General features: G+C 70.3%; 97 protein-coding genes and 2 tRNA genes (1 of these 99 running past the window's edge). 38 read left to right on the top strand and 61 right to left on the bottom strand.

Annotated elements, in window-relative coordinates; genetic code table 11:
- The 4 genes from I596_RS18040 to ndk all read right to left on the bottom strand — a co-directional run.
- Positions 1–192: the beginning of a helix-turn-helix domain-containing protein gene (locus I596_RS18040; protein WP_190279003.1), read on the bottom strand. 747 nt of this gene lie to the left of the window's left edge; 192 of the gene's 939 nt are visible here — the first part of the coding sequence; it begins with the start codon at positions 190–192; its stop codon lies beyond the left edge, outside the window.
- 148 nt (positions 193–340) lie between these two features.
- Positions 341–1117: a type IV pilus biogenesis/stability protein PilW gene (pilW, locus tag I596_RS06350; protein WP_067645587.1), complete on the bottom strand. Its 777-nt coding sequence runs from the start codon at positions 1115–1117 to the stop codon at positions 341–343.
- Positions 1107–2228, bottom strand: a complete 1122-nt coding sequence (rlmN, locus tag I596_RS06345) for a dual-specificity RNA methyltransferase RlmN (RefSeq protein ID WP_067645585.1) — start codon at positions 2226–2228, stop codon at positions 1107–1109. The genes pilW and rlmN overlap by 11 nt, the downstream gene beginning before the upstream one ends.
- 2 nt (positions 2229–2230) lie before the next feature.
- Complete coding sequence (ndk, locus tag I596_RS06340) at positions 2231–2656, bottom strand: nucleoside-diphosphate kinase (protein ID WP_067645583.1); 426 nt, start codon at positions 2654–2656, stop codon at positions 2231–2233.
- Positions 2657–2941: 285 nt separating this feature from the next.
- Between ndk and I596_RS06335 the strand changes: the two genes are divergently transcribed.
- The 3 genes from I596_RS06335 to I596_RS06325 are packed head-to-tail and all read left to right on the top strand — an operon-like array spanning position 2942 to position 7204.
- A complete protein-coding gene (locus tag I596_RS06335) occupies positions 2942–3562 on the top strand; it encodes a TetR/AcrR family transcriptional regulator (protein WP_190279002.1) in 621 nt (206 codons plus the stop codon).
- 37 nt (positions 3563–3599) lie between these two features.
- On the top strand, positions 3600–5972 hold the full coding sequence (locus tag I596_RS06330) for a 3-hydroxyacyl-CoA dehydrogenase/enoyl-CoA hydratase family protein (protein ID WP_067645581.1): 2373 nt from the start codon (positions 3600–3602) through the stop codon (positions 5970–5972).
- Positions 5973–6007: 35 nt separating this feature from the next.
- Complete coding sequence (locus I596_RS06325) at positions 6008–7204, top strand: acetyl-CoA C-acyltransferase (protein ID WP_067645579.1); 1197 nt, start codon at positions 6008–6010, stop codon at positions 7202–7204.
- 36 nt (positions 7205–7240) lie between these two features.
- Here I596_RS06325 and yddG read toward each other — a convergent pair whose 3' ends face one another.
- Complete coding sequence (gene yddG / locus I596_RS06320) at positions 7241–8113, bottom strand: aromatic amino acid exporter YddG (RefSeq protein ID WP_067651533.1); 873 nt, start codon at positions 8111–8113, stop codon at positions 7241–7243.
- 137 nt (positions 8114–8250) lie between these two features.
- On the opposite strand from yddG, the gene I596_RS06315 reads away from it, so the two are divergent.
- Both I596_RS06315 and I596_RS06310 read left to right on the top strand, forming a co-directional pair.
- Entirely contained in the window at positions 8251–8739 is a 489-nt protein-coding gene (locus tag I596_RS06315; protein WP_067645577.1) for an NUDIX hydrolase, read from the top strand.
- A gap of 305 nt (positions 8740–9044) precedes the next feature.
- The gene (locus I596_RS06310) at positions 9045–10973 is read left to right on the top strand and encodes a DEAD/DEAH box helicase (protein ID WP_067645575.1); all 1929 of its coding nucleotides are present in this window, start codon (positions 9045–9047) and stop codon (positions 10971–10973) included.
- A 13-nt stretch (positions 10974–10986) separates the two neighbouring features.
- Here I596_RS06310 and I596_RS06305 read toward each other — a convergent pair whose 3' ends face one another.
- Positions 10987–12036, bottom strand: coding sequence for a hypothetical protein (locus I596_RS06305; protein ID WP_067645574.1), 1050 nt, complete (start codon positions 12034–12036; stop codon positions 10987–10989).
- Positions 12037–12158: 122 nt separating this feature from the next.
- Here I596_RS06305 and hutU point away from each other — a divergent pair, with 122 nt between their 5' ends.
- Positions 12159–13832, top strand: a complete 1674-nt coding sequence (gene hutU, locus I596_RS06300) for a urocanate hydratase (RefSeq protein ID WP_067645572.1) — start codon at positions 12159–12161, stop codon at positions 13830–13832.
- A 106-nt stretch (positions 13833–13938) separates the two neighbouring features.
- Here hutU and I596_RS06295 read toward each other — a convergent pair whose 3' ends face one another.
- Positions 13939–14391 carry a YaiI/YqxD family protein gene (locus tag I596_RS06295; RefSeq protein WP_067645570.1) on the bottom strand — a complete coding sequence of 151 codons (453 nt, stop codon included), beginning with the start codon at positions 14389–14391 and terminating at the stop codon, positions 13939–13941.
- Between the two features lie 182 nt (positions 14392–14573).
- Between I596_RS06295 and I596_RS06290 the strand changes: the two genes are divergently transcribed.
- Positions 14574–16148: a POT-type proton-dependent oligopeptide transporter gene (locus tag I596_RS06290; protein WP_067645564.1), complete on the top strand. Its 1575-nt coding sequence runs from the start codon at positions 14574–14576 to the stop codon at positions 16146–16148.
- A gap of 61 nt (positions 16149–16209) precedes the next feature.
- On the opposite strand, the gene I596_RS06285 is transcribed toward I596_RS06290, so the two are convergent.
- The 12 genes from I596_RS06285 to I596_RS06230 all read right to left on the bottom strand — a co-directional run bounded on the left by I596_RS06285 (position 16210) and on the right by I596_RS06230 (position 31809).
- Positions 16210–16626, bottom strand: a complete 417-nt coding sequence (locus tag I596_RS06285) for a VOC family protein (RefSeq protein WP_067645562.1) — start codon at positions 16624–16626, stop codon at positions 16210–16212.
- A 35-nt stretch (positions 16627–16661) separates the two neighbouring features.
- The gene (locus I596_RS06280; RefSeq protein ID WP_067645560.1) at positions 16662–17555 is read right to left on the bottom strand and encodes a DMT family transporter; all 894 of its coding nucleotides are present in this window, start codon (positions 17553–17555) and stop codon (positions 16662–16664) included.
- A 31-nt stretch (positions 17556–17586) separates the two neighbouring features.
- Positions 17587–18981: a nucleotide 5'-monophosphate nucleosidase PpnN gene (gene ppnN, locus I596_RS06275; RefSeq protein WP_067645558.1), complete on the bottom strand. Its 1395-nt coding sequence runs from the start codon at positions 18979–18981 to the stop codon at positions 17587–17589.
- Between the two features lie 132 nt (positions 18982–19113).
- Complete coding sequence (locus I596_RS06270) at positions 19114–22281, bottom strand: TonB-dependent receptor (protein ID WP_484481957.1); 3168 nt, start codon at positions 22279–22281, stop codon at positions 19114–19116.
- A 490-nt stretch (positions 22282–22771) separates the two neighbouring features.
- Positions 22772–24874 (bottom strand): polyribonucleotide nucleotidyltransferase, encoded by a 2103-nt coding sequence (gene pnp, locus I596_RS06265; RefSeq protein ID WP_067651528.1) that lies wholly within the window; start codon positions 24872–24874, stop codon positions 22772–22774.
- Positions 24875–24901: 27 nt separating this feature from the next.
- The gene (rpsO, locus tag I596_RS06260) at positions 24902–25171 is read right to left on the bottom strand and encodes a 30S ribosomal protein S15 (protein WP_067645556.1); all 270 of its coding nucleotides are present in this window, start codon (positions 25169–25171) and stop codon (positions 24902–24904) included.
- A gap of 126 nt (positions 25172–25297) precedes the next feature.
- Positions 25298–26227 carry a tRNA pseudouridine(55) synthase TruB gene (gene truB / locus I596_RS06255; RefSeq protein WP_067645554.1) on the bottom strand — a complete coding sequence of 310 codons (930 nt, stop codon included), beginning with the start codon at positions 26225–26227 and terminating at the stop codon, positions 25298–25300.
- Positions 26228–26275: 48 nt separating this feature from the next.
- Positions 26276–26653, bottom strand: a complete 378-nt coding sequence (gene rbfA / locus I596_RS06250; protein WP_067651526.1) for a 30S ribosome-binding factor RbfA — start codon at positions 26651–26653, stop codon at positions 26276–26278.
- Positions 26654–26662: 9 nt separating this feature from the next.
- Positions 26663–29278, bottom strand: coding sequence for a translation initiation factor IF-2 (infB, locus tag I596_RS06245; RefSeq protein WP_067645552.1), 2616 nt, complete (start codon positions 29276–29278; stop codon positions 26663–26665).
- Positions 29279–29470: 192 nt separating this feature from the next.
- On the bottom strand, positions 29471–30964 hold the full coding sequence (gene nusA / locus I596_RS06240; RefSeq protein WP_067651523.1) for a transcription termination factor NusA: 1494 nt from the start codon (positions 30962–30964) through the stop codon (positions 29471–29473).
- A gap of 49 nt (positions 30965–31013) precedes the next feature.
- The gene (rimP, locus tag I596_RS06235; RefSeq protein ID WP_067645550.1) at positions 31014–31538 is read right to left on the bottom strand and encodes a ribosome maturation factor RimP; all 525 of its coding nucleotides are present in this window, start codon (positions 31536–31538) and stop codon (positions 31014–31016) included.
- A 194-nt stretch (positions 31539–31732) separates the two neighbouring features.
- A tRNA-Met gene (locus I596_RS06230) sits at positions 31733–31809 on the bottom strand.
- A 170-nt stretch (positions 31810–31979) separates the two neighbouring features.
- Between I596_RS06230 and I596_RS06225 the strand changes: the two genes are divergently transcribed.
- Positions 31980–33398: a delta-60 repeat domain-containing protein gene (locus I596_RS06225; RefSeq protein WP_067645548.1), complete on the top strand. Its 1419-nt coding sequence runs from the start codon at positions 31980–31982 to the stop codon at positions 33396–33398.
- A gap of 54 nt (positions 33399–33452) precedes the next feature.
- Here I596_RS06225 and nuoN read toward each other — a convergent pair whose 3' ends face one another.
- From nuoN to dksA, 21 genes are all read right to left on the bottom strand, one after another.
- Positions 33453–34910: an NADH-quinone oxidoreductase subunit NuoN gene (gene nuoN, locus I596_RS06220; RefSeq protein WP_425478791.1), complete on the bottom strand. Its 1458-nt coding sequence runs from the start codon at positions 34908–34910 to the stop codon at positions 33453–33455.
- Positions 34907–36427, bottom strand: coding sequence for an NADH-quinone oxidoreductase subunit M (locus I596_RS06215; protein WP_067645543.1), 1521 nt, complete (start codon positions 36425–36427; stop codon positions 34907–34909). Before I596_RS06215 ends, nuoN begins: the two co-directional genes overlap by 4 nt.
- 21 nt (positions 36428–36448) lie before the next feature.
- Positions 36449–38491 carry an NADH-quinone oxidoreductase subunit L gene (gene nuoL, locus I596_RS06210; protein WP_067645541.1) on the bottom strand — a complete coding sequence of 681 codons (2043 nt, stop codon included), beginning with the start codon at positions 38489–38491 and terminating at the stop codon, positions 36449–36451.
- Between the two features lie 4 nt (positions 38492–38495).
- Positions 38496–38801 (bottom strand): NADH-quinone oxidoreductase subunit NuoK, encoded by a 306-nt coding sequence (nuoK, locus tag I596_RS06205; RefSeq protein ID WP_067645540.1) that lies wholly within the window; start codon positions 38799–38801, stop codon positions 38496–38498.
- A complete protein-coding gene (locus I596_RS06200; protein ID WP_067645539.1) occupies positions 38798–39412 on the bottom strand; it encodes an NADH-quinone oxidoreductase subunit J in 615 nt (204 codons plus the stop codon). The genes nuoK and I596_RS06200 overlap by 4 nt, the downstream gene beginning before the upstream one ends.
- Positions 39413–39431: 19 nt before the next feature.
- Positions 39432–39920 (bottom strand): NADH-quinone oxidoreductase subunit NuoI, encoded by a 489-nt coding sequence (gene nuoI, locus I596_RS06195; protein ID WP_067651521.1) that lies wholly within the window; start codon positions 39918–39920, stop codon positions 39432–39434.
- A gap of 23 nt (positions 39921–39943) precedes the next feature.
- A complete protein-coding gene (gene nuoH, locus I596_RS06190; RefSeq protein WP_223303955.1) occupies positions 39944–40984 on the bottom strand; it encodes an NADH-quinone oxidoreductase subunit NuoH in 1041 nt (346 codons plus the stop codon).
- Positions 40985–40996: 12 nt separating this feature from the next.
- Positions 40997–43345 carry an NADH-quinone oxidoreductase subunit NuoG gene (nuoG, locus tag I596_RS06185; RefSeq protein ID WP_067645537.1) on the bottom strand — a complete coding sequence of 783 codons (2349 nt, stop codon included), beginning with the start codon at positions 43343–43345 and terminating at the stop codon, positions 40997–40999.
- The gene (gene nuoF / locus I596_RS06180) at positions 43342–44655 is read right to left on the bottom strand and encodes an NADH-quinone oxidoreductase subunit NuoF (RefSeq protein ID WP_067645535.1); all 1314 of its coding nucleotides are present in this window, start codon (positions 44653–44655) and stop codon (positions 43342–43344) included. The genes nuoG and nuoF overlap by 4 nt, the downstream gene beginning before the upstream one ends.
- Positions 44656–44664: 9 nt before the next feature.
- The gene (locus I596_RS06175) at positions 44665–45141 is read right to left on the bottom strand and encodes a hypothetical protein (protein ID WP_067645533.1); all 477 of its coding nucleotides are present in this window, start codon (positions 45139–45141) and stop codon (positions 44665–44667) included.
- 4 nt (positions 45142–45145) lie between these two features.
- A complete protein-coding gene (nuoE, locus tag I596_RS06170) occupies positions 45146–45673 on the bottom strand; it encodes an NADH-quinone oxidoreductase subunit NuoE (RefSeq protein WP_067645531.1) in 528 nt (175 codons plus the stop codon).
- Positions 45670–46923: an NADH-quinone oxidoreductase subunit D gene (locus I596_RS06165; RefSeq protein ID WP_067645529.1), complete on the bottom strand. Its 1254-nt coding sequence runs from the start codon at positions 46921–46923 to the stop codon at positions 45670–45672. Before I596_RS06165 ends, nuoE begins: the two co-directional genes overlap by 4 nt.
- 3 nt (positions 46924–46926) lie before the next feature.
- On the bottom strand, positions 46927–47643 hold the full coding sequence (locus I596_RS06160) for an NADH-quinone oxidoreductase subunit C (protein ID WP_067645528.1): 717 nt from the start codon (positions 47641–47643) through the stop codon (positions 46927–46929).
- 7 nt (positions 47644–47650) lie between these two features.
- Positions 47651–48205 carry a NuoB/complex I 20 kDa subunit family protein gene (locus I596_RS06155; RefSeq protein WP_067645526.1) on the bottom strand — a complete coding sequence of 185 codons (555 nt, stop codon included), beginning with the start codon at positions 48203–48205 and terminating at the stop codon, positions 47651–47653.
- Positions 48196–48552: an NADH-quinone oxidoreductase subunit A gene (locus tag I596_RS06150; RefSeq protein ID WP_067645524.1), complete on the bottom strand. Its 357-nt coding sequence runs from the start codon at positions 48550–48552 to the stop codon at positions 48196–48198. The genes I596_RS06155 and I596_RS06150 overlap by 10 nt, the downstream gene beginning before the upstream one ends.
- Positions 48553–48622: 70 nt before the next feature.
- Positions 48623–48707 (bottom strand) — tRNA-Leu (locus I596_RS06145).
- 5 nt (positions 48708–48712) lie between these two features.
- The gene (secG, locus tag I596_RS06140; protein ID WP_067645522.1) at positions 48713–49171 is read right to left on the bottom strand and encodes a preprotein translocase subunit SecG; all 459 of its coding nucleotides are present in this window, start codon (positions 49169–49171) and stop codon (positions 48713–48715) included.
- Between the two features lie 46 nt (positions 49172–49217).
- Positions 49218–49970, bottom strand: coding sequence for a triose-phosphate isomerase (gene tpiA, locus I596_RS06135; protein WP_067651519.1), 753 nt, complete (start codon positions 49968–49970; stop codon positions 49218–49220).
- A gap of 257 nt (positions 49971–50227) precedes the next feature.
- The gene (locus tag I596_RS06130; protein ID WP_067645520.1) at positions 50228–51166 is read right to left on the bottom strand and encodes an isopenicillin N synthase family dioxygenase; all 939 of its coding nucleotides are present in this window, start codon (positions 51164–51166) and stop codon (positions 50228–50230) included.
- Positions 51163–52515: a phosphoglucosamine mutase gene (glmM, locus tag I596_RS06125; protein WP_067645518.1), complete on the bottom strand. Its 1353-nt coding sequence runs from the start codon at positions 52513–52515 to the stop codon at positions 51163–51165. Before glmM ends, I596_RS06130 begins: the two co-directional genes overlap by 4 nt.
- Positions 52516–52603: 88 nt before the next feature.
- Positions 52604–53548, bottom strand: a complete 945-nt coding sequence (gene dksA, locus I596_RS18035; protein WP_083965410.1) for an RNA polymerase-binding protein DksA — start codon at positions 53546–53548, stop codon at positions 52604–52606.
- Positions 53549–53645: 97 nt separating this feature from the next.
- Here dksA and yidD point away from each other — a divergent pair, with 97 nt between their 5' ends.
- The 5 genes from yidD (at position 53646) to I596_RS06090 (ending at position 59950) form a co-directional block, all read left to right on the top strand.
- The gene (yidD, locus tag I596_RS06110; protein ID WP_083965409.1) at positions 53646–53918 is read left to right on the top strand and encodes a membrane protein insertion efficiency factor YidD; all 273 of its coding nucleotides are present in this window, start codon (positions 53646–53648) and stop codon (positions 53916–53918) included.
- A complete protein-coding gene (locus I596_RS06105) occupies positions 53911–55245 on the top strand; it encodes a dihydroorotase (RefSeq protein ID WP_067645512.1) in 1335 nt (444 codons plus the stop codon). Before yidD ends, I596_RS06105 begins: the two co-directional genes overlap by 8 nt.
- A gap of 5 nt (positions 55246–55250) precedes the next feature.
- Positions 55251–56063, top strand: a complete 813-nt coding sequence (locus tag I596_RS06100; RefSeq protein ID WP_067651515.1) for a M23 family metallopeptidase — start codon at positions 55251–55253, stop codon at positions 56061–56063.
- A gap of 175 nt (positions 56064–56238) precedes the next feature.
- On the top strand, positions 56239–58296 hold the full coding sequence (locus I596_RS06095; protein WP_067645510.1) for a bifunctional 2',3'-cyclic-nucleotide 2'-phosphodiesterase/3'-nucleotidase: 2058 nt from the start codon (positions 56239–56241) through the stop codon (positions 58294–58296).
- Between the two features lie 88 nt (positions 58297–58384).
- Positions 58385–59950, top strand: a complete 1566-nt coding sequence (locus I596_RS06090) for a right-handed parallel beta-helix repeat-containing protein (protein ID WP_067645509.1) — start codon at positions 58385–58387, stop codon at positions 59948–59950.
- Here the strand turns inward: I596_RS06090 and I596_RS06085 are convergent.
- A complete protein-coding gene (locus I596_RS06085; protein WP_425478790.1) occupies positions 59931–60410 on the bottom strand; it encodes a DUF4399 domain-containing protein in 480 nt (159 codons plus the stop codon). The genes I596_RS06090 and I596_RS06085 overlap by 20 nt on opposite strands.
- 158 nt (positions 60411–60568) lie before the next feature.
- On the opposite strand from I596_RS06085, the gene I596_RS06080 reads away from it, so the two are divergent.
- Positions 60569–62353, top strand: coding sequence for an ABCB family ABC transporter ATP-binding protein/permease (locus I596_RS06080; RefSeq protein WP_067645507.1), 1785 nt, complete (start codon positions 60569–60571; stop codon positions 62351–62353).
- 512 nt (positions 62354–62865) lie between these two features.
- On the opposite strand, the gene I596_RS06075 is transcribed toward I596_RS06080, so the two are convergent.
- Positions 62866–63231 (bottom strand): cupin domain-containing protein, encoded by a 366-nt coding sequence (locus tag I596_RS06075; RefSeq protein ID WP_067645504.1) that lies wholly within the window; start codon positions 63229–63231, stop codon positions 62866–62868.
- A 246-nt stretch (positions 63232–63477) separates the two neighbouring features.
- Here I596_RS06075 and I596_RS06065 point away from each other — a divergent pair, with 246 nt between their 5' ends.
- The 3 genes from I596_RS06065 to I596_RS06055 all read left to right on the top strand — a co-directional run bounded on the left by I596_RS06065 (position 63478) and on the right by I596_RS06055 (position 66811).
- The gene (locus I596_RS06065) at positions 63478–64107 is read left to right on the top strand and encodes a hypothetical protein (RefSeq protein WP_067645500.1); all 630 of its coding nucleotides are present in this window, start codon (positions 63478–63480) and stop codon (positions 64105–64107) included.
- Between the two features lie 134 nt (positions 64108–64241).
- On the top strand, positions 64242–65555 hold the full coding sequence (locus I596_RS06060; protein ID WP_067645498.1) for a hypothetical protein: 1314 nt from the start codon (positions 64242–64244) through the stop codon (positions 65553–65555).
- Between the two features lie 257 nt (positions 65556–65812).
- Entirely contained in the window at positions 65813–66811 is a 999-nt protein-coding gene (locus I596_RS06055) for an SDR family oxidoreductase (protein ID WP_067645496.1), read from the top strand.
- Positions 66812–66820: 9 nt separating this feature from the next.
- On the opposite strand, the gene I596_RS06050 is transcribed toward I596_RS06055, so the two are convergent.
- The 5 genes from I596_RS06050 to I596_RS06030 all read right to left on the bottom strand — a co-directional run bounded on the left by I596_RS06050 (position 66821) and on the right by I596_RS06030 (position 73594).
- The gene (locus I596_RS06050; RefSeq protein WP_067645494.1) at positions 66821–67840 is read right to left on the bottom strand and encodes an NADP-dependent oxidoreductase; all 1020 of its coding nucleotides are present in this window, start codon (positions 67838–67840) and stop codon (positions 66821–66823) included.
- 116 nt (positions 67841–67956) lie between these two features.
- Positions 67957–68229, bottom strand: a complete 273-nt coding sequence (locus tag I596_RS06045) for a DUF4242 domain-containing protein (RefSeq protein WP_067645492.1) — start codon at positions 68227–68229, stop codon at positions 67957–67959.
- Between the two features lie 106 nt (positions 68230–68335).
- On the bottom strand, positions 68336–69835 hold the full coding sequence (locus I596_RS06040; protein ID WP_067645490.1) for a choice-of-anchor Q domain-containing protein: 1500 nt from the start codon (positions 69833–69835) through the stop codon (positions 68336–68338).
- Positions 69836–70019: 184 nt separating this feature from the next.
- A complete protein-coding gene (locus tag I596_RS19195; RefSeq protein ID WP_067645489.1) occupies positions 70020–72419 on the bottom strand; it encodes a winged helix-turn-helix domain-containing protein in 2400 nt (799 codons plus the stop codon).
- Positions 72420–72466: 47 nt separating this feature from the next.
- Positions 72467–73594 carry a sensor domain-containing diguanylate cyclase gene (locus I596_RS06030; protein WP_083965406.1) on the bottom strand — a complete coding sequence of 376 codons (1128 nt, stop codon included), beginning with the start codon at positions 73592–73594 and terminating at the stop codon, positions 72467–72469.
- A gap of 218 nt (positions 73595–73812) precedes the next feature.
- Here I596_RS06030 and I596_RS18715 point away from each other — a divergent pair, with 218 nt between their 5' ends.
- The 3 genes from I596_RS18715 to I596_RS06015 all read left to right on the top strand — a co-directional run bounded on the left by I596_RS18715 (position 73813) and on the right by I596_RS06015 (position 76854).
- Positions 73813–74937, top strand: coding sequence for a hypothetical protein (locus I596_RS18715; RefSeq protein WP_067645485.1), 1125 nt, complete (start codon positions 73813–73815; stop codon positions 74935–74937).
- A gap of 206 nt (positions 74938–75143) precedes the next feature.
- Positions 75144–75659 carry a hypothetical protein gene (locus tag I596_RS06020; protein WP_067645483.1) on the top strand — a complete coding sequence of 172 codons (516 nt, stop codon included), beginning with the start codon at positions 75144–75146 and terminating at the stop codon, positions 75657–75659.
- A 76-nt stretch (positions 75660–75735) separates the two neighbouring features.
- Positions 75736–76854, top strand: coding sequence for a serine hydrolase domain-containing protein (locus tag I596_RS06015; RefSeq protein WP_067645481.1), 1119 nt, complete (start codon positions 75736–75738; stop codon positions 76852–76854).
- A gap of 52 nt (positions 76855–76906) precedes the next feature.
- Here I596_RS06015 and I596_RS06010 read toward each other — a convergent pair whose 3' ends face one another.
- Positions 76907–77200: a hypothetical protein gene (locus I596_RS06010; RefSeq protein ID WP_067645479.1), complete on the bottom strand. Its 294-nt coding sequence runs from the start codon at positions 77198–77200 to the stop codon at positions 76907–76909.
- Between the two features lie 175 nt (positions 77201–77375).
- Here I596_RS06010 and I596_RS06005 point away from each other — a divergent pair, with 175 nt between their 5' ends.
- From I596_RS06005 to I596_RS05980, 6 genes are all read left to right on the top strand, one after another.
- Complete coding sequence (locus I596_RS06005; RefSeq protein ID WP_067645477.1) at positions 77376–77864, top strand: hypothetical protein; 489 nt, start codon at positions 77376–77378, stop codon at positions 77862–77864.
- A gap of 187 nt (positions 77865–78051) precedes the next feature.
- The gene (locus I596_RS06000; RefSeq protein ID WP_223303927.1) at positions 78052–78882 is read left to right on the top strand and encodes an AraC family transcriptional regulator; all 831 of its coding nucleotides are present in this window, start codon (positions 78052–78054) and stop codon (positions 78880–78882) included.
- Positions 78883–78994: 112 nt separating this feature from the next.
- Positions 78995–79438, top strand: a complete 444-nt coding sequence (locus tag I596_RS05995) for a VOC family protein (RefSeq protein ID WP_067645473.1) — start codon at positions 78995–78997, stop codon at positions 79436–79438.
- A gap of 201 nt (positions 79439–79639) precedes the next feature.
- Positions 79640–82030, top strand: coding sequence for an ABC transporter permease (locus tag I596_RS05990; protein ID WP_190279000.1), 2391 nt, complete (start codon positions 79640–79642; stop codon positions 82028–82030).
- Between the two features lie 68 nt (positions 82031–82098).
- Positions 82099–82662: a mechanosensitive ion channel family protein gene (locus I596_RS05985; protein ID WP_067645469.1), complete on the top strand. Its 564-nt coding sequence runs from the start codon at positions 82099–82101 to the stop codon at positions 82660–82662.
- Between the two features lie 65 nt (positions 82663–82727).
- On the top strand, positions 82728–84407 hold the full coding sequence (locus I596_RS05980) for a dipeptidyl-peptidase 3 family protein (RefSeq protein WP_067645467.1): 1680 nt from the start codon (positions 82728–82730) through the stop codon (positions 84405–84407).
- A gap of 18 nt (positions 84408–84425) precedes the next feature.
- Here I596_RS05980 and I596_RS05975 read toward each other — a convergent pair whose 3' ends face one another.
- Together I596_RS05975 and I596_RS05970 are read right to left on the bottom strand one after the other, a co-directional pair.
- Positions 84426–84995, bottom strand: coding sequence for a 2'-5' RNA ligase family protein (locus I596_RS05975; protein ID WP_067645465.1), 570 nt, complete (start codon positions 84993–84995; stop codon positions 84426–84428).
- A 71-nt stretch (positions 84996–85066) separates the two neighbouring features.
- Complete coding sequence (locus I596_RS05970; protein ID WP_067645463.1) at positions 85067–85921, bottom strand: alpha/beta hydrolase; 855 nt, start codon at positions 85919–85921, stop codon at positions 85067–85069.
- 468 nt (positions 85922–86389) lie between these two features.
- Between I596_RS05970 and fabA the strand changes: the two genes are divergently transcribed.
- From fabA to I596_RS05950, 4 genes are all read left to right on the top strand, one after another.
- On the top strand, positions 86390–86905 hold the full coding sequence (gene fabA, locus I596_RS05965) for a 3-hydroxyacyl-[acyl-carrier-protein] dehydratase FabA (protein ID WP_067645461.1): 516 nt from the start codon (positions 86390–86392) through the stop codon (positions 86903–86905).
- Positions 86906–86908: 3 nt separating this feature from the next.
- A complete protein-coding gene (gene fabB, locus I596_RS05960) occupies positions 86909–88117 on the top strand; it encodes a beta-ketoacyl-ACP synthase I (protein ID WP_067645459.1) in 1209 nt (402 codons plus the stop codon).
- A 100-nt stretch (positions 88118–88217) separates the two neighbouring features.
- The gene (locus I596_RS05955; RefSeq protein ID WP_067645457.1) at positions 88218–89495 is read left to right on the top strand and encodes a S41 family peptidase; all 1278 of its coding nucleotides are present in this window, start codon (positions 88218–88220) and stop codon (positions 89493–89495) included.
- 98 nt (positions 89496–89593) lie between these two features.
- On the top strand, positions 89594–89953 hold the full coding sequence (locus tag I596_RS05950; protein ID WP_067651510.1) for a YkgJ family cysteine cluster protein: 360 nt from the start codon (positions 89594–89596) through the stop codon (positions 89951–89953).
- Between the two features lie 78 nt (positions 89954–90031).
- Here the strand turns inward: I596_RS05950 and I596_RS05945 are convergent, their stop codons facing one another.
- Complete coding sequence (locus tag I596_RS05945; protein ID WP_067645455.1) at positions 90032–91453, bottom strand: serine hydrolase; 1422 nt, start codon at positions 91451–91453, stop codon at positions 90032–90034.
- A 146-nt stretch (positions 91454–91599) separates the two neighbouring features.
- Positions 91600–91866: a DksA/TraR family C4-type zinc finger protein gene (locus I596_RS05940; RefSeq protein ID WP_067645453.1), complete on the bottom strand. Its 267-nt coding sequence runs from the start codon at positions 91864–91866 to the stop codon at positions 91600–91602.
- Between the two features lie 316 nt (positions 91867–92182).
- Here I596_RS05940 and I596_RS05935 point away from each other — a divergent pair, with 316 nt between their 5' ends.
- Together I596_RS05935 and I596_RS05930 are read left to right on the top strand one after the other, a co-directional pair.
- The gene (locus I596_RS05935; RefSeq protein WP_067645451.1) at positions 92183–92551 is read left to right on the top strand and encodes a BlaI/MecI/CopY family transcriptional regulator; all 369 of its coding nucleotides are present in this window, start codon (positions 92183–92185) and stop codon (positions 92549–92551) included.
- Positions 92541–93818, top strand: a complete 1278-nt coding sequence (locus tag I596_RS05930) for a M56 family metallopeptidase (RefSeq protein WP_067645449.1) — start codon at positions 92541–92543, stop codon at positions 93816–93818. Before I596_RS05935 ends, I596_RS05930 begins: the two co-directional genes overlap by 11 nt.
- 174 nt (positions 93819–93992) lie before the next feature.
- Here I596_RS05930 and I596_RS05925 read toward each other — a convergent pair whose 3' ends face one another.
- The 3 genes from I596_RS05925 to I596_RS05915 are packed head-to-tail and all read right to left on the bottom strand — an operon-like array spanning position 93993 to position 95853.
- Positions 93993–94625 carry a hypothetical protein gene (locus I596_RS05925; protein ID WP_067645447.1) on the bottom strand — a complete coding sequence of 211 codons (633 nt, stop codon included), beginning with the start codon at positions 94623–94625 and terminating at the stop codon, positions 93993–93995.
- The gene (locus tag I596_RS05920) at positions 94612–95112 is read right to left on the bottom strand and encodes an RNA polymerase sigma factor (RefSeq protein ID WP_067645445.1); all 501 of its coding nucleotides are present in this window, start codon (positions 95110–95112) and stop codon (positions 94612–94614) included. The genes I596_RS05925 and I596_RS05920 overlap by 14 nt, the downstream gene beginning before the upstream one ends.
- A 6-nt stretch (positions 95113–95118) precedes the next feature.
- Positions 95119–95853 (bottom strand): hypothetical protein, encoded by a 735-nt coding sequence (locus tag I596_RS05915; protein WP_150132045.1) that lies wholly within the window; start codon positions 95851–95853, stop codon positions 95119–95121.
- A gap of 323 nt (positions 95854–96176) precedes the next feature.
- On the opposite strand from I596_RS05915, the gene I596_RS05910 reads away from it, so the two are divergent.
- On the top strand, positions 96177–96515 hold the full coding sequence (locus I596_RS05910) for a GIY-YIG nuclease family protein (RefSeq protein ID WP_067645441.1): 339 nt from the start codon (positions 96177–96179) through the stop codon (positions 96513–96515).
- On the opposite strand, the gene I596_RS05905 is transcribed toward I596_RS05910, so the two are convergent.
- From I596_RS05905 to I596_RS05895, 3 genes are all read right to left on the bottom strand, one after another.
- Complete coding sequence (locus tag I596_RS05905; RefSeq protein WP_067645439.1) at positions 96473–97816, bottom strand: ComEC/Rec2 family competence protein; 1344 nt, start codon at positions 97814–97816, stop codon at positions 96473–96475. The genes I596_RS05910 and I596_RS05905 overlap by 43 nt on opposite strands.
- A 1-nt stretch (position 97817) precedes the next feature.
- Complete coding sequence (locus I596_RS05900; protein ID WP_150132044.1) at positions 97818–99554, bottom strand: gluzincin family metallopeptidase; 1737 nt, start codon at positions 99552–99554, stop codon at positions 97818–97820.
- Positions 99555–99653: 99 nt separating this feature from the next.
- Positions 99654–99980, bottom strand: coding sequence for a hypothetical protein (locus I596_RS05895; RefSeq protein ID WP_067645437.1), 327 nt, complete (start codon positions 99978–99980; stop codon positions 99654–99656).
- A gap of 560 nt (positions 99981–100540) precedes the next feature.
- Here I596_RS05895 and I596_RS05890 point away from each other — a divergent pair.
- Both I596_RS05890 and I596_RS05885 read left to right on the top strand, forming a co-directional pair.
- The gene (locus I596_RS05890) at positions 100541–101653 is read left to right on the top strand and encodes an NAD(P)-dependent alcohol dehydrogenase (RefSeq protein WP_223303926.1); all 1113 of its coding nucleotides are present in this window, start codon (positions 100541–100543) and stop codon (positions 101651–101653) included.
- Positions 101654–101787: 134 nt separating this feature from the next.
- On the top strand, positions 101788–102204 hold the full coding sequence (locus I596_RS05885; protein ID WP_067645435.1) for a hypothetical protein: 417 nt from the start codon (positions 101788–101790) through the stop codon (positions 102202–102204).
- A 447-nt stretch (positions 102205–102651) separates the two neighbouring features.
- Here I596_RS05885 and I596_RS18440 read toward each other — a convergent pair whose 3' ends face one another.
- On the bottom strand, positions 102652–103125 hold the full coding sequence (locus I596_RS18440; RefSeq protein ID WP_150132043.1) for a hypothetical protein: 474 nt from the start codon (positions 103123–103125) through the stop codon (positions 102652–102654).
- A gap of 614 nt (positions 103126–103739) precedes the next feature.
- Between I596_RS18440 and I596_RS05880 the strand changes: the two genes are divergently transcribed.
- Both I596_RS05880 and I596_RS05875 read left to right on the top strand, forming a co-directional pair.
- Entirely contained in the window at positions 103740–104825 is a 1086-nt protein-coding gene (locus I596_RS05880; RefSeq protein ID WP_067645433.1) for a sensor histidine kinase, read from the top strand.
- Positions 104822–105610 (top strand): LytR/AlgR family response regulator transcription factor, encoded by a 789-nt coding sequence (locus tag I596_RS05875; RefSeq protein WP_067645431.1) that lies wholly within the window; start codon positions 104822–104824, stop codon positions 105608–105610. Before I596_RS05880 ends, I596_RS05875 begins: the two co-directional genes overlap by 4 nt.
- 55 nt (positions 105611–105665) lie before the next feature.
- Here I596_RS05875 and I596_RS05870 read toward each other — a convergent pair whose 3' ends face one another.
- Together I596_RS05870 and I596_RS18710 are read right to left on the bottom strand one after the other, a co-directional pair.
- Positions 105666–113993: a DUF11 domain-containing protein gene (locus I596_RS05870; protein ID WP_067645429.1), complete on the bottom strand. Its 8328-nt coding sequence runs from the start codon at positions 113991–113993 to the stop codon at positions 105666–105668.
- Positions 113994–114195: 202 nt separating this feature from the next.
- The gene (locus I596_RS18710) at positions 114196–114363 is read right to left on the bottom strand and encodes a hypothetical protein (RefSeq protein WP_190278999.1); all 168 of its coding nucleotides are present in this window, start codon (positions 114361–114363) and stop codon (positions 114196–114198) included.
- On the opposite strand from I596_RS18710, the gene I596_RS05865 reads away from it, so the two are divergent.
- Complete coding sequence (locus tag I596_RS05865) at positions 114362–114967, top strand: nucleotidyltransferase family protein (RefSeq protein WP_067645426.1); 606 nt, start codon at positions 114362–114364, stop codon at positions 114965–114967. The genes I596_RS18710 and I596_RS05865 overlap by 2 nt on opposite strands.
- Positions 114968–115343 lie beyond the last annotated feature (376 nt).

The raw sequence follows: 115343 nt of genomic DNA, 5'->3' as shown, positions 1-115343 counted from the left end.
CTCGATCCGCGCGATCAGCCTGATCGGCAGCCGCAAGCGCGCGGCCACGTCGTCGCGGCTCCAGCCGCGTGCCTCGCGGGCCGCACGCAGGTGCTGTCCCAGCGAGCCTTCCCCGGTGTCGAGCGCGTCCCCCTGTGGATGCGCGTCCTGTGCTGCCGTTCCGCCTGCAAGACTTACGGATTCGATAGCCATTGGTCTGCCTATGCTCTCGATATGGGCCTGGCCAGTCTCCAGCTGCAGCGGGAGCTGGCCGTTGTCGTTGTCGTTGCTGCTTCGCTCCCGCGCTTGTTCTCCCCCTGCGACACCCTCGCGCGAGCCTGAGGTTGTCCGGCTTTTCACGTCACGACGTTCCCGGTGCATCGAGCAGGCGGGCCTGCTGCGAATTGGGGAAATCCTGCAGCAGGCGCCGCGTGTAGTCGCGGGCGGCGTCCGCATTACCCAACTGGAGTTCGATGTTGCGGCCGAGCATCAGCGTTTCCGGTCGCGCGCGCGCCATACCCTCGTAGCGCTGCATGAACGCGCGGGCGCGGAAGTAGTCGCGCTTGGCATAGAGCACCGAAGCCATCTGGTACAGCGCCTCGGTGTTGTTCTGGTCGGTTTCCAGCGCGACGCGCAGCTTCTGCTCGGCCTCGTCGTACTTGCCGGCCCGGGCCAGGCAGATGCCGGCATTGCCGAGCGCCAGCGCCGGTGTCCGGTAGAACGGGTCGGCGATCGCGCGATCGAAGTACGGAACGGCCTCGTCGGGCTTGCCGCTGTTGCACAGGAACCAGCCGTAGTTGTTGGCCTCGGCGCCGCTGTTGGGCTTGAGCTGCGCGGCCCGGCGGTAGTGCTCGCCGGCCTTGGCCGCATTGCCGATGCGCTCGTAGAGCACGGCGATGACGGTATGCGCGTCGGCGTACGACGAATCGACCTCCAGCGCGCGATTGAGCTTCTCCATCGCCAGCTCCAGCTTGCCCTGCTGCATGTAGCGCTGGCCGAGCTCGGTGTTGGCGCGCGCCGCTTCCTGCTTCTGGGTCGGTGCGTTGGAGTTGGGAGCGATACCGCTGCCGGTGGTGACGCAACCGGCCACTCCGGAAAGGAGCAGCACGATCAAGGCCAGGGCCGGGCTACGCGGCATCGGCCACCCCCCGCTCCAGCGTGCGGCGGAACTCGGCCTGGCGGCGGGTCCGGTCCACGACCTGGCCCTTGAGCTGGCCGCAGGCGGCGTCGATGTCGTCGCCGCGCGTGCGGCGCACCATCGTCAGCACGCCGGCGTCGAGCAGGATCTTCTGGAACGCGCGGATCACGGGCTCGTCGGACCGCTCGAAGCGGGTGCCGGCGAACGGGTTGAACGGGATCAGGTTGACCTTGCTCGGCACCTTGCGCATCAGCTTGACCAGCTGGCGCGCGTGTTCGGGCTGGTCGTTGATGCCCTTGAGCATCGTGTATTCGAAGGTGATCGTCGTGCGCGGCCGCTTGGCGGCATAGCGCTGGCAGGCCGCCAGCAGCTCGGCGATCGGGTACTTCTTGTTGAGCGGGACGATCGAGGTGCGCAGCGCGTCGTCGGGCGCGTGCAGCGACACCGCCAGCGAGACGTCGCTGGTCTCCGACAACCGGTCGATCATCGGCACCAGGCCGGCGGTCGAGAGCGTGACCCGCTTGTTGGCCAGCCCGAAGCCGAGGTCGTCGCGCATGATGCTCATCGCGCGGACGACGTTGTCGAAGTTCAGCAGCGGCTCGCCCATGCCCATCATGACGACATTGGTGAGCTTGCGCTGGTGGTGCGGGACGTTGCCGAGGTGGCGCGCCGCGACCCAGACCTGGCCGATGATCTCGGCGGTGGACAGGTTGCGGTTGAAGCCCTGCGTGGCGGTCGAGCAGAACTGGCAGTTCAGCCCGCAGCCGACCTGCGAGGACACGCACAGCGTGCCGCGCGAGGTCTCCGGGATGAACACCGTCTCGATCGCGTTGGCCCCGTCCATGCCGAGCAGCCACTTGTGCGTGCCGTCGGCCGACTGCTTCTCGAACAGCACGCTCGGCGGCACGATCTCGGCCACGGCCTGGAGCTTCTCGCGCAATGCCTTGCCGACGTCGCTCATCTGCGCGAAATCGGTGACGTGCCGGTGATAGACCCACTTCATGACCTGGTCCGCCCGATACGGCTTCTCGCCGAGCTGCGCGAAGAATCCGCGCAGCTCCTCGCGATCGAAGCCGAACAGGTTGGTCCTGGGAGTCGTCACGGCGTCCATCGTCAGCGCGAGACGACCTCGGTCGCCGCGAAGAAGTAGGCGATCTCGACCGCCGCGGTCTCGGCGGCGTCCGAACCGTGCACGGCATTGGCGTCGATCGAGTCGGCGAAATCGGCGCGGATCGTGCCGGCGTCGGCCTTCTTCGGATCGGTCGCGCCCATCAGCTGGCGGTTCTTGGCGATCGCGTCCTCGCCTTCCAGCGCCTGGATCATGACCGGGCCGGAAATCATGAAATCGACCAGCGCCTTGAAGAACGGACGCTCGCGATGGACCGCGTAGAAGCCTTCGGCCTCGGCGCGCGAGAGCTGCTTGTAGCGGGCGGCCACGATCTTGAGGCCGGCCTTCTCGAAACGCGTGTAGATCTCGCCGATGACGTTCTTGGCGACGGCATCGGGCTTGATGATGGACAGGGTGCGCTCCAGCGCCATGAGATGGTTTCTCCGGAAAATAAATGCGCCGCCGCCCTTCCCGGACGCCGGCAAACATGAAGAATCCGCGAACTTCCGCGGGGTTAGCAGATGTATGAACGGAAGATTCTAGCCAATTCCTCCGGGCAGCGCCACGCTGGAATGTCGATGGCGCCGCGTTTTCGACATGAAGTCCATGCCGGGCGGCCGGCCGGCGGCGCCGTTTGCTGCGACGCGGTTTGACGACGGGCCTGCCCTGGCTTAGATTCAAACGACCGTTTGATTCACCCCCGCAGGGGTCCGCCCGTGGACATCACCCCGTTTTCCACCCGGCAGCGCATTCTCGGCGCTGCCGAGGAACTGTTCGCCCGGCATGGCTTCGCCGGCGCTTCGCTGCGCCAGGTGACAGCCAGCGCCAAGGTCAACCTCGCCGCGGTCAACTACCACTTCGGCTCGAAGGAAAACCTCATCGAGGAAGTGTTCCGGCGCCGGCTGGACGAACTCAACGCACGCCGCCTGGAGCTGCTGGCGCAGTGCCGCGACCGGCCGCAGCTGAGCCTGGAGGAGGTGCTGGACGCCTTCGTGCGGCCGGCGCTGGAGCTGTCGCTGAGCGACAACGGCGGCGCCGCCTTCGTCCGCGTGCTGGCACGCGCCTATGCCGAGCACGACGAACGCCTGCGGCGCTTCCTCTCGGACAACTACGGCCACGTCCTCAAGGAGTTCGCCGCCGTCTTCGCGCGCCTGCTGCCGCGCCTGGACAAGGAGGAGCTCTACTGGCGGCTGGACATCGTCTCCGGCGCCCTCACCTACGCGATGGCCGATTTCGGCGTGCTCAAGCGCCGGGGCGACGTCAGCGAGCAGGTACACCGGGAACGCACCGCCTCCCATCTGATCCGCTTCGCCGCCGCCGGCCTGCGCGCCGCGTGAGCGACTTCCTCCACCCCTTCCCGCATCGGAGAGTTCGATGTCAGCCAACACCCTGCTGATCCGCAAAGCCGCCGTGCTCGGCGCCGGCGTCATGGGCGCGCAGATCGCCGCGCATCTCGTCAACGCCGGCATCGAGACGATCCTCTTCGATCTTCCGGCCAAGGAAGGCGACAAGAACGGCATCGTCACCCAGGCGATCGCGAACCTGGCCAAGCTCTCGCCCGCGCCGCTGGCCGAGAAGTCGCTGGCGGCCGCGATCGTGCCGGCCAACTACGACGAGGACCTCGGGCGCCTCGGCGAGTGCGACCTGGTGATCGAGGCGATCGCCGAACGGATGGACTGGAAGCTGGACCTGTACCGCCGCATCGCGCCGCACCTGTCCGACAGCGCCTTCGTCGCCAGCAATACCTCGGGCCTGTCGATCAACACGCTGGCCGATGCGCTTCCCGCCGCGCTGCGGCGCCGCTTCTCGGGCATCCACTTCTTCAATCCGCCGCGCTACATGCACCTGGTCGAGGTGATTCCCGCGCGCGAGACCGATCCCGCCCTGCTGGCCGGCCTGGAGGCGTTCCTGACCACCCAGCTCGGCAAGGGCGTGGTCTACGCCCGCGATACGCCGAACTTCATCGGCAACCGCATCGGCGTGTTCTCGATCCTCGCCACGATGCACCATACCGAGCAGTTCGGCCTCGGCTTCGACGAGGTCGATGCGATCACCGGGCCGGCGATCGGCCGCCCCAAGAGCGCGACCTACCGCACCTCCGACGTGGTCGGCCTGGACACCATGGCGCACGTCATCAAGACGATGGCCGACACGCTCCCGGAGGATCCCTGGCACGCCTACTTCAAGGCGCCGGCCTGGCTGCAGGCACTGATCGACCAGGGCGCGCTGGGCCAGAAGACCGGGGCTGGTTTCTTCCGCAAGGTCGGCAAGGACATCCACGTGCTCGATCTCGCACAGCGCGACTACCGGCCGGCCGGCCGCGCCGCGTCCGAGGAGGTCGCCGCGATCCTCGCGATCCGCGATCCGGCCGAGAAGTTCGCCAAGCTGCGCGCCTCGACCGACCGCCAGGCCCAGTTCCTGTGGGCGATGTTCCGCGACCTGTTCCACTACAGCGCCTATCACCTGGCCGACCTCGCCGAGACCGCGCGCGAGGTGGACCTGGCGATCCGCTGGGGCTACGGCTGGAAGCTCGGGCCGTTCGAGACCTGGCAGGCCGCCGGCTGGCGCCAGGTCGCGCAGTGGATCAACGAGGACATCGCCGCCGGCAAGGCGATGAGCAGCGCGCCGCTGCCGGCCTGGGTCACCGACGGGCGCGAGGGCGTGCACGTCGCCGAAGGCGCCTATTCCGCCAGCGCCGGCCGCCCGCTGCCGCGCTCGGCGCATCCGGTCTACCGCCGCCAGCGCTTCCCCGATCCGCTGCTCGGCGAGCGCTTCGACACCGGCACCACCGCCTGGGAAAACGAGGGCGTCCGTCTCTGGCACCTCGGTGACGAGGTCGGCATCGTCTCGTTCAAGACCAAGATGAACACCGTCAACGATGCCGTCCTCGACGGCATCCAGCGCGCGATCGACGAGGCCGAGAAGACCTTCAAGGGCGTCGTGCTCTGGCAGACCGGCGAGCCGTTCTCGGCCGGCGCCGACCTCAAGGGCGCACTGGGCCTGCTGCAGGCCGGCAAGGTCGACGCGTTCGATGCGATGGTCGCCAACTTCCAGGCGACCAGCCAGCGCATCAAGTACGCGCTGGTCCCGGTGGTCGCCGCGGTGCGCGGCATGGCCTTCGGCGGCGGCTGCGAGTTCCAGATGCATTCGGCACGCACCGTCGCCGCGCTGGAAAGCTACATCGGCCTGGTCGAGGCCGGCGTCGGCCTGCTGCCGGCCGGCGGCGGGCTCAAGGAAATCGCCTTGCGCGCCGCGACGCAGGCGGGCGGCGGCGACCCGTTCGACGGCGTCAAGCGCATGTTCGAGACGATCGCCATGGCCAAGGTCTCGGGCTCCGCGCTGGAGGCCAAGCAGCTGGGCCTGCTGCGGCCGGACGACGTCGTCGTGTTCAACGCCTACGAGCTGCTCCACGTCGCGTCCACGGTGGCCGGCGCGCTCGCCGAGCAGGGCTACCGGCCGCCGCTGCCGGCGCGTGCGATTCCGGTGGCGGGCGACGTCGGCACGGCGACGCTCAAGATGCTGCTGGTCAACATGCTGGAGGGCCGCTTCATCTCGCCGCACGACTTCGACGTCGCCAGCCGCATCGCCGATACGTTGTGCGGCGGCTCGATCGAGCGCGGCTCGCAGGTCGACGAACGCTGGCTGCTGGACCTGGAGCGCCGGCATTTCGTCGAGCTCGCGCAGACCGCCAAGACCCAGGAACGCATCGCCCACACGCTGGCCACCGGCAAGCCGCTGCGGAACTGACGCGCGCCGAATCCCGATTTCCCGGAGAACTCCAGATGAGCAAGCAAATCCAGGATGCCTACATCGTTTCCGCCGTGCGTACGCCGGTCGGCAAGGCCCCCCGCGGCGTGTTCCGCAACACGCGGCCGGACGACCTGCTCGCCCACGTGCTGCGCGGCGCGCTGGCCGCGGCACCGGGCGTCGATCCGTCCGAGATCGGCGATGCGATCATCGGCTGTGCGATGCCGGAAGCCGAGCAGGGCATGAACGTGGCCCGCATCGGCGTGCTGCTGGCCGGCCTGCCCGATACGCTGCCGGCGCAGACGATCAACCGCTTCTGTTCGTCCGGCGTGCAGGCGATCGCGCTGGCGGCCGACCGGATCCGCACCGGCGACGCCGACCTGATGCTGGCCGGCGGCACCGAGTCGATGAGCATGGTGCCGATGATGGGCCACAAGATCGCGATGAACCCGGCCGCCTTCACCGACGAGAACATCGCGATCGCCTACGGCATGGGCATCACCGCCGAGAAGGTCGCCGAGCAGTGGAAGATCAGCCGCGAGGACCAGGATGCGTTCGCCGCGGCCAGCCACGACAAGGCGCTGGCCGCAACGGCAGCGGGCCAGTTCAGGGACGAGATCCTGCCGGTCGTGCTCGACGACCACTATCCGGACCTGCGCGCGCGCCGCATCGTCACCGACGGCCGCACGATCGCGGACGACGAAGGGCCGCGCCCGGGCACCACGGCCCAGACCCTGGCCAAGCTCCGGCCGGTGTTCCGCGCCGGCGGCAGCGTCACCGCCGGCAACGCCTCGCAGATGTCCGACGGCGCCGGCGCCCTGCTGCTGGCCAGCGAGGCGGGCCTCAAGCGCTACGGCCTCACGCCGCTGGCGCGCTTCGTCGCGTTCGACGTCGCCGGCGTGAAGCCGGAGATCATGGGCATCGGCCCGATCGCCGCCATCCCCAAGGCCCTGAAGCTCGCCGGCATCGGCAAGGCCCAGCTCGACTGGATCGAGCTCAACGAAGCGTTCGCCGCCCAGGCGCTGGCGGTCATCCGCGACGTCGGGCTCGACCCGGCCAAGGTCAATCCGCTCGGCGGCGCGATCGCGCTGGGGCATCCGCTCGGCGCCACCGGCGCGATCCGCGCGGCGACCCTGATCCACGGCCTGCGTCGCCGCAAGCAGAAGTACGGCATGGTGACGATGTGCATCGGCACCGGCATGGGCGCGGCCGGCATCTTCGAGGCGCTCTGAAGTCCACGACGGCGGCGCCCGGCCGGGCGCCGCCGCTCAACGCGGCTCGCCGGCGGGCCGCGCGTAGCGCACGCCGAGCCAGGCGCCGCAGAGCAGCAGGGCCACGGCGACGGCCTGCGTCCAGTGCGGTCGCGCTGCCCCGGACACGAGCAGCAGCAGCGTCGAAAGCAGGGGCGCGGCATACGAGAGCGTGCCCAGCAGCGCGATGTCGCCGTGCTTGGTGCCATGGTCCCAGAGCACGAAGGCGGCCCCCACCGGCCCCAGGCCCATGACCAGCAGCACCAGCCATTGCACCGGCGACGGCGCGACGAACGACTCCAACGCACCGTGGGCCGCGCCGCCCAGGATCGCCACCAGCAGGCAGCTTCCCGCGAGCGCCGCGCTCGGCACCGCCGCGAAACGACGGTTGACGACCGAATACACGGCCCAGGTGACCGCGGCCCCCAGCGCCGCGAGATAGCCCGGCGCATGCGCCGGGTCCAGACCCAGCCGTTCGCCGCGCGTCACCAGCGCCACCGCACCGAACAGCCCGAGCGCGGCGCCGAGCAGCTGCTGCCAGGCCACGCGCGTGCCGGGCAGCAGACCGGCCAGCAGGACGATCAGCAGCGGCCACAGGTAGTTGATTAGGTTCGCCTCGACTGCCGGCGCGCGCTTGAGGGCGATGAAGTACAGCGCGTGATAGCCGAACAGCGCCACGGTCGACAGCGCGAGCGCCGCGACCGGCTGGCGCAGGCGCGCGATGCCGGCGCGGCCCTGCCCGATCGACCAGGCCAGTCCCGCGCAGCCGGCGATCGCGAACGTCGTCGCCAGCACCTGGAACGGCGGCAGCCCGTCGGTGGCAGTGGTCAGTACCGCCAGCAGCGACCACAGGGCGATCGCCGCCAGACCGCTCAGCGTCCCGCCGTGCACCGACCGCTGCCCAGGCGCCACCCGTGCCGCTACACTTCCCCGCCGCTTCATCGATTCGCCCTTGCGTCACCGGCGCGCATCTTCCATCGCCGTGCCGGTACCGGCAAGCGCGCCACACGCACACCGCTTTCACGCCCATGCCCTATACGCCCATCGTCGCCACGCTCGGATACGTCCTTTCGCCCGACCGCTCCAAGGTCCTGCTGGTCCATCGCAACGCGCGGCCGGACGACCAGCACCTGGGCAAGTACAACGGCCTCGGCGGCAAGATGGAGCCGGCCGAGGACGTCGTGACCTGCATGCGCCGCGAGATCCGCGAGGAGGCCGGCATCGAATGCACCGAGCTGCGGCTGCGCGGGACGATCAGCTGGCCCGGCTTCGGCAAGCGCGGCGAGGACTGGCTGGGCTTCGTCTTCCTGATCGATCGCTACGAAGGCACGCCGCTGACCGCCAACCCGGAAGGCACGCTGGAATGGATCGCGGTCGACCGCATCCTGGACCTGCCGCTGTGGGACGGCGACCGGCACTTCCTGCCGCTGGTGTTCGACGCCGACCCGCGCGCCTTCCACGGCGTCATGCCGTACCGGGACGGGCGCATGGTGTCCTGGTCGCACGCACGGATCTAGCCGGTCGTCGAGAACCGGCCGCCCTGCCCGTTCTCGCCCTGCCCGTTCTCGCCCCGCGCGGTCGCGGCAACGCCGCGCCGCCGGCTGGAAACCGGCCGATCCGGCAGCGGTTCCGGCGCCGCTCATCGGCGCAGGCGCAGGCTGCGACGATGACCGCGACGCGTCGGTTCTCGCCCGCTCCCGCCCAGCCACCACCGCACCGGGCGGACGGCCCGCGAGCAATCACCGGGGCGGACCGCTACACTATGCGCTTCCTTCCCCCTCTCACCGCGCTGCCGTTCCGGCGGCCTTCCGGGTGATACACCATGTCCGATTCCCCCGCCGGCGACGCTTCGGCAGCCGTCTCGTTCCGTGATCTGGCGCTCGGCGACGCCCTGCAGAAGGTCCTGTCCGATGTCGGCTACGAAGCCCCGTCGCCGATCCAGGCCGCGACCATCCCGCATCTGCTGGCCGGTCGCGACGTGCTCGGCCAGGCGCAGACCGGCACCGGCAAGACCGCCGCGTTCGCCCTGCCGATCCTGGCCCGGCTGAACCTGGAGCGCAGCAAGCCGCAGGCCCTGGTACTGGCGCCGACGCGCGAGCTGGCGATCCAGGTGGCCGAGGCGTTCCAGCGCTACGCCACGCACATGCCCGGTTTCCACGTCCTGCCGATCTACGGCGGCCAGAGCTACGGCCCGCAGCTGGCCGGCCTCAAGCGCGGTGCGCACGTCGTGGTCGGCACGCCGGGACGCGTCATCGACCACCTCGAACGCGGCTCGCTGGATCTTTCGCAGCTGACCACGCTGGTGCTCGACGAGGCCGACGAGATGCTGCGCATGGGCTTCATCGACGACGTCGAGGCGGTGCTGAAGAAGACGCCGCCGGAGCGTCAGGTCGCGCTGTTCTCGGCGACGATGCCGGCGCCGATCCGGCGCATCGCCCAGACCCATCTGCGTGATCCGGCCGAGATCACGATCAAGACCAAGACGACCACCGCCGCCAACATCCGCCAGCGCTACTGGTGGGTCAGCGGCCTGCACAAGCTCGATGCGTTGACGCGCATCCTGGAAGCCGAGACCTACGACGCGATGATCGTGTTCTCGCGGACCAAGCAGGCGACCGAGGAACTGGCCGAACGCCTGCAGGCGCGCGGCCTGGCGGCGGCGGCGATCAACGGCGACATGCAGCAGCAGCAGCGCGAGCGCACGATCCAGCAGCTCAAGGACGGCAAGCTCGACATCCTGGTCGCCACCGACGTGGCGGCGCGCGGACTGGACGTCGAGCGCATCAGCCACGTGCTCAACTACGACATCCCGCACGATACCGAGTCCTACGTGCATCGCATCGGCCGCACCGGCCGCGCCGGCCGCAGCGGCGAGGCGATCGTGTTCGTGACGCCGCGCGAGAAGCGGCTGCTGCAGGCGATCGAGCGCGCCACCCGCCAGCCGATCGAGGAAATGCAGCTGCCGACGGTCGAGACCGTCAACGACAAGCGTATCGACCGCTTCACGCAGAAGATCACCGACACGCTCGCAGCGGGTGACCTCGGCCTGTTCCAGTCGCTGATCGAGAAGTACCAGCAGGAGAAGAACGTACCGGCGATCGAGATCGCCGCGGCGCTGGCGCGCATGGTCCAGGGCGACAAGCCGCTGCTGCTCGAGCCCCCGCCGAAGCCCGAACGCAAGGCCTTCCCGGCGCCGAACGCCGCTGATCGCGAGCGCCGCGGGCGGCCGGAACCGCGCGAGCCGGCCGGCCGGCCGGACCGGCGCCCGCCGTCGCGCGAGCGCCCGATGCAGACCGCCGCGCCGTTCGGCCAGGCGCCCGCGCCGCCGCCGTTTCCCGCCGCGGAACCGGCGGACGGCACGCGCCCCGAGCGCCCGCGCAAACCTGCGGCACCCCGCGCCGCCGAGACCGGCATGGAAACGTTCCGGGTCGAGGTCGGCCACGTCCACGGCGTCAAGCCCGGGAACCTGGTCGGCGCGATCGCCAACGAGGCCGGCCTGGAGAGCCGCTACATCGGCCGCATCGAGATCGAGCACGACCACAGCCTGATCGACCTGCCCGAGGGCATGCCGTCGGAGCTGCTCTCGCACCTCAAGAAGGTCTGGGTGTCCGGCCAGCGCCTGCGCATCAGCCGCGTCAAGGGCGGCGGTGGCGGCGGTGGCAGTGGAGACGAGGAAGGCAGCCGGCCGCCGCGCCGTTCCGGTCCGCCGGGGCGCGGCGCCCCGCCGCGTCGCCCCCGCTCGGGCGGCTGAGCGCGGCGCGGCGTCAGCCGTCGAAACCGTCGCGCAGCAGGCTGTCGTCCGGCACGGCGAACGGCGTGCCGATCGTGCCGGGACCGAGCGTCGGCCCCGCCAGGACCTGGATCGGTGCCGCGTCGCCGGCGGCGGCGGCCGCGAAGACGACGACGCGGTTGTTGGCCGGATCGGGATTGCCGCCGACGCCGACCATCATGCGATCGAGATCCGCGTCGAATCCCAGCCCGGTCAGATAGTCGGAACCGGGAATCGCCAGCTGCGTCGCCGCGCCCGCGATCGTGCGCAACGGCGCATCGGTGCCGGCGGCGTTCGCGTCGAAGACGCGGATCGCGCCGCGCCGGCCGTCCACGGTGGTCTCCTCGACCAGCAGCATCAGCGTGCCGGCGGCCGGATCGTGCGCCAGGCCCCGGGCGGCGGCGGTATGGGCGCTCTTGAGCACGCGGGTCGGCGCGACGTAGTTCTCGGCGGTGCGGGCATGGAACACGACCTGGAACGCCCCATCGGAAGCGAGGTCGATCACCGCGACCTCGTCCGTGGCAGGCAGGTAGGTCAGCGCCGTCGGATTGCCGAGCTGGGTCAGGCTGCCGGGCAGGCCACCCCAGCCGATCCGGCGCAGGGGCTGCGCCTCGGTGCCGCTCGCGTCCAGCGCATAGGTGTAGATGCAGCAGTTGGTGGCGATGACCATCAGTTCGCCGTGGGCGGGGATCGGCGCACTGGCCCGGGTCTGTCCGAGCGACGCGGGGTTCAACACCCGTAGCGGCGCGCTGTCGCCGCCGGCATGGGCGCGATAGACGCGTACGGCTTCGCCGTAGAAATCCGACACGTAGATGACGCCTTCGCCGGGTTCGTAGATGCCGAACGCGGGCGACACCAGCTGCGTCGCCGGCCCCTCCAGGCGCCGCAGCGGCGCCTCGCCGCCCTGCGCATCGCTGGCGAACGCGCTCAACGGATGACTGGGGCTGTCCCACGGCGAGAAGCCGCCGACCAGGACTTCGGCGCGGGCGCTGGGCAGGGAGCCGGCCAGCAGCGACAGGCACAACAGCGGCCAGGACACACGCATCGCACGATCTCCAGGGAGCAGGACCACTTCCTTCCCTCTACGGAAATCCGTGCCGGAAACCCCAATGCGACAAACCGCGCCGCCGGGCGATAATCGCGTTTTGGCCCGTTTCGGAGAACCCGATGTCCGTCCCCGGCAACCGCCTCGATCCCGCCCGCACGATCCGCGCGCCGCGCGGCAGCAACCTGAGCTGCCGCAGCTGGCTGACCGAGGCGCCGTTCCGCATGCTGCAGAACAACCTCGATCCGGACGTCGCCGAGAATCCGGCGGCCCTCGTCGTCTACGGCGGCATCGGCCGCGCGGCGCGTGACTGGGCCTGCTACGACGCGATCCTGGACACGCTGCGCACGCTCGGCGACGACGAGACGCTGCTGGTCCAGTCCGGCAAGCCGGTCGGCGTGTTCCCGAGCCACGCCGATGCGCCACGGGTGCTGATCGCCAACTCGAACCTGGTGCCGCACTGGGCCACCTGGGAGCACTTCAACGCGCTCGACCGCAAGGGCCTGATGATGTACGGCCAGATGACGGCCGGTTCGTGGATCTACATCGGCTCGCAGGGGATCGTCCAGGGCACCTACGAGACCTTCGTCGAGCTCGGGCGCCAGCACTATGGCGGGAGCCTGGCCGGACGCTGGATCCTGACCGCCGGCCTCGGCGGCATGGGCGGCGCCCAGCCGCTGGCCGCCTCGCTGGCCGGTGCCTGCAGCCTGACGATCGAATGCCAGCAGAGCCGCATCGACTTCCGGCTGAAGACGCGCTACGTCGACGAGCAGGCCGCCGACCTCGACGACGCCCTGGCGCGCATCGGCGCCTACACGCGCGCCGGCGAGGCCAAGTCGATCGCCCTGCTCGGCAATGCCGCCGAGATCCTGCCCGAGCTGGTCCGCCGCGGCGTCCGGCCGGACGCCGTGACCGACCAGACCAGCGCCCACGATCCGGTGCACGGCTACCTGCCGGTCGGCTGGAGCGTCGAGCGCTGGCTGGCCGAGCAGACCACCGACCCCGACGCCGTCCGCGACGCGGCGAAGAAATCGATGCGCGTCCACGTCGAGGCGATGCTGGCCTTCCATCAACAGGGCATCCCGACCGTCGACTACGGCAACAACATCCGCCAGATGGCCAAGGACGAGGGCTGCACGAACGCGTTCGACTTCCCCGGCTTCGTGCCCGCCTACGTGCGCCCGCTGTTCTGCCGCGGCGTCGGCCCGTTTCGCTGGGTCGCGCTGTCGGGCGATCCGGAGGACATCTACCGGACCGATGCCAAGGTCAAGGAACTGATTCCCGACGACCCGCACCTGCACCGCTGGCTCGACATGGCGCGCGAACGGATCAGCTTCCAGGGCCTGCCGGCGCGGATCTGCTGGGTGGGGCTGGGCCTGCGCCACAAGCTGGGCCTGGCGTTCAACGCGATGGTGCGCAGCGGCGAGCTGAAGGCGCCGGTGGTGATCGGCCGCGACCACCTCGATTCGGGCTCGGTGGCCAGCCCCAACCGCGAGACCGAGGCGATGCGCGACGGCTCCGATGCGGTGTCCGACTGGCCCCTGCTCAACGCGATGCTCAATGTCGCCGGCGGCGCCACCTGGGTCTCGCTGCACCACGGCGGCGGCGTCGGCATGGGCTATTCCCAGCACAGCGGCGTGGTCATCGTCTGCGACGGCAGCGAGGCCGCGGACCGGCGCCTCGCACGCGTGCTCTGGAACGATCCGGGCACCGGCGTGATGCGCCATGCCGATGCCGGCTACCCGATCGCGATCGAGTGCGCGCGGGCGCAGGGCCTGCGGCTGCCGATGCTGTGACCGCGCTGCGCAACGCCGCTCGGATGCCGGTGCTGTGGGCGATCGCGCTGGCTGCGGGCGATACAGGGCGTGGCCGCACCCGCTGAAGCGGCTGCCTCCGGCCGTTCTATGCCGTACCACGCTGCGCCAGCCAGCGATCGAGCTGGTTGGCGAACGCCTGCCGGTCGCGCGCACCGAGCGCCGGCGGGCCACCGGTATCGACGCCCGAACCGCGCAGCTCGTCCATGAAGTTGCGCATCGCCAGGCGCTGGCCGATCGTGTCGGCGGTATGCAGCTCACCGCGCGGGTCGAGTGCCAGCACGCCCTTCTCGAGCACGCGCGCGGCCAGCGGGATGTCGGCCGTCACCACCAGGTCGCCCGGTGCCGCCCGCTGCACGATCTCGCTGTCGGCCACGTCGAGGCCGGCCGGCACCTGGATCGCGCGAATGAAGCGTGACGGCGGCGTACGCAGCCACTGATTGGCGACCAGCACGACCGGAATTTGCGCCCGCTCGGCGGCCCGGAACAGGATTTCCTTGATCGCGTTCGGACAGGCGTCCGCGTCCACCCAGATCGACATCGCATCACTCCCGGCGCACCGGCGCCACCACGGCCGCGATGGTAACCGCGTCCGGACACCGGCAGGCCAAGGCACGACCGGGGCCGGCCGGGCGACTTTCGCCGGCGCCGACTTTTGCGCACACTCCCGCCACCGGTCTGCCGTGCACGGCGGCCGTCCCGTCCCGCAGCCCAGGATTCCGGATGACCCAAGCCCTCCCCGCGACCGCTCCGGCCGCGCGCCTGCCGCGCCAGATCCCTTTCATCATCGGCAACGAAGGCTGCGAGCGCTTCAGCTTCTACGGCATGCGCAACATCCTGACGCCGTTCCTGATCACCTCCCTGCTGCTGCAACTGCCCGAAGCCGACCGGCCCGGCGCAGCCAAGGACGTGTTCCACACCTTCATGATCGGCGTGTACTTCTTCCCGTTGCTGGGCGGACTGATCGCCGACCGCCTGCTCGGCAAGTACCGGACCATTCTCTGGTTCAGCCTGATCTACTGCATGGGCCACGCCTGCCTGGCGATCTTCGAGGACAACCGCACCGGCTTCTTCATGGGCCTGGGCCTGATCGCCCTCGGCGCCGGCGGCATCAAGCCGCTGGTCGCCTCGTTCGTCGGCGACCAGTTCACGCAGTCGAACAAGCACCTGGCCAAGGTGGTCTTCGACGCGTTCTACTGGATCATCAATTTCGGCTCGCTGTTCGCGTCGATGCTGATGCCGATCTTCCTGCGCAGCTACGGACCGGCCGTGGCCTTCGGCATCCCGGGCCTGCTGATGCTGGTCGCCACGATCGTGTTCTGGTCCGGCCGCCGGCAGTACGTGCTGGTGCCGCCGGCACCGGCCAATCCCGATTCGTTCTCGCGCGTGGTGCGCTCGGCGCTGCTGGCCCGGCGCCCCGGCGCCGGCCGGCCCGGCCTGTGGACCGCCGTCGCCAGCATCGTGCTGGCGCTGGCCTCGTTCGCGCTGATCCCGGCACTCGGCTTCGTCATCGCCGCCTGCATCGCGCTGGTCGTGTTCCTCGCCGGCATCGGCGGCGGTGCCTGGATGCAGCTCGACCGCGCACGCGACCACCATCCCGACAGCGCCGTCGACGGCGTGCGGGCGGTCCTGCGGGTGCTGGTGATCTTCGCCCTGGTGACGCCGTTCTGGTCGCTGTTCGACCAGAAGGCATCCACCTGGATCCTGCAGGGCAACCAGATGGCGATCCCCGGCTGGCTGCCCGAATGGCTCAACCAGCCGGCCCAGATGCAGCTGCTGAATCCGCTGCTGGTGATGATCCTGATCCCGTTCAACAACCTGGTGCTGTATCCGGCCTTGCGGCGCCTGGGCTACGAGCCGACCGCGCTGCGGCGGATGACCGTCGGCATCGTGTTCAGCGGCCTGGCCTGGATCGCCGCCGGCGGCTTCCAGTTGGCGATCGACGGCGGCGACCCGCTGTCGATCCTGTGGCAGGTGCTGCCGTATGCGCTGCTGACCTTCGGCGAGGTGCTGGTCTCGGCGACCGGCCTGGAATTCGCCTACAGCCAGGCGCCGGCCGCGATGAAGGGCGTCATCATGAGCTTCTGGAACCTGACCACGACGATCGGCAACCTCTGGGTGCTGCTGGCCAACGCCGCGGTGCGCAACGATACCGTCATCGGTTCGATCGAACGTACAGGCCTCAGCGAGGCGGCCTTCCTGATGTTCTTCTTCGCCGGTTTCGCCCTGCTCGCGGCATTGGCCTTCGGCCTCTACGCGCGCCGCTACCGCGAGGTGGACAACTACCGCACCGCCTGAACCGGCGGGGCGGCCCGCTCGTGCCGGCCGCCTCGCGAGCCGCCCCGGTGACGCGATCCGCTCAGGTGCGCCAGGGATCGTAGCTGCCGAACCACCACAGGTGCCCTTCCGGGTCGCGGCAGGCATAGCCGCGCCCTCCGTAGCCCTGGTCGGCGATGTCGATGACGATCGCCGCACCGGCCGCCTTCGCGCGGGCGTAGTGCGCATCGGCATCGGGGACGACGACGCAGCAGCTCTGCGTCTCGCGCCCGCCGACCTCGTCGGGCTGGGCCATGTGCGTGCCCCATTCGCCCCGGTTCTCGACCGAGCCGAGCATGATCATGCCGGCGCCGTGGACGAGCTGGGCGTGGTGGACGACCTCGCCGTCGGCATAGACGGCGTGCTTCTGGAAACCGAAGGCGCGACACAGCCACTGGATCGCTTCGAGCGCGTTGCGGTAGCGCAGGCAGGGAATGATCGTTGAACCGTGTTCGGGCATGGCGCGCTCCTCGAAACCGGATGAAGGCGCCGATCTTACGCCCGCTCCCGCGCCACCGTCTGACGGGCCACCAGCAGCGGATGGATGAACACCGCACCGACGATGATCGCGACGCCGAGGTAGAACGCGCGGCCCAGCTCGTGCTGCTCGCCGAGCAGCACGATCGCCAGCACCACCGCGTACACCGGCTCCAGATTGACCGCCAGCTGCGCGGAGAACGCGCTCAGGTGACGCAGCGCGACCAGCGAGAGCGCGAACGGCAGCAGCGTGCAGGCCAGCGCGAGCACCAGCAGCAGCACCGCATCGCTGCCGCCGGGCACCGCGAAGCTGGACCCGGCCCCGGGCCAGAGCAGCGCCAGCCCGGTCAGGAACAGGGTGCCTGCGCCGAGCTCGACGCAGGTGACCGGCAGCGGGTCGGCCTGTTCGACCAGGCGCTTGTTCAACGACCCGAACAGCGCCACCAGCAGGGCCGAAACGATGCCCACTACCACGCCCTGCCGCATCGCCGCCGGAATGCCGCCGACCACCAGGGCGACGCCCGGCACCACGGCGACCCCGATCAGCAGTTCGCGCCAATCGAAGCGCCGGCGCGCGACCAGCGGCTCGACCAGCGCCAGGAAGACCGGCGCCAATGCGATGCAGGTGGCCGCCACCGAGGCGTTGGCGAGTTTGATCGCGCCGTAGAACGTCAGCCAGTGCAGCGCCACCAGCACACCGATACCGGCATAGGCCAGCACCAGGCGAGGCGGCATGCGGGCCAGGCCCCGCCACACCCAGGGCAGCGCCAGCAGGACCGCGACCACGATCAGCATGCGCCACCAGACCAGGGCCAGCGCCGGCAGCGTGATCAGCTTGCCGAGGATGGCCGTGAAGCCCCACAGCAGGACGCAGAAATGGATCTGCCAGTGGGCGCGCGTGCGGGCGAGCATCGGGGACCGGAACGAAGCGATCGGCGGGGCGTCAATCCACCCGTATGCGATAGCACGGCTCGTAGCGGGTACCCGGCAGCTTCATGCGCTGCTGCACCACGAAACTGGCCAGCATCGCGTCGAGCGCCTGCATCACCTCGCGGTCGCCGTCGATCTCGAACGGGCCGAAGCGCTCGATCGCGCGCATGCCCTCTTCCTTGACGTTGCCCGCGACGATGCCGGAGAACGCCCGGCGCAGGTCGGCGGCCAGGCGGTGCGCCGGCTGGTCGCGGTGCAGGTTGAGCGCGGCCATCGCCTCGTGGCTCGGCCGGAACGGCACCTGGAAATCCTGCTCGATCTGCAGCGCCCAGTTGAAGAAGAACGCATCCTTGTTGTCGAGCCGGAAGCTGCGCACGCGCTCGACGCCCTTGGCGACTTCGCGACCGACGGCGGCCGGGTCGTCGACGATGATGCGGTAGCGCTCGCCGACCTGGTCGCCCAGCGCCAGCCGCAGGAAGCGGTCGATCTGCTCGAAATAGGCCGCCGATTCGCGCGGGCCGGTGAAGATCAGCGGAAACGGCATCGCCGCATTGGCGGGGTGCAGCAGGATGCCCAGCAGGTAGAGGATCTCCTCGGCGGTGCCGACGCCGCCCGGGAACACGACGATCGCATGCGAGATGCGGACGAAGGCCTCCAGCCGCTTCTCGATGTCCGGCATGATGACTAGGTGGTTGACGATCGGGTTCGGCGACTCGGCGGCGATGATGCCCGGCTCGGTGATGCCGATGTAGCGGTTGGTGCGGCGGCGCTGCTTGGCATGGGCGATCGTCGCGCCCTTCATCGGCCCCTTCATCGCCCCCGGTCCGCAGCCGGTGCAGATGTCCAGCCCGCGCAGCCCGACCTGGTAGCCGACCTGCTTGGTGTAGTCGTACTCGCCGCGCGGGATCGAGTGACCGCCCCAGCACACCACCAGATTGGGGTCCACGTTCGCGCGCAGCACGCGTGCGTTGCGCAGGATCTCGAACACCGCATGGGTGATGCCGACCGAGCTGTCGAGGTCGAACGCCTCGGCCTCCATCTGCGCCGAGATGTAGACGATGTCGCGGATCACTGCGTGCAGCAGCTCGTTGACGCCGCGGATGATGCGGCCGTCGACGAAGGCCTGGGCCGGCGCGTTGATCAGCTCGACCTTGAGTCCGCGGTCCTGCTGCAGGATCTGGATGTCGAAATCCGGGTAGCGCTCCAGCAGCGCCCGGGCGTCGTCGCTGTCGCTGCCCTGGGTCAGCACGGCCAGCGCGCACCGGCGCAGCAGCGGATGCAGGCCGCCGGCGCTGGCGTCACGCAGGCGTGCCACTTCGTGGCGCGAGAGGATGTCGAGCCCCGGCGCCGGCGCCAGGCGTGCACTGACCGTGGAAATGGCCGGATGTCCGGCGGATGCGTGAGTCATCGTGTCTCGAAAGCGCGGCTGGGACCGGTCATCGTACAACGGCTGCCCGCCGGGCGCGCGAACGCGGCGGCGCACAAAGAAAAGGCCGGCGTCCTCGCGGACGCCGGCCGTTCGGAGCGGAAACCCGTCGGGTCAGAAGCGGTAGCGGAAACCGACCTGCACCGACCAGCGCGACACGCCGGTGTTGACGCCGTCGCCGTTGACTTCCTGCGTGGTCAGGCGCTGCGCACCGGTGAAGCGGTAGACGTAGCGGCCGGTCTCCGGGTCGATACCGGCGAAGTTGGCGACCGCCAGGTTCGAGTTGAAGCCGGCGTCGTCGATCTGGCCCCACTTCTTATTGAGCAGGTTGCCGACGTTCATGATGTCGAACCAGAACTCGGCCTTGTGCCCGTCGAAGAAGCCGGGCAGCTCCTGGCTGAAGCGCAGGTCGAACATGTTCAGCCAGCCGGCGCGCATCGCGTTGGCCGGCATCACGCGGCCGCCGTAGCGCGCCACTTCCGGATGATCGGCCAGCCACTCGAAGAACGCCGCTTCCTCGGCCGGGTTGCGGAAGATCACGTCGCCCGGGCCGGACGGCACGTAGAACAGGTCGTTGAACGAGCGGCCGTCGCCGTTGACGTCGTTCCAGAACACGTAGCTGTACGGACGGCCGGTGCGGCCTTCGTAGACCAGCGAGGCGGTGGTCTTGTTGTCGCCGAAGAAGTTGAACTCCTTCGTCAGCACGCCGGTGACGCGGTGCTTGAACGCGTAGCGCGAGTCGTAGGCGACGTCCTCGTTCGCCTGGTAGATCAGCGTGTTGTTCCAGTTCGAGGTGTTCTGCGAGCTGGTCAGCGGGCTGACTTCCTTGGCCTGGGTGTGGGTGTAGGCCGCCATCCACGACCAGCCGCCGTCGTTCATCGGCTGCGCCAGGCTCAGCGTGATCTGGTTGCCGCCGCCCTTCTTGGTGTTCTTGGCCAGCATGACGTCGCCGATGTCCGACGGCCGGTTGGCGCGCGCGAAGCCCGCGGACGGATTGCCCAGGCAGCTCGAGCAGGTCCAGCTACCCGGATCGAGCGCGGCCGCGCTCCAGTAGAGCGTACGGCCGTCGGGGCCGGTGGCCGTCGGCGCGCCGAGGTCCAGGCGCTCGAAGTACAGGCCGTTCTTGTTCCAGTACGCCAGGAACTCGACCGAGGCGACGATGCCGTTCCAGGGCAGCTCGTGGTCGAGGGCGACGTTGGCCTTCCACACCGACGGCATCTTGAAGTTCGAATCGACGATGTCGACGTTCTGGCGCGCGCCGACGTTGCCGCTGATCGGCTGGTTGCGCGGATCGGGGCTGAAGATCGGGCCGAGGCCGCCGCTGTCGTTCTGCGTGTACTCCAGGTAGTTCAGGCCGGTGTTCTGGTAGACGCCGGCCAGCCAGACGTTCGGCGGGGCGCCCATGAACAGGCCCATGCCGCCGCGCACCTGGGTCGGGCGCTCGCTGTCGAAGCTGTAGTTGAAGCCGAAGCGCGGCTGGATCACTTCCTGCTCGGGCAGCTTGGTGTTGTTGTAGCCGTAGAGCTGCTCGATGCGCGCGTTGTACAGCGGCGTGCCCTTGAAGTCCGGCTTGTCGATGCGGACGCCGAAGGTCAGGTTGAGGTTGTAGTTGACGGCCCAGCTGTCCTGCAGGAACAGGCCGGTGTTGGACAGCTCGTAGGCGGCCGGGATATCGGCCAGGCTGCCGCCCGGACGCGGCGCACGGTAGGAGTACTCGCGCGGGATGCCCTGCTCGAACAGCTCCAGGCTGCCGAAACGGTAGACGCCGTTGAGGTTGCGGCCGTAGAAATTGAAGATGTCGTTGTTGGTCCAGTCGAAGCCGAACTTGACCGTATGGTCGCCGAGGAACAGGTTGCCGGCGAAGAACGCGCCCTTTTCCTTGGTCTGGATGATGTTGACGTGGGTGTTCTGCTCGGTTCCGAACAGGAGCTGGTTGTTGCCGAAGTCGACGCGGATGTGCGGCAGGTTCGAGTTCGGCTGGCGGATCGAATCGTAGTCGCGGTAGGAGACCTTGATCTCGGTCGAGAAGACGTCGCTCCAGTCGCTGAAGAGCTCGCCCACGTAGCTCTCGAACGTCTTGGCCTGGTTGTACCAGTACGAGTTGAGCGAGATCTGGTTGTTGGAGAAGCCCGGCAGCTTGGCGACGTTCTGCTCCATCTTGCTGTAGCGGAACGAGGCGCGATGGTTCTCGTTGATGTTCCAGTCGATCTTGCCGGCGTATTCCTCGATGTCGGTGCCGAGGCTGTTCACGCCGTCGAGCGAGCCGGCGTCGAAGCCCCAGACGTCACGGGCGATGCGCTGGACTTCGGAGATCTGCTCGGCGCTGATCGCGCCGGTGCCGAACGGCGAGTTGAGCAGGTCCGGGCCCGGCGCGCGGCGCTTGAACTTCTCGTAGTTGACGAAGAAGAACAGCGTGTCCTTGACGATCGGGCCGCCGAGCGTGAAGCCGTAGGTCTTCTCGTCCTTGAAGCCGTCGAAATCCCGGCCATTGCGGTCCTCGCCCACCATGCTCTTGTCGCGATAGGCGCCGTAGATGCTGCCGTGGAAGTCGTTGGTACCGGACTTGGTCACCGCGTTGACGACCGCGCCGGTGCCGCCGGTGGTGGTCACGTCGTAGTTGGCCAGGCCGATGTTGATTTCCTCGATCGCATCCATCGAGACGGGCTGGCGCTCGGTCGGCAGGTTGTTCGACTCCAGGCCGAACGGATCGTTGGTCGACACGCCGTCGATGCGGATCGCGTTGAAGCGCGTGTTCTGGCCCATCGCCGAGATCGCGCCGTCAGCCTTGCTGACCTGCGAGATGCGCGGGTCCAGGCGCATGTAGTCCTGGATGTTGCGGCCGATCGACGGCAGGGCCTCGATCTGCGCCAGCGAGATGTTGGTGCCGGTTCCCATGTTCTCGGCACTGAAGATCGAGCTGTTGGCGGTGCCGGTGACGACGATCTCCTCGAGCTTCTCCGTCGGGGAGAGCTGGGCGCTGATCGTGTTGGACTCGCCGAGCTGCAGGAAGACGTTCTCGCGAACTTCGGTTTCGTTGCCGCGGGTGATCGTGATCGTGTAGGGACCGCCGACACGCAGGCCGCGCGCCGCGTAGCGGCCGGCCGCGTCGGTGGCCGCACGGCTGACCGTGCCGGACGCGCTGTGCGTGATCAGCACTTCGGCGCCGGAAATCGGCTGGCCGCTCGCGTCCGTCACCACGCCGCCCAGTGACGCCGACGTCGTCTGCGCATAGGCGCCGGACACGGCAAAGATCGAAGACAGCACCAGCGGCAGCAGCCGCACGCCAACCCGCTTGCTCAATCGCTCGCTCATTTGATCGCCCCGATGATTCATCGTCAAAAAAACGGGCAGGCCGGGCTTGTCGAAGTCCGGTGCTGCCGATGAAAGATGTCTCCCTAGATGGCCCGGCCGGCTTATGCACGAATCCGAGCATCGTTAACTACAGTTTAACAGCGTTTTATGACGAATTTGTAACCACACGCCCCGCGATTGCTGCAATGCGGCATCGCCATTGCCGCCGCCGCCCCGGCCAGGGCGGCGGCGGCGTGCCCGGCCGCACCGGGCCGTGTCGCACAGGATTCCTTCCCGATCAGGCGGATATCGACCGGCAGCGCGGCCCATGGCGCACGGCGGCACGGCCGGGCCGATCCGCGCGCCTCGCCGCCATTGTCGCTGCGCCGCATGACAGGCAGGTGCGGGACGGATCGCCGGACAACAAAAAAGGCGGACCGAAGTCCGCCTTTTTCGTGTACCGCATGAACGTGTGGAACGATCAGGCGACGCCTTCTTCCTCGGCCACCGCCTTCATCGACAGGCGAATACGGCCCTGCTTGTCGACCTCGAGCACCTTGACCTTGACGATGTCGCCTTCCTTGAGCTTGTCCGAGACCTTCTCGACGCGCTCGTTGGAGATCTGCGAGACGTGGACGAGACCGTCCTTGCCCGGCAGGATCGTCACGAACGCACCGAAGTCCATCAGCTTGGCGACCTTGCCCTCGTAGATGCGGCCCGGCTCGACGTCGGAGACGATCTGCTCGATGCGCTTCTTGGCGGCATCGGCGGCCTCGCGGTTGACCGAGGCGATGACGACGGTGCCGTCGTCGGTGATGTCGATCGTCGTGCCGGTCTCCTCGGTGATCGAGCGGATCGTCGCGCCGCCCTTGCCGATCACTTCGCGGATCTTGTCCGGGTGGATCTTGATCGTCAGCAGGCGCGGGGCGAACTCGCTCATCTCCGTGCGGGCACTGGTGATGACCTTGTTCATCTCGCCGAGGATGTGCAGGCGGCCACGCTGGGCCTGGGCCAGCGCCGTACGCATGATCTCCTCGGTGATGCCGTCGATCTTGATGTCCATCTGCAGCGCGCTGATGCCTTCGGCGGTGCCGGCGACCTTGAAGTCCATGTCGCCCAGATGGTCCTCGTCACCGAGGATGTCCGACAGCACCACGAAATCGCTGCCTTCCTTGACCAGACCCATCGCGATGCCGGCGACCGGCGCCTTCAGCGGCACGCCCGCATCCATCATCGCCAGCGACGATCCGCAGACCGAGGCCATCGACGAGGAACCGTTGGACTCGGTGATCTCCGAAACCACGCGCAGCACGTAGGGGAACTGCTCGATGCTCGGCTTGACCGCCTGCACGCCGCGCTTGGCCAGACGGCCGTGACCGATCTCGCGGCGCTTCGGACCGGCCATGCGGCCGGTCTCGCCGACCGAGAACGGCGGGAAGTTGTAGTGGAACAGGAACGGGTCCTTCGACTCGCCTTCCGGCGCGTCGATGATCTGCGCGTCACGCGTGGTGCCGAGCGTGACGGTGACCAGGGCCTGCGTCTCGCCGCGCGTGAACAGCGCCGAGCCGTGGGTCCGCGGCAGCACGCCGACGCGCACGGTGATCGGCCGCACGTCGTCGAGATTGCGGCCGTCGATGCGGACCTTCGTCTGCAGCACGCTGTCGCGCATCGTGCGGTACTCGAGCTCGGCGAACTCCTTGGCGAGGTCGGCCGACTGCCAGCCGCTGGCTTCCGCCGTGTCCTTGAGCGATTCGAGCATGTCCTTCTTGAGCGCGGCGATCGCGTCGCGGCGCTGCAGCTTGTCACGGACCTGGAACGCCTGGGCCAGGCTGTCGCCCAGCGTGTTCTTGATCGCGGCGACCATCGCGTCGTTGCGCGACGGCGGCTGCCAGTCCCACGACGGCTTGCCCGCTTCCTGGGCCAGCTCGGCGATCGCGCGGATCGCGGTCTGCATCTGCTGGTGGCCGAACACCACCGCGCCGAGCATGACGTCCTCGGACAGCAGCTTGGCCTCGGACTCGACCATCAGCACGGCATTGGAGGTGCCGGCGACGACCAGGTCGAGGTCGGAGGTCTTGAGCTCGCTGACGGTCGGGTTGAGCAGGTACTGCCCGTTGGCATAGCCGACGCGCGCCGCACCGATCGGTCCCTTGAACGGGATGCCGGCCAGCGACAGGGCGGCCGAAGCGCCGATCAGCGCCGGGATGTCGCCGTCCACTTCGGGATTGAGCGACAGCACGTTGGCGATGACCTGGACTTCGTTCTTGAATTCCTCGGGAAACAGCGGGCGGACCGGACGATCGATCAGTCGCGACGTCAGCGTTTCCTTTTCGGTCGGACGGCCTTCACGCTTGAAGAATCCGCCGGGAATGCGGCCGGCCGAATAGAACTTCTCTTGGTAGTCGACCGTGAGCGGGAAGAAATCCTGCCCTTCGCGCGCCTTGGTAGCGGCGACCACGGCGACCAGCACGACCGTGCCGGACATGCTGACGACGACGGCACCGGTCGCCTGGCGGGCGATTTCGCCCGTCTCCAGCGTGACCTGATGATTGCCGTACTGGAATGTTTTGCTGACTTTCGCCACTGCCATCTCCTGGGGTTGGGGTGCGGCTTAGCGGCGCAGGCCGAGGCGTTCGATAAGCGACTTGTAACGGTCGCCGTCCTTGTTCTTCAGATAGCTGAGCAGGCGACGGCGCTGGTTCACCATCTTCAGCAGACCCCGACGCGAATGGTGGTCCTTGTCATGGCTGGAGAAGTGCTTGCTGAGGTGATCGATGCGCGCCGACAGCAGCGCGACCTGGACTTCCGGCGAACCGGTGTCGTTGCCCGCACGCCGGTAGTCGGCAATGATCTGGTTGGTCTGTTCCGTGGTGAGTGACATGGTCTTGAACCCTTGAAAACGAAAGACGGGATGCGCGCAGGCATCCCGGAAAAGTAAGGTCGGCCGGTAAAGCTGGGTATTGTAGCCCCGCAATTGCCGGTGGAACAAGGTTTTGCGCCTGCCGTATCACACGGCGGGCCCGGCGCCCGGCCCGCCGACGTTGAGGCCGCGCGTGGCACGCAGCCAGCCATCCGCCGAAACCTCGACCAGGGCCACTGCCCGGCCCTGGCCGTCCAGCGCCACCGCGGCACCCGCCGCCGCCGGCATCGCCGGCCGCGCCGGCTGGCCCTGGCGCAGGCGAGCCGCTTCGGACGCCTCCACGCGGACCTGCGGGTAGGCGGCCAGGCCCTGCTCCAACGGCAGCAGCAAGGCGTCCAGCGCCGGCGCGCCCTGCCCGGCCGCGATGGCTTCCAGCGTCTGGAAGTCGTACATCCGCGGCTCCCTGAACGGATCGACCCACAGGCGCCGCAGCACCGTCACGTGCGCGCCGCAGCCGAGGCGCTCGCCGAGGTCGCGGACCAGGCTGCGCACATAGGTACCCGAACCGCACTCCACCCGCAGGCGAAGCGATTCGCCCCGCTGCTCGACCAGCTCGAATCGCCGCACCTCCACCTCGCGCGGCGGGGCCTGGACCGCGACGCCGCGGCGGGCCAGCTTGTAGAGCGGCTCCCCGTCGCGCTTGATCGCCGAGTACACCGGGGGCACCTGGACGATGCGGCCGGTCAGTTCCGCCAGGGCGCGCACGATGGCGTCCGGCACCAGCGGCGGCACCGGCCGCTCGACGGTCACCGCGCCCTGGGCGTCGTCGGTGTCGGTCACGACACCGAGCCGGCACTCGGTCTCGTACGCCTTGGCCGAACCCAGCAGCAGGCCGGCGATCTTGGTCGCTTCGCCGAAGCAGACCGGCAGCAGGCCGGTCGCCAGCGGATCGAGACTGCCGGTATGGCCGGCCTTGGCCGCGCCGAAAAGGCGTCGCACCCGCTGCAGGGCCTGGTTCGAGGTCGATCCCTGCGGCTTGTCGAGCAGGATGATGCCGGTGATGTCGCGTTGACCCATGCAGGAAAGGCACTCGCCGCCGGCCCTGTCGCGCCGCGGCCCGTGCGTTCAGTCCTCGTCCGCCGGCGCGTCGGGCGCGGCCGGCCGGTTGTCACGCAGCAGGGCCTCGATGCGCTCGCCGCGGTCGACCGAGTCGTCGTAGCGGAAGCGCAGCTCCGGAACGCGGCGCATGCGCAGGCTTCGCGACAGCGTGCGCCGGAACTCCACCGCCATCTCCTTCAGCGCGGCGACCGCGGCAGGTCCCTGCGCGGAAACCAGCGTCGTCACGTAGACGTTCGCCACGTCCAGCTCGCGGCTGACCTCCACGTCGGAGACGCTGACCGACGGCAGGGCGTGGTCGCGGACCGCGGCGTGGACGAGCACCGACAGCTCCTTGCGGAGCTGCACGGCGACGCGATCGGAACGGGTGAAGTCGGCCATCGGCAGCAACCCGGGTCAGAAGGTACGGGCGACTTCGATGCGCTCGAAGCACTCGATCTGGTCGCCCGGCTTGACGTCGTTGTACTGCTTGACGCCGATGCCGCACTCGGTGCCGTTGCGCACCTCGTCGACGTTCTCCTTGAAGCGCCGCAGCGACTCGAGCTCGCCCTGGAAGATGACCGTGTTGTCGCGCAGCACGCGGATCGGCTTGTTGCGCTTGACGGTGCCCTCCACGACCATGCAGCCCGCGATGGCGCCGAACTTCGACGAGCGGAACACCTCGCGCACCTGGGCGATGCCGATGATCTCCTCGCGCACCTCGGTGCCGAGCATGCCGCTGGCGACCTGCTTCACCTGGTCGATCACGTCGTAGATGATCGAGAAATAGCGCAGGTCCAGCCCGTTGGACTCGATGATGCGCCGCGCCGACGCGTCGGCACGCACGTTGAAACCGATGATCGTCGCCTTCGACGCGACCGCCGAGTTCGCATCCGACTCGGTGATGCCGCCGACGCCGGAGATGATCACGTTGATGCGGATCAGCTCGTTGCTGAGTCCGACCAGCGCCTCGCGCAGCGCCTCGGCCGAACCCTGCACGTCGGCCTTGACCACCAGGTTGAGCGAGAGCTGCTCGGTACCCTGGCCCATCTGCGCCATGATGTCTTCCATGCGGCTGCCGGCCTGCTTGACCAGGCGCGACTCGCGGCGCTTCTGCTCGCGCTGCTGCGCCACGTCCTTGGCCAGGCGCTCGTCGGCGACCACGACGAAGTCGTCGCCCGCCGCCGGAACACCGGACAGGCCGAGGATCTGCACCGGGATCGAGGGGCCGGCCTCGTCGACCTGGCGGCCGGCCTCGTCGAACAGCACGCGGACGCGGCCGTAGTCGACACCGCAGACGAGGAAGTCGCCCTTCTTCAGCGTGCCCTGCTGGACCAGCACGGTCGCCACCGGGCCGCGGCCCTTGTCGAGGCTGGACTCGATCACCACGCCGCTGGCGCGGCCGTCGTGCACCGCGCGCAGCTCCATGACCTCGGCCTGCACCGAAATCGCGTCGAGCAGCGCATCCACGCCTTCGCCGGTCTTGGCCGACAGCGGCACGAACTGGACGTCGCCGCCCCAGTCCTCCGGCACCACTTCGTACTGGACCAGGCCCTGCTTGACGTTGTCCGGGTTGGCCTCGGGCTTGTCCATCTTGTTCATCGCCACGATCAGCGGCACGTTGGCCGAGCGCGCGTGCTGGATCGCCTCGATCGTCTGCGGCATGACGCCGTCGTCCGCCGCGACGACCAGCACGACGATGTCCGTCAGCTGCGCGCCGCGGGCGCGCATCGACGAGAACGCGGCATGGCCGGGCGTGTCGAGGAAGGTGATGACGCCCTTGTCGGTCTCGACGTGGTAGGCGCCGATGTGCTGGGTGATGCCGCCGGCTTCGCCGGCCGCCACCTTGGTACGGCGGATGTAGTCCAGCAGAGAGGTCTTGCCGTGGTCGACGTGGCCCATGATCGTGACCACCGGCGGGCGCGTCTCGCGCTCGCCCTGCTGATCGTCGTGATGCGCCAGCAGCGTGACTTCGGCGTCGTTCTCGGCCGCGCGCGTGACCTTGTGGCCCAGCTCCTCGGCGACGAGCACGGCGGTATCGTGATCGATGGTCTGGTTGATCGTCGTCATCACACCCATCTTGAACAGCGTCTTGACCACTTCCGCTCCCTTGACCGCCAACTTGGCCGCCAGGTCGGCAACCGTGATCGACTCGCCGACGGCGACGTCACGCACGACCGGTGCGATCGGCTTGGAGAAACCGTGCCCGGCACCCGACCGCGACCCGCTGTCGGCCTGCCGCGCCTTGGGCTTCTTGCGCCCGCCGGTGCGCCGCGCCGCGCCTTCGCGCGACAGGTGCAGCTCGGCACCGAAGTAGCGCGGCGCCTCTTCCTCGGATCCGGCTTCCTGCATGCGGTGCGAACCGTGTGTCTTGCCCTTGTGGCGATGCGCGTCGCCCGGCGCGCGCTCGTCGGCGCGGCGCGGCGGGACCGCCGCCGCCGCCGCGGGCCGTTCGGCCTCGGCGGCCGGGCGCCGGACGTCCGCGTCGGCGCGCGGGGCGGATTCCTGCTCGGCCTGCTTGCGCTGGGCTTCTTCTTCGGCGGCCTTGCGGCGTGCCTCTTCGGCCGCGCGCAGCTTCGCGTCCTCTTCCTGCCGGCGCCGGTCGGCCTCGGCCCGCGCCAGATCTTCCGACTCGCGCTTGAGCTGCGACTCCTGGAGCTTGCGCAATGCGTCCTCGCGCTCGGCATCGGCCGGCGTCTGGTCGTCGACCAGGCTGCGCTTGACGTAGGTCCGCTTCTGGCGGACCTCGATGTTGACGGTCTTGGCAGCGCTGCCGCGCGCGCCGGTGGCGACGGTCAGCTCGCTGACGGTGCGCCGCCGCAGCGTCACCTGGCGTGGCGCAGCCACCTCGGCAGGCGTTTCCTGCTTGCCGTGGGTGCGCCGCAGGAAGCCGAGCAGCTTGACCTTCTCGGTGCTGCTGATGACCTGGTCGGCATCGGTGAACGGCATGCCGGCCTCTGCGAGCTGGGCCAGCAGCTTGTCGACCGGCGTACCTACCACCTTGGCCAACTGTTTGATCGTGACGTCCGACATGATTGCGCTTACTCCCAGACCTGCCTGCACTTGCCCTGCGATGCGCCGCGCCTACACGGCGCCGGTTCCACATCATTCCGACGCCGGCGGCCGGTCGCGCACTTGCGGCGACCGGACGCTTCCCGTCATTGCGGCAACGATGAACCGATTGCCGGCCGGCGCATCCTGCACCGGCGTTCTTCCAGTACCGTCTTATGAAACCTCGAACTCACGCGCCGCCATGATGATCGCGGAGGCGCGCGCCTCGTCGAGGCCCTCGATGCCCAGCTCGATCAGCTCGTCGGTGGCCAGGTCCGCGAGATTCTCGCGGGTGACGATGCCGTGACGCGCCAGCTCGTAGCCCAGGTCGTCGCCGACCCCCTCGACCGAGAGCAGGTCGTCGGCCGGCTTGTGCTCCTCGATCTCCTCCTCCGCCGACAGCGCGTCGGTCAGCAGGGCGTCGCGGGCACGGGCACGCAGTTCCTCGACGATGTCCTCGTCGAAGCCCTCGATCGCCAGCAGCTCGGCGGTCGGCACGTAGGCGATCTCCTCGACCGTCGAGAAGCCCTCCTGCACCAGGATCTGGGCGATCTCGTTGTCCACTTCGAGCTTGGCCATGAACAGTTCCAGCGCGGCCGCCTGCTCGGACTCGGACTTGGCGCGCACCTGGTCGGCCGTCATGACGTTGAGCTGCCAGCCGGACAGCTTGCTGGCCAGGCGAACGTTCTGGCCGCCGCGGCCGATCGCCTGCGAGAGCTTGTCCTCGGCGACGGCGATGTCCATCGAGTGGCGCTCTTCGTCGACGATGATCGACTGGACCTCGGCCGGCGCCATCGCGTTGATGACGAACTGGGCCGGGTTGTCGTTCCACAACACGATGTCGATGCGCTCGCCGTTGAGCTCGTTCGACACCGCCTGGACGCGCGAGCCGCGCATGCCGATGCAGGCGCCGATCGGGTCGGTACGGCTGTCGTGCGCCAGCACGGCGATCTTGGCGCGGTCGCCCGCGTCACGGGCACAGGCCTTGATCTCGACCAGCCCCTGGCCGACCTCGGGCACCTCGAGCTTGAACAGCTCGATCATGAACTCCGGCGCGGTGCGCGAGACGAACAGCTGCGGGCCGCGCACTTCCGAACGCACGTCGAACAGGTAGCCGCGCACGCGGTCGCCGGCACGCACGGCCTCGCGCGGGATCGACTTGTCGCGCGGGATGAAGGCCTCGGTGTTGCCACCCAGGTCGAGATAGATGTTACCGCGCTCCACGCGCTTGACGACGCCGGTGATCAGCTCGCCGATACGGTCGCGGTAGGCGTCGACGATCTGCGCGCGCTCGGCCTCGCGGACGCGCTGCACGATCACCTGCTTGGCCGCCTGCGCCGCGATGCGGCCGAAGTCGGGGTTCTCGATCTGCTCCTCGACGAAGTCGCCCACGACCGAGCCGGGCTTCTCGTCCTCGGCGTCCATCAGGCGGATCTGCCGGTCGGGCGACTCCATGACGACGTCGTCGGCGACCACCTCCCAGCGGCGGAAGGTCTCGTAGTCACCGGTTTCCTTGTCGATCGAAACGCGGACTGCGACATCCTGATCCGGATAGCGCTTCTTGGCGGCGGAGGCCAGTGCGGCTTCCATCGCCTCGAAAATGACTTCCATCGGCACGCCCTTTTCGTTGGCGACCGCATCCACCACCAGCAACAATTCTTTGCTCATCGCTTCGTACTCCACCGGACGCCGGAAAACGCCGGACCGGAAATAAACATCAAGCCTTCTTCGCCTTCGTCGGCGCCTTGCCGCTGCCCTTGGGCTTGTCCGCGGGCGCGAGACCCAGCGCGACGTAGTCGGGCATCAACCGGGCACCTTGAATATTCGAATAGGCAATCGTCGCCTCGCCGCCGTCGACGGCCAGGACGATCGCCTCGTCACCTGCCGCCGCCAGCACTCCCTGGAACCGGCGCCGGCCGCCCACCGGCAGATTGACCGCGACCTTGACCCGCTCGCCGACGAAGCGCTGGAACTGCGCGGGCGTGAACAGCGGACGGTCGAGGCCGGGCGAGGACACTTCCAGCGTGTAGTGGCCCTTGATCGGATCGTCCACGTCCAGCGCCGCTGAAATCTCCCGGCTGGCCGCTTCGCAGTCGTCGACGGTGACCGGCCGGTCCGGCACGTCGATGTAGACGCGCAGAAGGCTGTTGCCGGCGCTGGGACGGTATTCGACCCCCCAGCATTCCAGTCCGAGATCGGCCACGATCGGCGCCAGCAGTTCGACCAGTTCCTCGTCTTTCACTTCGCGAGCATTACCACACGTTGAAGGATGCGCCGGACCGGAGCTGCGGCTCGGCGAGCCTGGGTACCGAAAACAAAAACGGGGCCGAGGCCCCGTTCCTTAAGTCCGCCGTTGTCTTGCATCCGATACATCGGCAACGTGCGCATCCTGCGCTCAGCAAAAAGGCCACCGTGGTGGCCCTTCGCTGAAGACCCTGGTAGCGGGGGCAGGATTTGAACCTGCGACCTTCGGGTTATGAGCCCGACGAGCTGCCAGACTGCTCCACCCCGCATCAGAGCCCGCTATTGTAGTCATCGCTCGCGGACAACACAAGCCTGTCTTTTACACGAGATTGAATCGCCGGTGACCGCCCCAAGAAAGCGGTTCCGACGTCAAAAATTCCAAAATGTCTCTGCCTGGCATAGACTTAGCCCCGCTTGAACAGCGATGGAGTGCGCTGCCATGAAATCTCTCGCCCTGGCCGTGCTGGCGGCGACTGCCGCTGCCGGAGCCGCGGCGGCCACATCGGTCCCCCTGCTCGACCGCAGCTTCGGACAGGACGGCGTGCTGCTGGTCACTCCGGTCAACCCGCCGCCGACGGCCGCCGCAGGTCTGCGCGCGGCCCGCGTCGGCACCGATGGATCGATCTTCCTCGCCGGCTCCGAGCACGGCCCGGACGGTCAGACCCGTCCGTATGTCGCCAAGCTGCTGCCGAACGGCCAGCCCGACCCGGGTTTCGGCAGCGGCGGAAGATTCGTCTTCGCGCTCGACCCGGCCCTCTACCCGTACGGGGCGAGCCTCGGCGATATCGCATTGCTGGGCGACGGGCGGATCGTCTTCGCCAGTGGCGTGCTGCTCGATATCTCGGGCGTTTCCGCCACTACATTGCTCGGCGTCCTGACGCCGTTCGGTCAACTCGACCCGTCTTTCGCGGGCGTCGGCTATCGGCGATTCGATTACGCAGCTTCGGGCGCTCAGCCCGCTGCCCTTACCTACAACGGACAACTCGCCGTCGACGCGGCCGACCGCATCCTGCTGAGCGCGCCCACCGGCGCGCCGGCGGCGGCGGTTGCGCGATTCCTGCCCGATGGCGCGCTCGATCCGGCCTATGGCGCCGCCGGCATCGCCTGGCTGCCGGCATCGACGAGCCTCGGACGCCTGCTGCTGGACGACACGGACGCCCTGCTGGTGGCCGGCGTCGAAAAGCCCGTGAACGCTCCCGGCCGCCTCGCCGTCGCGCGTCTGCTATCCAACGGCGCGCTGGACCTGGGTTTCGGTGGCGGACTGGCGACGATGGAGGTCGCCGCCAGCGCCTCGGACTTCCCGCAAGTCGGATCGCTGGCGCGCGACCGCACGGGCCGGATACTGGTCGGCCACGCCGTCATCTCGCTGACCAGCACGTCGTTCTCGCTGGATGCCGCCCGTTTCACGACCGCCGGGCAGCTCGACCCGCGCTTCAACGCGCAGCAGCAGCAGCCCGGCCACCCCGGCCTGGTCCGCATCGCGAACGACGCGGTCTGGATGGCCGGCACGTTCGCGTTCCCGACCGCCGATCGCAGGATCGTGGTGCTCGGGTCTTCGTATCGGGTAGCGGGGGCAGCGGGCCTCGCGTTCGCTCGCCTGCGCGAGGACGCGTCCAGCGATCCTTCCCTGCCCGCCGGCCCGGACGGGCCCGCCCATCTGATGCCGGTTCTCGGCCGGAGCGGCAACGACGACGGCGTGATCGATGCAGACCCGGACCCGCAAGGCCGACTGGTCGTCGCCGGCCAGACCCATGGCCCGCTCGGCGATTGCTATTTCGTCATGCGCCTGATCGGCGACCGGCTGTTTGCCGACGGGCACGAACCCGCGGCCCGGCCGATGCAGTGCCCGTCTCCCTGAGCCGCGACACGTAGTCGACCGGGACGGTCGCGGCGCAGTCGCACGTCGCGGACGTCAGGCGCCGAACGAGCGCCGGCACCAGTCGAACAGCGGACCCCAGGTCAGGCCCAGCGCCAGCAGCGCCAGCCCGTTGACCGACAACGCCCAGCGCATCGGCAGGTCGCGCGGCAGCAGCAGCGGCGCCGGATCGGCCGGCTCGTCGAAGTACATGACCTTGACGACGCGCAGGTAGTAGTAGAGACCGATGATCGCGAAGACGATCGCGACGATCGCCAGCCACAGCTGGCCGGCGTCGATCGCCGCCTTGAGCACCATCAGCTTGGCGAAGAAGCCGAACAGCGGTGGCACGCCCGCCAGCGAGAACATCACGATCGCCATGATCCCGGCGTACCACGGGTTGCGGCGATTGAGCCCCTTGAAATCCTCGATGTCGCCGGCCTCGAAGCCGGCGCGCGCCAGCAGCAGGATCATGCCGAACGCCACGGCCGCGGTGATCGCATAGCTGACCGCGTAGAACAGCGCCGCCGCGTAGCCGTCGGACGTGGCACCGACGAAGCCCAGCAGCAGGAAGCCGATGTGCGAGATCGTCGAATACGCCAGCAGGCGCTTGAGGTTGGTCTGCGCGATCGCGAAGATGTTGCCGACCGCCAGCGACAGCACGATCAGGAACGCCAGCATCTGCGTCCAGTGCGGCGCGAGCCCGCCCAGCCCCCCGTCCAGCAGGCGCCAGGCCATGCCGAAGGCGGCCAGCTTGGGTGCCGAGCCGATGAACAGCGTGACCGCCGTCGGGGCGCCCTGGTAGACGTCGGGCAGCCACATGTGGAACGGCGCAGCGCCGAGCTTGAACGCGACGCCGACCACCAGGAACACCAGGCCGACCGCGAGCAGGTTCGGGTGCTGCACCGTGTCGACCGCCGCGTGGATGCGCGACAGGTCCAGCGTGCCGGTCGCGCCGTAGATCATCGACATGCCGTAGAGCAGCAGGCCCGAGGCGAGCGCGCCCAGCACGAAGTACTTGATCGCCGCCTCGGAGGATTCCTTCGAGTCGCGATGCAGGGCGACCAGCGCATACGAGGACAGCGTCAGCAGCTCGAGGCCGAGGTAGACCATGACCAGGTTGCCGGCCGACACCAGCAGCAGCATGCCGAGCGTGGCGAACATGACCAGCAGGTAGAACTCGCCGACCAGCAGGTTGCGCTCGCGCAGATACTCCCGCCCGTAGACGAACGTCAGGCCGCTCAGCAGCAGGATGAACAGCTTGAGCACGGTGGCGACGGCATCGCGCTGGAACATGCCGCCGAAGGCCGTCCAGCCCTGCCCGGCTGCCGGCGCGTCGCGCCAGACCAGGGCCGCGGTCACCGCCAGGATCAGCAGCGCCAGCCAATGGGTGACGCCGCGCTGCCCGGGCTTCAGGAACAGGTCCACCAGCAGCAGCACGAACGTGGCGGCCAGCAGGAAGATCTCCGGCAGGATCACGAGAAAGTCGTTGGGATCGAACGCGGTCATGTTCATGCCTTGGACATCAGCAGCGTGCTGACGAGCTGTTGCACCGAGGTCTCCATCAGATCGGTCAGCGGCTTGGGCCAGATGCCGATCAGCAGCACGGCGGCGGCGAAGGCGCCGAGCACGATCCATTCGCGGCCATTGAGATCCTTGAGCTTGGCGACCTTGTCGCTGGTCACCTCGCCGAAGATCACCCGCTTGACCAGCCAGAGCGTATACGCGGCACCGATGATCAGCGTGAACGCGGCGACCAGGGCGATCCAGGCGTTGTCCTGGAACGCCGCCAGGATCACCATGAACTCGCCGACGAAGCCGCTGGTACCCGGCAGGCCGCAGTTGGCCATCGCGAACAGCACGAAGAACGTCGCATACCACGGCATCACGTTAACCACGCCGCCGTAGTCGCGGATCATGCGCGAGTGCAGCCGGTCGTAGAGCACGCCGATGCACGAGAACATCGCGCCGGACACGAAGCCGTGCGAGATCATCTGCACCATCGCGCCCTGCATGCCGAGCCGGGCCGCATCGGGATTGCCGTGCACGCGCACGAGCGCGAGCGCGATGAAGATGCCCAGCGTGACGAACGCCATGTGGGCGATCGACGAGTAGGCGATCAGCTTCTTCATGTCGTCCTGCACCAGGGCGACGTAGCCGATGTAGACCACCGCGATCAAGCTCATCGCGATGACCACCCAGGCGTAGTCCTGCGAGGCGTCGGGCACGATCGGCAGCGAGAAGCGGATGAAGCCGTAGCCGCCGACCTTCAGCATGATCGCCGCCAGCACCACCGAGCCGCCGGTCGGTGCCTCGACGTGGGCGTCGGGCAGCCAGGTGTGCACCGGCCACATCGGCACCTTGATCGCGAAGGCGATCAGGAACGCGAAGAATATCCAGAACTGCTCGCGCGTCCCCAGCCCGGCGTTGGCGAACGCCGCCATCGAGAACTCGCCGGTCTTCATGTGCAGGTAGATCAGCGCCACCAGCATGAAGATCGAGCCGAGGAACGTGTAGATGAAGAACTTCAGCGTCGCATAGACGCGCCGCGGGCCGCCCCAGACACCGATGATGATGAACATCGGGATCAGCATGCCCTCGAAGAACACGTAGAACAGCAGGGCGTCGGTGGCGGCGAACACGCCGATCAGCAGGCCCTCCAGCGCCAGCATCGCGGCCATGTACTGCGAGACGCGCTGCTCGATCGATCCCCACGAGCCGATCACGACGAGCACCGAGGTGAACGTGGTCAGCGCGATCAGCGCAACCGCGATGCCGTCCACGCCGAGTGCATAGTGGACCTTGAGGGCGTCGATCCACAGGTGCGACTCGACGAACTGCATCGTCGCCGGGCCGATCGCCGTCGCGTCGTAGCCGGTGTAGAGCGGAATGCTGAAGGCGAACGTCGCCAGCGCGACGAGCAGCGACAGCCAGCGCGCGGCGCCCGGACGGCTTCCGAGCGTGAGCACGGCGAGCGCGCCGACGATCGGCAGCCAGATCAGGATGCTGAGCAGGGGCCAGTGTGGAGCCATGATGGTCGTCGTCCCGTCCGTTCAGCCGGTCGTCCGCGCGAGGAACCACCCGAGCCAGCCCAGCAGCAGGACCAGTCCGAGGATCATCGCGAACGCGTAGTGGTAGAGATAGCCCGATTGCAGCCAGCGCACGGTGGCCGCGATGCGCGCGACGAGCCCGGCCGAGCCGTTCACGACGACGCCGTCGATCACCGCCGCATCGCCGGCCTTCCACAGACCCCGGCCGAGCGCCAGTCCGCCGCGTGCGAACACCGCCTGGTACAGCTCGTCGATCCAGTACTTGTTCGAGAGCAGGTTGTAGACCGGGCGCAGCGCCTTGGCCGCGCGGTCGGCGATGCCCGGATTGAACAGCCAGACGTAGGTCGCCACCACGAAGCCGGCCAGCGCGATCCAGAACGGCGGCGCCATCAGGCCGTGCAGCACGAACGCGACGACGCCGTGGTAGCCGTGCTTGAGCTCGCCGATCACGTCGTTGGCCGGCGCGACGTGGATCGCGCGGCCGAAGAAGTCGCCGAACAGCATCGATCCGATCGCCAGGCCGCCGATGACGATCGACGGGATCGCCAGCAGGACCAGCGGCAGCGTGACCACCCACGGGGTCTCGTGCGGCGCGTGCTCCAGGTGGCCCGGCGCGTGGTGGTGCGGATCATGATGGCCGTGGCCGTGCGACGCCTCCACGACGAAGCGTTCCTTGCCGTGGAACGTCAGGTAGAGCAGCCGGAAGCTGTAGAGCGCGGTCACGAACACGCCGGCCATCACGCAGAAGTACGCGTAGCCCGCGCCGAACCGGTGCGATTCGTGGACCGCCTCGATGATCGCGTCCTTCGAGAAGAACCCCGAGAAGAACGGCGCGCCGGCCAGGGCCAGCGACCCGATCCACATCGTGATCCAGGTGACCGGCATGTACTTGCGCAGGCCGCCCATGTGGCGCATGTCCTGCTCGTGGTGCATCGCGATGATGACCGAGCCCGCGCCCAGGAACAGCAGCGCCTTGAAGAAGGCGTGGGTCATCAGGTGGAACACCGCGGCCGAATAGGCCGAGACGCCCAGCGCGACCGTCATGTAGCCCAGCTGCGACAGCGTCGAATAGGCGACCACGCGCTTGATGTCGTTCTGGACGATGCCGATCAGGCCGGTGAACAGCGCGGTCGTCGCACCGATCACCAGGACCACCGACAGCGCCACCTCCGACAGCTCGTACAGCGGCGACATGCGCGCGACCATGAAGATGCCGGCGGTGACCATCGTCGCGGCGTGGATCAGCGCCGAGATCGGCGTCGGGCCTTCCATCGAGTCGGGCAGCCACACGTGCAGCGGCACCTGGGCGGACTTGCCCATCGCGCCGACGAACAGGCAGATGCACACGATCGTGGCGACGTGCCAGGGATGGCCGGCGACCAGCTCGACCGTGCGCAGGCCGATGTCGTTGGTCGGATTGGTCGCGATCATGAAGACCGTCGAGTAGTCCAGCGAACCGAACCAGAACAGCACGCCGGCGATGCCGAGCAGGAAACCGAAGTCGCCGACGCGGTTGACCAGGAACGCTTTCATGTTGGCGAAGATCGCCGTCGGCCGCTTGAACCAGAAGCCGATCAGCAGGTACGACACCAGGCCGACCGCCTCCCAGCCGAAGAACAGCTGCAGGAAGTTGTTGCTCATGACCAGCATGAGCATCGAGAACGTGAACAGCGAGATGTACGAGAAGAAGCGCTGGTAGCCCGGATCCTCGTGCATGTAGCCGATCGTGTAGATATGCACCAGCAGCGACACGAACGTGACGACGACCATCATCATCGCGGTCAGCCGGTCCACCAGGAACCCGACGTGCGCCCCGATCTCGCCGACCTGGAACCAGGTGTAGAGGTTCTGGTTGAACGTCGCCGCCCCGCCCCAGAGCAGCTGGTACAGGACGTAGATCGACAGCGCGCAGCTCAGCGCCACGCCGGCGATCGTCACCGTATGCGCGCCGGCCCGGCCGATCTGGCGGCCGAACAGGCCGGCCAGGACCGCGCCCAGGAGCGGCGCCAGCACGATGGCGAGAAGGATGCCTTTCGAAAGTACCATCGGGTCAGCCCTTCATGCTGTCGATTTCGGTGACGTTGATCGTCGCGCGGTTGCGGAACAGCACGACGAGGATCGCCAGCCCGATCGCCGCCTCGGCGGCCGCCACGGTGAGGATGAAGAACACGAACACCTGGCCGGCCGCGTCGCCGAGGTAGCGCGAGAACGCGATGAAGTTGGTGTTGACCGCCAGCAGCATCAGCTCGATGCACATCAGCAGCACGATGACGTTCTTGCGGTTGACGAAGATGCCCGCCACCGCGACGCAGAAGAGGACCGCGCCGACGATCAGGTAGTGGTCCAGCGTGATCATGGCGAGCGCTCCCCCTGGGTATCGGCGGCCATCTTGACCAGCCGGATGCGGTCCTCGCGCCGTACGCGCACCTGCCGTGAAGGATTCTGGGTCTTGAGCCCGGCACGGCGGCGCAGCGTCAGCGGGATCGCCGCGATCAGGCCGACGGTGAGGATCAGCGCGGCGACCTCGAACGGCAGCAGGTATTCGCTGAACAGCACGCGGGCGACCCATTCCACGTTCGACACGCCGGCCTCGGCGGCCGGATCGGGACCGGCCACGATCTTGAGCGCACGCACGCCGGCCAGCGCGACGATCTCGACCAGCATGATGACCGCGACGCCGATGCCGACCGGGAGCAGGCGCATGGTGCCTTCACGCAACGGGGCGATGTCCACGTCGAGCATCATCACCACGAACAGGAACAACACCATCACGGCGCCGACGTAGACCAGCACCAGCGCGATCGCCAGGAACTCCGCGTCGGCCAGCAGCCAGAGGCAGGCGGTCGAGAAGAACGTCAGCACGAGGCACAACGCGGCGTGCACCGGCTGGCGCACGCTGATGACGGCGAGCGCCGCCAGCACCGTCACCGCGGCGAAACCGTAGAAGCAGAGCGTTTGGAACGTCACTGGATGGTCTCCTCGCCGCTCACCGGAACGCCGCGTCCTGAGCCCGTGCAGCGGCGATCTCGGCCTCGAAGCGGTCGCCGATCGCCAGCAGCTGCGGCTTGGTCACGATGTTCTCGCCACGTTTCTCGAAGTGGTACTCATGGACGTGCGTCTCGACGATCGAGTCGACCGGGCAGCTTTCCTCGCAGAAGCCGCAGAAGATGCACTTGAAGAGATCGATGTCGTAGCGCGTCGTCCGGCGCGTGCCGTCCTCGCGCGCCGCCGAGTCGATCGTGATCGCCAGCGCCGGACACACCGCCTCGCACAGCTTGCAGGCGATGCAGCGCTCCTCGCCGTTCGGATAGCGGCGCAGCGCGTGCAGGCCGCGGAAGCGGTTGGACTTGGGGATGTGCTCTTCCGGATAGCGCATCGTGTACTTGGGCTTGTACATGTAGCGCAGCGTCAGCCACAGGCCGCCGAGCAGCTCCAGCAGCAGCAGACTCTTGAAGTAACCGATGATTCTGTTCATGGCTTGCGTGTCCTGGGGCTCGCTCATGCGCCGACCGTCACCCAACCGAAGTACTTGAGGCACGCCGCGACCATCACCCATACCAGCGTGATCGGCACGAAGACCTTCCAGCCCAGGCGCATGATCTGGTCGTAGCGGTAGCGCGGGAACGTGGCGCGGAACCACAGGTAGCAGTTGGCGAAGAAGAACGCCTTGGCGAACAGCCAGATCCAGCTCGGCGCGCCCAGGAAGCCCCACGACTGCGGGAACGGCGACAGCCAGCCGCCGAGGAACAGCACCGGCGCCAGGAACGCGATCAGGATCATGTTCGCGTATTCGGCGAGGAAGAAGATCGCGAACGCCGAACCGGAATATTCCACGTGGAAGCCCGCCACGATCTCCGACTCGCCCTCGGCGACGTCGAACGGCGCGCGATTGGTCTCGGCCACGCCGGAAATGAAGTAGATCACGAACATCGGCAGCAGCGGCCACATGAACCAGTCGGCGATGCCGTGCGGGCCGGACTGCGCCTGTACGATCGCCGAGAGGTTGAGGCTGCCGGCCAGGACCAGCACGCTGACCAGCGAGAAGCCCATCGCGATCTCGTAGGAGATCGTCTGCGCCGCCGCGCGCATCGCGCCGAGCATCGCGTAGCGGGAATTGGAGGCCCAGCCGGCGATGATGATGCCGTACACGCCCATCGAGGTCATCGCCAGCAGGAACAGCAAGCCGGCGTTGACGTTGGCGAGCACGAGTCCGTCGTCGAACGGGATCACCGCCCAGGCCGCGAACGCCGGCACCAGGGCGATCAGCGGCGCGAGGTAGAACAGCGCCTTGTTCGCCTTCGACGGGCGCACCACTTCCTTGAACAGCAGCTTGAAGACGTCGGCGAACGCCTGCAGCAGGCCGAAGGGACCGATCTGGTTCGGCCCCATGCGGACATGCATCCAGCCGATCACCTTGCGTTCCCAATAGACGAACATCGCGACGGCGACGATCAGCGGCACGGCGACCGCCAGGATCTTGAGCACCGTCCACACGACCAGGCCCAGGTCGCCGAAGGCGAGGAAGAATTCACGCAGCAGGTCGGTCACGCGTCAGACCCTCGCAATCGACAGGACGGCACCGTGGGCCGGCAGGCCCGCGGTTTCGGCATAGCCCGCTTCCACCCACACCGCGCCGCGCGGCACCTGCGTCGTCAGCTCCACCGGCAGGATGGTGCCCTCGACGCGTGCCGAACCGCCCTGCCCGATGCCGAGCGCGAGCGCATCCTCCGGATGCAGGGCAAAGACCGGCCCGCGGCTGAGCGGATGGGCATTGAGTGCAGGCGCCCGGCGCAGCACGGCGTCGCCGCGGTAGATGGCGGTGGTCGCGATGCGGACCAGCCCGCCGGGTACCGTGGCGGACGCCGGCGCATCGGCCAGGCGGCCGTTGGTGACGCGCGGGGCCGCCGGCACCAGCCGGGCCCGCACGTCGGCGATGTCGACGAAATCGAAGCCGGCGACACCCAGCGTGGCGCCGAGCGCGCGCAGCACGCGCCAGCCCGGACGCGCCTCGCCGGGCAGCTTCGCCCCCGGCGAAACAACTTGGTCGACGCCGTCGAGATTGGTCAGCGTCGCATCGATTTCCGGCAGCAGCCCGATCGGCAGGATCACGTCGGCTACCTGCTTGAGCGTCTCGCTGGCATAGGCCGAGAACGCCACGACGGTCTCGGCGGCGGCCAGCGTGCGCCAGGCGGCCGCATCGGCCAGGTCGAGCGGCGACTCGATGCCGTACACGAGGTAGGCCTTGCGCGAGGAGGCCAGCATCGCGCGGGCATCCAGGCCGTCGGCGTCCGGAAGCACGCCGTGGGCGGCGAGCCCGACCGCATTGGCACCGAGCGGAATCTCGTTGCAGGCGGCGCCGGTGGCGGCGGCGATGAACCGTGCCGCAGCGCGCAGACGCGATGCCTGCGGATGGATGGTCGCCGTCTCGCCGACGACGACCACGGCCGAATGAGCCTCGGCCAGGCTGCGCGCCAGCGCGACCGCGGCCTCGTCGGCGGTGCGACCCGCGAGCGCCTGCGCCAACGCGCCCTCCCCGGGCGGGTGACCGGCGTCATTGACGGCCTTGGCGAGGTCGAACAGCGCGTCCGTCAGCGCCGCGGGCGAGACGATGCGCTTGCTCGCCAGCGGATAGGTCGCCTCGAAATCGAGCGAGCCGATCAGGTGGACCTTGGCGCCGCGCCGGGCCGCCTTGCGCAGGCGCGCGTTCAGCAGCGGCAGTTCGCTGCGCGGGTTGCAACCGACCAGGACGACGACGTCGGCCTGCTCGATCTGCGCGAACGGGCGGCCGAACGGCACCGCGGCCGCGCCATCGGCCAGGTCGAGCTGGCGCAGCCGGTGATCGATCGAACGGCTGCCAAGCCCGCGTACCAGCCCGGCCAGCAGGTGGCCCTCCTCGTTGGAGGTGGCCGGATGGACCAGCGCGCCGAGCGCATCGCCCGCGTGACGCTTGAGCGCAGCCGCGGCGACGGCGAGCGCGTCGTCCCATTCGACCTCGGTCCAGGCGCCGTTGCGCTTGACCTGCGGCTTCTTCGCACGATCGGCCGCGTAGAGCCCCTCGTGGCCGTAGCGGTCGCGGTCGGACAGCCAGCATTCGTTGACCGCCTCGTTGTCGCGCGGCACCGTGCGCAGCACTTCGCCGCGGCGCGTGTGCAGCCAGAGGTTCGAGCCGAGCGCATCGTGGTAGGCGATCGATTCGCGCGCGATCAGCTCCCAGGCGCGCGCACGGAAGCGGAAGGGCTTGTTCGTCAGCGCGCCGACCGGGCAGACGTCGATGACGTTGCCGGACAGCTCGCTCATCAGCGGCTTGCCGACATAGGTGCCGATCTGCAGGCGCTCGCCGCGCTCCATGCCGCCCAGCTCGTAGGTGCCGGCGACCTCGGACATCACGCGCACGCAGCGCGTGCACTGGATGCAGCGGGTCATCTCGGTCTGCACCAGCGGACCGAGGTCCTCGTCCGGCACGACGCGCTTGCGCTCGGCGAACCGGCTGACCGAACGGCCGTAGCCCATCGACAGGTCCTGCAGCTCGCACTCGCCGCCCTGGTCGCAGATCGGGCAGTCCAGCGGATGGTTGATCAGCAGGAACTCCATCACGTTGCGCTGCGCCGACAGCGCGCGCTGCGACTGCGTGAAGATCTTCATGCCGTCGGCGACCGGCGTGGCACAGGCCGGCTGCGGCTTGGGCATCGGCCGGCCGCCCATCTCGACCTCGACCATGCACATGCGGCAGTTGGCGGCGATCGGCAGCTTCTCGTGGTAGCAGAAGCGCGGAATCGCGATGCCGGCCTTGTCGGCGGCGGCGATGATCATCGAGCCTTTCGGCACGGCCATCGACTGGCCGTCGATCTCGATCGAGACATGATCCGGCGGCAGGCTCGGATCGGCGGGCTGGGCGCTCATGCCGCCACCTCCAGCTGGGCATCGACGATCGACCGGCCGTTCTCGATGTAGTACTCGAACTCGTGCCAGAAGTGACGAAGGAATCCCTGCACCGGCCAGGCGGCCGCCTCGCCGAACGCACAGATCGTATGGCCCTCGATCTGGCCGGCCGCGGCCTTGAGCATGTCCAGGTCGCCGATCGCGGCCTTGCCCTCGACGATGCGCGTCAGCAGGCGGTACATCCAGCCGGTGCCTTCGCGGCACGGCGTGCACTGGCCGCAGCTTTCCTTGAAGTAGAAGCGCGCGATGCGCTGGCAGGCACGCACCATGCAAGTGGTCTCGTCCATGACGATGACCGCGCCGGACCCGAGGCCCGAACCGGCCTTCTGGATCGCGTCGTAGTCCATCGTCAGGCCCATCATCGTCTCGGCCGGCAGCACCGGCATCGACGAGCCGCCGGGGATCACCGCCTTGAGCGTGCGGCCGCCGCGCATGCCGCCGGCCATCTCCAGCAGCTCGGAGAACGGCGTGCCCAGCCGGATCTCGTAGTTGCCCGGCTTGGCGACGTGACCGGACACCGAGAAGATCTTCGGGCCGCCGTTGTTGGGCTTGCCCTGCGCCAGGAACCAGTCCGCGCCCTTGCGCAGGATCGCCGGCACGGAGGCGTAGGTCTCGGTGTTGTTGATCGTGGTCGGCCGGCCGAACAGGCCGAAATTGGCCGGGAACGGCGGCTTGAAGCGCGGCTGGCCCTTCTTGCCTTCCAGCGACTCCATCAGCGCGGTTTCCTCACCGCAGATGTAGGCGCCCGCGCCGAGTGCGGTGTGGATGTCGACGTCGATGCCGCTGCCCTGGATGTCCTTGCCGAGCAGGCCGGCCGCGTAGGCTTCCTTCAGCGCCGCCTCGAAGTGCTCGAACGGCTCGTGATGGAACTCGCCGCGCAGGTAGTTGTAGGCCACTGTCGATCCGGTGCAGTAGCAGGCAATCGCCAGCCCCTCGATCACCGCATGCGGGTTGAAGCGCAGGATGTCGCGGTCCTTGCAGGTGCCCGGCTCGGACTCGTCGGAATTGCACAGGATGTACTTCTGCCCCGGCGCCGTGCGCGGCATGAACGACCACTTCAGGCCCGTCGGGAAGCCGGCGCCGCCACGGCCGCGCAGCGAGGACTTCTTGATCTCCTCGATCAGGGCCGCCGGGTCGGGCTTCTCGGCGAGGATCTTCTTCCACGCCTGCCAGCCGTCCACCTTCAGATAGGTGTCCAGCGTCCACGGCTGCGCGTGGTGGAGGGTCGTGTAGACGACCTGATGTTCCTGCGGTGCGGGACCGTAACTCATTGCCATGCCTCAGGAAGTGCTCTTCGCTCGCGCACAGACGAGCGCCTGCAGGTTGCTCTGCCAGCCGGTCTGCGCCGGCCCGAACAGATAGGTCTCGCCAGGGCCGCCCTGGTACTTGATCTTCTGCTTTCCACCGGCGATCTCCGCCGCCAGCACCGATCCGTTCACCGTGCGCAGCGGCTCCGCGCCGGCGCAGGAGTAGTACTCGGCGGCGATCTCGCTGTCGTAGCGCATGCTCTCCTGCGCGCTGGCGGACAGCACGGCCCGTCGCGTCGCCACGTAGAACGGCCCCGCCAAAGCGTTGCCGTCGGCATCCTTGGCGTCGGCGACGTCGACCGCGCGCACCGAATCCAGGTCGACCTCCAGACGCGCATCGGCATCCCAGAACGCCTGGTCGGTGTCCTCGATCCGGGTCCAGTTTTCGGCCTGGGCCGGCGCACCGAGAAGCGCGCAGGAAAAAATCATGAATGTGGCGAAGGCTTTCATGCGTTCACTCCAGACCGTCGAGGATCCGGTCGACCTCGTCCGTGGTCAGGTTCTCGTGGTAGTGGCCGTTGACGACCATCATCGGCGCGCCGCAGCAGGCGGCCAGGCACTCTTCCTCGGTCTTGAGGTAGACGCGGCCGTCGGGCGTGCTCTGGCCGAGCGAGATACCGAGCTTCTTCTCGCAATGCCTGACGATGCCCTCGGCACCGTTGAGCCAGCAGGAGATATTGGTGCAGATCGCGACGTTGTTGCGGCCGACCGGCCGGGTCTCGAACATCGAGTAGAAGCTCGCCACCTCGAACGCCCAGACCTGCGGCAGGTCCAGATAGCGCGCCACCGCGACGATCAGCGCATCGGTCAGGTAGCCGCCGTTCTGCTCCTGCGCCGCGAACAGCGCCTGGATCAGCGCGGAACGCTTGCGGTCCGGCGGGAACTTGGCGACCCAGTGGTCGATGTGATGGCGGGTGTGCTCGCTGAGCAGCGAAAGCGGATCGACGTCCTTGATCTCGTCGTAGGTTCCGGTCGGCTTCATCGGTCGATCTCTCCGAACACGACGTCGTAGGTACCGATCATCGCGACGACGTCGGCCAGCATGTGTCCGCGCACGATCGCGTCCATCGACGACAGGTGCGCGAAGCCGGGCGCGCGCAGGTGCACGCGGAACGGCTTGTTGGCCCCGTCGGACACGAGGTAGCAGCCGAACTCGCCCTTGGGCGCCTCGACCGCGGCATAGGTCTCGCCGGCCGGTACGCAGTAGCCCTCGGTGAACAGCTTGAAGTGATGGATGAGGGCTTCCATGTCGTCCTTCATCTCCTCGCGCTTGGGCGGGGCGACCTTGTAGTTCTGGACGATCACCGGACCGGGATTGGCGCGCAGCCATTCCACGCACTGGCGGATGATGCGGTTGGACTGGCGCATCTCCTCGACGCGCACCAGGTAGCGGTCGTAGCAGTCGCCGTTGGTGCCGACCGGGATGTCGAAGTCGACCTCGGCGTACTTGGCGTACGGCTGCTTCTTGCGCAGGTCCCATTCGATGCCCGAGCCGCGCAGCATCGGCCCGGACATGCCCCAGGCGCGCGCGAGCTCCGGCGTGACGACGCCGATGTCGACGGTGCGCTGCTTCCAGATGCGGTTGCCGGTCAGCAGTTCCTCGTACTCGTCGACCTTGGTCGGGAAGTCCTGCGTGAAGGCATCGAGGAAATCGAGCATCGAGCCCTCGCGCCAGGCGTTGCGCTGCTTGAGGTCGTTGCCCTTGTGCCAGCGCGATTCCTTGTACTTGGGCATCTGCTCGGGCAGGTCGCGGTAGACGCCGCCGGGACGGTAGTAGCCGGCGTGCATGCGCGCGCCGGAGACCGCCTCGTAGCAGTCCATCAGCTCCTCGCGCTCGCGGAACGCATAGAGCATCACCGCCATCGCGCCCAGGTCCAGGCCGTTGGAGCCGATCCACATGAGGTGATTGAGGATGCGCGTGATCTCGTCGAACAGCGTACGGATCCACTGCGCGCGCTCCGGCACCTCGATACCGAGCAGGTTCTCGATGGCACGCACGTAGGCGTGCTCGTTGCACATCATCGAGACGTAGTCGAGCCGGTCCATGTAGCCGATCGACTGGTTGAACGGCTTGGACTCGGCCAGCTTCTCGGTGCCGCGATGCAGCAGCCCCACGTGCGGGTCGGCGCGCACCACGGTCTCGCCGTCCATCTCCAGCACCAGGCGCAGCACGCCGTGCGCAGCCGGATGCTGCGGGCCGAAGTTCATCGTGTAGTTGCGGATTTCCTGCATGGTCTACTTTCCGCCGCGCTCGGCCGCGGCCTGTTCGTAGCGCGAATCGTCGCGGATCGTGCGCGGCACCAGCACGCGCGGTTCCACCGAGGTGACCGGCTCGTAGACGACGCGCTTCTTGTCCGGGTCGTAGCGGACCTCGACGTTGCCGATCAGCGGGAAGTCCTTGCGGAACGCATGGCCGACGAAACCGTAGTCGGTCAGGATCCGGCGCAGGTCCGGGTGCCCCTCGAAGACGATGCCGAAGAGGTCGAACGCCTCGCGCTCGAACCAGTTGGCGCCCGGCCAGATCTCGGTCAGCGACGCGATCGAAGGCAGTTCGTCGTCGGCGCAATGGGCGCGCAGCCGCAGCCGCCGGTTGTGGCGCAGCGAAAGCAGGTGGACGACCACGGCGAAGCGGTTCGGGATCGCGACGTCGCGCGGCCGGTCGCTCCAGCGGAAACGGCCGGGGCCTTCACCCTCGACGCCGCGCGAGAAGCCTTCCGAGGACACGTCCGTGGTGTCCCACTCGGTCTGGCCGTAGCCGAGGTAGTCCAGGCCGCAGACGTCGATCAGCTGCTCGAACGCGAATGCCTCCTCGTCGCGCAGGCTGCGGGCGACCGCCAGCCAGTTCTCCGGCAGCACCTCGATCGTGATCTGGCCGCCGGAGGCGTCGGCACGCACCAGCTTCTGGCCGAGGCGCGCCTCGAGCTGGCCTATGAACGGACTCGGTTCGGACATGGCGGTCTCAGCGGGCGATCGTGTTGGTGCGGCGGATCTTCTTCTGCAACTGCAGGATCCCGTGGATCAGCGCCTCGGCCGTCGGCGGGCAGCCCGGCACGTACACGTCCACCGGCACGATGCGGTCGCAACCGCGCACGACCGCGTAGGAATAGTGGTAGTAGCCGCCGCCGTTGGCGCACGACCCCATCGAGATCACCCACTTGGGCTCGGGCATCTGGTCGTAAACCTTGCGCAGGGCCGGGGCCATCTTGTTGACCAGGGTGCCGGCGACGATCATGACGTCGGACTGGCGCGGGCTGGGGCGGTAGATCACGCCGTTGCGGTCCAGGTCCAGACGCGCGCAGCTGGCGTGCATCATCTCGACCGCGCAGCAGGCCAGGCCGAAGGTGACCGGCCACATCGAGCCGGTACGCGCCCAGTTCACCAGCTCATCCATGCGCGCGGTCACGAAACCGCGCTCGATCAGCGGATTGTCGTCACCGGGCCGCAGGATGTCGTCGACGACGTTGACCGGCGCCGGATTGTGCATCGTCCGGCTGATCGAATCGATCATTCCCATTCGAGCGCACCCTTCTTCCATTCGTAGATGAAGCCGATCGCCAGGATCAGCAGGAAGATCCCCATCGCGACCAGCGCCGGCATGCCGACGTCCTCGAAGACCACCGCCCAGGGAATCAGGAAGGCGACTTCCAGATCGAAGATGATGAAGAGGATCGCGACCAGGTAGTAGCGCACGTCGAAGCGCATGCGCGCGTCCTCGAACGCCTCGAAGCCGCACTCATAGGCCTCGAACTTCTCGGCAGCGGGCTTCTTGGGGCCGAACAGGTTGCCGAGGATCAGCAACGCGACGCCGATGACGGCGGCCACGCCCAGGAACAGGAGGACGGGAAAATACTCGGAAAGCACACGCACCTCCGCGCCGGCGGCGCATCAGCGGCTGCCGCGGGAGCCGCGGCAACGACGGTTACCTGCAAATTGGTGCCCAAGGGGGGACTCGAACCCCCACAGCTTTCGCCGCTACCACCTCAAGGTAGTGCGTCTACCAATTCCGCCACCTGGGCAACGCTTATCCAGCTCCGTCCTTCTTGCTCGGCTCCGGCTTCGGCTCGGCCGGCTTGCCATCGGCAGGCGGCGTCTGCGACTCCGGTGCAGGCTGTGCCGCCGGCGTATCCCCTGCGGCCGGGACCGAGGCCTTCGGCACGTCCCCGCCAGGGGCGGGCGCCGGAGTCTCGGGCGGCGCCGGAGCGGTCACGCCGGCCATCACACCCAGGTCGTCCGTGGGTGCGACCACGGGGCGACTGTGGTAAATGCCCATGCCAAGGCTGAGCAGGAAGAACAAACCGGCCAGGACCGCCGTGCTGCGCGACAGGAAATTCGCCGAACCGCGCGCACCGAAGACGGTTGCCGACGCGCCGCCACCGAACCCCGACCCTGCAGCGGCACCGGCACCGCGCTGCATGAGGATCAGGACGATCATGGCGATCGCGACCAGCACATAGAAGACGTAGGCAATGATGGTAAGCATCGTTTGCTTGGTTTCAGAAGACAGGTGCGATGCACCCGTCGAACGACTAGCGCCGCGCCCTACCGGCGGCGGCAATAGCCAGGAAATCCGTGGCGACCAGCGAGGCTCCGCCGATCAACCCGCCGTCTACGTTGGCTTGCGCGAACAGCTCGGCCGCATTCGAGGCCTTCACGCTTCCGCCGTAGAGAATCCTCAGCGAGCTCGCAATTGTAGCATCCTGTCCGGCGAATTTGTCACGGATGAACGCATGGACTGCTTCGGCCTGCTGCGGAGACGCGGTACGACCGGTCCCGATCGCCCATACCGGCTCATAGGCCACCACCGCACGGGCAAACGACGCGATCCCGGCCGCGGCGAGCACGGCGTCGAGCTGGCGCGCGATGACCGCCTCGGTGCGCTCGGCCTCGCGCTCCTCGAGGGTTTCCCCGACGCACAGCACCGGGACCAGCCCCGCGGCCTGGGCCGCCACGAACTTGGCCGCGACCAGGGCGTCGGATTCGGCATGGTACTGGCGTCGCTCGGAATGGCCGACCAGCACATGCGTGCATCCGACATCGGCCAGCATCGCGCCGGACACCTCGCCGGTGAAGGCGCCTTGCGCCTGGGCGCTGAGGTCCTGGGCACCGAACGCGAGCCGGCCGGCGTGCGCCGAGGCCAGCTCGGCCAGGTACGGGAACGGCGGCAGCACGACCAGGTCCACGTCGGCCGGCGCGGCCGCGGCGATGGCCGTGACCAACTCGGCCGCCATGGCGCGCGAACCATGCATCTTCCAGTTTCCGGCCACCAGCTTGCGACGCATCACGGTCTCCCGTTCGAAGCCGGCAAGCATAGCCGGCGCCCGGCATTCGGACAACGCCGCCCGCCGGGAAACGTGCCCGTCACGGGCGTCGGGTCGCGCCTCGCCTGGCTGTAGCTGCCTGCCGCGCGGCCGGAAGCCGCAACCCACCGGCCTTGCCAGGCACGCCCGATCGATCCCGCCCCTGCCACGCCCGCGTACCGACGGGCACCGCAGTGCGGAACCCTCATCCCCTGGAGGATTCCCAGGAAAACCCCGCTTCAGGCCAGCTTGATCTCGCGCAGGCGCTCCAGCAGGTAGTCGTGCGCGGTGATCGGGACCGGATACCGGCTCGGGTGGTCCGCATCCACGCAGGAGGGCAGCACGTCCAGCAGCACGTCGGGATTCGGGTGCAGGAAGAACGGCACCGAATAGCGCGACCGGCGTGCATTGGCATTGGCCGGATTGACCACGCGATGGGTCGTCGACGGATAGACGTGGTTGGTCAGCCGCTGCAGCATGTCGCCGATGTTGACGACGATCGCGTCGCCCTCGGTCGTGATCGGCAGCCAGTGCCCTTCGCGGGTCAGCACTTCCAGGCCTTCGGCGCTGGCGCCGACCAGCAGCGTGATGAGGTTGATGTCCTCGTGCGCGCCCGCGCGCACGTTGGGGATGTCCGGCGCGGTGATCGGCGGATAGTGCAGCGGGCGCAGGATCGAGTTGCCGCAATCGGTGCGGCCGACGAAGAAATCCTCCGGCAGGTCGATGTGCAGGGCCAGCGCGCGCAGCACGCGCGCACCCAGCTGGTCGAGCGCCTGGTAGAGACCGTAGCCGTGCTCGCGGAACCCCGGCACCTCGTCCGGCCACAGGTTCGGCGGCATGACGGTGGCGTACCTGGAATCGCGCGGGATCTCGCGGCCGATGTGCCAGAACTCCTTGAGATCGGGATACGCCGAGTCCTTGGCGGTCTCGACCCCGAACGGGGTGTACCCGCGGGCGCCGCCGGAGCCTGGCACGTGGTACCTGCGCTTGGTCTCATCGGGCAGCGCGAAGAAGCGCTGGAAGACCGCATAGGCGGCATCGACGAGATCCGCCGGGATGCCGTGGCCGCTGATGCAGCAGAAGCCGAACTCGCGATAGGCCGCGCCGAGCTCGGCGACGAAGGCTTCGCGGTCGCCGTCCCAGCGGCGGATGTCGAGCGTGGGTACCTGGCGGCTCATGCGCGCGCTCCCGCGGCGGACGTGACGGCACCGGCCAGTTCGTCGACCAGGCGCCGGACCTGGTCGGCATCATCCGCCTCGACGGTGACGCGCACCAGCGGCTCGGTGCCGGATGGCCGCAGCACCACCCGCCCCTTGCCCTCCAGCTCGCCCTGCACGCGTCGCAGCACGGCCTGCACGGCGGCGTCGGCGACGAGTGCGGCGCCGCCGGCGGCGCGGATGTTGACGGTGGTCTGCGGCACCTTGTGCATGCCGGCCACGGCGAGATCGAGCGCCTTCTCCGAGCGCGCGAGCACGTCGAGCACCTGCAGCGCGCTGACGATCGCGTCGCCGGTGGTCGCGCGGTCCAGGCAGAGCATGTGGCCGGAGGTTTCGCCACCGAGGATGCCGTCGTGCTCCTTGAGCGCCTGCAGCACGTAGCGGTCGCCGACGCGGGCGCGCAGGAACGGCACGCCGAGTGCGCCGACGGCCTGCTCGAGGCCGTAGTTGCTCATCAGCGTGCCGACCACCGGGCCACGCAGGCGGCCGCTGGCGGCCCAGTCGGTCGCCAGCAGGTAGAGGATCTGGTCGCCGTCGATCAGGCGCCCCTGGGCATCGGCCATCTGGATGCGGTCGCCGTCGCCGTCGAAGGCGATGCCGAGGTCCGCCCCGGACTCCACCACGGCGCGGCCCAGCGCGGCCGGCGCGGTGGCGCCGCAGTCACGGTTGATGTTGAGGCCGTTGGGCTGGCTGCCGATCGTGGTCACGCGCGCGCCGAGCTCGTCGAACAGCACGGGCGCGATGTGATAGGTCGCGCCGTGCGCGCAGTCGAGCACGATGTGGGTGCCGTGCAGGTGGAACGCGCGCGAGACCGAGGACTTGCAGAACTCGATGTAGCGGGCCGCCGCGTCGCCGATGCGCACGGCCTTGCCGAGCCGGTCGGACGGCACGGTGGCGAACGGCACCTCCAGCTCGCGCTCGATCGCCTGCTCGACCGCGTCGTCGAGCTTCTCGCCGGTCGCCGAGAAGAACTTGACGCCGTTGTCGACGTAGGGGTTGTGCGAGGCGCTGATGACGATGCCGGCATCGGCGCGCAGCGAGCGCGTCAGGTAGGCCACCGCGGGGGTCGGCATCGGCCCGAGCAGCCGCACGTCGGCACCCGCCGCCAGCAGGCCGGCCTCCAGCGCCGACTCGAACATGTAGCCCGATACCCGCGTGTCCTTGCCGATCAGCACCAGCGGCCGCTCGCTGCCGTTGGCCAGGACGCTGCCGGCGGCGCGCCCCAGGCGCAGCATGAATTCCGCGGTGATCGGCCATTCGCCGACCCGCCCGCGGATGCCATCGGTTCCGAAATAGGTGCGTTCGTTCATCTGTCCTCCCTCGAATCGGGCCGCATCGCGCCGGCGCAAACGCAAACGCCCCGCAAAGCGGGGCGTCGCGAGCGGAGGCCGGGCCCGTTCAGTCGCCCATCTGCTTCTGGCGGTGCTCCCAGCGCTCCTGCGCGTCCAGGCTCAGCGTGGCGATCGGACGCGCCTCAAGGCGCTCCAGGCCGATCTCCTCGTCGGTTTCCTCGCAGAAGCCGTAGCGCCCCTCCTCGATCCGCTTGAGCGCCTTGTCGATCTTGGCGATCAGCTTGCGATAGCGGTCGCGCGTACGCAGTTCCAGCGAGTTCTCGGTCTCGCGCGTCGCGCGCTCGGCCTCGTCGCCGACGTCGCGCACTTCGTCGCGCAGGTTCTCGATCGTCTGCTTGGACTCCTCGACCAGGTCCTCGCGCCAGCGCTGCAGCTTGCGGCGGAAATACTCCAGGTGCTTGGGATTCATGTACTCCTCGTTGGACGAGGGCTTGAATCCGGTCGGAAGCTCGATGCGCACCGTCGCCGGCAGCGCATAGTGGCCGTCCTGCAGGGTGATGCCGGTCTCCGCGGAGTTGGGAACGACGGCACGCGCCTTGATGCCGCCCGATGCGGCGGTTGCTTTGCTGCTGGTATTCGTACTACTCACGGCACCCTTAGATCTGGTAGTTGCGGCTGGCGATTTCGGCACCGGAGACGGCGACTTGGCCGCCGGCACCGGTTTGGCTTTGGCGACCGCCTTGGTCTTGGCTGGGGCCTTCTTGACCGCCGGTGTGGGTTTGGCAACGGGCTTGGCCGCCCGCTTGGCCGCCACCTGCTTGGCAGCGACCGGCTTGGCCGCGGCACGCGCGGCCGGCTTGGCTGCCGGTTTCTTGGCAACCGGCGGCGCCTTCCTGGCCGGCGGCGGCGCCTTCTTGGCGGCGACCGCCTTCTTGGCGGGTGGTTTCGCGGGCGGCTTGGCCGTCTTCTTGGCGACGGCTCCCGTCACCTTGGGTTTCGACGCCGGCTTCACCTTGCCGGTCCCCGCGGACTTTCCTTTGGTTTTCGCCATCTGCCTCGTTACCTTGTGACTTGGCGGCGGGGTGTTATAGCCTAAGCCGCCTCCACCAGCAACCGCCGGGCAAGCCGCCTCCGGGCGGGTCGCCAGCATCGTGCCCCGAGCCCTTATCTTCCTTCTGGATTGTTACCAGCGCGGGCTGAGTCCGCTGCTCGGGCGTCGCTGTCGCTTCCATCCGTCCTGCTCGCAGTACGCACGCGTCGCGGTGGCGCGTTTCGGCGGCCTGCGCGGCAGCTACCTGGCGATCGTACGGCTCGCGCGCTGCCATCCGCTGTGCGCCGGCGGCCACGATCCGGTCCCGGCCCGCTTCCGCTGGTGGCCGCGTCCTCCTGAAAAGAACCTCGGTGAACACCTCCATGAGTGACTGGCTCGTCGTCAACGCTGAAATGATCAACGAGGGGAAGCGCTTCCACGGCGACCTGCGCATCCGCGACGGGCGCATCGAGCGCATCGACGCCGCCCTGTCGGCCCGCGACGGCGAGCGCGTGCTCGACGCGGCCGGCCGCTGGCTGATTCCCGGCATGATCGACGACCAGGTGCACTTCCGCGAGCCGGGTCTCGAGCACAAGGCCGACATCGAGTCCGAGTCGCGCGCCTGCCTGGCCGGCGGCATCACCAGCTACATGGAGATGCCCAACACCAAGCCGCCGGCCGTCGACGCCACCGCCATCGCCGACAAGTACCGCCGCGCCGCCGAGCGGTCGCGCGTCAACTACGGCTTCTACCTCGGCGCGACCAACGACAACCTCAAGGAGATCCGCCGCCTGGACCCGCGCAGCGTGCCGGGCATCAAGGTCTTCATGGGTTCCTCGACCGGCAACATGCTGGTGGACGACCCGGCCACGCTCGACGCGATCTTCCGCGACGCGCCGACGCCGATCATCACCCATTGCGAGGACACGCCGCTGATCGAGGCGAACGAGGCGCGTGCCCGCGAACGCTGGGGCGATGACATCCCGCCCGAGCAGCATCCGCTGATCCGTTCGCGCGAGGCCTGCATCAAGTCCACGCGGCTCGCGCTCGACCTGGCGCGGCGGCACGGCACGCGCCTGCACGTGCTGCACCTGTCCACCGCGGAGGAAGTCGCGCTGTTCGAGCCGGGACCGGTCGCCGGCAAGCGGATCACCGCCGAGACCTGCGTGCACTTCCTGCATTTCTCCGACGCCGACTACGCGCGCCTGGGCCACCTGATCAAGTGCAACCCGGCGATCAAGACGGCCGCCGACCGCGACGCGATCATCCGCGCGCTGGCCGAGCGCCGGGTCGACGTGCTGGCCACCGACCACGCGCCGCACCTGCTGGACGAGAAGAACCAGCCCTACACCCGCGCGCCGTCGGGCCTGCCGCTGGTGCAGTTCGCGCTGCAGTGCGCGCTCGAGCGCGTGTTCGACGGCGTGATTCCGCTGGAGCGGCTGATCGAGAGCCTGACCCACGCGCCGGCGACGCTGTTCGACGTCCGCGATCGCGGCTACCTGCGCGAGGGCTACTACGCGGACCTTGCGCTGGTCGACCCGGCCAAGCCGCAGACGGTCCGGCGCGAGGACGTGCTGTCCAAGTGCGGCTGGTCGCCGTTCGAGGGGACCACGTTCCGGTCGAGCATCGCGGCCACCTTCGTCAACGGCCAGCTCGGCCATCTGGACGGACGCATCGACGACGCCACGCGCGGCACGCGCCTGGAGTTCGCGCGGTGAGGCGACTGTGGGCGGGGCTGCTCGGCCTCGCCACGGCGGCCGCAGCGGCCGCGGCCGGCGGCGATGATCGCATCGTGTTTCCCGAGCGCGTCTCCCAGGGCGCGCTGGTGATCGGCAAGGTCCCCGCCGGCAGCCAGGTGCGCTACGCCGGCCGCACGCTGCGCGCCACGCCCTACGGCAGCGTCGCCTTCGGTGTCGGGCGCGACGCGGCCGGCCCGCTGGCGGTGACGGTCGAACGCGCCGACGGCACCACCGCCACCACGCGGATCGCCGTGGACCTGCGCGACTGGCCGGTCGAGCGCGTCGACGGCGTGCCGCCCAAGACGGTCGAGCCGCCGCCCGCCATCGCCGAGCGCATCCGCCGCGAACAGGCCCGCGTGGCGGCGACGCGCGACCGGGACGGCGACAACGTGGATTTCGCGGCCGCCTTCGCCCAGCCGATACAGGGCCGCATCAGCGGCCGCTTCGGGCGCCAGCGGGTCTACAACGGCAAGCCCGGTGCGCCGCACTCGGGCCTGGACGTGGCGGCGCCCGCCGGAACGCCGGTGCAGGCGCCGGCCGGCGGCATCGTCACGTTCGCCGATCCGGACCTCTACCTGACCGGCGGCACCCTCGTGCTCGACCACGGCCACGGCATCAGCTCCACCTTCCTGCACCTCTCGCGCATCGACGTCGCCGTCGGCGACCGCGTCGAGCAAGGCGCGGTGATCGGCGCCGTCGGTGCCACCGGCCGGGCCACGGGCCCGCACCTGCACTGGGGCATGAACTGGTTCGACGTGCGCATCGACCCGCAGCTGGTGCTGCAACGCGGGCCGTGACCGCGGCGTCATGCCGGCGTCGCAGCCGCCGGCCATAGTGGTCGTGGAAGCGTGCCAGGGACGCCGGATGGGGTGCATCGCGGCGCCGCGCCGGGGCGCCCTGCGCTCGTCCCGCGCTCCGCACCACGCTCCAAGTCCGTGGACAATACCGCGCCCGCCAGGAGATTCATTGCCGATGCGACCGACCGCCCTGCCTCCGTCCACGTTCCGCTTCCTCGCCCGGGCCGGCACCTGCGCCGTCGGGCTCGCCATCCTGCTCGCCACCGGCTGCGCCGGCAGCGGACCGCACCGTACGGCCGGTGCCGACGCACCGGACGGCAGCCGGGCGACGCTGGCCCTGCTCGAATCGACCGACATCCACGCCAACGTCCTCAGCTACGACTACTACAAGCTGGCCGAGGACCCCTCGCTCGGCTTCGAGCGCCTGGCCACCCTGGTCCGGACGGCGCGCGCCGAGTACGCGAACAGCCTGCTGTTCGACGGCGGCGACACGATCCAGGGCACCGCGCTGGCCGACTGGCAGGCGCTGGCCGAGCCGCTGCCGTGCGACCAGAAGCTGGCGGTCTACAAGGCGATGGACGCGCTCGGCTACGACGGCGGCGTGATCGGCAACCACGAGTTCAACTACGGCCTGCCGTTCCTGGCCCAGGTCACCGGCACACCGTTGAACGCCGAGGGCGTCGATGCCCGCCGCTGCAACGGCCCGGACTTCCCGCTGGTCCTCGCCAACGTGCTCGGCACGCGCGACGGCCAGCCGCTGTTCGCGCCCACCGCGCTGCTCGAGCGGACGCTCAAGGCGCGGGACGCGGCGGGCCGGCCGATCGAGGCGCCGATCCGGATCGGCATCATCGGCTTCACGCCGCCGCCGGTCATGGTCTGGGACCGCAGCCACCTGGAAGGCCGGGCCACGACCCTGGGCCTGGTCGAGGCCTCGCGCCGGTTCGCACCGGCGCTGCGTGCGCAGGGTGCCGACCTGGTCGTCGCGATCTCGCACGGCGGCATCAATCCCGGCGCCTATTCGTCGACGATGGAGAACGCCAACTGGCACCTGGCGCAGGAGCCGGACATCGACGTGCTGCTGCTCGGTCATTCGCACCAGGCGTTCCCCGCCCCGCACGACCCCAAGTCGCGCTTCAACGGCATGCCGGGCGTCGACAACCAGCGCGGCTTCATCCACGGCAAGCCGGCGGTCATGGGCAACTTCTGGGGCAAGAGCCTGGGCGTGATCGAGCTGGCGCTGGTCCGCCGCGGCGGACGCTGGACGATCGATCCGGCTGCCACGCAGTCCGAAGTCCGCGACATCCGCCAGCCCGACGGCAGCTTCGTCGCGCCGGACCCGGCGATCCGCGCCCTGGTCCGCACCGAGCACGACGCGGCGATCCGCTACGTCTCCACGCCGATCGGCGACAGCGACTTCGCCATGACCAGCTATTTCGCCGCGGTCGGCGACGTCACCGCGCTGCAGATGGTCAACACCGCCCAGCGCGAATGGGTGGAACGCTACGTCGCCGCCGAGCTGCCGCAGTACGCCGGCATCCCGGTGCTGTCGGCGATGGCGCCGTTCAAGGTCGGCTTCGGCGGGGCCACCGACTACACCGCCATCGCCCCCGGCCCGCTGGCGATCCGCAATGCCGCGGACCTGTACCAGTTCCCGAACACGCTGACGGCGGTCAGGATCGACGGCGCCGGCCTCAAGGCCTGGCTGGAACGCGCCGCCGGCTACTTCAACCGCATCGACCCGGCGCGCCGCGAGCCCCAGGATCTGATCAACCGCGGCTTCCCCGGCTACAACTTCGACGTCGTCCAGGGCGGCCTGGACTACGTGATCGACGTGACACGCCCCGAGGGCGAGCGCATCGTCGCGCTGCGCTACCGCGGCCGACCGGTCGATCCGGCCGAGCCGTTCATCGTCGCCACCAACAACTACCGCGCCAGCGGCGGCGGCGGCTTTCCCGGCCTGGACGGCTCGAACATCGTGGTCGAGGCGGCCGTGGCCAATCGCGACGTGCTGATCGACGCGATCCGCCAGCGCCGCCACCTCACCCGGGCCGCGGACGGCGCCGACCGCGCCTGGCGCTTCGCGCCCGTGGCCACCGCCGGCCCGGTGCTCTTCCGCTCGGCCGCCGGCCAGCTGGACCTGGCGCGGGCGGCCGGCCTCGCGCACGTCAGCCTGCTGCGCGAGGAGCCCGCCGGCATGGCGGTCTACCGCATCGACCTGTCCAAGGCGCGCTGACCCGCGCGCGGACGGGAGCGCGCGGCCGAGGACGGTTTTGCGGCCGGGCTGCGTTTATCCTTGCGAATCCGCATTCAGGGGAGCTCGCGTGAACCAGCCCGCCGATCCTAGCGCCCAGCGCGCGCCGCCGCTCACCGCGCTCGCCACCGCCCTGGCGCTGGCGCTGGGCTCCGCCGCGTCGACGGCCGCCATCGTCGACGGGACCGCACCGGCCTGGCCACTGACCGGCGAACGCCACGCCCAGGTCACCCCGCTGCGCGCGCAGCTCGACGCGCTGCGCCAGGCCCGTCGCCGCGACGCCCCCGCCGGCACCGCCAGCCCGGCGGTCACCGACTGCGGCGACGACGGCCCCGGCACGCTGCGCGCCGCCGTCGCCGCCGCCGGCACCGGCGCGGTGATCGACCTGACAGCGCTGGCCTGCAGCCGCATCACCCTGACCAGCGGCGCGATCGAGATCGAGGTCGACGACCTGACGCTGCGCGGCCCCGGCCGCACCCGGCTGACGATCGACGGCAATGCCCGCGATCGCGTGCTGATCCATTTCGGCTCCGGCGACCTGGTCGTCGAGGACCTCACCCTCGCCAACGGCCACCCGATCGCACCAGGCACGCGCGTGGGCTACGGCGGCTGCATCGCCTCGGTCGAGAACGTGACGCTGACGCGCAGCACCGTGTCCGGCTGCACCGCGCAGGGCGTGGGCAGCTACGGCGGCGGCATCCTGGCCGAGAAGCTCACGCTGCGCGCGAGCACGCTGAGCGGCAACGTCGCGTTCGGCCACCACGAGACCAACAGCACGGCCGCCTACGGCGGCGGCGCATTCGCCTATGCGGTCGACATCCAGGACAGCACGATCGCCGGCAACAGCGCGCGCGGCACCCACAATCCGCCGCTGACCCGCTGGGAGATCGGCGGCGGCCTGTTCGTCGCCGGCGGCGGCACGATCGAGCGCACCACGATCGAGAACAACCTCTCGTACCTGTACGCCGGGGGCCTCGCCAACGAGGACGACCTGATCGTGCGCAACTCGACGATCTCGGGCAACGTCGCCCGCGACGGCGACGGCGGTGGCATCCGCATCCGCCGCTTCACCGCCTTGCTGCTGGAGAACTCGACCGTCACCGCCAACCAGGCCGGGACCGGCGGTGGTGGCATCTCCTTCGCGCGCTATGCGCGTCCTTCGACGCTGCGCAGCTCGATCGTCGCCGGCAACACCGCCGCGATCGCCGCCCAGGCCGACCTGACCACGTTCGACCCGCTGCCGATCGGCGGATCGCACAACCTGATCCGGCGCGCCAGCGGCGCCCTGCAGCTCCCGGCCGACACCCTCGACACCGATCCGCAGCTGCTGCCGCTGGCGGCCAACGGCGGCTACGGCCGGACCCACGCCTTCACCGCCGCCAGCCCGGTCCACGACCGCGGCGACAACAGCGCGGGGCTGGTCAGCGACCAGCGCGGCGGCGCATGGCGACGCGTGGTCGGGGCCGCGGCCGACATCGGTGCGCTGGAACTCCAGCAAGGGCCGGTGGCGGCGGTGGCCGTGCCGACGCTGTCGGCCTGGGCGGGCGGCCTGCTGGCCGGCCTGCTGGCCTGGGCCGGCTGGCGGCGGCGACGCGCCGCCGACCGGCCGGAGGGCGCTACTCGACCGTCACCGTGATCTTCGACGAGACGATCGGCGGATCGAACTGGCGGTGCAGCGCATCGGCCAGATTGAGCTGCAGCGTATGCGTGCCTGGCGTCAACGTGATCCGCGTTTCGGTCTGGCCGCCGCCGAAGTGCACGTGGTGGGCGTCGGCCGGGATCGGCTGGTCGGCCGGCGGCAGCGCGTCGACGTCGATCAGCAGGTGATGGTGGCCGGTCTTGTCGACCGTCACGCCGGCCGGGGCCACGCCCATGCCGCGCAGGCCGAACTTCACCACGACCTCGCGACCGACCTTCTCGCCGTCCTTCGGCGCGATGAAGTAGAGCTCGACGCCGGCCGGCGCCTTGATCCGCGGCGCGGCTGCCGGTGCGGCCGCATGGGCGGCGTGCGGTTCGTCGGCCATTACCGGAGCGCCGCTCCAGCCCAGGGCGGCAGCGCCGAACAGGCCTGCCAGACGCAGTGCGGTACCGGGCATCGGAATCTCCTTCGGGTTCGAAACGGCGATCATAGCGCTTCGGCGCGGCCATCGATTGAGTCCTGCGCCGCCGCCTCCATCTGCCCAGCGTCCCCGCCGCGCCTCACGATGAACCGCCAACATACCCCCGCGCCTGCATTCCCCGTCCGAGGTGCCCGATGAGCGCCACGGCGGCGCGTGCCAGCCTGCCGGCCGTCTGGCGCCGGCTGTGGCCGGAGGTCTGGAAACACCGCGGCCGTGTCGGTATCGCGCTGGCGTTCCTGGTGGCCGCCAAGCTGGCCGCCGTCGGCGTACCGCTGCTGCTCAAGCAACTGGTCGACACGCTCGACCGCACCCCGAAGCCGCTCGCGGTACCGCTGGCGCTGCTCGCCACCTACGGCGCACTGCGGCTGGCGACCACGCTGTTCCAGGAGCTGCGCCAGGTGGTGTTCGCGCGCGTGCTGGCACGGACCTCGCGCCAGATCACGCTGCGCGCGTTCGAGCACCTGCACGCGCTCAGCCTGCGCTTCCACCTGGGCCGCCGCACCGGCGCGATCGCGCGCGACGTCGAGCGCGGCATGTCCGCGGTCGCCGACCTGCTGGACTGGACGCTGTACACGATCCTGCCGACCCTGCTCGAGGTGGCCCTGGTCTGCAGCTTCCTGATCCTGCGCTACGACTGGACGTTCGCGGTCATCACGCTGGCGACGCTGGCCGCCTACATCACCTTCACGTTCGCGGTCACCGAATGGCGCATCCGCTACTACCGCGCCGCCAACGAAGCCGATACCGAGGCCAATGCGCGCGCGGTCGACTCGCTGCTCAACTACGAGACGGTCAAGTACTTCGGCAACGAGCAGCACGAACTCCGGCGCTACGACGCCAGCCTGATCGGCTACGAGAACGCCACCGTCAAGAGCCTCAAGACGCTGGCCCTGCTCAACATCGGCCAATCCGGCATCGTCGCGATCGGCCTGGCGCTGCTGCTCTGGCGCGCCGCCGCCGGCGTGGTCGCCGGCACGATGAGCCTGGGCGACCTTGTGCTGGTCAACGCCTTCCTGTTGCAGCTGTCGGTGCCGCTGAACTACCTCGGCATGGTCTACCGCGAGGTCAAGCAGGCGCTGGTCAACATCGAGCGCATGTTCGAGCTGATCGGCGAGCCGCAGGAGGTGAGCGACCTGCCCGGCGCGCCGGCGCTGGCGCCGCGCGGCGCCGAGGTGCGCTTCGAGCACGTGGACTTCGGCTACGAAGCCGCCCGGCCGATCCTGCGCGACGTCGACTTCACGATTCCGGCCGGCCATACGGTCGCCGTGGTCGGCACCAGCGGCGCCGGCAAGTCCACGCTCGCGCGGCTGCTGTTCCGCTTCTACGATCCCACCGGCGGCCGCATCACGATCGACGGCGTGGACATCCGCGCCGTCGACCAGGCCTCGCTGCGCCGGGCGATCGGCATCGTCCCGCAGGACACGGTGCTGTTCAACGACAGCATCTACTACAACATCGCCTACGGCCGACCCGAGGCCACGCGCGAGGAGGTCGTCGCGGCCGCGCGCTCGGCGCACATCCACGACTTCATCGTCTCGCTGCCGGACGGCTACGACACGCCGGTCGGCGAGCGCGGCCTCAAGCTCTCCGGCGGCGAGAAGCAGCGCGTCGCGATCGCCCGCACCGTGCTCAAGGACCCGGCGATCCTTGTGTTCGACGAGGCCACCAGCGCGCTCGACACCCGCACCGAGAAGGCGATCCAGGCCGAGCTGGCCGACATCGCGCGTGAGCGCACGACCCTGGTGATCGCCCACCGCCTGTCCACGATCGTCGACGCGGACCGCATCCTCGTGCTCGACCACGGCCGCGTCGTCGAGAGCGGCAACCACGAAGCGCTGCTGGCGCGTGGAGGCCGGTACGCCCAGCTGTGGGCGCTCCAGCAGCGCGAACGCCTGAGCACGCCCGCGGACGCGGTCTAGGGCGTGTCATCAATCCCCCGGCAGGTCGCGTTGGCCCTGGAAAGTCGTCAGGGGGTGGTGTGTGGCGCCGCGCCTGACTGGCCGTCAGGTCAAGCCGCGCAACGCACGCTGGCGGCTTTCCAGGGCCAACCCGTAGGGCCGCTCTTGCGTGCGCCCGGGACTGCGTCATCGCTCGGGCGTGGACCGACGTCCACTTCCTCCCTCTTCCTTGGCCCGGACGCACGCAAGAACGGCGCGGCCTACCGAGGGATTGATGACACGCCCTAGGACGCGCCGGCAATCCCCGCACAGGTCACGCCCCGGCGCCGCACGTCCGATCTGGGCGCGCGGTCGAGGCACCGAATCCGCTGCCGCCGCCGGATGCCGAAACCTGGTCCCGCTGTCGCACTGCCAGCGGGAGCCGGATCCGGCACGCAGCCCGCTCGAAGCCCGCTCGAAGCCCTGCACGCAGCCGCGTGGCCCTAGGTGCCGGCGCGCCGCCACAGCCGCGCCGGACGGACGGCCTCGACGCGTCAGATCCACACGTCGTTGCGGGCGGTCAGCGCGCCGCCGGCATCGCCGGTGTTGACGACGCCGCGAGGCTCCAGGATCAGGGCATGGCATTCGCTGTCCGCCCGCGTGATGTGCTCCACGCCGCGCGGCACTACGAACAGCTCGCCTTCGCCGACCACCACCTCGCGATCGCGGAAGCCGATCTGCATCTGTCCGCGCAGCACGAGGAAGGCCTCGTCGGTATCGGCATGGGTGTGCCAGACGAACTCGCCGGCGAATTTCACGATCTTGAACTGCAGGTCGTTCAACTCGGCGACGACGCGAGGCGACCAGTGGTCGTGCAGCTGCGCGAGCTTGTGCGTGAGATTGATTGCCTGGTCGGTCATCGGCGGCTTGCCTCGGCGGATGGAATGCGAATGGCGGCCGGGCCGGGCTGCGGCGGCAGCGATCGCGGCGAGGCGCCGGCCCAACGCTACCATTCCGCGCCCCGCCACCGCGAGCGCCGTGCCGATCGCGCATCCGGCGCGGCCGGCACCACCGGCAACGGCCGAAGCGCCGCCGCAGCGCGCACCTGCCCGGTCTGCGGCCGGCAGGCTGCGGCATCCGCGACGGCGGCCGGCCCATAATCGCGCATGGCATTCCCTCGCCTTCCGGCCCGCCTGCTGGCCGCCCTGCCCGATGCGGTCACCGCCGGCGTCTTCTTGACGCTGTGGATCGCACCGCTGCGCTTCGGCGACGGCGGCGTGCGCACCGCGATGCTGGTCATGCTGGTCGAGTTCGTCCTCATCCACGCGGCGATGTTCCTCGGCACACGGGTGCTGTCGGCGCGTACGCCGGCCCGCCGCATCGTGCTGCTGCTGGTCTTCGCCGGGTTCTACGGCATGTTCATCGCGGCCTGGTCGGTGGTGTTTCGCGCGTGGTGGCCGCTGCTCGCGTTCGCCTGGCTGCTGCTCGGCAAGGCGGCGATCGCCGCCGACCCGGGTCGCAGCGAGACCGAGCGGTTGCGCCGCATGCAGTCGGACCAGCTGCTGGCGACGCTGGCCTACCTCGCCGGCGCATTCGCGACCACCCTGGTGCCGCTGCCGCGCCTGGGCATCGGTGCCGATGTCGTGCCGCAGCTGGGCTTGCCGGGCGGCGGACTGTGGGTCGAGCAGCCGCATACCGTGATCGCGTTCGGGGCGCTGTACTTCGGACTGCTGGCCTGGTCCAAGTGGCGCGACTGGCAGTTGCCGCTCCCTTCGCCGCGCCAGGGCGGCGCCTGAATCCCACACGGGCCGCCGCCGCGCGCCGCGGCGATCGGGGCGGCAACCCGCGCATCGCAAGGCCACGCCGGGCTTACGCTTTTCTTAAGCGCCGATCCGCTACGGTTCGGGAAACCGTAGCCAGAGGACCCGCCATGCGCCCTGCCGGCCTGCTCGCGCTGTCGCTTCTGCTGCCGGTCGCCGCCGCGGCCGACGGATTCCACGATCCCTACGTCCGCCTGGCGCAGGTACGCACCGACTACGTCGCGCCCGACGAAGGCACGGCGGCCAATCCGCTGACGCTCGTGCACCCCTGCCTGTGGCCGGACGGCACGCCCGGGCTGCTGGTGCCCTGCTTCACCGGGCCGGACACGTTCGCGCAGAGCAACGCCTATCGCTTTGCCGGACTCGCGCCGTGGTCGCCGAACCACTGGCTGCTGCTGCTCAACAACGAGCCCTGGCCGTGGCCGGGCAATTCCGGGCCGCCGAACCAGTCACTGCCGCGCGCGATACCGGGCCTGGGCGTGATGGGCTTCGGCGTGTCGCCGGCACTGACGGTCGGCGATGGCCTGTACTGGCGGTTCCACCTGGCGCTCAGCCATCTTCACGACAATCCGGCCGGCGCGTTCGCGATCCCGTTCCTGTCGATCGGCGCCGCCGCCGGCCGCGGCAACGGCGGCCTGGTCGGCACCCTCAACGATCCGGAGCGCCCGCATGTCGTCAGCTTCCGCAGTCGGCTCGATGCCGTTTTCGGCTCGACGCCGGACCAGCTCTGGGTGCTCAGCCATTTCCTGTGGGCCACCGCCGAGTGGGGCGGCAAGCCGCGCATGCTGTTCCTGCACCTCTACCATGACGGCTACGTGCAGGGAGAGCCGTTCGAGTTCTCGACGCCGACCGTCCCCGGCGCCACCAGCCGGTGGAACTGGCCGATCGAGGAGTCGGTGCTGTTCCCCGGGGCCGAGGTGGCCTTCATCGACGGCGAGGACACGCTCACCCACTGCGGCTTCGCGACGCCGGTGCTGACGGCGCCGGGGCAGACGATCCATGCCGAGGTGGACCTGCAGGCGCTGTACCGCTGCCTGAGCGACCACGGTCTCTACGACGAACCGATGCCGCACGACGTGCCCGTGCCGCTCACCGGCGTGCACTGGGGCAACGAACTGACCGGCGAGCGCGTCGCGCTGGCGACGACGGTATGGGGCATCGACATCCGGGCCGCCGGCGAAGCCGACAAGGCCGGCGTGGACCTCGACGCGGTCCGGCCGGGTGCGGAAACCACGCGCATGGTCGAGGCCCTGCAGCAGGCCTGCCGGGCGGATCTGCGCTGCGCCAGCCGGAATGCGCCGCCACCATCCGGCGTCACCGCCGGCGACCCGGCCGATGGCCCCGGCGCCACGCCGGGCCTCCACACCCGCCAGGACCAGGGTCCGGCGTCGCGCCGGAAGCCGCCGCCGTCTCCGCAGGATTGAGCAGCCACCTCGCGGTCGCCACGCCGTCGGCGCCGGCTGGCGCCGGAGGGCGCGGATGCCGCGTCACGCAAAGCGGCCCGGGGCACCCGGCCTGCAATCGCAGGTGAACGCCGGCCCGGCCCGGAGCCCAGGTTCACCCGACAGCCGGAAAGCCGGCGGCACAGTGGCGCGGGGATCGCCCGACCGCAGCACGCAACGCCGACCGGTGTGCACGGTCCGGTCCGGATCCCTCGAACCGCCTGCCACCGGAGAGGACCATGACGAAGCCCCGCGCGCCGAAATCCGCCACCGCCACGCAGGCGGCCGTCGCCAAGCAGCGTCGCGTGCAGAAGCAGGTCGATGCCCGGAAGAAGACCGCGCCGGCCGCCGGCAAGGACGCCAAGGGCGCCGTGCAGGCCGGCCCGCACAGGCAGCCGGCCAACCCGCTGCCGCAGCAGCACCTGCGCAAGCCCGGCCGCGAATCGGACCTGACACCCGCCCCGCGCTTCCAGGCCGAGGGCTATCGCGGCAGCGGCAAGCTCGAAGGCCGCGTCGCGCTGATCACCGGCGGCGACTCGGGGATAGGCCGCGCCGTCGCGGTGCTGTTCGCGCGCGAAGGCGCCGATGTCGCGATCGTCTACCTGTGCGAGGACGAGGACGCCGCGGTGACCTGCGCCCACGTCGAGCGGGAGGGGCGCCGCTGCCTGGCGCTGCGCGGCGACGTCACCGCGATGCACTTCTGCCGCGAGGCGGTCGAGCGGACGCTGGCGCAGTTCGGCCGTCTCGACATCCTCGTCAACAATGCCGCGTTCCAGCAGCACGCCGAGCAGATCGAGGACCTGACCGAGGAACACTTCGACCTGACCGTGCGCACCAATCTCTACGGCTACTTCCACATGGCCAAGGCCGCGCTCGCGCACCTGCCCGAAGGGGGCTCGATCATCAATACCGGGTCGGTGACCGGCATCTCCGGCAGCGGCAAGCTGCTGGACTATTCGGCGACCAAGGGCGCCATCCACGCGTTCACCAAGGCACTGGCCAGCAACGTGATCGACCGCGGCATCCGCGTCAACGCGGTCGCGCCGGGCCCGGTGTGGACCCCGCTCAATCCCGCCGACCGCCCGGCCGAGGAGGTAGCCCGGTTCGGCCGCTCGACCGACATGAAGCGGCCGGCGCAGCCGGAGGAGATCGCGCCCGCCTACGTGTTCCTGGCCGCGCCCGCCTGCGCCAGCTACATCACCGGCATCGTGCTGCCGATCACCGGCAGCGTCGGCTGAGCGTCGCGCTCAGACCAGCTTGACCAGGAGCTTGCCGAAGTTGCGGCCGGCCAGCAGGCCGATCAATCCGGCCGGCGCCTGCTCCAGGCCGTGGATGACGTCCTCGCGGTAGGCGATCGCGCCTGCGGCCAGCCAGCGGCCCATGTCCGCGAGAAACGCCGGGTACAGCGCGGGGAAGTCGCGCTGGATGAAGCCGCGCACGGTCAGGTGGCGGCTCAGGATCAGGGCCATCAGTTCCGGCAGGCGGTCCGGACCCGGCGGCCGCCCCCGCTCGTTGTAGTGCGCGACCAGGCCACACACCGGCACGCGCGCGAAATCGTTGAGCAGGGGCAGGACGGCCTCGAACACCGCACCGCCGACGTTCTCGAAGTAGACGTCGATGCCGTCGGGCACGGCCGCCCGCAGCCGCTCGGCGAAGTCCGGCGCGCGATGGTCCAGCGCCACGTCGAAGCCCAGCTCGCCGGCGACATGGGCGCACTTGGCCGCACCGCCGGCGATGCCGACCACGCGCGCGCCGCGCAGCTTCGCGATCTGCCCGACGGTGGCGCCGACCGGCCCGCTGGCCGCGGCGACGACGAGGGTCTCGCCGGCCTGCGGCTTGCCGATCTCGTGCAGGCCGGCGTAGGCGGTGAAGCCCGGCATGCCGTAGACGCCGAGCGCCGTGCTGACCGGCGCCACGGCCGGGTCGAGCTTGCGCCGCAGCGACGCGCCGTCGACGAGCGCATGCGTCTGCCAGCCGGCATGCGCCAGCACCCAGTCGCCCTCGGCGAAGCCCGGGTGGCGCGACGCGATCACGCGCGCCACCGTGCCGCCGTCCATCACGGCGCCGATCGCCACCGGCGCGGCATAGGAGCGCCCCTCGTCCATGCGCCCGCGCATGTACGGGTCGAGCGAGAGATAGACGTTCTCCAGCAGGACCTGGCCGCCGCCGGGATCCGGCAGCACGGCCTGCTCGATGCGGAAGTTCGCGGGGGTCGGCTCGCCCTGCGGCCGCGAGGCGAGGACGATGCGGGTGGTCGGCGTGCTCATCGCCGGATTGTCCGGCCGGCCCGCGCCGATGGAAAGCGCCGGGTGGCCCGGCGCGACGAGCCGCCGCGGGCAACCCGGCCGGAGCCGGGCATCGCGGCGCGCGGCCGCGTGCGGGGCTACTCCGAGGTGGTCGGATCGATCACGCTGCGCACACGGGCGACGCTGTTGGCCGGGAAACCGCCCCGTTGCGCGTGCTCACGCACGCTGGCCTCGTCCGGTGCGATGTAGACGCAGTAGATCTTGTCGTCGGTGACGTAGCTCTGCAGCCACTGGATCTTCGGCCCCATCTCGCCGAGCACGCCGCAGGACTTCTGCGAGATCGCCTGCAGCTCCTGCGCGCTGAGTGCGCCGGCGCCGGGCAGCTCGCGTTCGATGACGTACTTGGGCATGGTCCGATCCTGTGTGTGGGGCGGTGCATTGTGCGCCGGGCGCGCCCGTCAGGCCCGCCGCACAGCAGCATCGGCCTGCGCCGGCAGGCCGATGCCGGACAGGCCGTCAGCGTTCGTCCTCGAAGCCGTTCTTGAACAGCGTGTCCTCCGCCGGCGGCGGTGGTGCCTCGAACGCACCGATGTCGGCGCCGCCGCCGCGCTCGCGCGCGAAGCCCTCGCCGCGCTGGTCGAAGGCGAAGGCGCCGGTGTTGTTGCCGGCGTCGATCGCGGGGCTGCCCTTGCCGAGCGCATGCGTCCGGGTCGGGCCGCCGTTGTCGGCCAGCGGCAGCAGCAGCGGTTCGTCGCGCAGCGTACCCGGCGGCAGCAGGCTGGCGTCGGCATCGACGATCAGGTTGTGGCCGCCGCCGATCTGGATCGTGGCGCCGTCCACGCCGAAGTCGGCACCGTGCAGCACGGTGTCGACCGCCTGGTTGCTGCCGAACAGCGAGCTCTGCAGGTCGAACACGACCGTCGTCGTCGCGCCGCCGTGGACGTAGAGCAGGCCGCCGGTGTACTCGGCCGCCTCGTTGAAGGCAATCGTGCTGCTGCGGACCGTGGTCGGCCGGGTGGTCGACACGCCGCCGCCGCGACGCGCGGTGTTGCCGCTGATGGACGTGTTGTCGATCCGCAGCGAGGTGATCTGGTCGCCGTAGTTGGTGTAGTTTGCCTTGTGGACGCCGCCGCCGTCCGCGCTGGCGACATTGCCCTCGACCAGGGAGTCCACCAGCACCGCGCTGCCGCGCAGCAGCAGGCCACCGCCGCGGCCGTACTGGCCGGCCTCGATGCTGTTGCCGCTGATGGTGCTGCGCGTGATCTCGACCGGACCGCGGGCGTAGATGCCGCCGCCACCGCTGCGCAGGCTGTTGGCACCGGGCGTCGCCACCGTGACGTGGTTGCCGCTGATCACGCTGTCGACCAGCGTGGCGGTGTAGCCGACGTAGGCGCCGCCGCCGATTGCCGAGCGCGTGCTGGAGGCCGAGGTCGAGCCGGTGATCGCGCTCTGCACCATCTCCAGCCCGTAGGCGCCCACCGCGCCGCCGAAGTTGACCGGCAGGTTGGACTGGCTGTGGCAGTCGCGCACGGAGACCCGTTCGAGCTTGATGTTGGCATAGGACTGGACGCAGGACGCCAGGCCGTTGGTGGCGCGGCCGTTGGCCACCGTCAGGTCGGCCAGCGTCAGCCAGCCGTCGGTGCCGTTGCCGCCGTGCCGCAGGATCGCCGTGGCGTCCGCGCCGGAGATCGTCAGCTTGTCGCGCCCGGGGCCCTGCACGGTCACGTTCAGCAGCGGCGCCTTCGGAAGGGCGATCACGCTGATGTCGATCAGGCTGGCCAGCTCGATCGTGCCGCAGGTCAGGCCGGTCAGGTCCAGCGTATCGCCGTCCTCGGCCGCCAGGATGACCTGGCGCAGCGTGCCGGGGCCATCGTCGTCGCAGCTGGTCACCGGCACGGTGGCCGCGCGGACCTCCGCCTGCAGGCACAGCCCGGCGGCGGCCAGCGCCAGCGTCACGCAGGCGGCCAGGGGACGTTGCCGCATCGAGCGGCGCGAGGTCGGTGTGCTGCGGGTCATCGCGGTGTTTCCTGCAAAGGGATGAAGGGGAAGAAGACACGCCCGGCGGCCGCGGAAGAGCCGACCCAGGCGCATCGGACTATCGGCCGGGGGCTGTCGGGACGCATGCCACCTCGATGGACGCTCCATTCCCCATCGATGGTCGATCCATGGATTGCGCGCGCCACCACGCACCCGGCGCCGTTCAGGACGCCAGCGGCGGCCCCAGCGGCGGCTGCCGCAGTTCGTCGGGAACGGCGCGCGAACCGGCCAGCGCGCGTGCGCGCGCCAGTGCCGCGCGCCAGGCGGCGGTCTGCCCGAGGGCATGGTAGAGGCGCACCTGCAGCAGGGCGCACTCGAAGTCCTGCTCGGCCCAGCGGGCGACCTGGCCGACCAGGGCGGCGGCGCCTTCGAGCTCGCCTTGCGCGATCAGCCACCGCGCATAACCGTCGACGACGGCGGCCAGGTCCTGTGGCGCCGCGTCGCGGCCGGCGGCCAGCGCGTGTTCGTAGGCCTCGCGCGCCGCCTCCCCGGACCGCTGCTCGGCCTGCGCCAGCCAGCCGTAGGCCACGACACCCGGCAGCGTCCCGGCCGCCGCCGGCGGTGCCTGCCCGGCGGTCGCCGCCTCCGCCGGACGCCCGAGCCGGACCAGGCCGTGCACCACCAGCCAGCGCGCCCGTGCCTGATCGCGCGAGCCGGCCTCCAGCCGGGCCGCGGCCTGCTGCGCCGCGGCAAGCTGGCTCTCCCACTGCCCGCGCAGGCGCGCCGCCTCGGCCTGCGCCAGCCGCAGGCGCCCCAGCAGCTCGCCCTCGCGCGCCGGATCCAGGGCATGCTCGATGTCCGCCTGCAGCTGCTCGGCCTGCTCGAAGCGGCCCGCTGCCGCCAGCGCGGCGGCGCGCCGGCTTTCCAGCAGGCGCCGCTCGAACGGGTTCTCGACCTTGCCGATCACGTCGACCAGCCGGTCGCCGATCGCCTGCGCCGCCACCGGCTGCAGCAACAGCAGGCGGACCTCGATCTGGTTGCCGAGCGCGGCGCCCAGCTCCGACGGCACGTCGAGCCGCTCGAAGCGCTCCGCCGACCGTTCCAGCAGCGACTGGGCATTGCCGTAGGCGCCGCCGGCCGCAGTCATCACGCCCTCGCTCATGTCGATGCGCGCCAGCCCCAGGCTGTCGCCGGTCGCCTCCAGCACGACCCGCGCACGCGAGAAATCCTCGGTGGCCTCGGCGGCATGGCCGCGCATCGCCCGCCCGATGCCGCGGCCGAGGTAGGCATAGCCGAGGTTGACCGGATCGCCCTGGTCCGGCAGCAGCCGCAAGGCCTCGCTGAAGACCGGCTCGGCCTCAACTGCCTGGTTGCGCCGGACCGCGATGGCACCCAGCCCCATCAGTGCGCGCCCGCGCAGCAGCGGCGACCGGTCCGGCGTCAGCTCCGCCAGCAGGGCCTGGAGCACCGCCGACGCCTCGTCGTGGCGGCCCAGCCGGTAGTCCACCAGCGCGGCGCGCAGCCGCAGCTCCGGTGTCCGTCGCAACGCTTCGGGAGCCGCCTCGATCCAGGCGCGGGCCCGGCCGAAGTCCTCCGACAGCACCGCCGCCTCGGTCCGCTGCAGCAGCTCGGTCAGCGAGCGGCCCTCGGGCGGCGGCGCGACGGCGGCCGGATCGAGCGCGGCCAGCAGGCGCTCGGTGGCCTGCTGGCTGGCCTCGATCACGTCGGCACCGTGGATCTGGATCTCGCGGGGCTTCGCGCCGCCCTCGGCCAGGGAGAAAACCACGCGCCAGCCCTGGGCCGTCTGCCGGACCGTGGTCAGCACCAGGCGCTCGGCGCGGCTGGCGCGGCCGATCGCGGACAGGTCGTTCGCGTCCAGGCGGCCGTAGGGATTGAGCGCCACCATCGTCTCGCTCGGCACGACGGCGAGGCCGGCGCTGCGCAGGCGATTGGCGGTGAGGTCCATCAGGCCCAGCCGCAGCCAGGCCCAGGCATCGTCGGCCAGCACCTCGGCCGGCAGCACGGCGATCAGGCCGGCGATCGGCACTTCGGCGGCCGCCTGCGTCGCGCCGGTGGCCGGTCCGGCCGCCGGCCGCAGCCAGGCGACGGCCGCGACGCCCGCCGCCGCGATCACCAGGCCGGCCAGCGCCAGGATCGCGCCGCGGCGGCGACGCCGCGCCGGTCGCGCCGGTGCCGCCTCGGGGACCTGCGCCGGTGCCAGTGGCACCGGCGGCGGCTCCGGTGCCGGCACTGGTGCCGCGGCAGCGTGTTGCGGTGCCTCCGGCAGCGGCGCGTCGGCGATCGGCGCGCACGTCACCTCGGCCACCCAGCGGTAGCCGAACCGCGGCACGGTGCGGATGCAGTCCTGGTTCTCGCCGTTGTCGCCCACCAGCCGGCGCGCCTTCAGCAAGGTCTTGCCGAGCAGGTTGTCCGATACGCTCGCCTGCCCCCACACCGCGGCGACCAGCTCGTCGCGCCCGACCGCGCGCTCGCGGTGTTCGAGCAGGTAGACCAGGCAGTCGAACGCGGTCGGCGAAGAAGCCAGCAGGCGGCCTCGGTGACGCAGTTCGCGGGCGGCGGGGTCCAGTTCGTACTGGTTGAAGCGATAGCTGAAGCGAGTCATCCGCCGGAGCGTAGCGCGCCGCCGGCAGCCGAGGAAGGCGCCGCGGCTCAGCGATCGGCGTCGCGAGGGCCTCGCGCATGCGCCATCGTGCGCACCGCGACGCGGTTGCGGCCGCGGGTCTTGGCCGCGTACAGCGCGCGGTCGGCGACCGCGATCAGGGCCTGGTCGGGGATCGACGCATCCGGCCGCGTCACGCCGACGCCGATGCTGACCGTCACGTGCGGCGCCACCGGCGAGGCCGGATGGGCGAGCCGCTCGGCCTCCACACGCCGCCGCAGGCACTCGGCGCGGCGGCGCGCCTGCGGCGCGGTATGGTCGGGCAGCAGCAGGGCCAGCTCCTCGCCGCCGTAGCGTGCGACCAGTTCGTCCGGCCCGCGCGCCACCTCGCGGCACAGCCGCGCCAGCTCGCGCAGGCATTCGTCGCCGTACAGGTGGCCGCAGGCGTCGTTGAGCGGCTTGAAGCAGTCGGCGTCGACCAGCAGCAGCGCCAGCAGCCGGCCCGCCTCCGCCTGGCGCCGCCAGGTCTCGGCGAAGCGCTGGTCGAAGCAGCGGCGGTTGGCGATGCCGGTCAGGCCGTCGCTCATCGACAGCAGCTGCAGCCGTCGGTTGGCCTGCTCCAGCTCCAGCACGACACGCGTCAGGTGGATCGTCCCGGCGACCTGCGAGGCGACCGCGTCGAACGTCGCGCAGACTTCCGGCGTGAAGAAGTCCGCGCGCGTGCTCTCCAGGTTCAGCACGCCGTGCAGGCGCCCGCGGTGCAGGATCGGCACCAGGTACTCCGAACGCACGTCGCGGTTGCCGGGCACGTAGTCCGGATCGTGCTGCACGTCGGCGATCAGCTGGGCCCTGCCGCTGCGCACGCAGCGGCCCGCCGCGCCGACCGTCACCGGCCAGGGCAGGTCGCCGGGCAGGTCCAGGCCGATGCGGCCGGCCCAGACCTCCTGGACGAAGTGACCGCCGTCCTCGTCGAGCAGGATGATGCTGGCGATCGCGACCGGCAGGCGCCGGGCGACACAATCGACGATGCGCTGCAGGACGGCCTGGAGGTTCTCGCCCTCGAACGCCTCGCTCGATACCTGGGCCAGGATCTCGGCCAGCACGGCGCGGCGGCCGGACGCGTCGCGCTCGCCCCAGGGCAGGTCCTTCTCGCGCACGCCGCCCACACCTGCCCTCATGCCCGCCCCGCCCGAGGAGACGCCCTGCACCGGGGCACAGTCTACGACGCGTGCCGCCGGGCCGCGACCGGCCCCGGTTGGGGGATCGCCTGCCGGACTGCGTACTGGATCGGCAACCGGGCCCGTGCACGCCAGCGACGCGGCGGCGCACCCGGCAGACGCCGCCCTGCTGCACGCGTGCGGCGCCGTTCCACTCGACACGTCCAGGAGAACCGACGATGAACTCCACGCTCCGGCCGCTGGCCGGCCTGATCCTGCTGCTCGCCCTGCCCGCCGCCGACGCGGCAACCTACTGCGTCGGCACCGCCGCGGAACTGCAGCAGGCACTGAATGCGGCCGCGGCATCGACCGGTGACGACGAGATCCGCATCCGCCGCGGCACCTACGCGCAGGCGCAGACCTTCCTCTACACCACCACCGTGTCGGGCTGGCTCTACGTCAACGGCGGCTGGATCGAGGACGGCGGCACGCCGTGCGCGCGCCGCTCGAACGTGGCCGGCGACACCGTGCTGGACGGCGAAGGCCTGCGCCAGGTGTTCAAGCTCTTCTACAACCCGGCGGTGACGCCGGTCTCGGCCCCGCGCTTCCTGCTCTCCAACCTGACCGTGCGCAACGGCTTCGGCGAGGGGTTCGTGCGCGGCGGCGGGTTGTCGATGTTCTCCAACGGCGAGAACTACGCCGAGTTCTGGCTCGACAACGTGATCGTGGCCGGCAACAGCGGCTACTTCGGCGGCGGCGCCGACTTCTACCTCAAGAAGGGCCTGCTGCGCATCGCCAACAGCCTGTTCGCCGACAACGAGGCGCCGACCAGCGCCTACGGCCACCTGGCGATCACCGTCCTCGCCGGCGAGTCGCCGTACGCGGCGGTGCTGATCAACAGCACCTTCGCCGGCGGCACCTGCGCCGGCCAGGCCAACCGCGGCTGCGGCATCGGTGCCGGCCTCGGCGAGGGCGCGCGCATGGACGTCGTCAACAGCGTATTCGCCGACAACGCGCAGTCGGACATGAGCATCGAAGGCTTCGCGCACATCGGATTCGGCGCCGGCACCGCTTACTACGACCACAGCCTCGTCCCGGTCACCACCGGCACCATCGCGCCGTCCGTCACCGGCGCGCTCGACGGCGATCCGCGCTTCGTCGATGCCGCCGCCGGCGACTACCGCCTCGCCGACGATTCGCCGCTGCTCGATCGCGCGCGCGGCGCCATTCCGGTCTACCCGCTGGCGTTCCACGACCTCGACGGCCGGCGGCGCCTGCGCTTCGGCGCGCTCGACCCGGGCGCCTACGAGAACCAGACCTGGGACACCGTGTTCGCCCACGGCTTCGATCCCGCCGGCGACTAGCCGCTTGTCGGGCAAGAGCCGTCGTGCCCTTGCCCGGCTCACACGGTCGCGGCACTACCGTGCCAGCGGTTGCGCGGACCAGCCGCCCGCACTGCCGCCCCGCGCGCGATCGCATCAACGCGCCATCGCGATGCGGGCGTCGCGACGGCGATGTCCCGACACGCGACCGGTTTGCGTATTCCACGGCACCCATCGGAGGAATGCCCATGCGTCGCGCCCTGCCCTTCCTGTTCCTGGTTTCCCTGCTCCCCGCCCTGGCGCCGCCCGCCGCCGCCGACCAGCCGCAGGCGCTCAGTGCCGACATCGGCGGCCAGCCCTTCGTCAGCGACGATGACGGCATCATGCTGATCCCGATCGGCGAGACCTTCACGCTGAGCGCGACGACGGCCGGCGCCAGCACCTACCCGCCACCGAAGACCCGCATCGACCGCCTGTCGATCACCTGCGACGGCTACGTGCCGGACCGCAGCTTCAGCCTGTCCGCCGAAGCGCTCTCCCGCAGCACCTGCGACGTCGGCTTCACCGTCGGCAGAAAACCCTATGGCGAGGATCCCGACGCCGAGTTCCGCCTCGACAAGAACAGCCCCGACAACCGCTTCGAGGTCACCGCCGCGCGCGGCAAGGTCATCGAGGGCCGCTTCACGTTCCGGCTCAAGGACGCCAAGGGCACGCCGCTGACGATCGAGAACGGCCGCTTCGTGGCCGAGGACCGCCAGTACTGAAGCACGCTGCAACCGCCGGCGACATGGCGGTATCCCCGGTCGGCACCGCGCCCACGCGCCGACCGGAAGCACCGCCATGCCGCTACCCGCCGAAACCCGACCCGAGCCGCCCCGGGCCGCCTCGCCGACGCGCCGCCGCCTGCTCGGCCTGGCGCTGCTGGCGCCGGCGATGGCGGCGCTGGCCGAGGAACCCGGCGATTTCATCGCCGCCCATGCCGCCGAGCACGCGTTCAGCGGCTCGGTCCTCGTGCGCAAGCGCGCCGACGTGGTCTATGCCCGCAGCTTCGGCCTCGCCAGCCGCGCCTTCGGCGTCCGCAACAGACTGCGAACCCGCTATCGGATCGCCTCGATCACCAAGGCGTTCACCGCGGTGCTGGTGCTGCAGCTGCACGAGCAGGGACGCGTCGACCTGCACCGGCCGATACGTGCCTACCTGCCCGGCTACCGCAGCAACGGCGCCGCCACGATCACCGCGCACCACCTGCTGAACCACACTTCCGGCCTGCCGAACATGGACACCGTGACCGACCTGGAAGCGGCACTGAAGGACGGCATCCCGGTCTACCAGACGCCGATGACGCGCGACCAGCTGCTGGAGCGCTATTGCAGCGGCGACCTGGTCGCGGCGCCGGGCCAGCGCTTCGACTACAACAACGCCGACTACGTCGTGCTCGGCAACCTGATCGAGCAGGTCTGCGGCAGGCCCTACGAGGACGTGCTGCAGGCGCAGATCCTCGACCCGCTCGATCTCGGGGACACCGGCCTGCTGCGCCAGGCCGCGATCGTCGACGGACTGGCCGACTGCTATTTCTACCGGGACGACCTCGGCGCGTTCGCCAACGACCTGCCGGTCTATCCGGAGAACTGGTACGCCGCCGGCGCCATGTACGCCACCGCCGGCGACCTGCTGGCCTTCGCCGATGCCCTGTTCGGCGGGCGCCTGCTCCGCCCGGCCTCGCTCGCGCGGATGACCGCCGGCGGCCTGGACGACTACGGCTACGGCGTGTGGTCCTACACGATGCGGGTCGGCGACCGGCGATCGCGGGTGGTCAAGCGGCCCGGCCGCATCATGGGTGCGCAGGGGCAGCTCTTCCGCATGATCGACGAGGACATCACGGTGATCGCGCTGAGCAACGCCGGACGCGTCGACATGGACGCCTTCGTCGCCGCGATCGGCCGGCGCTACGCCGCCTGACGACCGCGCGCCGGGCACGGCACGCGGCCCGGCCGCGAGACGCCCTGGCCGGTCACTCGAACCCGCCGGCGAAGATCCGTTCACCGCGCAGCCGGGCCACCCGGTTGCGCGACTGCCCGCCGATGCTCGTGAACCGGCCACCGACCGGCAGCGTGTCGCCCGGGCCGGCAGGGATGGCGTCGATACCCGGGAACGCCCGGCCGGCCACGTCGGCGGCCAGGCCGGCATCGACCCGCCCGTCCGCGCCCAGGCGGGCCAGGTGCCGCCGCGGCGTGCCCTGGACGAACTCGAACTGTCCGCCGAATGCGACCCGTCCGCCGGACTGCACGGCGATCGCATTGACCATCCTCGCCCCGGCCGGTCCCGTCACGGCCGGGTCGCCGCGGCATCCGCGACCGGCGGCATTGCAGGACGACCCTATCGTCCGCGGCCCGGTGCCCCACGCCGACCGTGCCAGCGGAACTGCGTCACGCTTCGACCGGCAAGCGGCGGTCTAGCATGACCCACCCGAGGGCTCCTGCATGCGCGATTCCGCCGTACCCGTCAAGACCACCAGCGGCCGCAACGAAGTGGCCGATCGCAGCCGGCAGCTCGGCTCGCGGCAGCGCATGCTGCTGATCGCGATCAACGGCGAGCACACGGTGCGCGAGATCCGCGAACGGTTCCACTCGCTCGGCGACGTCGACGCGCTGCTGGACGAACTGGCGGTCGCCGACCTCATCGACGTGGCCGGTGCGGGAGTGCCTGCCGCACCGGCCTCCGATCCACCGGGCCCTGCCTTCGACGCGGCCTCGCCGCTGGTCCAGGCGCGGCAATACATCAACGACAGCGTGGTCGCCCACCTCGGGCTGCGGGCGTTCCTGTTCACGCTGAAGGTCGAGCGCTGCTATTCCCGGCAGGCCCTGCTCGACCTGTTGCCCGAGTATCGCCGCCTGCTCGGCAAGACCCTGGACCCGGCCGCCATCGCCGCGCTCAACGAACGCGCCGAACGGATGATCGCGCGCCTCTGACACCGAGGCGCCGGCCGGCACCTTCACCTCGCTGGCGAAAGCCGGGGCACCGCGGCGGACCATCCCGCAACAGGCCCAACAAGCCGAGGACATGTTCGGCGCCCCTCGCCGGGCGTCATCCGGCTCGATCCCGGCGGTGCCTCGATGCACGCCGGTATCCGACCCGATCGGCGCTACGATGCCGGCCATGTTCCTCGAACGCCGCCCCTGCCCCGCCCTGCAGCCGTTCGTCCGGACGCTGTGGCTGACACGTTCCGAGGCCACCGGCCCGCGTCGCGAGCACCTGCTGCCGACCGGGGAAACCCATCTGGCATTCCGCCTGGCCGGCACGCCGCTGTGCATCAGCGACGGCGGCGGTCGCGACCGGCCGCTCGGTACCGCCGTGGTCGGCGGCATCCGCTCGAGCTTCTACGTGCGCGACCTGGCAGGCCCCACGCATACCGTCGGCGTGCAGTTGCACCCAGGCGGTGCCGGCGTGCTGCTCGGCGCCCCGGCCGGCGCGCTGGCCGAGCAGCATGTTCCGCTCGACGCCCTCTGGGGCGCCGCCGCAGGCGAGGCGTACGAGCGCCTGCTCGCGATCGCCGATGCCGAAGCGGCGCTCGACGCCCTCGAAGCGCTGCTGCTCGCCCGCCTGCGCCGCCCGCGCGGCATGCACCCGGCGGTGGCCGAGACCCTGGCCCGGATCGAGGCACCCGGCACGCCGCCCGCGGTCGGCGCACTGGTCGCCGCCAGCGGCTGCAGCCACCGGCGCCTGCTGACCCTGTTCCGCGATGCCGTGGGCCTCTCGCCGAAACGGTTCGCTCGCGTGGTGCGCTTCGGGCGCGCGCTGGAACGGATTGGCGGCCCGGACGGCCGCACGATGGCCGAGCTGGCGCTGGCGCTCGGCTACAGCGACCAGCCGCACTTCCAGCGCGACTTCCGCGCGTTCGCCGGCCTCACGCCCGAAACCTACGCCCGCCTGGCGCCCGCCTCGCCTCGCCACGTCCGGGTGGCCCTGGACACGTCCACGTCCACCTGAAAGCGCCGCACCGGCGCGTCGGCGCAGCACCGGGGGCGCCGTTCAATTTCGTTCAAGACGCCGGGCGAGGACTGCGCGTAAGGTGCCTTCGACCCGTCCACCGGAGCGCCCCATGGCCGTCCACGAGCTGTTCGCCTACCTGCACGTCAACGACGCCGATGCCGCGATCGCGTTCTACGCACGCGCGTTCGACGCCACCGAGAAGTTCCGCCTGACCGAGCCCGGCGGCCGCGTCGGCCATGCCGAGCTCGACTTCGGCGGCAGCACGCTGATGCTGGCCGAGGAATTCCCCGAGTTCGGCATCCGCTCGCCGCCGACGATCGGCGACACCACCGTCACGCTGCACCTGCACGTGGACGATGCCGATGCGACGATCGCGCGCGCGGTCGCGGCCGGCGCGACGCTGGAATCGGCACCGAAGGATGCGTTCTACGGCGAGCGCTCCGGCGCGATCCGCGATCCGTTCGGGCACCGGTGGAACATCGGCCACAGCATCGAGGAGGTCGCACCCGAGGAAATGCAGCGCCGCTACGATGCGCTGTTCGCGGGCGCCTAGCGAACCGCGCTGCGTGCGGTCCGCCGCGTCGCCGCCGCGTCCTGCCACCACGGCCGGCCGTACGGGAACGAACGCAGCAGCGTCCGCAAACGGACGCTGCTCGCCGCCGCCGCATGTGCATGCCGGCGGTGCGCCGTCGCCGTCGCGATGGCACGGTGCTTGCTGCAACGGGACCGTACCGATCGCCTGGAGCGCCTGCCGATGCTGAACTCCCTGACTGCCGCCTGGCGGCGCCTGCGTCGGCCCGGCAACCGCGGCTATGCGCTGGCCGCCCTGGTCACCCTGACACTCGGCGTCGCCTCCGTGGTCACCGTCTACGCCTTGCTGTACCGCGTGCTGCTGGAGCCGCTGCCGGTCGCCGACGAGTCGACGCTGATGTCGGTATCCGGCCGCAACGATGCGCGCAGCGTCACCGGCTTCGCGGTGTCGGAGCCGGACTTCAGGTCGTTCCAGGAAGCGCGCGGCTTCAGTGCGATGGCGGCCTTCAAGCGCCGCGGCGTGAGCGTGCGCACGGCCGAGGGCACCGAGCGCATCGACGCGCTGCTGGTCAGCCCGGACATGAACGCGGTTCTCGGCGTCGCTCCGCTGCTCGGCCGCGCGCTCGACGGCGGCGAGGACGATCGCGCATCGGCGATGCTGGTCTCCGCCACGCTCTGGCGCGACCGCTTCGGCGGCGATGCCGCCGTGCTCGGCCGCACCCTGGTCGTCGAAGGGCGCGAACGCACCATCGTCGGCGTCGTGCCGGACGACATCGGCGTCGCCGCCCGCACGGACCTGTGGCTGCCGCTGACGGTGACGCCGCGCGAGGAGGCCAACCGCGGTGACCGCCGGCTCGACGTCGTCGCGCGCCTCGCTCCCGGCACCACCCGGGCCCAGGCGCAGAACGAACTCGACACGATCGCCGCCGAGCTGGCGCGCCAGTACCCGGACAGCAATGCCGACTGGGGCATCACGGTGGCCCCGGTGCGCGAGCAACTGGTCGGCGCGGACGAACGCACGCGCCTGTGGGTGCTGCTGGGCGCCGTGGCGCTGTTGCTGCTGGTCACCTGCAGCAACCTCGCCGGCCTGCAGATCGCCCGTGCCGCCGATCGCCAGCACGAGCTGGGTGTGCGCCAGGCGCTCGGTGCCAGCCGCAGCCAGCTGCGGCTGGACGTGCTGGCGGAGACCGCGCTCCTCGTCGTCGCCGGTGCCGCCCTGGCCCTGCCGCTGGCAGCGGCCCTGCTGCGGATCGCCGCGCAGACCCTGCAGGCGAGCCAGCCGCGCCTGACCACCCTCGGCATCGACCCGCTGGTCGCCGCCACGGCCATCGCCGCCTGCGCGCTGACGGCGCTGGCGTTCACCAGCGTGCCGGCGGCGATCGCGGCGCGTGCGGCGCCCACCGTGGCGCTCAATCGCGCGCGCAACGCGCTCGGCCGGCGCAGCGCCCCGCTGCGGGCCGGCCTGGTGGTGGCCCAGTTCGCGATCGCCACCGTGCTGCTGAGCGGCGCGCTGGCACTGGGTGGCCGGCTCTGGACGCTGGCACAGGCCAACCTGGGCTACCAGACCGCGCACCTGCTGACCGCGCGCATCTCGCTGCCGACGCTCGACTCGAGCGAGGTCTTCGATGCGCAGCGCCGCGCCCTGGCCAGCGTGGCCGAGGCGGTGCAGGCCCTGCCGGGCGTGCGCGCGGCGACGATCGCCAGCGAGGCGCCGCTCGGCTCGGTCGACACCCAGTCGGAGGTCGCACCCGGGCCGATGCCGGCCGAGGTGTCACCGCCGGAGCGCCGGGTGCAGGCGTCCTGGCGCATCGTCGACGCCCGCTATTTCGAGACCTTCGGCATTCCGCTGATCGCCGGCCGCCCGTTCGCGCGCGAGAACGAGCCCACCGACCGCATCATCCTCAGCCGCACCGTCGCCGAGCGCGTGTTCGGCTCCACCGACGTGGTCGGCCGGCTCGTCACGATGGGCAACGGCCAGCGCCGCGAAGTGGTCGGCGTGGCCGAGGACACCTTCCAGCGCAAGGTCGCCGACGGCGTGTCGCCGACCGTCTACATGCCGATCACCTGGTACCTGTGGGAGACGATGACGCTCGCCGTGCGCACCGATGCCGAACCGGCGGCGGTCGCCGCCGGCATCCGCGCACAGGCCGCACGGCTGATGCCGGACCGCCCGCTCTACGACCTGCGCACGATGGACGAGGCGGTCACCGCGTCGACCGCCGGGCCGCGCCTGCAGGCGGTGGTCGTCGCCCTGTTCGCGCTGGCCGCCGCGCTGATCGCCGCCGTCGGCATCGGCGCGGTCACCGCCTACCTGATCGCGCGCCGGACGACCGAGTTCGCGCTGCGCTTCGCGCTCGGCGCCTCGCCGCTGCGCGTACGCCTGCGCGTGCTGGCCGGTGCCGGCGGCCTGGCGCTGGCCGGCATCGCGCTCGGCGCGCTCAACCTGGTCACCTTCGAGCGGCTCGGCCTGCACCGCGATGCCGGTGCCGAGCACCTGCCGGCCGCGTTCGCGATCAGTGCGGCGGTGCTGCTGGCGACCTGCCTGTTGGCCTGCTGGTGGCCGGCGCGGCGCGCCGCACGCATCGCCCCGGCGCTGGCGCTGCGCGGCGACTAGCCGCGCCCGTCACACGCCCCGGCGGCCGAGCCGGTAGAATCGGCCGCTTTCCCGATCGAAGCGGAGCGATGCTGGACCGATTGCCGTTGTGGGTGCGCGACTGGCTGGGCGTGATCATGCCTTCCGCGCAGATCGTGCTGATCGTGCTGGTCGCCTGGCTGCTGCGCGCCCTGCTGGGGCGCCTGCTCGAACGCATCGGCACGCGCTACGACCTGCCCAAGGAGCTGGTGGTCGGCGTCCGCCGCGTGTTCGGCTTCGTGATCTACACCGCCGCGCTGCTGGCCGTGCTCGACCGCCTGGGCGTGTCCGGCACGGTGCTGTGGACCGCCTTCACCGGCTTCGCCGCGGTCGGCGCCGTCGCGTTCTTCGCCGCCTGGAGCGTGCTGTCGAACATCTTCTGCACGGTGCTGATCTTCACGACGCGGCCGTTCCGCCTCAACGACCAGATCGAGCTGCTCGAGAACGGCGAGAAGCCCGGCCTCAAGGGGCGCGTGATCGACGTCAACCTGATCTACACGACCTTGCTGGAAAGCCACGAGAACCGGCCCGACACGGTGCTGCAGATCCCGAACAACCTGTTCTTCCAGCGCACGGTCCGGCGCTGGCACGGCCGTGGCCTGCCGCAGGCCTAGCCGGACGCGCGCGCACCGCATCGGCTAGCATCGCGCTCCTCGTCGTTCCACCGGAGGAGCCGTCCATGCCGCTGCGCACCCTGTCCCTCGCGATCGCGACCGCACTCGCCCTGACGGCCTGCCAGGCGCCGCCGGAGGCACCCCCGGCATCGACCGCCGAGGCACCGCCGCCGGCCGCCGCTCCGGCGACCCGTGCCGACATCGCCGCCAAGGTGGCCGCCTATGCGGAAGTGGCGCTCACCGCCGACCTCTCGCACCTGGCCGAAGGCGATCGCCAGGCACTGGCGCTGCTGATCGAGGCCGGCGAGGTGATCGACGGCCTGTTCTGGAAGCAGGTCTGGGGCGACCGCGAATCCCTCCTCGCACGCATCGACGACCCGGCGACGCGCCGCTTCGCCGAGATCAACTACGGCCCCTGGGATCGCCTCGACGACGACCGGCCGTTCGTCGCCGGCATCGGCCCGCGGCCGCCCGGCGCCCGCTTCTATCCGGAAGACATGACCCGCGCGGAGTTCGAGCAGGCCGACCTGCCCGGCAAGTCCAGCCTCTACACGGTGATCCGGCGCACCGATGCCGGCACGCTCGCGGCCGTGCCGTACCACGAGGCCTACCGCGCCGAGCTGGAACGGGTCGCCGCCCTGCTGCGGCAGGCCGCCGCCGTCGCCTCCGATGCCGGCTTCCGCCACTACCTCGGGCTGCGCGCCGACGCGCTGCTCGACAGCGACTACCAGCCCAGCGACATGGCCTGGATGGACATGAAGACCAGCCCGATCGACGTGGTGATCGGCCCGATCGAGAGCTACCAGGACGCGCTGTTCGGCACCAAGACCGCGTTCGAGGCCTTCGTTCTGGTCAAGGACGTGGCCTGGAGCGAGCGCCTGGCGCGCTTCGCCAAGCACCTGCCCGCGCTGCAGCGCGGCCTGCCGGTGGCCGAGGCCTACAAGCGCGAGACGCCCGGCACCGATGCCGACCTCAACGCCTATTTCGCGCTCTACTACGGCGGCGACGCCAACGCCGGTGCCAAGACGATCGCCATCAACCTGCCCAACGACGAGGAAGTACAGCTCGCCAAGGGCTCGCGCCGCCTGCAGCTGGAAAACACCATGCGCGCCAAGTTCGACACGATCCTGATGCCGATCGCGCGCGAGCTCATCGCCGAGGACCAGCTCGACCACGTGGCCTTCGACGCGTTCTTCGAGAACGTCATGTTCCACGAGGTCGCCCATGGCCTGGGGATCAAGAACACGCTCGACGGCAAAGGCACGGTGCGCGAGGCGCTGACCGACCTGGCCAGCAGCTACGAGGAAGGCAAGGCCGACATCCTGGGCCTCTACATGATCGGCAAGCTCGGCCAGATGGGCGAGCTCGATCCGGCCCGGCTGCACGACAACTACGTGACCTTCCTGGCCGGCCTGTTCCGCTCGGTGCGGTTCGGGGCGAGCAGCGCCCACGGCCAGGCCAACATGGTCGCATTCAATTTCCTCGAACAGGCCGGCGCCTTCAGCCGCGACCCGGCCAGCGGCCGCTACCGGGTGGATTTCGACCGCATGGCGCAGGCCGTCGACGCCTTGTCGGCCCGCATCCTGACCCTGCAGGGCGACGGCGACTACGCCGGCGCCAAGGCGCTGCGCGACCAGCTCGGCCGGATCGGCCCGGCGCTGGCCGGCGACCTGGCGCGGTTGGAACAGCGGTCGATTCCGGTGGACATCGTGCTCAAGCAGGGACGCGCGCAGCTCGGGCTCTGACCGGCCACGCGGTACGGCTCAGGCCGCGAACGGCCATTCGCCGAGGACCGTGTACTCGCGCTGCCCGTCCACGCTGTACACCAGTTGGAAACCGGCCGGCCGCAGCAGCACCGGCGCCACCGGCACCAGCGGCGGGTCCGGATCGACATAGGCCAGCGTCAGGTGCGGCAGCAGGCTGCCACCGGTCTCGGACCGCAGGCCGACCGCGAGCAGTTGCCGGCCCAGCGCCGCGTGGAACGCCCGCAGCGGCTCCGGAACCACCGATGCCGCCAGGGCCAGCGCCGGCCGGCGACGGTCGCCGAGCGCAGCCAGGCGATCGAGCGCCAGCACGAAGGCCCGGCCCTGCACGCGGCCCGCCGCCTCGCCTGCCTGCGCCACCTGCTCCGCGCGCGGACCGGCGCTCTGGCCGAGGTAGTGCAGCGTCAGGTGATGGCGTGAGGGCCGCACCCAGTGCGCCGTCGGAACGGTGCCGCGCACGCTCGCGGCCACCGCCTCGACCGCCCGGCACTCGGCCGCCGCCGGCCGCAGCGCGAAGAACAGGCGATGCGTCGGCAGGCGCTCGACCGTCGCGAACAGGTCCTTTTGCATCCGCGCCGGCGCCCGCTAGTGCACGCGCGGCGGTCGCGCCGGCGATGGCCGCGCGGCGATGCCGGACGGTTTCATGGTGCTGCCGCGGCCGCCGCCGGCGGATACAGCGCGCGCAGCACCTGCGGCGCCAGCGCGCGGTAGATCGTCGCGTGGGTCAGGTCCGGACGCGGCACCGCCTGCCAGCGCAGCTGGGGCGGCGCATGCCGCTGCAGCAGGCCGCTCAGGCGCTCGGACGGGGGGCCGATGTTGGTTTCGTCGGCCCAGGCGAGGTACAGCTGCACCGGCCGCTGCGGCCAGGCGTCCAGCTGCGGTGCTGCACCGTCCACCAGCGCGCCGCCGTTCCACCACAGGCTCGGGCTGAGCGCGATCGAGACATCGAACAGGCCCGGCTGCAGCAGGAAGGTCTCGACGACGAAGAAACCGGCCAGCGACTCGCCGATGATGCCGCGCTCGCCGGTCGTGCGGTAGCGCGCATCGATCCATGCCATCAGCTCCTCGGCGATGAACCCGCGGAACGCCGCCGATCCGCCGACCCGCGGCGCCACCAGGCGATCGCTGGCGACCGTGGTCGGACCGGTCATGTCGCGACGCCGCTCGGTGTTCTCGATGCCGACGAGGATGACCGGGCGCATCTGGCCGGCCGCGATCAAGGCGTCGATGGTGGTGGCCAGGTGCGGGAAGTCCTCCGCCAGCCCGCCGTCGGGCATGTACAGCACGTCGAACCGCGCGGTCGCGTATCGGGCGTACTGCGGCGGCAGGTAGAGGTTGATCCGCCGCGTTTCGTCCAGCCGCGCCGACGGCAGCGTGAAGGTCGCGTGGGCGGGCACCGCCTCGGCGGCCGTCTGCGCCGGCCACGCCGGGGCGATGGCCTCCGCGGAAGGCGCCAGGAGCAGGATCGCGGTAGCCATCAGGAGGCGCTTCGGCATCGGGCGATGGTCGCATCGGAAGTACGGGGCGCTACTTTGCCCTGCGCGCGTGCGGTTGCGTAGCCCCGCAGCCGGGCTCGGCCTGCTTGCATCGAGAACGGCGGAATCCGTCCGGCACGCGGCGCCTGCGCAAGCCGCGGCACGGAGGTACCCCGTCCGAGCGCGCGGGCGGCACCGCTCGGGCCGGGTCACAGGCGAAGTGTTCAGGGGGCTCCGTGCCGCGACAGGGGGAGCCGCGGGCAGCCGGTGCGACGCCGATCGCCGGTTGCCGGCGCATCCCACCCGGAACCGCGGCAAGCGCCGATGCGCCCCGGTGCGAAAACGCACCCGGCAGCCTCGACATTGAATACTTGCCGTCTTTTCCCGACAATCGCCGGCCCGATTCGTGCGCGGCAAGGGTTCGGCCCTCGTCTAGCCCGATGCGCGATCGCTCGCGCAGACTCGCCCGCCCCCACAGCAGACCCCTTCATGTCGCGACCTTCCTCGCTCGATCACGAACAGCTCCTGGCCTGCGCGCGCGGCGAGCTGTTCGGCCCCGGCAATGCCCGCCTGCCGGCGCCGCCGATGCTGATGTTCGACCGCATCACGCGCATTGACGATCGCGGCGGCGCCTTCGACAAGGGCCTGATCCATGCCGAGCTCGACATCCGGCCGGACCTGTGGTTCTTCGGCTGCCACTTCGAGGGCGACCCGGTGATGCCGGGCTGCCTCGGCCTGGATGCGATGTGGCAGCTCACCGGCTTCTTCCTGCCGTGGCTCGGCGAACCCGGCCGCGGCCGCGCGCTGGGCGTGGGCCAGGTCAAGTTCAGCGGCCAGGTGCTGCCGTCGGCGCGCCAGGTCCGCTACGAGATCGACATCCGCCGCGTGATGCGCGGCAAGCTGGCGCTGGTGATCGCGAACGGCCGCACCTATGTCGACGACCGGCCGATCTACGCCGCCGACGACCTGCGCGTGGGCCTGTTCCAGTCCACCGAGGGCTTCTAGGCCATGCGCCGCGTGGTAGTGACGGGCATCGGCATCGCCTCGTGCATCGGTGACACGCTCGCCGAGGTCGCCACGGCGCTGCGCGAAGGCCGCAGCGGCATCCGCACCGCGCCCGAGCAGGCCGAGCGCGGGTTGCGCAGCCGCATCGCCGGCGCCCCGCAGACCGACCTGGTCGCGGCGATCGACCGCAAGCTCAAGCGCTTCATGGGCGATGCCGCCGCCTACACCTATGTGGCGATGCGCGACGCGATCGCCGATGCCGGCCTGTCCGCCGACGAGGTCAGCCACCCGCGCACCGGCGCCATCGCCGGCTCCGGCGGCGGCTCGGCGCAGTGGCAGATCGAGACCGGCGACCTGCTGCGCGAGAAGGGCGTGCGCCGCGTCGGCCCGTACATGGTGCCGCGGACGATGTGCTCGACCGTGTCGGCCACGCTGGCGACGGCATTCAGCATCCTCGGCCTCAGCTATTCGATCTCCGCGGCCTGTGCCACCTCCGCGCACTGCATCGGCGCCGCGGCCGACCTGATCCGCCACGGCGCCCAGGACGTGATGTTCGCCGGCGGCGGCGAGGAGCTGCACTGGGGCATGACCGCCCAGTTCGACGCGATGGGTGCGCTCTCCACCGGCTTCAACGACACGCCCGAGCGCGCTTCGCGCCCCTACGATGCGGACCGCGACGGCTTCGTCATCGGCGCCGGCGGCGGCATCCTGGTGCTGGAAGACTACGAGCGTGCCCGCGCGCGCGGCGCGCGCATCCATGCCGAGCTGGTCGGCTACGGCGTGACCTCCGACGGCGGCGACATGGTCGCGCCGTCCGGCGAAGGCGCGGTGCGCTGCATGCAGATGGCCTTACACGGCCTCGCCGCACCGATCGACTACGTCAACACGCACGGCACGGCGACACCGGTCGGCGACATCGTCGAGCTGGAGGCGCTGCGCGCGGTCTTCGGCGCGGCCGTGCCGCCGCTGTCCTCGACCAAGGCGCTGACCGGCCATTCGCTCGGCGCCGCCAGCGTGCACGAGGCGATCTACAGCCTGCTGATGCTGCGCGACGGCTTCATGGCCGGCTCGGCCAACATCGACACGCTCGATCCGCGCGCGGAAGGTTTCCCGGTGCTGCGCGAGAGCCGCGACGCCCGGCTCGACACGGTGATGTCCAACAGCTTCGGCTTCGGCGGCACCAACGCCAGCCTGGTGTTCGCGCGGGTCTGACGACCCGCGCGCCGCGCACGGGCGGGGAATCCGCCCGACGGCTGCAACCGATCGGCAAGCCCCCGCATCTCCTAGGCATCACTGCGCCGAGGGACCTGCCATGCCGTTTTCCGTTTCCGCCCCCCGCGCCGCGCTCGCGGCGCTACTGGCCCTCCTGGCCGGAGCCGCCGCCGCGACGCCGCGCAGCGCCGTCGACGGCATCGCCCAGGCGATCGAGGATCGCTACTACGACGAGGCGCGTGCGGGCCAGATCGCCGCCGAGCTGCGGGCTGCCGCGACCGCCGGAACGTTCGACGCGCTGACCGATCCGCGTGACCTGGCCACCGCGCTGGCCGAGCGCCTGCGGCCGTCCGATGCGCATTTCAACGTGCGCTGGGTCGATCCGGCGGCGGACGCGCCGCGGCCGGCGCGCGAGGCGCCGCCACCCGAGCGCGAGCGCCGTGGCAACTACGGCATCCAGCGGGTCGAGGTACTGCCGGGCAATATCGGCTACCTGGACCTGCGCCTGCTCGCCGGCTTCGAGTTCGGCGAACCCGACGCACCGGCCCGCCGGGCGATCGAGGCGGCCCTGGACCTGCTTTCGCGCACCGACGGCATGATCCTCGATCTTCGCCAGTCGCCGGGCGGCTCGCCGGCGATGGTGGGCTATCTCGCCAGCGCCTTCACCGCGCGCGGCAAGGACGTCTTCAACACCTTCCACGGCCGCAACGGCCGGACGATGAGCGAAGCGCCGCTCGACTGGTACCCGTCGCCACGCGTAGAGGTGCCGCTGTTCGTGCTGACCAGCGGGCGGACCGGCTCGGCCGCCGAGGCGCTCGCCTATACGCTGCAGCAGTCCGGTCGCGCCCGCGTGGTCGGCCAGACCACCGGCGGCGCCGCTAACCCCGGCGACGAGGTCGATGCCGGCGACGGCTTCCGCGTCTTCGTGTCGGTGGCGACACCGGTCAATCCGATCAGCCGCGACAACTGGGAAGGTCGCGGCGTCGTTCCCGACATCGCGGCGCCGGTCGATGGTGCTACCGGCAAGGCCCAGCGCCTGGCCCTGGCCGCGATCCTGGCGCGCCGGCCGGACGCCACCGACGCCCGCTGGGTGCTCGATGCGCTGCAGGCGGCGGATGCGCCGCCCAAGTCGATCGACACCGGCCGGTTCGTGGGGCACTACGGCGAACTGCGCGTACGCGCCGAGGCCGGCGGCCTGCTGCTCGAACGCGGCCGCCGCCCGCCGCAGCTGCTGCTGCCGCTCGAAGGCGACCTGTTCAGCGTGGCCGACGATCCGACGCGCCGCGTCGCCTTCCAGCACGACGCTGCCGGCGCGATCGTCGCGCTGGAAACCCTGTCCAGCGACGGTGCCACCACGCGCCACCGGCGCGAGAACTGAGCGGTCGGATCGCGCCGCAACGGACGGTGGCGCAGAGGCGGACCGCGCTGCCGCATCCGCTGATCCGCGTGCCGGCCGCTGCGCCATCGTCGCGCGCCATGTCCCATCCCTGCCTTCGCTGCGGTGCCTGCTGCGCGGTGTATCGCGTCGCGTTCTACTGCACCGAAGCAGCGACGACGTTGGGCGGCCCGGTGCCGCCGGAGCTGACCGTCCGGCTGGACCGGCACCGGCTGGCGATGAAGGGCGCCGAGGGCAGCGATCCGCGCTGCGGAGCGCTGGCCGGCACCGTGGACGCCACGGCCGCCTGCACGATCTACGCGCGCCGCCCGTCGCCATGCCGCGAACCGGCGCCGGCCTGGGAGGCCGGCCGAGCGAGCCCGTCGTGCGACCGTGCGCGCAGCGCGCACGGCCTGCCGCCGCTGAAGGCCACGGACTGGGACACCTCCACCGCAGCCTAGCCGAAGACGCGGACCGGTGCGTGCTCGCTTCGGCGGTACGGCGGCACGGGCCGGAGGCGCGGCGATCGACGACCGGAACTACGGCATCAGCGATACCAGCTCCAGCAATCGTCCGGTGATCGACTGCACCGCGTACTCGTCGATGCCGCCGGCCGGGTTGTTGGCCATCGCGACCACGACGTACGGGTCCTCGCCGGCGTTCTCGAGCATCCAGGCGTGGGTCAGCACGTGGTAGCCGGTCCCGGACGAAAGGCTGCCGCCCTTGTACCAGACGCGGTCCCATCGGCCGCGTACGTCGGGCTGGGCCGCCTGCGCCCCCAGGGCGGCGTCGACCGTGATCAGTGCCTCGGACCCCTGCGGCAGGCGGCGCAACTGGCCGAAGGCGCGACAGACGTCCGACGCGCTGGCGCGCCAGGTGCCGTCGGTCAGCAGCCCGGCATGGAAGAACGGCCCACCGGTGTTCGGGCCGAGCGGCTCGATGCGTTCGGCCAGGAACTGCCGCTTGTAGGCCTGGCTGCCGGTGACGTAGCCCAGCGCCTCGTCCAGCGGGAACGAACGGAACAGGTGGAACTGCTCGCTGATGCCGAGCAAGGGCGTGAGGAGATCGGGCTGGGCGACGCCGAAGCCGGCCACGACCTGGTCGAGCCGCTCGCGGCCGACCCGCTGGTGCAGCAGGTCGGTCGCGGTGTTGTCGCTGTTGCCCATCATCAGCGTCGCCAGCTCGGCCACCGGGAACGGCGTGTCCAACGGCTCGCTGTTGATGATGCCGCCCGGCGCGAGCTCCGAGGCGACCATCGGCACCTGCTCGGCCGCTGCCAGCGGGCCGGCGGCGATCGCGCGGCCGACGCCACCGAGCACCCAGAGCTTGAACACCGAGGCGGTCGCCCGCGGCAGGTCGGCGCTGCGGCCGGCGATCTCGCTGCACTGGCCGCCGCTGCCGATGCGGCCGACGAACAACCCCGGACCCGGCGACAGCATGGCGAACTTGTCGGCCGCCTGCGCCAGCGTCAGCGTGCGGTCGACCGGATACTGGACCGAGCCGCCGTAGCTGCTGACGCCGAACAGCACGATGCGGCCGTCGCCGGCGTACCGCGTGCCGAAGCTCAGGAACCCTGACGGCGGCGGACTGCCCGGCGAGTCGATCACCACCGTCGCGCGCACCGGTGTCAGGCCGATCACGTCGGTGATGACCGCATCGGGATAGCTGGCACGTACCGAGGCGATGAACGCCTGGGTCTGCGCCGCCGGCGTCTGGCTCAGCCAGCCGGCATCGAAATGCGCGTTGATCTCGGCAATCGACGTCGTCTCGCCGGCCGCCAGTTCGCCGATCAGCCAGCGCAGCTGGTCGGCCGCCGGTCCCGGCGGCAGCAGGTACTGCCCGCCGACCACCGGGAACAGCGGCGCGATCGACGGCGGCTCGAAGCCGTCGACGAACAGCGGCCGCGCCTGCGCCGTGGTCAGCGCCATCACACCCACCAGCACGCCCAGATACCGCTTCATGGCCGTTTCCCCCTCGCGATCGAACGCCGTATCGCGCAGCCCCGCCGAACGCGCGGGCCGCCGTCGCTTTCAAAGGCGTGAAACGGTGGAAAAGCAGCTCAGGCCCGCCGGTGGCCGGTGGCCCGGCCCGTCGAACTGACCGGCGCTCAGCGCAGCTGGCTGTCCTTGCTGCCGCGGCGGTTGTAGCCGCTGAACGTGGCCTGCTCGCGGTCGTGTGCCTCCTGGCAGGTCACGCACAGGCGCACGCCCGGCACGGCCTTGCGCCGGGCCTCGGGAATCGGCTTCTCGCAGTCCTCGCAGTGCGCCAGACCCGGCCCCTGCGGAAGCTGGCTGCGGGCACGCTTGATCGCATCGTTGACGGTGGCGTCGATCTGGTCCTGGACCGCGCCGTCACCTGCCCAACCGGTTGCCATCGGGCACCTCCTGAAACGTTCAGAGCCGCCGCACACAGCGGCAGCGGGTTGCACCAGTACAGGGTCGAGAAAGAGCCGTCCTGCCCATTCCCGACGCACACGATGCGGCAAGGCCGCACCACCGGTTCCGCGGATCAACCGCTGGTGCCGTCGATCCGCGCGCGATCCCACCCTGGATCGCGCCAGCACGCGATTTCTCAAGAGTTTGCAAGATGGCGGCGAACCCCGGCAAGTCAAGGCACGCAGCGGCCCGGCGCGGCTTGACAAATACGTTTACACGCGTAATCTCAATACATCGATTACGGATGTAAATGAAATGCAGATCAGTGATGCCGAAAGTGCCGTGATGGACGTGCTCTGGCGCGCGCAGCCGCTCGCCGCCGACGACATCGTGGCCGCCACCGCCAGCCGGCACGGCTGGCAGGAAGCGACCGTCAAGACCCTGATCAACCGGTTGCTGCGCAAGGGTGCGATCGCCGCCGAGCGCGATGGCCGCCGCTATCTCTACCGGCCGGTCCTGGCGCGCGCGGACTACGTGCACGCCAGCAGCAAGACCCTGCTCGACCGCCTGTTCGACGGACGCGTGGCGCCGCTGGTCGCGCACTTCTCCGAACGGCGCAAGCTCAGCAAGCGCGACATCGCCGAACTGCGCAAGCTGATCGAGGACCTCGACGATGGCCGGTGACATCCTCGAAGGCCTGCTGCGCCTGACCCTGGCCGCCTCGGCCGCGATCGCGGTCGTGCTGCTCGTACGCAGGATCGTGCGGCGCTGGGTCGGCGCGCGCATCGCCTATGCACTCTGGGCGGCGGTACCGTGCGCCGGCCTCGGTGCGCTGCTTCCGCGCCCCCAGGCCCTGTCCGTGCCGGCCTGGACAGGCGTCGCCGATCTCGCGTTCGCCGCCGCGGTCCCGGCGGCCAGTTCCACCGCCGGCTGGCTGGTCGCCGCATGGCTGGCCGGCGTGCTGGCGACGGCACTGGTCACCTGGCGGACGCAAGCGCGCTTCCTGCGTCACCTGGGACCGCTGGTCGAAACGACCGACGGCCTCTGGCAGGCACGCGGCGATCACGCCGGGCCGGCCCTGGTCGGCGCGCTGCAGCCGCGCATCGTCATCCCCGGCGACTTCCACCACCGCTACAGCGAACGCGAACGCACGCTGATCCTGGCGCACGAGCGCGCGCACCGGCGCCAGCGCGACCCGCTGCTCAATGCCGCCGTCGCCGCGCTGCGCTGCCTGCAATGGTTCAACCCCCTCGTGCACCTGGCCGCCGGCCGGTTCCGGCTCGATCAGGAGCTGGCCTGCGACGCACGGGTGCTGCACGACTTTCCGGAAGCGCGCCGGTCCTACGCCGACGCGATGTTGAAGACGCAGCGGGTCGACCTCGGACTGCCGATCGGCTGCCAATGGCAGTCCAGCCATCCACTGAACGAGAGAATCGCCATGCTCAAGAAACCCCTCCCCGGCCGCCTGCGCCGGATCCTCGGTGCCACCGGCCTCGCCGCTGCCGTGCTGGCCGCCGGTGGCCTGGCCTGGGCCGCGCAGCCGGCTTCGACCGGACCGGGCTACGGACGCCTCAGTCCTCCCGCCTACCCCGCCGACCTGGACGGTGTCGTTCCGGAAGGAACGGTCTACCTCAAGGTGCGGGTCGGCAGCGACGGCACGCCGCTGGCCGTCGAGCGCGATCGCGTCGTGCCCGATTCACTGCCGGCGGCCGTCGCCGACCAGCTGGCCGACAGCGCCGCCGCCGCGGTCCGCAGCTGGACCTTCACACCGGCCCAGCGCAACGGCCGCAGCGAGGAAGGCAGTGTCGTGGTGCCGATCCGCTTCTCGTCCGGCGTCACCGCCACACCGGGCACACCCACGACACCCGCGACGCCGGCCACACCGGCGGTGCCGGCAACCCCGGCGATCGCGGCCCCGGCGCTCGACACGATCACGGTCCAGCGCCGCTAGTCCGGAGCGACGACCTGCCCGCGCCGGGCTGCGTTTCGCACCGTCGCCGCATCCGCGGCGACGGCTGCGCGAGGCGTCCGGCGCGAGCCGGCGGCAACCGGCCGCCGAGGGCGTCCCGGCGCCTTCCGCGCCGATGCAGCCGTTGCGGCGCTGGGCATATCCGGGCAATGCCGCTCATGCGCCATCCGGCCCGCGTCCGGCGTCTTCGGTAGCCACGGCAGCGGCCAGGTCGTCGAGCCGCCGCAGGCGCGCCCGGGCGCGGCGCCCGAGCCCGCAGGCGATGGCGGCCGACACGATCACCACCACGGCATTGACTGCCAGGTTGATGCCCCATACCCGCACCGGGTCGGCGCCCCACAGACCGAATGCCAGGTCGGCCCAGGCGGCCGCGTACAGGCCGCACCAGAGCGTCAGGCTGAGCCAGGCGCTGGTCCGCCAGATGCGCAGCGAGGTGCGGGTGCGCCCGTGCTCGAAGGCCAGCAGGGCCGGCGGCGCTAGGTCGAGCGCGCGCCACTGGCGCCGGCGATGCCATTGCGTCCAGCCGGTGAAGCCGAGCACGACCGCCAGCAGCACCAGGCCGGTAGCGCGATCGTTCCAGCCGGCCTTCGGCAGCAGCGCCAGCGTCAGGCACAGCATGACGGCGATCGCCGCAGCGGCCAGTTCCAGCACGCGCGTGACCGCCATGCGCCGGCTGCGCCGGGTCACCTCGCCGCGCAGCGCGGTCCAGTCGACGGCCGCCAGCGGCTGCTCGCACCAGGCGGTCCGGAGCGCTGCCCAATCGGCAGCGGCAGGTTCAGTTCCCGTCACGATCGTCTCCCATCTGTGCGCGCAGGCGCCGCCGGGCCCGGCTCAGCCGTTGCGCGACCGTGTTCTCGGCCAGGCCCAGCAGCTCGGCGATCTCCTTCTGCGTGAAGCCCTCCAGCGCCAGCACCACCGGCTGGCGGAACGCCAGCGGCAGGCCGCGCACCGCCTCGACCAGGCCCTGCCGCCGCTGGCCGATCTGGACCTGCTGCAGCGGGTCGGCCTCCGGATCGGCCAGGTCCGGGTCGAGCGGCGCATCGAGGGCGGCGCGGTTGGCCGCGAGGTGGTTGATCGCCCGGTTGTTGGCCACCCGGGCGACGAAACTGCGCAGGGCCGACTCGCCGCGCCACTGCGGCAATGCCCGCCACAGCGCGATGGAGATGTCCTGCAGCAGGTCGTCGCGCCGCGCCGGCTCGCCGGCGTAGCTGGCCGCGATGCGCGCCAGCATCGGGCCGTAGGTTTCCAGCACTTCCTCGATCTGCGGCCGCGTCATCGGCCGTCAGGCGGTCGCCGGCCCGGCCGGATCGAACACGTCGCGATAGGCCGCGTAGCTGACGTACACGCCGAACGGCAACAGCACCAGCAACAGCCACGGCTGCCACAGCATGCCGGCGATCAGCGCGCCCATCGCCACCGTATAGGCCAGCACCGGCCGCCACAGCAGCGCCAGCCGGCGGGCGTTCTCGACCAAGGCGGCGCCGACGCCGAGGCCGTCGATCACCACGCGCGGCGCCGCGAAGAACATGAACGCCGCCGGCAGCAGCCCGGAGACCAGGACCGCCGCCAACTGGCCCCGCGTGAACGTGATCGCGGCCAGGTTGCCGGTCGCCAGCGCGCCGGCCTGCGCGGCGCCGCCGAGCAGGAACGCCACGCCGACCTGGAACGCGAAGGCCAGCACCGCGACGGCCGCCAGCAGCAGGATCGACCACGCGCGTCCCCAGGCGGTGCGGGCGGCCGCCGCCGGTGCGAACGTCCCGGCGCGCACGCGGCGGTCGACCATCAGCAGCACCCAGGCGCTGGCCAGCGGCGTCAGCAGCTTGGAGGCGACCACGCCGAACGTGGGCAGCAGCTGGACCAGCCCCTCGACCACGATCGGCAGCAGGGCCAGCAGCCAGAAGCGCAGCGGCGCCCGGCGGAACAGCGTGCCGGCGTGGCGCAGCCAGCGCACCGCCACGCCCCAGCCGGCGGCGATCGGTTCGTGGGTCGGATTCATCGTTGCGGGCAGGTGGCTCATCGTCGTGTCCGGTTGCGGGAGTCCTTCTCAAGGACAGGCCTTCGGCGAAAAACCTGACATCCGCGCGCACCGGCCCGCTCCCGGGCGGGTGGACCTCCTGCCGACGACACGCCCCGCGCCGCAGCGGAGACACGCCGCTCCGGTCCGGCGCCTGCCGCCGGACGGCCGCCGGCAGCGTACCGTGGCGAGGCCGGCACCGGTACCGCCGCAAGGCCGGTTCCGGCCGCGGCCGGGCGGCGCCGGCGCGTCCGTGCCGCCGGCGCGCCGTACCGTCACGCACCGGGCTGTGGCACAGTCGCCGCGAAGCCGCCAGCCAGACCCGCGTGAACGAGACACCCGCCCCCGCGCGCCCGTGGTTCCTGTACCTGATCGAATGCCGGAACGGCGCCTACTACGCCGGCATCGCCGTGGACGTCGCCGCACGCTACGCATCACACCAGCGCGGCACCGGCGCCCGCTACACGCGTGCCAACCCGCCGGTGCGCCTGCTCGGCAGCCGCTGCTATCCGGATCGTGCCTCGGCCTCGCGCGCGGAATGGCAGATCAAGCGCCTGCCGCGTGCCGACAAGCTGGCCTACCTGGCCGCCGATGCCACGCCCGAGCCCGCCGCCGCGACGGCTCAGGCCGGGCCGATCGACAGCGTCGTCACGCTGGCCAGCTGATCGGGCGCCAGCGCACGGGTGTCGACCAGGGTCGACTCGCTGCCGAGCGCCTCCACCAATGTCCGCCGCGGCACCTCGGTGCGCGTGCTCTCGCGGCCGTGCACGCCCTCGCGCGTGGACAGGAACGCCAGCAGCCGGTCGGCCTTCGCCGCCGGGCCGCGCTTCTCGAAGCCGTCCCACAGGTCCTTCGGCGTCGCGTTGAGGCTGCCGTGATGGCCGACCTTGTAGAGGTCCACCCCGCCCAGCAGCTCGCGCACCCCCGGCTGCGCCAGCGCGTACATCCAGTTCTCGTACTGCGCGTCGCCGGGAAACAGCAGGCGCTTGTCGCCGGCCTCGAACAACAGGATCACGCTGGTGTTGTTCATCGCGTCGTCCAGCGCCCGCACGATCGCCAGCAGCGACTCGGCCTGTTCGCGCCGTGCATACGAGCGGTACCAGCGCGCATCCCACGGGTAGCGCGTGGTGGCGTGCTCCGGGAACAGCGGCGCGAACGCCGCCGCGTCCCGGGCGGCCAGGTCCGCGCGCTTGGACCAGAAGTCCGCGCGCGCACCCATCGCATGCCAGAACTGGTCCTTGTCGACGGCACGCTGGCGCGCGATCGCCTGGGTCTGCGCCAGTGTCGGCGGCCCGAGCACGCGGACAGTCACGCCCGGCAGCAGCGGTTCCAGTCCGGACCGGGCGCCGAAGTACACGTAGCGTCGCTTGGGCGCCATCGTCATCAGGTTGGTGACGGCATCGCGGTTGGCCAGGCTGTTGTCGTCGCCGAGGAAGGCCAGCTGGTCGCGCAGGTCCGCCAGCGGCCGGCCCTGCAGGCGCTCGGCCGCCTGCAGGGCGAAGCCCGCATAGCGGTTCATGTCGGCCAGCATCCGCAGGTGCCGCGCCACCCGCGCGCGCGCCGGCGCCAGATTGCGCGTGGGCTGCTCCGCATCCCGCGCGGCATCCGGATCCTCGGTCCAGGGCTGGATCACCAGCTTCGGGCGCAGGTCGCGGATGATCGCGCCGGGGCCGTCGCCGTTCCTTGCCGCAAAGCCGCTGATGTGGTCCTTGTGCCGATGGGTGGCGACCACCGCATCGAGGCGGCCGCCGCAGTCCTCGCGGATCTGCCGCGCGATCCGCAGCAGGTAGTCGCCGCCGCCGGCCTTGCCGGCCGGCAGCCGCGTCGAGCCGAAATCGATCAGGACGTGCCGGTCGAACCTCGCATAGTGGAACGTCAGCAGGAAGCAGTCGCCGAAGCCGACGTCGTAGCTGCGCAGGGTGACGCGCTGTGGACGGTCGGCGGCGGCGGTCTTGCGCGTGGCCATGTCACCACATCCTGCCGGCGGGCGGCGTGAACGGGCGCAGCGCGCGGTCGCGGTGCATCGCCGCAATGCGCTGCGCCACCGGTGCGCTCGACGCGAAATGGCCCTGCTCCCAGAGGCTGCGCAGCCGGTCGCCCTGGCGCGCGCTCGCCACGCCGGTGCCGATGTGGAACTTGAGCTGGCCGTATTCGCCGAAGACCAGGCTGCCGCCGCCGTAGAGCGTGATGAACTGCGTGCCGGGCATGTCCGCCGGCTTCTCGATGCCCAGCGCCTTGAGTTCGTTGGCGAAGATCTTGAGCGTCTGCACGTACTCCACCACCGTCTCGCGCAGCAGCGTCTCGTCGTTGCTGACGCGCAGCACCGGCCGCACCGAGATCACGCGCGTGAAGGCGTTCGGCTCGATCCCGAGCGCCTTGCGGTTTTCCCAGACGAAGCGGAACACCTCGGTCGGATCGCTCTGCATGCGCGCGAAATGCGTGCCGGCCAGCGTGAACGAATCGACCCGCGGCGGATCCCAGGCGCCGTCCGAGCGCGTGCCGCTGGACGGCACCACGCCGTACGCGGCGAAGGTCTCCCTGAGAATGTCACGATAGTGATAGCGGCTGTCGTCCGGGTACAGCTGCAGGTCGGCCGTGAGCAGGGCGCTCAGGTAGTCCGGAAAGCTCATGTCCACCGGCGGCAGGTAGTCGATCGCGCGGATCACGATGCGCAGCAGCTGCTTGGCCGCGGTCGCGCCCTCCTCCGCCACCACCGATCGGCTCACACCGCTCACGCGGTCCGCGCGCAGCGGTTCCAGCCGGCGCAGCCAGGTCAGCACGAAGGCGCGCAGGACGATCGCGACCAGCAGCTCGCCGCGGTCGTGCGCCTCCTCGAACCGCGCGCTGCCGTAATGGAACTCCGCCGGCTCGATCCGCAGCGAAGCGCGCAAGGTCGCGCTCGGCACGCCGTCCAGTGCCGCGCCCATCTGCTCGGCCAGCCGCGCCAGCGCCGTGCCGGCGAGGCCGTCGAGGTCGAGCCGGTCGAAGCGGACGCGGCCGTCGCGGCCGGTCAGCGGCCCCAGCGCATGCTCGACCACCGTCTGGCTGCGGAACACCGACAGCAGCGCGACGACATCGGCGAAGCCCTCGTGGAACGCCGCCTGGTCCGGCGAGGACGGCTGGAAGTAGAACGGCCGCAGGCCGTCCAGGAGCGCGTGCGTGGTCTCGTGCGCGACGATGTCGTGCGACAGGCAGGTGTAGACGATGCGGCCGCGCCGGTCCGGGAAGTAGCCGAAGGCCAGGCTCTCCGATTCGCGCGAGTAGTACGCGTTGGCGTCGGCGAATGCGTGCGGCGCCAGCTTGAGCTGGTGCCCGGGATGCTCGAAGCCCCAGGCCACCGGCCGCCCGAGCGCGCACTCGAACTCCTTGAGCGTGGCCATGGCGATCGCGTAGACGTTCTGCTGGTGGAAGTGCGGATCGCCCACCAGCCGCTCGATGTCGGTGACGTCGGCATACGGGTCCGACGCCACGTCGCCGGTGCGCGGCCGGTAGAGGACGTTGGCCGAGGCGTCGTAGTCCACCACGTGGATGCGATGCCCCTTCGGCCCGCGCTCGAGCCGTTCCGCGGCCACTGCCACCGTCGTCGTCAGCGCCCGGCCATCGGACGTCAACACCCCCGGATCCTGCGCCAGGATCGTCCACCGGCGCATCGGCACGTCGTGCCGGACCGGATCATGCGTCCCCTGCGGGACCGTGCGCTGCATCGCCACGCCGTCGCCCTCCCCGGCCCGCCCGGGCCGCGATGGAACTGGAAGCACCCCGCGCCCATGCGCGGCCGGACTACGCCGGCAACCGCCGCCGGCTCACCACCATGAGAACACGCGCTCGTCCCACCGCATGCGACGCGAGCGGGATCCGTCCGGATCGATCTCGCCCGGGTCCCCGGAACCACCCCACGCCATCCACGGCGGCTCGCGGCACGGCCGCCAGTGCGCATCGAAGACCGTCGCATCGGACAGCAGCGGCGGCGCCGGACAGGCCTCGCGGTCGTAGCGCGAGATCCACTGCGCGTGCAGGTATTCATGCGCCACCGGCACCTGGCCGCGGACGCCGGCCGGCAGTGCCGCCAGCAGCAGCCCGGCCACCCAGCCCCAGCCACCCGCCGTGAACCGTGTCGATCCTTCGACCATTGCATCGTTCCCCTCGGCGCCGCCCACCGCTCCGGCGCCCCGTCCGCATCCGCCTTCCACTGCCGGTGCCTCGGCGAACGTGCGCCGTGCCCACCGCATCCATGCGTCCGATCATGGCACGGCCACCGGTGCCCCACAAACGCCGAGCGCCGTCAGGAAAAAGACCTATCCAATTGATGTAAAAGAGAAAACGATCGGCGTAGGAAATTTCCTACACCGATTGCCGTCATCCGCTCACACGCACCCCAGCCGTCAGGCCATCGCGCCATTCACGGCCGGGCCGGCTCGCCTGAGCGGCACGCCCAGGGCGCCCGGACGCTCCCTGCCGATCGTCATTTCCCGTAGTAGCCGTCGCGTTGCGAGACCGCCCGCCGGGCAGGCGCGACCGGGACGCACAGGCCGATCATCCGCGCGAATCGCTTCCGGGTGGCGTCCTGACGCCGCTCGTCGCAGGCGGCTCGCGTCGGCGAGCGCAGCCGAGCAAAGTGCCGCAACGGAAACCGCGCGCCGGTCGGACCCGAACGGCACACGGCGGCCGAGCCCGCTCCCGGAAAAGGCGCATGACCATGACCCTGCGAAAGCGAATCCTCGTCGGCCTGCTGGCGCTCGTGCTGCTCGCGCTGGCCACGCTGGCCGTCGCCCTGAGCTACGAATCGCCGTGCCCCGCCCCCGCTCCGCCACCGGCCGGTGGCACGCCGATGCAGGCCGTCGTGCACCGGTGCTACGGCACGGCCGATGTCCTGCACCTGGAGACGATCGCCAGGCCAACGCCCAAGGACAACGAAATCCTGGTCAAGGTGCACGCCGCCTCGGTCAATCCGCTCGACGTGCACTCCACCACCGGTAAGCCTTACATCATGCGGCTGTCCTCGGGCCTGGGCGCCCCCGACAACCCGCGGCTGGGCGTCGATTTCGCCGGCACCGTCGAGGCCGTCGGCACCCAGGTGACCCGGTTCAAGCCGGGCGATGCGGTCTTCGGCGGACGCAACGGCGCCCTGGCCGACTACCTGGTCGTGCGCGAGGACCGCGCCGTGGTGCCGAAGCCGTCCAATCTCAGCTTCGAGCAAGCCGCCGCCCTGCCGATCGCCGCCGTCACCGCGCTGCAGGGCCTGCGCGACCACGGACACCTGCGTCCCGGCCATAAGGTGCTCATCAACGGCGCCTCCGGCGGCGTCGGCACCGTCGCCGTGCAGATCGCCAAGGCCTACGGCGCCGAAGTGACCGGCGTCTGCAGCACGCGCAATCTCGACCTGGTGCGCTCCCTTGGTGCCGACCACGTGATCGACTACACCCAGGAAAACTTCACCGAAGGCGGCGCCCAGTACGACCTGATCCTCGACAACGTCGGCAGCCATTCGCTGCTGGATACACGGCGCGCGCTGAAGCCCGACGGCATCCTCGTGATCGTCAGCGGCCCCAAGCGCGATCCCTGGCTGGGACCGCTCGCCCGCGTGATCCAGGCCGCGCTGCTGGCACCGTTCGTCGACCAGGAAATGACCAAGTTCCTGGCGGAGCTCACACCCGCCGACCTGGCGGTCCTCGCCGACCTGGCACAGGCCGGCAAGCTGACGCCGGTGATCGATCGCCGCTATCCGCTGCGCGAAGCCGCGGAGGCCATCCGCTACGTGGAAACCGGCCGCGCGCGGGGCAAGGTGATCGTCGAGATGAACTAGGTTCCCGCAGCTCTGTTCTGCCGCAGGAGGTGGAGCGTCTGCGCGCTTGGCAGGCCGGAGGATCGACGGAGCGCGCCACGCCTCCTATGCTTCGTCGGCGCGCTTCCTGGCGTGCCATCGTCCATGGAGGCCCAGTGCCCAAGGCGCCGATCGCACTGACCGTCGCAGCCCTGCTGTCCGGCTGCATCCAGATACCGGAGTCCTGCTTTCGATTGGCAGCCGACTCCAGACTACCAGCCTGGTTTGAACACGCCGGCCGTGGCGACCGGGCCGACCTGGAAGTCCGGATTTGCTACTTCATCGACAGCAGCGGCCATACGATGCGCGCCACGCTGCACGACACACGCAAGGGCAAGGATGAGCACGTAGTAGGCACCTTGAAAGGATCTGTTCCTATCCGGCCGTATCCCCAGCACGACAGCCGCCCTGTCTACGAGCTGGTTACCGTCGGGACCACGACCGAACTGATCGAGCACCGGGGAAGAAACGACCTTTTCCATGTGTCAGACGATCCAGCCATGCGGCGCCTCGCGGAGGAGCAACGGAACTGACGACCGAAGCCGCACCATTGACGCCGTTGACGATGAAGCCCTTCGGCATTCGGCCACACCCGATCGGATCCTCCGAAACATCGTGACTGCGGACTTGCTGACCTCCTTGCATCAAGCCCGATGTCTGAGTTGCGATCTCGCGTGGCACAGGATGGAAATTCCCGGCGCCGCTGAGCAGATCGCACGCGCAAACCCACACGGGCAGACCTGCGCGCGATCCACGCCAGTATCGGCAAGGCCCGCCGTCGTCGTGTCACGGCGATATCGTGGTCGCCCGGCCAGCGGACCTGAACAGCTACCCGCCTGGTGTCAGACGGATGCCCCGCAACGACCTGTCATCGCCGGCAGCGAATGACTACCACCTGGCACGTTCGAGCGCACGACGCCTTGCGGCTGCGAGGAGCCTATCGGGCGAGAAGCCGGCGCGGCTTCTCTTTGAGGATCCGGCTACTTCGCGCATCTATCTCTTTCTAGCAAGGTCAGCGCCCCTCCAATGGTCTCTTGCCTTACTGGCAAATCAAGCACGGAGTAGCTCCACATGACTGTGACAGGACTACCCGCAACAGGCTTCCTTAGTTCAGGGAAGATGTGGCTGAGATATACATCACCGTATTGTTTACCTCCACGCCTCAACAAACGATTTTCCGAAAAATCATCCTGAATCAAATAGACGCGACGCAGAAGACCACCACGAATTGCCGTTCCACGATATGCAACAACAATCGCCCCATCAACCCCCCAGGGAAGTCTTTCATTAGGAATGGTAATACTGTTCTCAGAAACGTTACTCACCTCAAATCTAAGAATAAACCCATCCTCATCCGACACAATGCATGCGTTGACCTCCAGCTCGGCCGGACCAGCCAGGCACGCGCATGATAAAAACGCCAAGAGCAGCGCAACCAGACGCCTATCTGCCATTTTCTAACCCTCTATCGAATGGTCATCTGCTGCGCAATGGTACGCTCGTTACGGCCGACTCATGGGCAGCCGGCCATCTCGTCACCGTGGCGGCCATCACCAACCGGTTGCAATCGCAGAATGCGATCGATAGCCAACCACATGTTTCTTAAGCAATGAAACAAGCTGAGGCCTCACTCACCTCGCAATCCGGCAGGATGCACAACATCCCTATGTGATTGCGCCAGGTTGCCGTGAAGCTACAACCGCGGACAACTGACAGCGTCAAATTCCTCGAGTCTGGCTACAGCAAAGGCCGTTATCTTGCCCACTTCCGCAATTGACCTCGAAATTGTCCTTGACTGCGATAGCAAACAGAACCATGCCATAGTCACTTATGGCCCACAATCACGACGCGTCACGCCTTCAATCTCGGACTTGGTTTTCTGCATCGAGCATCAATACACGGGCAAGCGATCGTCCCGACACCTGCGCGCGCTCCCTTTGCTTGGGCATTCACCGTTTTTGTTCCGGCCTTGCCGTCACTCGTCGCACAACGCTTCCGACCAGGGACATCTTGTGGATGCTGCCGATCGACATCTGAAGAAGTGAGCACAGTGAACTATCCTCCCGCCATGTCCGCATCCGCGCTCTCCACCAAGCCGCGCGGCCTGGCGCTCCTGCTGGGCTGGCGGCGCCTGCGCTTCACGCTGATCACGTCGACCATTCTCGGCCTGTTGCTCAGCCCGGGCTGGGAATCGGGCGGGGCGGGACTGCTGGCACGCGTGATCGGGCTGGGCCTGCTGGCGATGCTGGTGTTCGGCGTATTCGAGCAGTGGCCGCGGCGCCTGCCGGGCTGGCTCGCGCGCTGGGTGCTGCAGGTGCTCGGGGTGGCGCTCTCGGTGCCGCTGGGCACGCTGGCGGTCTACACGCTCTCTACGCCGGCGGGTGCGCCGCCGTTCTGGGAGGTCGGCTCGCGGCTCTCGGGCTTTGCGTCGATCACCGTGCTGGGACTGCTGATCGCGCCGTGGGCGGCGCTGGGGGCGCTGGTGCGCCAGAAGGAGGCGATCGCACGACACCAGCAGCTGGCCTTCGACCTGGAGCGCAGCGAGCTGGAACGCCAGGCGCTGGATGCACGCCTGCACCTGCTGCAGGCGCAGGTGGCGCCGCATTTCCTGTTCAACACGCTGGCCAACGTGCAGGCGCTGGTGGATACCGGGTCGCCGCAGGCGCCGGCGGTGCTGCGCAGCCTGATCGCCTACCTGCGCGCGGCGGTTCCGCGGTTGCACGCGCCGGCCACCACCGTGGGACAGGAGCTGGACCTGGTGCGCGCGTATCTGGAACTGATGCACATGCGCATGCCGGACCGGCTGCAGTTCGCCATCCACGCGGACGAGGCCGCGCTGGCCCTGCACTGCCCGCCGATGACGCTGCTGACGCTGGTGGAGAACGCGGTGCGCCACGGCATCGATCCCAGCGAGGACGGCGGCCGCATCGACGTCGGCGTGCAGCGCCACGGCGACCGCTGCCGCGCGCGCGTGAGCGACACCGGCGTGGGCCTGGGCGCGCCGGGCCAGGGCCTCGGCACCGGGCTGTCGACGTTGCGCGAGCGCCTGCGCCTGAGCTTCGGTGCCGATGCGCAGTTGCGTATCGGTGCGCAGATGCCGCACGGCGTCAGTGCGGAACTGGAATTTCCGGCACGCGAGGCCGCCAGCCCATGACGGCACGTCCCACCGCACTGATCGCCGACGACGAGCCGCTGCTGCGCGAGGCGCTGGCGCGTCAGCTGGCGCAGGCCTGGCCTGAACTGGAGGTGGTCGCCCAGGCGCGCAACGGTCGCGAGGCGGTGCGGCAGTTCGAGGCGCGCCGGCCGGACGTGTGCTTCCTGGACGTGCACATGCCGGGGCTTTCCGGCGTGGAAGCGGCCCACCAGATCGGTCGTCGCGCGCACCTGGTGTTCGTGACGGCGTATGACCAGTACGCGGTGCAGGCCTTCGCCGAGGGCGTGCTCGACTACCTGGTCAAGCCGGTGGACCCGGCGCGGCTGGCCGATACCGTGGCGCGGCTGAAGGAACGCCTGCGGGCCGCGCAGCCGGCGCTCGCCACCGAGGCGCTGCTGCAGCAACTGGCCGCACAGCTGCAGGGCGGCGCATCGCCGGCTACGGCGCCGCTGCGCTGGATCCGCGCACAGGTCGGCCAGTTGCTGCGCCTGATCCCGACCGACGAGATCGACTACCTGCGCTCGGATACCAAGTACACGCGGGTGGCGTGGCGCGGTGATGCAGGCAAGCCCGAAGAGGCACTGGTCCGCCTGGCGCTGAAGGAGCTCGCCGCGCAGCTCGATCCGGCCCAGTTCGCGCAGGTACACCGCTCGGTGGTGGTCAACCTGCGTGCGATCAGCCACGTCGTGCGCGGCGACAACGAAACCGCCCTGATCCACCTCAAGGGTCGCAAGGACGTGTTGCCGGTCAGCCGCAACTTCCTGCACCTGTTCCGGCAGATGTAGCCCCCGGCCGGATCGGGCGGCGCGCGTCACCGGGACGCGCGCCGCCGATTCCCGGTTACTGGCGCCGGCCGATGCGCAGGCCGGCGAGCATCACCAGCGCCAGCGCGGCCAGCAGCAGCATCCAACGCGAGGTGGCCGGCACCGGCACGGCCTCGGCCGCCGGCTGTCCGGTCACCGCGGTGGCCGCCGTGGCGGCATTGTTCACCGGCGTCGGATCGGGCGTGGTGGAGGTGGCCGTGGCGATGTTGACGATCTGGCCGGCACCGTGGTCGGCCGCCACGACGTACTGCGTGGTGATGGTGACCACCGCGTTCGGCGCGAGACTGCCGAGCGCGCACGGGAAGCCGCTCGCGCAGGGCGCGCTGGCCGAGAGGAAACTCAGCCCGGCCGGCGTGGGATCGTCCAGCACGACGTCGGCGGCGGCATCCGGCCCTCCGTTGCGGACGACGATCGTGTACGCCACGGTGCGGCCGGCGACGGCGGTCGCCGGACCGGTCTTGCTGACGGCGATGTCGGCCACCAGCGCATCGACGGCCGTGGTCGCGCTGCTGGCGTTGTCGGACGGGTCGGCATCGGGTGTCGCGCTGCGCACGGTCGCCGTGTTGACGATGGTGGCGGCGGCGTAGTCCGCCGGCACCGCGAACACCACCTCGACCGTCACCGGCGTCGCCGGAGGCAGCGTGCCGAGCGCACACGGGAAGCCGCCGCTGCACGGCGCGCCGACCGAAACCAGGGTCAGCCCGGCCGGCGTGGGATCGTCGACGACGACGTCCACCGCGGCCGAAGGTCCGGCGTTCTCGATGCGCAACGCGTAGCTGACGTTCTGGCCGGGGCGGACCGCGGCCGGACCGGTCTTGACGATTGCCAGGTCCGCGATCGCACCGATGCCGGCGGCGGCCGTCGCGCTGTTGTTGGACGAATCGGGGTCCGGCGTGTCCGAACCGACGGTGGCCGTGTTGAGGATCGGGTTCGGCCCCTGATAGTCGGCCGGTACCGCCAGCGTGACGTTGATGAAGGTCGTTCCGCCGACGATCATCGTCCCGAGCGCGCACGGGAAGCCGCCCTGGCACGGCGCGCTGGCCGCGACGAAGACCAGCCCCGGCGGCGTCGGATCGGTCAGCACGACGTTGACCGCGTCGGACGGACCGCTGTTGGTCACTTCGATCACATACGCCAGCGGCTGGCCCGGCGTCGCGGCGGCGGGACCGGACTTGACGACGGCGAGGTCCGCCGCCGCGCCGATGCCGGTGGTCGCCGTGCCGGTGTTGTTGCCGGCGTCCGGATCGAACGTGCTGGCGGTCGCGGTGGCGACGTTGACGATCTGCGCCGCGCTGAAATCCGGCGGCACGGCGAAGGTCACCGTCACGTCGACGGTGCCACCGGTCGCCAGCGTGCCGAGCGCACACGGGAAGCCGCCGGCGCACGGCGCACTGGCCGAGACGAACGTCAGGCCGGCCGGGGCCGGATCGTCGAGCATCACGTTCCCGGCCGCGCTGGGTCCGGCATTGCTGACGGCCAGCGTGTAGGTCACGTTCTGGCCGGCGGTGGCAACGGCCGGGCCAGTCTTCACCAGGCGCAGGTCGGCGCTCGCCCCGGCCTTCACCGTGGCGCTGGCGCTGTCGTTGGCCGGGTTCGGATCGGTCTGGTCGCCGGCCGTGCGGGTGGCCGTGTTGACCAGGGTGCCGTCCTGGGTGACGGTGGCCCCGATCGTCAGCGTCGCCATCGCCGCCTTGCCGGCAATCGACAGCGCGCCGACCGCCCACGCACCGGTACCCGCGTCATACGTGCCCTGCGAGGTCTCGGCGTCGACGAACTGCAGGCCGGCGGGCAGCAGGTCGGTCACGACCACGCCGCTGGCCGCGCTCGGGCCGTTGTTGGTGGCGGTGACGGTGAAGGTCACCGTGTCGCCGACGCGCGGATCGGCGCGATCGACGACCTTGACGAGCTGGATGTCGGCGGCCTGGCCGTTGACGACGACACCGGCCTGGTCGTTGGCCGGATTGGGGTCGTTCTCGACCTGGGCGGTCTTGATCGCGGTATTGGTCACCGCATCGGTGGTCTGCACCAGGGCCGTGATCGCGAGCGTCGGTTCGTCGCCATTGGCGATCGCGCCGATGGTCCACACCCCGCTGGCACTGTCGTAGCTGCCCTGCGAGGCCTGGGCCGACACGAAGTCGAGACCGGCCGGCAGCGCGTCGGTGACGGCGACGCCGGTAGCGTCGTTCGGGCCGGCGTTGCGGACGCCGATCGTGAACACCACCGCCGTCCCCAGGTTGGGCGCGGCGTTGTCGACCGTCTTGCGCACCTGGATGTCGGCCGAGGGCAGGCCGTTGATCGCGGCCGCGGCACTGTTGTTGGCCGGATTCGGGTCGGTCTGGTCGGCGGCCGTGCGCGTGGCGGTATTGACGATCTCGCCGGTCGCAGTGACGACAGCGGTGATCGTCAGCGTCGCCTCGCCGCCGACCGCCAGCGCACCGGCGCTCCACACGCCGGTACCGGCATCGTAGAGACCTTGCGTCGCGACCGCGGAATCGAACGCCAGCCCGGACGGCAGCGCGTCGGTGACCTCGATGCCGGTGGCGTCGCTCGGTCCGAGGTTCGACGCGGTGACCGTGAACACCACCGTCTCGCCGACATGCGGCGCCGCGTCGTCGACCGTCTTGGCGATCGCGATGTCGGCGCTCGCGATCGTCGGCGTGGTGACCGTGCTGCTGTTGCCGGACGGGTCCGGATCGTCGGTCGACGACGAGACCGTCGCGGTATTGACGATGCTGCCGCTGTAGCCGGCCGGCACCGCCAAGCTCACGGTGACGGTGACGCCGCTGCCCGCAGCGACGGTGCCGAGCGTGCACGGGAAGCCGCCGGCGCACGGCGCGCTGGCCGAGACGAACGTCAGGCCGGCCGGCGTCGGATCGTTCAGCACGACCGCCTGTGCGTCGGACGGGCCGGCATTGCTGACCGCCAGCGTGTAGCTGACGTTCTGCCCCGGCGTCGCCGCCGCCGGGCCGGTCTTGACCACGGCCAGATCGGCGCTGGCACCGACCGGGGTGGTCACCGTGCTGCTGTTGCCGGACGGGTCCGGATCGGTCGTCGACGACGAGACCGTCGCCGTATTGACGATGCTGCCGCTGTGGCCGGCCGGGATCGCGAACGTGACCGTCACCGATACGGTGGCATCCACGGCGACGGTGCCGAGCGTGCACGGGAAGCCGCCCGCGCACGGCGCGCTGGCCGAGACGAACGTCAGGCCGGCCGGCGTCGAATCATTCAACACCACGGCTTGCGCGTCGGACGGACCGCCGTTGCTGACCGCCAGCGTGTAGCTGACGTTCTGTCCCGGCGTCGCCGACGCAGGACCGGTCTTGACCACGCTCAGGTTGGCGCTGGCCGCGACCGGCGTGGTCACCGTGCTGCTGTTGCCGGACGGGTCCGGATCGGTCGTCGACGACGAGACCGTCGCCGTGTTGACGATGCTGCCGCTGTGGCTGGCCGGCACTGCGAAGGTCACGGTGACGGACACGCCGCCACCCGCGGCGACAGTGCCGAGCGCGCACGGGAAGCCGCCGGCGCACGGTGCGCTGGCCGAAACGAACGTGAGACCGGCCGGCGTCGGATCGCTCAGCACGACGGCTTGCGCGTCGGACGGACCGCCGTTGCTGACCGCCAGCGTGTAGCTGACGTTCTGCCCCGGCGTCGCCGACGCAGGACCGGTCTTGAGCACGCTCAGGTCGGCGCTGGCCGTTACCGGCGTGGTCACCGTGCTGCTGTTGCCGGACGGATCCGGATCGGTGGTCGAGGACGAGACCGAGGCGGTGTTGACGATGCTACCGCTGTGGCTGGCCGGCACCGCGAAGGTAACGGTGATGGACACGCCGCCACCCGCGGCGACAGTGCCGAGCGCGCACGGGAAGCCGCCGGCGCACGGTGCGCTGGCCGAAACGAACGTGAGACCGGCCGGCGTCGGATCGTTCAGCACGACGGCCTGTGCATCAGACGGACCGGCGTTGGTGACGGCCAGCGTGTAGCTGACGTTCTGCCCCGGCGTCGCCGACGCAGGACCGGTCTTGAGCACGCTCAGGTCGGCGCTGGCCGCTAGCGGCGTGGTCACCGTGCTGCTGTTGCCGGACGGGTCCGGATCGGTCGTCGAGGACGAGACCGAGGCGGTGTTGACGATGCTGCCGCTGTGGCTGGCCGGTACCGCAAAGGTCACCGTGACCGAGACGGTACCACTGGCGGCGACGGTGCCGAGCGTGCACGGGAAGCCGCCGGCGCACGGTGCGCTGGCGGAGACGAACGTCAGGCCGGCCGGCGTCGAGTCATTCAACACCACGGCTTGCGCGTCGGACGGACCGCCGTTGCTGACCGCCAGCGTGTAGCTGACGTTCTGCCCGGGTGTCGCCGACGCAGGGCCGGTCTTGACCACGCTCAGGTTCGCGCTCGCCGAGGCGACCACCGTCGCGCTCGCGCTGTCGTTGCCGGGGTTGGTGTCGGTCCGGTCGCTGGCGGTGCGGGTGGCCGTGTTGACCAGGGTGCCGTCCTGGGTGACGGTCGCCCGGATCGTCAGCGTCGCCGTCGCCGCAGGACCGGCGATGGCCAGGGTGCCGATCGTCCACACGCCCGTGCCGCTGTCGTAGGTGCCCTGCGACGGCGTCGCATCGACGAAGTCCAGGCCGGCCGGCAGCAGGTCGGTCACGATCACGCCGGTGGCGGCGCTGGGGCCGTTGTTGCTGGCGGTGACCGTGAACGTCACGATGTCGCCGACGGTCGGCTCCGTCTCGTCGACGACCTTGATGACCTGGATGTCCGCCGCCTGGCCGTTGACGACCACGCCGGACTGGTCGTTGGCCGGGTTGGGATCGTGTTCGTTCTGGGCGGTCTTGGTCGCCAGATTGGTGACCGCGGTGGTGGTCTGCACCAGGGCGGTGACGGTCAGCGTCGTCGTGGCGCCGGCAGCGACCGTGCCCATCATCCAGACGCCGGTGACGGTGTTGTAGCTGCCCTGCGACGGCGTCGCGGACTGGAAGGCCAGGCCGGCCGGCAGGAGGTCGGTGACGACGACGCCGGTGGCGTCGTTCGGGCCGGCGTTGTGCACGCTGACCGTGAAGACCGCGGGCGCGCCGAGGTTGGGCGTGGCGTCGTCGACGGTCTTGTTGACCTGGATGTCGGCCGACGGCTGGCCGTTGATCGTCGCCGCGGCACTGTTGTTGGCCGGGTTGGGATCGGTCTGGTCGGCGGCCGTACGCGTGGCGGTATTGGTGATCGTGCCGGTCGCGGTGACCGTGGCGGCGATCTGCAGTGTGGTGGCGTCGCCGGCGGCGAGCGCACCGACGGTCCATACGCCGGTACCGGCGTCGTAGCTGCCCTGACCGGCCGCGGCTGAAACGAACGACAGCCCGGCGGGCAGCGCATCCGTGAGGACGACGCCGGTGGCGTCGCTGGGGCCGAGATTCTGCGCGGTGATCGTGAACAGGACCGGTTCACCGACGTTGGGCGCATCCTCGTCGACCGTCTTGGTCACGGCGATGTCGGCGCTGGCGACGGTCGGCGTGGTGACCGTGCTGCTGTTGCCGGACGGATCCGGATCGGTGGTCGAGGACGAGACCGAGGCCGTGTTGACGATGCTGCCGCTGTGGCCGGCCGGCACCGCGAACGTGACCGTCACCGAGCGGTTGGCACCGGCGGCGATCGTGCCGAGCGCGCAGGGGAAGCCGCTCGCGCAGGGCGCGCTGGCCGATACGAAGGTCAGGCCGGCCGGCGCCGGGTCGTTCAGCACGACCGCCTGCGCATCGGAGGGACCGGCATTGCCGACCGCGAGCGTATAGGTGAGGGTGTCGCCCGGCGTCGCCGACGCCGGGCCGGTCTTGATCACGGTCAGGTCGGCGCCGGCGGCGATCGTCGTGGTCGCGCTGCTGCTGTTGCCGGCGGGATCGGGATCGCTGGTCGCGGAGGACACGGTCGCGGTATTGACGACCTGCGTACCGGCATAGCTCGCCGGCACGGTGAACGTCACCGTCACCGGAATCGACGCGCCCGGCGCCACGGCACCGAGTGCACACGGGAAGCCACCCGCGCACGGCGCACTGGCCGACACGAAGGTCAGGCCGGCCGGCGTCGGATCAGCCAGGCTCACGCCCTGGGCAGTGGAGGGACCGGCGCTGGTGACCAGCAGCGTGTAGGTGAGCGACTGCCCCGCCGTCACCGATGCCGGGCCGGTCTTGACCACGGTCAGGTCCGCGCTGGTGCCGACCGTCGTGGTGGCGGTGGAGGCGTTGTTGCCGGGCGTCGGGTCGGTCGTGCTCGTGGTGACGGTCGCGGTATTGGTGATCGGCCCGCCGGCGTGGCCTGGCGGCACCGCAAAGGTCACCGTGACCGTGAGGCCGTCGCCGGCTGCGACCGTACCGAGCGTGCACGGGAAGCCGCTCGCGCACGGCGCCGTGGCCGACACGAAGGTCAGGCCGGCCGGCGTCGGATCGGCCAGCACCACGGCCTGTGCATCCGACGGTCCGGCGTTGCTCACTGCCAGCGTATAGCTGACGTTCTGGCCGGCCAGCACCGTGGTCGGGCCGGTCTTGACGACGGCCAGGTCCGCCTGCGTCGTGACCGGAGTGGTGCTGGTCGCGCACTGCGGGCTGGCCGAGGCGGCGCAGTCGGGCAGCGGATCGGGATCGCCGCCGCCGGCCACGCCCACCCGGTTGGTCGCCGTGCCGGAGGCCGAGGCGGCCACCGCGACGTTGACGCGGATCGATGCCGAAGCGCCGGGCGCCAGCGGCGCCGTCGGCGTGAAGGTGCAGCTCAACGTGCTGGTGACCGGCAGGCCGGGACAACTGACGGTGCCGTTGGCGCTGGAGACGGCCACCGCCGTCATGCCGGCCGGCAGCGTGTCGCTGAGCGTGATCGCGCCGCTGGTCGGCTGGCCGCCGCTGTTGGTGAAGCCGATCGCGTAGTACGCGTCGGCGGCAGCGCCGGTCTGGCCGGCCACCAGCGTGCCGACGACCGACTTGCCGGCGGTCAGCTGCGGCAGCGTCACCGTCAGCGTCTCGTCACCGACGAGGTTCACGAGGTTGTTGGTGTTGGAAATGTTGGCGTTGGCGTTGTGGTAGACGCCGAGCGTGCTGGCGGTGACGTTGACGGCGACCTGGCAGGCCAGCTGGCTACCGACGGCGGCCCCGTTGATCCGGCCGCCGGCGACCTGGATCGTGCCGCTGCCGGCCGCCGCGGTGACGGTCATGCCGGACGGCATCGCGGTACCCAGCGCACCGCCGGTCGGACAGCTCGTGCGGATGTTGGGCGTGGGAGCCACGGTGACGCCGCTCGGCAGCGTGTCGAGCAGGTTGATGCCGGCGACGGCATTGGTCGTCCGGTTGGTCAGCGTGAAGGTCAGCGTGGACACGCCGCCGGGCGCGATCACGGCCGGCGCGAACTGCTTGGTCAGGTCGACCGCGCTGGTCGCGAAGGTGATGCGGTACTCGGCGGTGAACGTGGCCGCGCCGGCCGGTACGTTCCATTGCGCCGCCATGCCGTTGTCGGTGCTGGCGTTGGCATCGACGGTGTCGTTGAGGTTGCCCGTGTTGCTCGTACACGGATTGCTCGACCCGGCCGTGCCGTTGCAGATCAGCCATTTGGGCTGGTCGTAGTTGCCGGTGAAGTAGCGGTCCCAGATCGGGGTGCCCGACGAGGGTTCGTGCCAGAGCGCCTCGATCTGGGAGCCCTTGGTCACGCCGACGAAGTCCGGCGTGCCGGTGGTGTTGCTGGGCGAGGTCCGCACGAAGCCCGGGCCGGCGTCACCGCCCTGCAGGTAGGTGTCGATGTTCTGGTAGAGCCGGATCGCCGCACCGCTGGCGGGCATGCCGCTCAGCGTCACGCGCCGCGTGAACCAGGCCTGCGGGCGGATGTAGCTGTCGACGAGGGTGACCGTGATGCCGGTGTCCGCCGCGTTGGAAGGACGCAGCACCGTGGTCACCTGCCACGGCGAGGCGGCCGTGCCGGCGCCGCCCAGCGTGGTCTGCGACACCTGGGTGAAGACCAGGAACGGGTTGCCGGCCGCGTTGTTGTCGTTGGTGTAGATCCGCGTGGTGCCGTTGGTGCCGCGGTCCACGCGCAGATAGACGCTGTTGTACAGGCGGCCGGCCGTATTCGCCGCACTGGTCGGGCGGGCGCCGGTGTTGTAGACCTGATCCTGCCCGGCGATGCGCGCCTGGAACTGGCTGTTGCTGCCCCACCACAGGCGCAGGCCGTCGCTGCCGTCGCCAGCCGCGCCACCACTTGCGTTGACCTCGCGGTCGGTGGTGGCACCGGATGCCAGTGCCGTACCGCTCGCCCCACCCAGTGCGCCGACGGCGCCCCACAGACACGCCCGAAGAACCCAACGCGAACGCACGCTCATGGCTGCCCCCCTTAAAAGCAAGCCGAATGGTCTGGTGTCCCCTCGCCGTCACCGCCCCTGCAACCCGGGGCGCCGAGCGCCCGTTGCGGCACCGCCCCTCCCCGGAACCTGCCGTACGCGCCCACGAGAAGGCGCCGCGCGCTTGGCGCGGGCCTTCTTCCGGGTACGGACAGGGGATTCCGAAGGACAGCCGGAACGATAACTACTTCACAAAATAGTAGCGCGCAAATGTGACGTGCATCAACCTTACGCACGGATACGCACCAATCCGCACAACCCGCGGCCGCCCGGGGATCGTCACGGCGGCGCCGCGCACCGGCTGCACGCCCGGCTTGCCGGCCACGGCGCGGCGGCCGATCCTGTAGCGCATGCAGGCTCCGGATCGGCACAGCCGCCATGCGTTCGAGTGCACGCTGTGGGACCACCCGCTGACCGGTCCCCTGCTGCGGCGCTGGCCCCGCATCGCCCTGCCGGATGCCTGGCTGTCCGGCAGTACCCTCGCGCAGGTCTGGTGGAACCGGATCTTCGGCCTTCCGCCCACGCACGGCATCGCCGACCTGGACCTGGTCTACTTCGACGGGGAAGACCTGTCCGAAGCGGGCGAGGCCGCCCAGGCCGGCCGGGTGCGGGCCGCGTTCGACGAGGTGCCGGTCCGGATCGACGTGAAGAACCAGGCCCGGGTGCACCTGTGGTACGCCGCGCGATTCGGCTACGCCATACCGCCCTACAGGTGCTGCGCCGAGGCGATCGCCACCTTCCCGACGACCGCCGCGGCGGTGGGCGTCCGCGCGCACGACGGGCGGATCGAGACGCTCGCCCCGTTCGGCCTGGACGACCTGCTGCGCCCCATCGTCCGCCCCAACCGCGTCCAGGTCACCGAGGCGATCTATGCGCGAAAGGTGGCTCGCTGGCGCGAGCGCTGGCCGCTGCTGCCGATCGTTCCCTGGCAGCCGGACCCGCCGGCGGCGCCGTAGGGCGCGTCATCACGCTGCCAGCAGGCCGCACCGCTCTTGCGCGCGCTCGGGACGAGAAAGCGCGAGGACGTGGAGGTCGCTCCCCGCCCGGGCGATGACGCGGTGGCGGGCGCGCCGCCCTAGGGCGTGTCATCAATCCCCCGGCAGGTCGCGTTGGCTCTGGAAAGTCGTCAGGGGGTGGTGTGTGGCGCCGCGCCTGACTGGCCGTCAGGTCAAGCCGCGCAACGCACGCTGGCGGCTTTCCAGGGCCAACCCGTAGGGCCGCTCTTGCGTGCGCCCGGGACTGCGTCATCGCTCGGGCGTGGACCCACGTCCACTTCCTCCCTCTTCCTTGGCCCGGACGCACGCAAGAACGGCGCGGCCTACCGAGGGATTG

The sequence above is a fragment of the Dokdonella koreensis DS-123 genome, assembly GCF_001632775.1.
GTDB classification, from domain to species: domain Bacteria; phylum Pseudomonadota; class Gammaproteobacteria; order Xanthomonadales; family Rhodanobacteraceae; genus Dokdonella; species Dokdonella koreensis.
This window is presented reverse-complemented; position numbering and strand designations above follow the sequence as displayed.

Excerpts from the sequence above, each read along its gene's own strand:
- I596_RS06060 (WP_067645498.1), top strand. The coding sequence starts at position 64,242 with ATGCGCCCTGCCGGCCTGCTCGCGCTGTCGCTTCTGCTGCCGGTCGCC.
- nuoG (WP_067645537.1), bottom strand. The coding sequence starts at position 43,345 with ATGAGCGCCCAGCCCGCCGATCCGAGCCTGCCGCCGGATCATGTCTCG.
- I596_RS06165 (WP_067645529.1), bottom strand. The coding sequence starts at position 46,923 with ATGCAGGAAATCCGCAACTACACGATGAACTTCGGCCCGCAGCATCCG.
- rpsO (WP_067645556.1), bottom strand. The coding sequence starts at position 25,171 with ATGTCACTCACCACGGAACAGACCAACCAGATCATTGCCGACTACCGG.
- I596_RS06095 (WP_067645510.1), top strand. The coding sequence starts at position 56,239 with ATGCGACCGACCGCCCTGCCTCCGTCCACGTTCCGCTTCCTCGCCCGG.
- I596_RS06290 (WP_067645564.1), top strand. The coding sequence starts at position 14,574 with ATGACCCAAGCCCTCCCCGCGACCGCTCCGGCCGCGCGCCTGCCGCGC.
- I596_RS05950 (WP_067651510.1), top strand. The coding sequence starts at position 89,594 with ATGTCCCATCCCTGCCTTCGCTGCGGTGCCTGCTGCGCGGTGTATCGC.
- I596_RS05915 (WP_150132045.1), bottom strand. The coding sequence starts at position 95,853 with ATGAGCCACCTGCCCGCAACGATGAATCCGACCCACGAACCGATCGCC.
- I596_RS06315 (WP_067645577.1), top strand. The coding sequence starts at position 8,251 with ATGCCCTATACGCCCATCGTCGCCACGCTCGGATACGTCCTTTCGCCC.
- I596_RS05980 (WP_067645467.1), top strand. The coding sequence starts at position 82,728 with ATGCCGCTGCGCACCCTGTCCCTCGCGATCGCGACCGCACTCGCCCTG.
- I596_RS06010 (WP_067645479.1), bottom strand. The coding sequence starts at position 77,200 with ATGGTCAATGCGATCGCCGTGCAGTCCGGCGGACGGGTCGCATTCGGC.
- I596_RS06310 (WP_067645575.1), top strand. The coding sequence starts at position 9,045 with ATGTCCGATTCCCCCGCCGGCGACGCTTCGGCAGCCGTCTCGTTCCGT.
- tpiA (WP_067651519.1), bottom strand. The coding sequence starts at position 49,970 with ATGCGTCGCAAGCTGGTGGCCGGAAACTGGAAGATGCATGGTTCGCGC.
- I596_RS06065 (WP_067645500.1), top strand. The coding sequence starts at position 63,478 with ATGGCATTCCCTCGCCTTCCGGCCCGCCTGCTGGCCGCCCTGCCCGAT.
- I596_RS06030 (WP_083965406.1), bottom strand. The coding sequence starts at position 73,594 with ATGAGGGCAGGTGTGGGCGGCGTGCGCGAGAAGGACCTGCCCTGGGGC.
- infB (WP_067645552.1), bottom strand. The coding sequence starts at position 29,278 with ATGTCGGACGTCACGATCAAACAGTTGGCCAAGGTGGTAGGTACGCCG.
- I596_RS05990 (WP_190279000.1), top strand. The coding sequence starts at position 79,640 with ATGCTGAACTCCCTGACTGCCGCCTGGCGGCGCCTGCGTCGGCCCGGC.
- I596_RS06000 (WP_223303927.1), top strand. The coding sequence starts at position 78,052 with ATGTTCCTCGAACGCCGCCCCTGCCCCGCCCTGCAGCCGTTCGTCCGG.
- I596_RS18710 (WP_190278999.1), bottom strand. The coding sequence starts at position 114,363 with ATGCGCTACAGGATCGGCCGCCGCGCCGTGGCCGGCAAGCCGGGCGTG.
- I596_RS06285 (WP_067645562.1), bottom strand. The coding sequence starts at position 16,626 with ATGCCCGAACACGGTTCAACGATCATTCCCTGCCTGCGCTACCGCAAC.
- I596_RS06080 (WP_067645507.1), top strand. The coding sequence starts at position 60,569 with ATGAGCGCCACGGCGGCGCGTGCCAGCCTGCCGGCCGTCTGGCGCCGG.
- I596_RS06295 (WP_067645570.1), bottom strand. The coding sequence starts at position 14,391 with ATGTCGATCTGGGTGGACGCGGACGCCTGTCCGAACGCGATCAAGGAA.
- I596_RS05865 (WP_067645426.1), top strand. The coding sequence starts at position 114,362 with ATGCAGGCTCCGGATCGGCACAGCCGCCATGCGTTCGAGTGCACGCTG.
- I596_RS19195 (WP_067645489.1), bottom strand. The coding sequence starts at position 72,419 with ATGACTCGCTTCAGCTATCGCTTCAACCAGTACGAACTGGACCCCGCC.
- nuoF (WP_067645535.1), bottom strand. The coding sequence starts at position 44,655 with ATGAGTTACGGTCCCGCACCGCAGGAACATCAGGTCGTCTACACGACC.
- I596_RS05975 (WP_067645465.1), bottom strand. The coding sequence starts at position 84,995 with ATGCAAAAGGACCTGTTCGCGACGGTCGAGCGCCTGCCGACGCATCGC.
- I596_RS05995 (WP_067645473.1), top strand. The coding sequence starts at position 78,995 with ATGGCCGTCCACGAGCTGTTCGCCTACCTGCACGTCAACGACGCCGAT.
- I596_RS18440 (WP_150132043.1), bottom strand. The coding sequence starts at position 103,125 with ATGGCAGATAGGCGTCTGGTTGCGCTGCTCTTGGCGTTTTTATCATGC.
- I596_RS05905 (WP_067645439.1), bottom strand. The coding sequence starts at position 97,816 with ATGGCCACGCGCAAGACCGCCGCCGCCGACCGTCCACAGCGCGTCACC.
- I596_RS05890 (WP_223303926.1), top strand. The coding sequence starts at position 100,541 with ATGACCATGACCCTGCGAAAGCGAATCCTCGTCGGCCTGCTGGCGCTC.
- dksA (WP_083965410.1), bottom strand. The coding sequence starts at position 53,548 with ATGGCGAAAACCAAAGGAAAGTCCGCGGGGACCGGCAAGGTGAAGCCG.
- I596_RS06280 (WP_067645560.1), bottom strand. The coding sequence starts at position 17,555 with ATGCTCGCCCGCACGCGCGCCCACTGGCAGATCCATTTCTGCGTCCTG.
- rlmN (WP_067645585.1), bottom strand. The coding sequence starts at position 2,228 with ATGGACGCCGTGACGACTCCCAGGACCAACCTGTTCGGCTTCGATCGC.
- hutU (WP_067645572.1), top strand. The coding sequence starts at position 12,159 with ATGTCCGTCCCCGGCAACCGCCTCGATCCCGCCCGCACGATCCGCGCG.
- I596_RS05970 (WP_067645463.1), bottom strand. The coding sequence starts at position 85,921 with ATGCCGAAGCGCCTCCTGATGGCTACCGCGATCCTGCTCCTGGCGCCT.
- nuoI (WP_067651521.1), bottom strand. The coding sequence starts at position 39,920 with ATGAACAGAATCATCGGTTACTTCAAGAGTCTGCTGCTGCTGGAGCTG.
- I596_RS06175 (WP_067645533.1), bottom strand. The coding sequence starts at position 45,141 with ATGAAAGCCTTCGCCACATTCATGATTTTTTCCTGCGCGCTTCTCGGT.
- I596_RS05985 (WP_067645469.1), top strand. The coding sequence starts at position 82,099 with ATGCTGGACCGATTGCCGTTGTGGGTGCGCGACTGGCTGGGCGTGATC.
- pilW (WP_067645587.1), bottom strand. The coding sequence starts at position 1,117 with ATGCCGCGTAGCCCGGCCCTGGCCTTGATCGTGCTGCTCCTTTCCGGA.
- glmM (WP_067645518.1), bottom strand. The coding sequence starts at position 52,515 with ATGAACGAACGCACCTATTTCGGAACCGATGGCATCCGCGGGCGGGTC.
- nusA (WP_067651523.1), bottom strand. The coding sequence starts at position 30,964 with ATGAGCAAAGAATTGTTGCTGGTGGTGGATGCGGTCGCCAACGAAAAG.
- I596_RS05955 (WP_067645457.1), top strand. The coding sequence starts at position 88,218 with ATGCCGTTTTCCGTTTCCGCCCCCCGCGCCGCGCTCGCGGCGCTACTG.
- I596_RS06045 (WP_067645492.1), bottom strand. The coding sequence starts at position 68,229 with ATGCCCAAGTACGTCATCGAACGCGAGCTGCCCGGCGCCGGCGCACTC.
- I596_RS06215 (WP_067645543.1), bottom strand. The coding sequence starts at position 36,427 with ATGGCTCCACACTGGCCCCTGCTCAGCATCCTGATCTGGCTGCCGATC.
- I596_RS05880 (WP_067645433.1), top strand. The coding sequence starts at position 103,740 with ATGTCCGCATCCGCGCTCTCCACCAAGCCGCGCGGCCTGGCGCTCCTG.
- I596_RS05945 (WP_067645455.1), bottom strand. The coding sequence starts at position 91,453 with ATGAAGCGGTATCTGGGCGTGCTGGTGGGTGTGATGGCGCTGACCACG.
- truB (WP_067645554.1), bottom strand. The coding sequence starts at position 26,227 with ATGGGTCAACGCGACATCACCGGCATCATCCTGCTCGACAAGCCGCAG.
- fabA (WP_067645461.1), top strand. The coding sequence starts at position 86,390 with ATGTCGCGACCTTCCTCGCTCGATCACGAACAGCTCCTGGCCTGCGCG.
- secG (WP_067645522.1), bottom strand. The coding sequence starts at position 49,171 with ATGCTTACCATCATTGCCTACGTCTTCTATGTGCTGGTCGCGATCGCC.
- I596_RS05935 (WP_067645451.1), top strand. The coding sequence starts at position 92,183 with ATGCAGATCAGTGATGCCGAAAGTGCCGTGATGGACGTGCTCTGGCGC.
- I596_RS06005 (WP_067645477.1), top strand. The coding sequence starts at position 77,376 with ATGCGCGATTCCGCCGTACCCGTCAAGACCACCAGCGGCCGCAACGAA.
- I596_RS05875 (WP_067645431.1), top strand. The coding sequence starts at position 104,822 with ATGACGGCACGTCCCACCGCACTGATCGCCGACGACGAGCCGCTGCTG.
- I596_RS05940 (WP_067645453.1), bottom strand. The coding sequence starts at position 91,866 with ATGGCAACCGGTTGGGCAGGTGACGGCGCGGTCCAGGACCAGATCGAC.
- ndk (WP_067645583.1), bottom strand. The coding sequence starts at position 2,656 with ATGGCGCTGGAGCGCACCCTGTCCATCATCAAGCCCGATGCCGTCGCC.
- I596_RS06055 (WP_067645496.1), top strand. The coding sequence starts at position 65,813 with ATGACGAAGCCCCGCGCGCCGAAATCCGCCACCGCCACGCAGGCGGCC.
- nuoL (WP_067645541.1), bottom strand. The coding sequence starts at position 38,491 with ATGGTACTTTCGAAAGGCATCCTTCTCGCCATCGTGCTGGCGCCGCTC.
- I596_RS05920 (WP_067645445.1), bottom strand. The coding sequence starts at position 95,112 with ATGACGCGGCCGCAGATCGAGGAAGTGCTGGAAACCTACGGCCCGATG.
- nuoE (WP_067645531.1), bottom strand. The coding sequence starts at position 45,673 with ATGAAGCCGACCGGAACCTACGACGAGATCAAGGACGTCGATCCGCTT.
- I596_RS06050 (WP_067645494.1), bottom strand. The coding sequence starts at position 67,840 with ATGAGCACGCCGACCACCCGCATCGTCCTCGCCTCGCGGCCGCAGGGC.
- I596_RS06020 (WP_067645483.1), top strand. The coding sequence starts at position 75,144 with ATGCGTCGCGCCCTGCCCTTCCTGTTCCTGGTTTCCCTGCTCCCCGCC.
- I596_RS05930 (WP_067645449.1), top strand. The coding sequence starts at position 92,541 with ATGGCCGGTGACATCCTCGAAGGCCTGCTGCGCCTGACCCTGGCCGCC.
- I596_RS05870 (WP_067645429.1), bottom strand. The coding sequence starts at position 113,993 with ATGAGCGTGCGTTCGCGTTGGGTTCTTCGGGCGTGTCTGTGGGGCGCC.
- I596_RS06155 (WP_067645526.1), bottom strand. The coding sequence starts at position 48,205 with ATGGGAATGATCGATTCGATCAGCCGGACGATGCACAATCCGGCGCCG.
- ppnN (WP_067645558.1), bottom strand. The coding sequence starts at position 18,981 with ATGACTCACGCATCCGCCGGACATCCGGCCATTTCCACGGTCAGTGCA.
- I596_RS05895 (WP_067645437.1), bottom strand. The coding sequence starts at position 99,980 with ATGGTCGAAGGATCGACACGGTTCACGGCGGGTGGCTGGGGCTGGGTG.
- I596_RS06085 (WP_425478790.1), bottom strand. The coding sequence starts at position 60,410 with ATGCCCGGTACCGCACTGCGTCTGGCAGGCCTGTTCGGCGCTGCCGCC.
- nuoK (WP_067645540.1), bottom strand. The coding sequence starts at position 38,801 with ATGATCACGCTGGACCACTACCTGATCGTCGGCGCGGTCCTCTTCTGC.
- I596_RS06130 (WP_067645520.1), bottom strand. The coding sequence starts at position 51,166 with ATGAGCCGCCAGGTACCCACGCTCGACATCCGCCGCTGGGACGGCGAC.
- I596_RS06105 (WP_067645512.1), top strand. The coding sequence starts at position 53,911 with ATGAGTGACTGGCTCGTCGTCAACGCTGAAATGATCAACGAGGGGAAG.
- I596_RS06160 (WP_067645528.1), bottom strand. The coding sequence starts at position 47,643 with ATGTCCGAACCGAGTCCGTTCATAGGCCAGCTCGAGGCGCGCCTCGGC.
- I596_RS06325 (WP_067645579.1), top strand. The coding sequence starts at position 6,008 with ATGAGCAAGCAAATCCAGGATGCCTACATCGTTTCCGCCGTGCGTACG.
- I596_RS06015 (WP_067645481.1), top strand. The coding sequence starts at position 75,736 with ATGCCGCTACCCGCCGAAACCCGACCCGAGCCGCCCCGGGCCGCCTCG.
- fabB (WP_067645459.1), top strand. The coding sequence starts at position 86,909 with ATGCGCCGCGTGGTAGTGACGGGCATCGGCATCGCCTCGTGCATCGGT.
- I596_RS06075 (WP_067645504.1), bottom strand. The coding sequence starts at position 63,231 with ATGACCGACCAGGCAATCAATCTCACGCACAAGCTCGCGCAGCTGCAC.
- I596_RS18715 (WP_067645485.1), top strand. The coding sequence starts at position 73,813 with ATGAACTCCACGCTCCGGCCGCTGGCCGGCCTGATCCTGCTGCTCGCC.
- nuoN (WP_425478791.1), bottom strand. The coding sequence starts at position 34,910 with ATGAACATGACCGCGTTCGATCCCAACGACTTTCTCGTGATCCTGCCG.
- I596_RS06225 (WP_067645548.1), top strand. The coding sequence starts at position 31,980 with ATGAAATCTCTCGCCCTGGCCGTGCTGGCGGCGACTGCCGCTGCCGGA.
- I596_RS06305 (WP_067645574.1), bottom strand. The coding sequence starts at position 12,036 with ATGCGTGTGTCCTGGCCGCTGTTGTGCCTGTCGCTGCTGGCCGGCTCC.
- I596_RS06040 (WP_067645490.1), bottom strand. The coding sequence starts at position 69,835 with ATGACCCGCAGCACACCGACCTCGCGCCGCTCGATGCGGCAACGTCCC.
- I596_RS05900 (WP_150132044.1), bottom strand. The coding sequence starts at position 99,554 with ATGCAGCGCACGGTCCCGCAGGGGACGCATGATCCGGTCCGGCACGAC.
- I596_RS06330 (WP_067645581.1), top strand. The coding sequence starts at position 3,600 with ATGTCAGCCAACACCCTGCTGATCCGCAAAGCCGCCGTGCTCGGCGCC.